The 96,536-nt window shown below is 62.6% G+C and carries 88 protein-coding genes and 2 pseudogenes (1 of these 90 cut by a window edge); 53 read left to right on the top strand and 37 right to left on the bottom strand.

What is annotated here, in order from left to right:
• Positions 1–336 (bottom strand): annotated as a pseudogene (locus tag ASG77_RS12600) (DUF305 domain-containing protein); the annotation flags it as partial.
• Between the two features lie 278 nt (positions 337–614).
• Positions 615–1,091: a hypothetical protein gene (locus ASG77_RS12595; protein WP_056345961.1), complete on the bottom strand. Its 477-nt coding sequence runs from the start codon at positions 1,089–1,091 to the stop codon at positions 615–617.
• A gap of 238 nt (positions 1,092–1,329) precedes the next feature.
• Here ASG77_RS12595 and ASG77_RS12590 point away from each other — a divergent pair, with 238 nt between their 5' ends.
• Together ASG77_RS12590 and ASG77_RS12585 are read left to right on the top strand one after the other, a co-directional pair.
• The gene (locus tag ASG77_RS12590) at positions 1,330–1,776 is read left to right on the top strand and encodes a universal stress protein (protein ID WP_056345959.1); all 447 of its coding nucleotides are present in this window, start codon (positions 1,330–1,332) and stop codon (positions 1,774–1,776) included.
• Positions 1,777–1,954: 178 nt separating this feature from the next.
• A complete protein-coding gene (locus ASG77_RS12585; RefSeq protein ID WP_235564500.1) occupies positions 1,955–2,260 on the top strand; it encodes a hypothetical protein in 306 nt (101 codons plus the stop codon).
• 70 nt (positions 2,261–2,330) lie between these two features.
• On the opposite strand, the gene ASG77_RS12580 is transcribed toward ASG77_RS12585, so the two are convergent.
• The gene (locus tag ASG77_RS12580) at positions 2,331–2,675 is read right to left on the bottom strand and encodes a heavy-metal-associated domain-containing protein (RefSeq protein ID WP_056345955.1); all 345 of its coding nucleotides are present in this window, start codon (positions 2,673–2,675) and stop codon (positions 2,331–2,333) included.
• A gap of 223 nt (positions 2,676–2,898) precedes the next feature.
• Between ASG77_RS12580 and ASG77_RS21395 the strand changes: the two genes are divergently transcribed.
• The 10 genes from ASG77_RS21395 to ASG77_RS12535 all read left to right on the top strand — a co-directional run bounded on the left by ASG77_RS21395 (position 2,899) and on the right by ASG77_RS12535 (position 12,223).
• Positions 2,899–3,207, top strand: a complete 309-nt coding sequence (locus ASG77_RS21395) for a DUF2933 domain-containing protein (RefSeq protein ID WP_082576012.1) — start codon at positions 2,899–2,901, stop codon at positions 3,205–3,207.
• Positions 3,197–3,868: a methyltransferase family protein gene (locus ASG77_RS12575; RefSeq protein ID WP_056345990.1), complete on the top strand. Its 672-nt coding sequence runs from the start codon at positions 3,197–3,199 to the stop codon at positions 3,866–3,868. Before ASG77_RS21395 ends, ASG77_RS12575 begins: the two co-directional genes overlap by 11 nt.
• 70 nt (positions 3,869–3,938) lie before the next feature.
• Complete coding sequence (locus tag ASG77_RS12570) at positions 3,939–5,018, top strand: ABC transporter permease (RefSeq protein ID WP_162254941.1); 1,080 nt, start codon at positions 3,939–3,941, stop codon at positions 5,016–5,018.
• Positions 5,015–5,743: an ABC transporter ATP-binding protein gene (locus ASG77_RS12565; RefSeq protein ID WP_056345951.1), complete on the top strand. Its 729-nt coding sequence runs from the start codon at positions 5,015–5,017 to the stop codon at positions 5,741–5,743. The genes ASG77_RS12570 and ASG77_RS12565 overlap by 4 nt, the downstream gene beginning before the upstream one ends.
• A gap of 2 nt (positions 5,744–5,745) precedes the next feature.
• Positions 5,746–6,417 carry a TIGR00730 family Rossman fold protein gene (locus ASG77_RS12560; protein ID WP_235564498.1) on the top strand — a complete coding sequence of 224 codons (672 nt, stop codon included), beginning with the start codon at positions 5,746–5,748 and terminating at the stop codon, positions 6,415–6,417.
• 17 nt (positions 6,418–6,434) lie between these two features.
• Entirely contained in the window at positions 6,435–7,367 is a 933-nt protein-coding gene (locus ASG77_RS12555; protein ID WP_056345947.1) for a DMT family transporter, read from the top strand.
• A 44-nt stretch (positions 7,368–7,411) separates the two neighbouring features.
• Positions 7,412–7,672: an SHOCT domain-containing protein gene (locus tag ASG77_RS12550; RefSeq protein WP_200950760.1), complete on the top strand. Its 261-nt coding sequence runs from the start codon at positions 7,412–7,414 to the stop codon at positions 7,670–7,672.
• Between the two features lie 279 nt (positions 7,673–7,951).
• Positions 7,952–10,522 carry a heavy metal translocating P-type ATPase gene (locus ASG77_RS12545; protein WP_056345946.1) on the top strand — a complete coding sequence of 857 codons (2,571 nt, stop codon included), beginning with the start codon at positions 7,952–7,954 and terminating at the stop codon, positions 10,520–10,522.
• A gap of 10 nt (positions 10,523–10,532) precedes the next feature.
• Positions 10,533–11,894, top strand: a complete 1,362-nt coding sequence (locus ASG77_RS12540; RefSeq protein WP_056345944.1) for a phenylacetate--CoA ligase family protein — start codon at positions 10,533–10,535, stop codon at positions 11,892–11,894.
• Positions 11,895–11,971: 77 nt separating this feature from the next.
• Complete coding sequence (locus tag ASG77_RS12535) at positions 11,972–12,223, top strand: class I SAM-dependent methyltransferase (protein WP_200950759.1); 252 nt, start codon at positions 11,972–11,974, stop codon at positions 12,221–12,223.
• Between the two features lie 302 nt (positions 12,224–12,525).
• On the opposite strand, the gene ASG77_RS12530 is transcribed toward ASG77_RS12535, so the two are convergent.
• The gene (locus ASG77_RS12530) at positions 12,526–13,224 is read right to left on the bottom strand and encodes a maleylpyruvate isomerase family mycothiol-dependent enzyme (RefSeq protein ID WP_056345940.1); all 699 of its coding nucleotides are present in this window, start codon (positions 13,222–13,224) and stop codon (positions 12,526–12,528) included.
• 173 nt (positions 13,225–13,397) lie between these two features.
• On the bottom strand, positions 13,398–13,691 hold the full coding sequence (locus tag ASG77_RS12525; protein WP_235564497.1) for an aldehyde dehydrogenase family protein: 294 nt from the start codon (positions 13,689–13,691) through the stop codon (positions 13,398–13,400).
• Between the two features lie 228 nt (positions 13,692–13,919).
• On the opposite strand from ASG77_RS12525, the gene ASG77_RS12520 reads away from it, so the two are divergent.
• Positions 13,920–15,314 carry an MFS transporter gene (locus ASG77_RS12520; protein WP_056345937.1) on the top strand — a complete coding sequence of 465 codons (1,395 nt, stop codon included), beginning with the start codon at positions 13,920–13,922 and terminating at the stop codon, positions 15,312–15,314.
• Positions 15,315–15,528: 214 nt separating this feature from the next.
• A complete protein-coding gene (locus ASG77_RS12515) occupies positions 15,529–16,440 on the top strand; it encodes a LysR substrate-binding domain-containing protein (RefSeq protein ID WP_056345935.1) in 912 nt (303 codons plus the stop codon).
• A 42-nt stretch (positions 16,441–16,482) separates the two neighbouring features.
• Here the strand turns inward: ASG77_RS12515 and ASG77_RS12510 are convergent, their stop codons facing one another.
• From ASG77_RS12510 to benA, 5 genes are all read right to left on the bottom strand, one after another.
• A complete protein-coding gene (locus ASG77_RS12510) occupies positions 16,483–19,314 on the bottom strand; it encodes an AAA family ATPase (protein ID WP_056345987.1) in 2,832 nt (943 codons plus the stop codon).
• 61 nt (positions 19,315–19,375) lie between these two features.
• A complete protein-coding gene (benD, locus tag ASG77_RS12505) occupies positions 19,376–20,206 on the bottom strand; it encodes a benzoate diol dehydrogenase BenD (RefSeq protein WP_056345934.1) in 831 nt (276 codons plus the stop codon).
• Entirely contained in the window at positions 20,203–21,777 is a 1,575-nt protein-coding gene (benC, locus tag ASG77_RS12500; RefSeq protein WP_056345931.1) for a benzoate 1,2-dioxygenase electron transfer component BenC, read from the bottom strand. Before benC ends, benD begins: the two co-directional genes overlap by 4 nt.
• 133 nt (positions 21,778–21,910) lie before the next feature.
• Positions 21,911–22,450: a benzoate 1,2-dioxygenase small subunit gene (benB, locus tag ASG77_RS12495; RefSeq protein ID WP_056345929.1), complete on the bottom strand. Its 540-nt coding sequence runs from the start codon at positions 22,448–22,450 to the stop codon at positions 21,911–21,913.
• Between the two features lie 38 nt (positions 22,451–22,488).
• Positions 22,489–23,871, bottom strand: a complete 1,383-nt coding sequence (gene benA / locus ASG77_RS12490) for a benzoate 1,2-dioxygenase large subunit (RefSeq protein WP_056345926.1) — start codon at positions 23,869–23,871, stop codon at positions 22,489–22,491.
• Between the two features lie 341 nt (positions 23,872–24,212).
• Between benA and catA the strand changes: the two genes are divergently transcribed.
• From catA to ASG77_RS12460, 6 genes are all read left to right on the top strand, one after another.
• Positions 24,213–25,097 (top strand): catechol 1,2-dioxygenase, encoded by an 885-nt coding sequence (gene catA, locus ASG77_RS12485; RefSeq protein WP_056345985.1) that lies wholly within the window; start codon positions 24,213–24,215, stop codon positions 25,095–25,097.
• 127 nt (positions 25,098–25,224) lie between these two features.
• The gene (locus tag ASG77_RS12480; RefSeq protein ID WP_056345924.1) at positions 25,225–26,325 is read left to right on the top strand and encodes a mandelate racemase/muconate lactonizing enzyme family protein; all 1,101 of its coding nucleotides are present in this window, start codon (positions 25,225–25,227) and stop codon (positions 26,323–26,325) included.
• Positions 26,326–26,350: 25 nt separating this feature from the next.
• Entirely contained in the window at positions 26,351–26,629 is a 279-nt protein-coding gene (catC, locus tag ASG77_RS12475; protein WP_056345923.1) for a muconolactone Delta-isomerase, read from the top strand.
• A gap of 72 nt (positions 26,630–26,701) precedes the next feature.
• A complete protein-coding gene (locus ASG77_RS12470) occupies positions 26,702–27,985 on the top strand; it encodes a benzoate/H(+) symporter BenE family transporter (RefSeq protein WP_082576008.1) in 1,284 nt (427 codons plus the stop codon).
• A gap of 448 nt (positions 27,986–28,433) precedes the next feature.
• Positions 28,434–28,634 (top strand): hypothetical protein, encoded by a 201-nt coding sequence (locus tag ASG77_RS12465; RefSeq protein WP_056345922.1) that lies wholly within the window; start codon positions 28,434–28,436, stop codon positions 28,632–28,634.
• A gap of 1,321 nt (positions 28,635–29,955) precedes the next feature.
• Positions 29,956–30,465 carry a universal stress protein gene (locus ASG77_RS12460; protein WP_056345919.1) on the top strand — a complete coding sequence of 170 codons (510 nt, stop codon included), beginning with the start codon at positions 29,956–29,958 and terminating at the stop codon, positions 30,463–30,465.
• A gap of 31 nt (positions 30,466–30,496) precedes the next feature.
• On the opposite strand, the gene ASG77_RS12455 is transcribed toward ASG77_RS12460, so the two are convergent.
• Positions 30,497–30,877, bottom strand: coding sequence for a DUF485 domain-containing protein (locus ASG77_RS12455; protein ID WP_056345982.1), 381 nt, complete (start codon positions 30,875–30,877; stop codon positions 30,497–30,499).
• A gap of 272 nt (positions 30,878–31,149) precedes the next feature.
• Between ASG77_RS12455 and ASG77_RS12450 the strand changes: the two genes are divergently transcribed.
• The 7 genes from ASG77_RS12450 to ASG77_RS12420 all read left to right on the top strand — a co-directional run bounded on the left by ASG77_RS12450 (position 31,150) and on the right by ASG77_RS12420 (position 39,585).
• Complete coding sequence (locus ASG77_RS12450; RefSeq protein ID WP_056345917.1) at positions 31,150–32,421, top strand: 3-hydroxyacyl-CoA dehydrogenase family protein; 1,272 nt, start codon at positions 31,150–31,152, stop codon at positions 32,419–32,421.
• A 71-nt stretch (positions 32,422–32,492) separates the two neighbouring features.
• Positions 32,493–33,683 carry an acyl-CoA dehydrogenase family protein gene (locus ASG77_RS12445; RefSeq protein ID WP_056345916.1) on the top strand — a complete coding sequence of 397 codons (1,191 nt, stop codon included), beginning with the start codon at positions 32,493–32,495 and terminating at the stop codon, positions 33,681–33,683.
• A gap of 9 nt (positions 33,684–33,692) precedes the next feature.
• Positions 33,693–35,327 carry an AMP-binding protein gene (locus tag ASG77_RS12440; RefSeq protein ID WP_056345914.1) on the top strand — a complete coding sequence of 545 codons (1,635 nt, stop codon included), beginning with the start codon at positions 33,693–33,695 and terminating at the stop codon, positions 35,325–35,327.
• Entirely contained in the window at positions 35,324–36,523 is a 1,200-nt protein-coding gene (locus ASG77_RS12435) for an acetyl-CoA C-acyltransferase (protein ID WP_056345911.1), read from the top strand. Before ASG77_RS12440 ends, ASG77_RS12435 begins: the two co-directional genes overlap by 4 nt.
• A complete protein-coding gene (locus ASG77_RS12430) occupies positions 36,507–37,190 on the top strand; it encodes a TetR/AcrR family transcriptional regulator (protein ID WP_056345909.1) in 684 nt (227 codons plus the stop codon). Before ASG77_RS12435 ends, ASG77_RS12430 begins: the two co-directional genes overlap by 17 nt.
• Positions 37,191–37,262: 72 nt before the next feature.
• Positions 37,263–38,120 carry a helix-turn-helix transcriptional regulator gene (locus ASG77_RS12425; protein WP_056345906.1) on the top strand — a complete coding sequence of 286 codons (858 nt, stop codon included), beginning with the start codon at positions 37,263–37,265 and terminating at the stop codon, positions 38,118–38,120.
• Positions 38,121–38,238: 118 nt separating this feature from the next.
• On the top strand, positions 38,239–39,585 hold the full coding sequence (locus ASG77_RS12420) for an MFS transporter (protein ID WP_056345904.1): 1,347 nt from the start codon (positions 38,239–38,241) through the stop codon (positions 39,583–39,585).
• Between the two features lie 123 nt (positions 39,586–39,708).
• On the opposite strand, the gene ASG77_RS21930 is transcribed toward ASG77_RS12420, so the two are convergent.
• Positions 39,709–39,846: a hypothetical protein gene (locus ASG77_RS21930; protein ID WP_156380308.1), complete on the bottom strand. Its 138-nt coding sequence runs from the start codon at positions 39,844–39,846 to the stop codon at positions 39,709–39,711.
• A gap of 752 nt (positions 39,847–40,598) precedes the next feature.
• On the opposite strand from ASG77_RS21930, the gene ASG77_RS12415 reads away from it, so the two are divergent.
• Positions 40,599–41,063, top strand: a complete 465-nt coding sequence (locus ASG77_RS12415; protein ID WP_056345901.1) for a hypothetical protein — start codon at positions 40,599–40,601, stop codon at positions 41,061–41,063.
• Positions 41,060–42,763: a DUF5671 domain-containing protein gene (locus ASG77_RS12410; RefSeq protein ID WP_056345980.1), complete on the top strand. Its 1,704-nt coding sequence runs from the start codon at positions 41,060–41,062 to the stop codon at positions 42,761–42,763. The genes ASG77_RS12415 and ASG77_RS12410 overlap by 4 nt, the downstream gene beginning before the upstream one ends.
• 629 nt (positions 42,764–43,392) lie before the next feature.
• Here the strand turns inward: ASG77_RS12410 and ASG77_RS12405 are convergent.
• The gene (locus tag ASG77_RS12405) at positions 43,393–44,733 is read right to left on the bottom strand and encodes a phosphoribosyltransferase family protein (protein WP_056345899.1); all 1,341 of its coding nucleotides are present in this window, start codon (positions 44,731–44,733) and stop codon (positions 43,393–43,395) included.
• 258 nt (positions 44,734–44,991) lie between these two features.
• On the opposite strand from ASG77_RS12405, the gene ASG77_RS12400 reads away from it, so the two are divergent.
• Entirely contained in the window at positions 44,992–46,005 is a 1,014-nt protein-coding gene (locus ASG77_RS12400) for a CapA family protein (protein ID WP_056345898.1), read from the top strand.
• Positions 46,006–46,486: 481 nt separating this feature from the next.
• Here ASG77_RS12400 and ASG77_RS21925 read toward each other — a convergent pair whose 3' ends face one another.
• Complete coding sequence (locus ASG77_RS21925; protein WP_156380307.1) at positions 46,487–46,717, bottom strand: hypothetical protein; 231 nt, start codon at positions 46,715–46,717, stop codon at positions 46,487–46,489.
• A gap of 862 nt (positions 46,718–47,579) precedes the next feature.
• Between ASG77_RS21925 and ASG77_RS12395 the strand changes: the two genes are divergently transcribed.
• Positions 47,580–48,527, top strand: coding sequence for a DUF6454 family protein (locus ASG77_RS12395; RefSeq protein WP_056345897.1), 948 nt, complete (start codon positions 47,580–47,582; stop codon positions 48,525–48,527).
• 1,411 nt (positions 48,528–49,938) lie between these two features.
• Here ASG77_RS12395 and ASG77_RS12390 read toward each other — a convergent pair.
• Complete coding sequence (locus ASG77_RS12390; RefSeq protein ID WP_156380306.1) at positions 49,939–51,240, bottom strand: hypothetical protein; 1,302 nt, start codon at positions 51,238–51,240, stop codon at positions 49,939–49,941.
• A 452-nt stretch (positions 51,241–51,692) separates the two neighbouring features.
• Between ASG77_RS12390 and ASG77_RS12385 the strand changes: the two genes are divergently transcribed.
• The 5 genes from ASG77_RS12385 to ASG77_RS12365 all read left to right on the top strand — a co-directional run bounded on the left by ASG77_RS12385 (position 51,693) and on the right by ASG77_RS12365 (position 57,495).
• Entirely contained in the window at positions 51,693–53,708 is a 2,016-nt protein-coding gene (locus ASG77_RS12385; protein ID WP_056345895.1) for a KAP family P-loop NTPase fold protein, read from the top strand.
• Positions 53,692–54,417, top strand: a complete 726-nt coding sequence (locus tag ASG77_RS12380) for a hypothetical protein (RefSeq protein ID WP_056345893.1) — start codon at positions 53,692–53,694, stop codon at positions 54,415–54,417. Before ASG77_RS12385 ends, ASG77_RS12380 begins: the two co-directional genes overlap by 17 nt.
• Entirely contained in the window at positions 54,324–55,775 is a 1,452-nt protein-coding gene (qatC, locus tag ASG77_RS12375) for a Qat anti-phage system QueC-like protein QatC (protein WP_327019623.1), read from the top strand. The genes ASG77_RS12380 and qatC overlap by 94 nt, the downstream gene beginning before the upstream one ends.
• A complete protein-coding gene (locus tag ASG77_RS12370) occupies positions 55,772–56,512 on the top strand; it encodes a TatD family hydrolase (protein ID WP_056345890.1) in 741 nt (246 codons plus the stop codon). Before qatC ends, ASG77_RS12370 begins: the two co-directional genes overlap by 4 nt.
• 542 nt (positions 56,513–57,054) lie before the next feature.
• Positions 57,055–57,495, top strand: a complete 441-nt coding sequence (locus tag ASG77_RS12365; protein ID WP_056345888.1) for a DUF488 domain-containing protein — start codon at positions 57,055–57,057, stop codon at positions 57,493–57,495.
• On the opposite strand, the gene ASG77_RS12360 is transcribed toward ASG77_RS12365, so the two are convergent.
• Positions 57,492–58,349 carry a hypothetical protein gene (locus tag ASG77_RS12360; protein ID WP_056345886.1) on the bottom strand — a complete coding sequence of 286 codons (858 nt, stop codon included), beginning with the start codon at positions 58,347–58,349 and terminating at the stop codon, positions 57,492–57,494. The genes ASG77_RS12365 and ASG77_RS12360 overlap by 4 nt on opposite strands.
• A gap of 13 nt (positions 58,350–58,362) precedes the next feature.
• Complete coding sequence (locus tag ASG77_RS12355) at positions 58,363–59,004, bottom strand: hypothetical protein (RefSeq protein ID WP_056345884.1); 642 nt, start codon at positions 59,002–59,004, stop codon at positions 58,363–58,365.
• 1,188 nt (positions 59,005–60,192) lie between these two features.
• Here ASG77_RS12355 and ASG77_RS12350 point away from each other — a divergent pair.
• A complete protein-coding gene (locus ASG77_RS12350) occupies positions 60,193–61,077 on the top strand; it encodes an IS5 family transposase (protein ID WP_268760665.1) in 885 nt (294 codons plus the stop codon).
• 70 nt (positions 61,078–61,147) lie between these two features.
• Here the strand turns inward: ASG77_RS12350 and ASG77_RS12345 are convergent, their stop codons facing one another.
• The 5 genes from ASG77_RS12345 to ASG77_RS12325 form a co-directional block, all read right to left on the bottom strand.
• On the bottom strand, positions 61,148–61,789 hold the full coding sequence (locus ASG77_RS12345) for an HNH endonuclease (protein WP_056345881.1): 642 nt from the start codon (positions 61,787–61,789) through the stop codon (positions 61,148–61,150).
• 499 nt (positions 61,790–62,288) lie between these two features.
• Positions 62,289–63,557, bottom strand: coding sequence for an alpha/beta hydrolase family protein (locus ASG77_RS12340; RefSeq protein ID WP_082576006.1), 1,269 nt, complete (start codon positions 63,555–63,557; stop codon positions 62,289–62,291).
• The gene (locus tag ASG77_RS12335) at positions 63,550–63,999 is read right to left on the bottom strand and encodes a hypothetical protein (protein WP_056345877.1); all 450 of its coding nucleotides are present in this window, start codon (positions 63,997–63,999) and stop codon (positions 63,550–63,552) included. The genes ASG77_RS12340 and ASG77_RS12335 overlap by 8 nt, the downstream gene beginning before the upstream one ends.
• A complete protein-coding gene (locus tag ASG77_RS12330; RefSeq protein WP_056345875.1) occupies positions 63,996–65,021 on the bottom strand; it encodes a hypothetical protein in 1,026 nt (341 codons plus the stop codon). Before ASG77_RS12330 ends, ASG77_RS12335 begins: the two co-directional genes overlap by 4 nt.
• A complete protein-coding gene (locus ASG77_RS12325) occupies positions 65,018–65,509 on the bottom strand; it encodes a hypothetical protein (protein ID WP_056345873.1) in 492 nt (163 codons plus the stop codon). Before ASG77_RS12325 ends, ASG77_RS12330 begins: the two co-directional genes overlap by 4 nt.
• Positions 65,510–66,025: 516 nt before the next feature.
• Between ASG77_RS12325 and ASG77_RS12320 the strand changes: the two genes are divergently transcribed.
• Positions 66,026–67,054 carry a DUF4192 domain-containing protein gene (locus ASG77_RS12320; protein ID WP_056345872.1) on the top strand — a complete coding sequence of 343 codons (1,029 nt, stop codon included), beginning with the start codon at positions 66,026–66,028 and terminating at the stop codon, positions 67,052–67,054.
• A gap of 246 nt (positions 67,055–67,300) precedes the next feature.
• Here the strand turns inward: ASG77_RS12320 and ASG77_RS21385 are convergent.
• A pseudogene (locus ASG77_RS21385) lies at positions 67,301–67,804 on the bottom strand (transposase); the annotation flags it as partial.
• Between the two features lie 493 nt (positions 67,805–68,297).
• Entirely contained in the window at positions 68,298–68,606 is a 309-nt protein-coding gene (locus tag ASG77_RS12315) for a hypothetical protein (protein ID WP_156380305.1), read from the bottom strand.
• Positions 68,607–69,107: 501 nt separating this feature from the next.
• Between ASG77_RS12315 and ASG77_RS22930 the strand changes: the two genes are divergently transcribed.
• From ASG77_RS22930 to ASG77_RS12290, 6 genes are all read left to right on the top strand, one after another.
• Positions 69,108–69,389 carry a hypothetical protein gene (locus ASG77_RS22930; RefSeq protein WP_327019622.1) on the top strand — a complete coding sequence of 94 codons (282 nt, stop codon included), beginning with the start codon at positions 69,108–69,110 and terminating at the stop codon, positions 69,387–69,389.
• Between the two features lie 8 nt (positions 69,390–69,397).
• The gene (locus ASG77_RS22925; protein ID WP_327019621.1) at positions 69,398–69,955 is read left to right on the top strand and encodes an MFS transporter; all 558 of its coding nucleotides are present in this window, start codon (positions 69,398–69,400) and stop codon (positions 69,953–69,955) included.
• Positions 69,956–70,187: 232 nt separating this feature from the next.
• On the top strand, positions 70,188–70,625 hold the full coding sequence (locus tag ASG77_RS12305) for a secondary thiamine-phosphate synthase enzyme YjbQ (protein ID WP_056345868.1): 438 nt from the start codon (positions 70,188–70,190) through the stop codon (positions 70,623–70,625).
• A 198-nt stretch (positions 70,626–70,823) separates the two neighbouring features.
• Complete coding sequence (locus ASG77_RS12300; protein ID WP_200950757.1) at positions 70,824–71,516, top strand: PfkB family carbohydrate kinase; 693 nt, start codon at positions 70,824–70,826, stop codon at positions 71,514–71,516.
• Position 71,517: 1 nt separating this feature from the next.
• Positions 71,518–72,471 carry an SIS domain-containing protein gene (locus ASG77_RS12295; RefSeq protein ID WP_056345864.1) on the top strand — a complete coding sequence of 318 codons (954 nt, stop codon included), beginning with the start codon at positions 71,518–71,520 and terminating at the stop codon, positions 72,469–72,471.
• Positions 72,472–72,645: 174 nt separating this feature from the next.
• A complete protein-coding gene (locus ASG77_RS12290; RefSeq protein ID WP_056345862.1) occupies positions 72,646–73,545 on the top strand; it encodes an ABC transporter substrate-binding protein in 900 nt (299 codons plus the stop codon).
• A gap of 344 nt (positions 73,546–73,889) precedes the next feature.
• On the opposite strand, the gene ASG77_RS12285 is transcribed toward ASG77_RS12290, so the two are convergent.
• From ASG77_RS12285 to ASG77_RS22585, 9 genes are all read right to left on the bottom strand, one after another.
• A complete protein-coding gene (locus ASG77_RS12285; RefSeq protein WP_056345861.1) occupies positions 73,890–74,102 on the bottom strand; it encodes a hypothetical protein in 213 nt (70 codons plus the stop codon).
• Positions 74,103–74,606: 504 nt separating this feature from the next.
• On the bottom strand, positions 74,607–75,341 hold the full coding sequence (locus tag ASG77_RS12280) for a 5-formyltetrahydrofolate cyclo-ligase (protein ID WP_056345859.1): 735 nt from the start codon (positions 75,339–75,341) through the stop codon (positions 74,607–74,609).
• Positions 75,342–75,716: 375 nt separating this feature from the next.
• Entirely contained in the window at positions 75,717–76,505 is a 789-nt protein-coding gene (locus ASG77_RS12275; protein WP_056345857.1) for a GntR family transcriptional regulator, read from the bottom strand.
• A 44-nt stretch (positions 76,506–76,549) separates the two neighbouring features.
• Entirely contained in the window at positions 76,550–77,428 is an 879-nt protein-coding gene (locus ASG77_RS12270; protein WP_056345855.1) for a carbohydrate ABC transporter permease, read from the bottom strand.
• Between the two features lie 11 nt (positions 77,429–77,439).
• Positions 77,440–78,360: a carbohydrate ABC transporter permease gene (locus tag ASG77_RS12265; protein ID WP_056345853.1), complete on the bottom strand. Its 921-nt coding sequence runs from the start codon at positions 78,358–78,360 to the stop codon at positions 77,440–77,442.
• Positions 78,361–79,707: a sugar ABC transporter substrate-binding protein gene (locus ASG77_RS12260; RefSeq protein WP_162254940.1), complete on the bottom strand. Its 1,347-nt coding sequence runs from the start codon at positions 79,705–79,707 to the stop codon at positions 78,361–78,363.
• A gap of 79 nt (positions 79,708–79,786) precedes the next feature.
• The gene (locus tag ASG77_RS12255; protein ID WP_082576002.1) at positions 79,787–80,782 is read right to left on the bottom strand and encodes an ADP-ribosylglycohydrolase family protein; all 996 of its coding nucleotides are present in this window, start codon (positions 80,780–80,782) and stop codon (positions 79,787–79,789) included.
• Positions 80,779–81,606 carry a carbohydrate kinase family protein gene (locus tag ASG77_RS12250; protein ID WP_056345848.1) on the bottom strand — a complete coding sequence of 276 codons (828 nt, stop codon included), beginning with the start codon at positions 81,604–81,606 and terminating at the stop codon, positions 80,779–80,781. Before ASG77_RS12250 ends, ASG77_RS12255 begins: the two co-directional genes overlap by 4 nt.
• 106 nt (positions 81,607–81,712) lie before the next feature.
• Positions 81,713–81,877 (bottom strand): hypothetical protein, encoded by a 165-nt coding sequence (locus tag ASG77_RS22585; protein WP_235564495.1) that lies wholly within the window; start codon positions 81,875–81,877, stop codon positions 81,713–81,715.
• On the opposite strand from ASG77_RS22585, the gene ASG77_RS12245 reads away from it, so the two are divergent.
• The 7 genes from ASG77_RS12245 (at position 81,830) to ASG77_RS12215 (ending at position 88,771) form a co-directional block, all read left to right on the top strand.
• A complete protein-coding gene (locus ASG77_RS12245; protein ID WP_442854244.1) occupies positions 81,830–82,714 on the top strand; it encodes a zinc-binding dehydrogenase in 885 nt (294 codons plus the stop codon). The two genes, ASG77_RS22585 and ASG77_RS12245, sit on opposite strands and share 48 nt — an antisense overlap.
• Positions 82,711–83,673, top strand: coding sequence for a sugar phosphate isomerase/epimerase family protein (locus ASG77_RS12240; protein WP_056345844.1), 963 nt, complete (start codon positions 82,711–82,713; stop codon positions 83,671–83,673). The genes ASG77_RS12245 and ASG77_RS12240 overlap by 4 nt, the downstream gene beginning before the upstream one ends.
• Positions 83,645–84,628, top strand: coding sequence for a carbohydrate kinase family protein (locus tag ASG77_RS12235; RefSeq protein WP_082576000.1), 984 nt, complete (start codon positions 83,645–83,647; stop codon positions 84,626–84,628). Before ASG77_RS12240 ends, ASG77_RS12235 begins: the two co-directional genes overlap by 29 nt.
• Entirely contained in the window at positions 84,625–85,584 is a 960-nt protein-coding gene (locus tag ASG77_RS12230) for a nucleoside phosphorylase (protein WP_056345840.1), read from the top strand. Before ASG77_RS12235 ends, ASG77_RS12230 begins: the two co-directional genes overlap by 4 nt.
• Positions 85,581–86,792: a Gfo/Idh/MocA family protein gene (locus tag ASG77_RS12225; RefSeq protein ID WP_235564493.1), complete on the top strand. Its 1,212-nt coding sequence runs from the start codon at positions 85,581–85,583 to the stop codon at positions 86,790–86,792. Before ASG77_RS12230 ends, ASG77_RS12225 begins: the two co-directional genes overlap by 4 nt.
• A complete protein-coding gene (locus ASG77_RS12220) occupies positions 86,789–87,805 on the top strand; it encodes a sugar phosphate isomerase/epimerase family protein (RefSeq protein WP_056345836.1) in 1,017 nt (338 codons plus the stop codon). The genes ASG77_RS12225 and ASG77_RS12220 overlap by 4 nt, the downstream gene beginning before the upstream one ends.
• Before the next feature lie 165 nt (positions 87,806–87,970).
• On the top strand, positions 87,971–88,771 hold the full coding sequence (locus ASG77_RS12215) for a GntR family transcriptional regulator (protein ID WP_056345835.1): 801 nt from the start codon (positions 87,971–87,973) through the stop codon (positions 88,769–88,771).
• A gap of 32 nt (positions 88,772–88,803) precedes the next feature.
• On the opposite strand, the gene ASG77_RS12210 is transcribed toward ASG77_RS12215, so the two are convergent.
• From ASG77_RS12210 to ASG77_RS12195, 4 genes are all read right to left on the bottom strand, one after another.
• The gene (locus ASG77_RS12210) at positions 88,804–89,316 is read right to left on the bottom strand and encodes a nucleoside deaminase (RefSeq protein WP_056345833.1); all 513 of its coding nucleotides are present in this window, start codon (positions 89,314–89,316) and stop codon (positions 88,804–88,806) included.
• A 66-nt stretch (positions 89,317–89,382) separates the two neighbouring features.
• Positions 89,383–90,195 carry a xanthine dehydrogenase accessory protein XdhC gene (xdhC, locus tag ASG77_RS12205; protein WP_056345831.1) on the bottom strand — a complete coding sequence of 271 codons (813 nt, stop codon included), beginning with the start codon at positions 90,193–90,195 and terminating at the stop codon, positions 89,383–89,385.
• A gap of 1 nt (position 90,196) precedes the next feature.
• A complete protein-coding gene (gene xdhB, locus ASG77_RS12200; RefSeq protein ID WP_056345829.1) occupies positions 90,197–92,593 on the bottom strand; it encodes a xanthine dehydrogenase molybdopterin binding subunit in 2,397 nt (798 codons plus the stop codon).
• Complete coding sequence (locus ASG77_RS12195) at positions 92,590–94,098, bottom strand: xanthine dehydrogenase small subunit (RefSeq protein ID WP_056345827.1); 1,509 nt, start codon at positions 94,096–94,098, stop codon at positions 92,590–92,592. The genes xdhB and ASG77_RS12195 overlap by 4 nt, the downstream gene beginning before the upstream one ends.
• 528 nt (positions 94,099–94,626) lie before the next feature.
• Between ASG77_RS12195 and ASG77_RS12190 the strand changes: the two genes are divergently transcribed.
• Together ASG77_RS12190 and ASG77_RS12185 are read left to right on the top strand one after the other, a co-directional pair.
• Entirely contained in the window at positions 94,627–95,979 is a 1,353-nt protein-coding gene (locus tag ASG77_RS12190) for an ABC transporter substrate-binding protein (RefSeq protein ID WP_056345825.1), read from the top strand.
• A 78-nt stretch (positions 95,980–96,057) separates the two neighbouring features.
• Positions 96,058–96,536, top strand: the 5' portion of a protein-coding gene (locus tag ASG77_RS12185; protein WP_200950756.1) for a carbohydrate ABC transporter permease. The gene runs 463 nt beyond the window's last position; 479 of the gene's 942 nt are visible here — the first part of the coding sequence; the start codon lies at positions 96,058–96,060; its stop codon lies beyond the right edge, outside the window.

Genomic DNA, 96,536 nt, shown 5'->3' with positions numbered 1-96,536 from the left:
TCGTTCCAGCTCTTCAGCCAGCCCGTCATCGTTTCGATCTCCGGTGCCTGGGCTGCCTTGATTTTGGTGGCCAGGTCAGTGACCGACGCGGGGATGTCTTTCTTTTGGAGCATCATCTCGCTCATTTCCACGGCCTGTTCGTGGTGCGGAATCATTCCCTGGGCGAACATGGTGTCGGCCGCGTTGTGTTCGTCCGCGGCAGCCGGTGCACTGCTGGACATCATGCCCGGGCCGTGGTCCATGCCCGGCATGGAACTGCCGGTCGAGGCGGAGCTGGAGGTGGCGGAGGATCCGGGTGTCCCGGTTGAGCATCCGGCGAGGGCGAGTGCCGCGGCGNCCATGCCCGGCATGGAACTGCCGGTCGAGGCGGAGCTGGAGGTGGCGGAGGATCCGGGTGTCCCGGTTGAGCATCCGGCGAGGGCGAGTGCCGCGGCGATGGCGGTGGCGGAAAGGGTCAGAAATTTCTTGTTCATCATTGGTATTCAAGTCCTTCAAGACATCAGGGGGCGCGTGGGCGCGATGGGAGTGCGTGCATCAGTGATGCGCCGGACGGGTCCGCAGGGGAAGCGTCGGACGGAGACGGGCGCCGGTCAGGTCACAGCGCTGGCCCTGTCTTACGTTCGGCTGATGCAGAGCTCGCCCGGCGAAGGGCTGCCGGGAAGATAGGACCACCGCGCGCTGGTCGTGGTGAGGGCCCCGGTGTTGGTGCTCCGGGCGATGATTCCGATGCCGGGCAGCGGTGCTGCCAGGGAGCCGGTCTTTGCCGACGGGGTACAAGCCTCGGTCATGGCCTGCATGCTGGTGCAGTTGCCCGAGTCCCTACACTGCACGGTCCGGGCACTTGTCTCGTCCTGGACCCCGGGCTTGTCCGGGGCAGAAGACCGCCCTTGAGCATGTTCTCCGGTGTGGCCGGCAGGGGATGAATTGTGATGGGCGCTGACAGCGGCTGCCGCTGTGGCCGGTGAGTGCATGGCATGGGTGGTGGTCATGACATGCATGCCGAAAATCCCGGCAATAAGGGCCAGGACGGCTGCGAGGAGGCCCGCCCGGTGGAGGACCGCGATCGCGGGGGCGTGTGCTTGTCCGGTCATACGGTGCTCCTCCCTTGTGTTCCGGGCGTGCTGTTGAACGTTGCCATTCTTTCTATCTCAAGGCTACCGGCCGGGCGGCATGGTCCTCACCCCTCCCAACGATCCGCCGGCAGGTTCTGTTTCCACCGTCCCGTGTGCCGCTGCTCCCGGCAGTAGGGTACTTCGGCCCTTGCAGGGCAGAGCAGGTGGGGAAACACTAAGGGCAACATGGCGGAGAATGTGTGGAAGGGCGGTGTTTATGAGCGGGAACGGTGTGTTCAGGATCGTGGTGGGAGTGGATGGTTCTGCTCCCTCGCGCGTCGCTTTGGAATGGGCGGTGGATGAGGCGCGGCGGCGCAACGGAGAAGTTCAGGCGGTGACGGCGTGGCAGTTCCCGACGGTGACGGTCGGGATGGAAGGTCTGGTCCAGGACCCTGAGGTCTTTTCCCAGGCCGCCCGTCGGCTGCAGGAGGAGACGCTGAAGCGGGTGGACAGCACTGGGGTCCTCGTAAACGGTGAGGTTGTCCAGGGCGGCGCGGCCTCCGTGCTCCTCCAGGCGGCTGAGAAGGCTGATCTGGTCGTTGTGGGATCCCGGGGGCTGGGAGGATTCACCGGGTTGCTGCTCGGCTCGGTATCGGCCCAGCTGGTTCATCATTCGCCCTCCCCGGTGCTCGTCGTCCGGGCCCGGCATGGTGACGGGGAATGAGCCGTCCGAGGACGGGACCGGACTTCCGGGCCGTGGAAGCAGCAGCGTGACAGCGGAGCATTCCTCGCATCATCCGTCGGCAGCCTCTGGCCAGCAGGGCGCAGTTCCGCCAGCAAATACCCTCCGGGGCAGGTTTCACGCGCTGTGGCACACCCTTGTCGGTGCGGTCGGTCTAATCATGGGGCTCCTGCCGCACGTCCTGCACCATATCGGGCTGCTCGCCGGGACCGCGCTGGTCGCAGGATCCGGCGGCACTGCACTGTTCGGCGCGCTGGGGCTCCTTGCCTCGATTCCCATGCTGGTCCGGCTCTACCACCGGTTTGGCAGTTGGGCTGCGCCGGCCCTTGGCCTGCTGGTCTTCGCCGCCATGTTCTCCGTGTCGGCGTTCGTCATTGGTCCGGCCATCAGCGGCACGGGGACCGAGGTCCCGGGCCCCGTACCCACCGTGGACCATACCGACGACCACACCGATCCTGGTCACTGACACTCGCATCGGGCCAGGGGCGGGGAGACCCGGGAAGCGGGACTCCCCGTTCCTGCTGGAGGGTGAACGACTAGTTCGCACCGGCCAGGGCGTAGCCGGAGGACCGGACTGCCTCTGCCAGGGCATTCGGGTCCGCGGTGCCGGTGACGTTGAGCCGGGACGTGCCGCCAGGGACCAGGTCCACGGTTGCGGACTGTACTCCTGATACGCCGGACACGGCCTTTTCAACGGTCTGGACACAGTGCCCGCAGGTCAGTCCTTCCAGGGCGTACTGCGCACCGGAGCCCTGCACCTGCGGCTGGGCCGCGGCTGCAGCTCCGGCCCGGGTGTCCGCGGCCGGGGAGCAACAGCCGCAACCATGCTGTGCAGCGGAGGCCAGAGGAAGTTGGGTCCGTGATTCGCTGGTTCCACACATGTCAGTTTTCCTTCGGAAGAGGGATGCAAAAGGGACTGTTGGGGATGAACGGCTGTAATGGCTTCGGGGGCCTGGACAAACCACGTCACTGACAACACCAGCAATATACCCCCTAGGGGTATATTTGCGCAAGGGGTTATTGTCGGAGGAAAACCCCACAACGGTGGTGGACCGGGCCATTGGGCCCTATCCCGGCGGGCTCCGCGGCCGGAAGATCAGGTGCATGAGCAGCCTCCCCGATTCGCGCCGTCCTGTACCACCCGGGCCAGCGGGCGACCCTTTCCAGCCGTGGACCCAGACGCTGCTGATCGTCCTCATCGCGGCGGCGGCGGTCTATCTGATCACTAACCACTGGCTCCATGTCCTGGATGCGCTGCCTTATCTGGGTGTGGTGCTGGTGATGGGCTTCTGTATGTTCGGGCATGGAAGCCATGGAGGACACGGAAGCTCGCATCGGGGGCACGGCGGGCAGGATGGCGGGGAAGCGCCCGGACGCCCCGGGACCGGAGGAGGTACCGGCCATGTCCACTGACTACGGGTATGACCTGTGGTGGCTGGTGATCATCAATTCGGCGGTGTTCATCATTTTCGCGTTCAGTTTTGTCCGGCCCAGGACGAAACTGGACTGGCGGGCGCTGGGCGGGTTCTCAGCCTTCATCGTGGCGCTGTTCACCGAAATGTACGGCTTCCCGCTAACCATCTACCTGCTCTCCGGCTGGTTGGGTGACCGGATACCCGGCGGGGATCTGCTGAGCCACAACACGGGCCACTTGTGGCAGGACCTGGCAGGGTGGCAGGGTGACCCGCACCTGAGCCCGCTTCACCTTCTGAGCAACCTGCTGATCGCGGCAGGGTTCATCCTGCTGTACCTGTCCTGGCAGGTTCTGTTCGCGGCCCAGCGGGACCACCGCCTGGCGGTCACGGGCCCGTATGCCTGGATCCGGCATCCCCAGTACGTGGGGTTCCTGATCATCATGGCCGGCTTCCTGTTGCAGTGGCCCACCCTCCTGACCCTGCTGATGTTCCCGGTCCTGGTCATCGTTTACCTCCGCCTGGCCCGGCGGGAGGAACGGGCGATGGACGCGGAGTTTGGCGTAGCCTACGCGGCGTACCGCCGGCAGGTTCCCGGATTCGTCCCCCGCATCGGACACCGGTCACCGGACGCGGGGCAGACACTGCAAAAGGGCCCGTGATGGGCCGGCGGCCGGGCAGGAACGCGGAGACCGGTCCGGCACCATGCTGTTCCTGGCGATAAAGAACCTGGTGCAGGAAAAGACCCGGCTGCTCATCAGCGTCGGCGGGGTCGCGTTCAGTGTGCTGCTGATCATGAGCATCCAGGGCCTGTACCAGGGCTGGAGCAACAAGATCGGCGAATACATCCGCACGGTGCCCGCAGACTACTGGATCACCCAGACCGGGGCGACCGATATGTTCCACACCCCCTCGGTACTGCCCCTGACAGTGCGGGACTTCCTGAACGGTGTTGAGGGGGTCGCCAGCGCCAAACCGTTCAGCGGCCGCCGCGTCGCCTTCGCGCACAACGGCAAGGACATCAACCTCTACGTCATCGCCGACGACGTAGAGAACAACGTCGGCGCACCGGCCCGGGTCGTCGAGGGCAAAGCCGTTCCCGGCGAGGGCGAGATCATCATTGACCGGGTGGTGGCACGCAGCGAGAACATCCGGATCGGAGACACCATCCCGATCGCCGGCAGGACGCTGAAAGTCGCCGGCTATTCCGAAGGCGGATACATCCTCAGCTTCTCCTTTGCCTTCGCGACGAAGGAAGACGCCGAAAGCATCCTCCAGCTTCCCGGCGCCACCAACTTCTTCCTCGTCACGGTCGAAGACGGTGCGGCCGCAGGGGACGTCGCGTCACGGATTGAAGCGGATCCGGCGGTGGATGCGATCACGAAGGACAGGTTTGTGGAAAACAACACAAACATTGTCCGGGACACGTTCCTGCCCATCATCCTGGTCCTGCTGCTGATCGGGATCGCCGTGGGCATGACGGTTATCGGCCTGACCATCTTCACCTCCACTATCGAAAAAGCCCGTGAATACGGGGTCCTGAAAGCCATCGGGGTCAGCAACCGCCAGCTCTACACCGTCGTGGTGGAACAGGCCGTCACCGCAGCCGTGCTCGGATACGCCCTCGGGGCGGCCCTGGCCCTTGCCATCAACGCAGTGGCGGGGAACTATGTCCCGGAATTCATCACCGAAATCCGGTGGCTTGATGCTGCCTGGATTTTCGCCGTGACGATGGTGATGGCCGTGGTGTCCTCACTGTTGCCGGTCCGGCGGCTGGCCCGCATCGACCCGGCCGAAGTGTTCCGGGCATGAGCGTCGTCTCCGTCCAGGACGTGTCCAAGACCTTCAGCTCCGGCCACACCGCCGTGACCGCCGTGGACCATGTGTCCCTCGAGGTGGAGGCCGGGGACATTGTGCTCGTGATGGGACCTTCGGGGTCCGGCAAAACCACCCTTCTGTCCATGATCGGCACCCTCATGTCTCCCACGACGGGGCGGATCCTCATTTCCGGGCAGGACACCTCCACCCTCGCACCGGCCCAATTGTCCCGGCTGCGGCTGCGCGAATTCGGCTTCGTCTTCCAGACCTTCAACCTGCTCTCAGCGCTGACCGCGGAGGAAAACGTCATGGTGCCCCTGCTCACGGCAGGGATGCACCGCAAGCCGGCTCGGGCCAAAGCCCGGGCGGCCTTGGAGCAGCTCAAGCTCGGGCACCGGCTCAGAAACCTTCCCCGGGATCTGTCCGGCGGGGAAAAACAACGCGTCGCCATCGCCCGGTCCCTGGCGAATGACCCCCGGCTGATCCTCGCCGATGAACCCACCGCGAATCTGGACGCCAGGACCGGTCAGGACGTGACTTTGCTGCTGTGTGAAACGGCGTGCCGGGAAAACCGCGCGGTCATCATCGTCAGCCATGACCAGCGGCTCCGGACAGCCGCGAAACGGGTCATCACCATCGAGGACGGCCGCCTCACCACTGAAGAAGACGGGGAGCACAACCAGAACTGCCGCATGCACGCCAGGGCGGGATCGTCATGAAAATGACAGATGAGGAACTGCTCGCAGCCCTGGCCGACCCGGCCGAAGACCCGGCCCGGATGGAACGGATCGCGGCCGAGATCGGTGCCGGCTTCCGTCTGTTTTCGGGCAGGCTTGGGAAGGCTGTTACCGTCTTCGGGTCCGCACGCCCGGGCCCGGCCGATCCCCGCTATCAGGCAGCACAGGCCCTGGGCTCACGCCTGGCCGGCGCCGGTTTCGCGGTGATCACCGGCGGAGGCCCGGGCCTGATGGAAGCGGCCAACCGCGGCGCCCTTGAAGCCGGAGGCGCCTCGGTTGGCCTTGGCATCGAACTTCCGCGCGAACAGTCGCTGAACCCCTACCTTAATGTGTCCATGTCCTTCCGGTACTTCTTCGCCCGGAAGCTCATGTTCATCCGCTACGCTTCGGCCTTTGTGGTGCTGCCCGGCGGGTTCGGCACCCTGGATGAACTTTTTGAAGCCCTCACCCTCGTCCAGACCGGAAAAATCCACGAATTCCCTGTGGTCCTGATCGGCACCGACCACTGGTCAGGGCTTATGGATTGGATCCGCGACCACCTCCGGGACCAGGGATTCGTCGCCGCCAATGACTTGGGGCTCCTGCGGGTGACCGATGACATCGACGAAGCCATTGAACTGATCCAGCACTGCCACCTGCGCCAGCTCGCCCTTTGAACCCGGACGGCGGATCCATGAGCACGCCAGACACACAGGGGCGGGGAGCCCCCGCGGCTGCAACGATGCTCTGGATTACCGGCGTGTGGGGTCTGTGCTTTTTGGCCATCAGGCAGGGGCTGCAGGATGCGCCGGTGCTGTGGTTCGCCGCCCTGCGGGCACTGATCGCTGCAGGTGCACTGCTGCCGCTTTGCCTGGTTCAGGGCAGGGGAATCCCCAGGGGACGGCGGACCTGGACACTGATAACGCTGATGGGGATTGTGAATGTCACTGTTGCCTTCGCTGCGATGTTCGCCGGGACCGCAGGAATGGCCATTGGCGCCGCGGCGGTCCTGGCCAACGCCCAACCCCTGCTGATCATCCTGCCCGCCTGGTGGATCTACGGCGAGGCCGTCTCGGTGCGGACGATGTTCGGAATCGTGGCCGGGTTCGCCGGGCTCCTGGTGGTCGGAGTGGCCAGCGGCGGCGGAACAGGGGCCTGGCTGTCCGTGCTCGCGGCCGCAGCCGTCACCGCCGGGGCCCTGCTCTCCCGCACCCTTCGGTACGTGGACCTCGTCGCGGCCGCTGCCTTGCATTTCCTGATCGGCGGGCTGCTGCTGGCCGGCATGGCCACCCTCAACGAACCGGGCGCGGCGATCAACTGGTCCCCGCAGTTCCTTGCGGTCCTGTTATTCCTGTCCCTGGCAGGGACGGCGGCGGCGTTCCTGGCCTGGTTCCGGGAGGCGGCCCGGTCCCGTCTGGATCTCCTGACCGCGTGGACCCTGCTCGTGCCCGTCATTGGTGTGGCAGTGTCCCTGTTCCTCCCCGGGGAACGCCCGGCCCCATGGGCAGCAGCCGGTACCGGCCTGGTCCTGGGCTCGCTCTGGCTTGTCCTTCACCAACCGGACGGCAGGACCGTCCAGGGCAAGGTGACTAAAGACTCTGACACAGGCAGCCGGGAGGGACAATAGTGAAACCAGGGAACCGGCGGTCCGGGAACGGAGAGGAAACAGCGATGATGTATTGGGACGGGAACATGGGCGTCTGGGGGTACATCCTGATGGGCGTGAGCTTTGTGCTGTTCTGGGGTGCCGTCATCACCGCGATTATCCTTTTCTCCCGCTCCATGGGAGCAGGGAACCGCCGGTACGACGCTGGCGGGCACGATACCGGCATCGCCGAGCACCTACTGGCGGAACGGTTTGCCCGCGGTGAAATCGACGAGAGCGAGTACACCGCACGGCTCACCGTGCTGCGCCGCGGCCGCCGAGCATGACGGCAGTGGTCCGCCGAGCCCTGCCGGAACCGTGGGCTGCCCCCCCCAGCGGGTATACGTTGGGTGTAACCGGAAAAGACGTCCCGGGCGAAAGCCCGTACGCAGTGAAGGTCCAGGCACCGGATGGCCCCGCCGTTGCCCACCCTCGGACACCACTGCCTAAGGACGCCCCATGATCTGCTCACACCACACCCGCTCCCCAGCCCGGCACAGACAGGATCCAGGCCAGGCTGCCCCGGCTGCCCGTCCGGCAGAAGCAAGGCGGACGGAGGAGAGGCAGTGACAACAAACCTCAAGAGCACCGTCGTGGAAGTCCAGGGCCTGCACTGGACCACTTCCAAGGCGGTCGTGGAAAACGTGCTGCGCCAGCGGCCCGGTGTCGTGGCCGTCGACGCGAACCCGGTCGCCCAGACCGCGACCGTGAGCTTTGACCCGTCAGTAACCTCGGTGGGGCAGATCTCCGGATGGGTACGCGACTGCGGGTACCACTGCCGGGGCGAATCGGTCCCGAACCACGTCTGCTACCCCATGGACGAAACAACGGGCACCGCCGGGATGAAACACGGCACTACCACGAAACCCGGCGCCGGCCACCAGGCCTCCGGCCATGTCCACCCGGTTACCGCCCATCCAATGGATCATGCGCATCCGGCAAAGGATGACCACGCAGCGATGCATACAGGCCATGCCCCGGAAATGACGGAACCTCACACGGGGCATGCCCATCCGCCAGCGCACAGCCATGCCGGGAACGGCCCGCAGGGCGGGGCGCCCCGGTCCCAGCAGGACATGATGGGCCACGGCGGACACCATGCCGGGATGTCGATGGATGACATGGTGAAGGACATGCGCAACCGGTTCCTGGTCGCCGCCATCCTGTCTATCGGCGTCACACTGTGGTCTCCCATGGGCAGGGACATGCTCGGCTTCACCGCTCCCACCCCGTTCGGTCTCCGCGACGACGTCATCGCCCTGATCCTGTCCCTGCCCGTCATCTTCTACTCCGCCTGGATTTTCTTCGACGGCGCTTACCGGGCGCTGAAGGCCCGCACCCTGGACATGATGGTCCTGGTCGCGATCGCCGTCGGCACCGGATGGTTGTACAGCGTCTGGATCACCTTCACCGGGGGCGGCGAAGTCTTCTACGAAGCCGCCACCGTCCTGGCCTCCTTCGTACTGCTGGGCCACTGGTTCGAAATGCGGGCCCGGGGTGGGGCGAACGAAGCCATCCGCACACTCCTCGAGCTCGCCCCGCCGGTGGCCCTGGTCCTCCGCGACGGTGAGACGGTGGAGATCCCCACCTCCGAAGTCCAGACCGGAGACCTGCTGCTGATCAGGCCCGGATCTAAAATCCCGGTCGACGGCCAGGTTGAGGACGGCCAATCGGAGGTCGACGAGTCCATGGTCACCGGCGAAAGCCTGCCGGTAACTAAGACCACCGGCTCGGAAGTGATCGGGGCGTCCATCAACACCACCGGCACCATGCGGGTCCGGGCCACCAAAGTCGGTGCCGACACGGCCCTGGCCCAGATTGTCGCGCTCGTGCAGGAAGCTCAGAACTCCAAGGCACCGGGCCAGCGCCTCGCGGACCGGGCAGCGTTCTGGCTCGTCCTGGTCGCCCTGATCGGCGGAACCGTCACCTTCGCTACCTGGTTGGCGCTCGGCGCCGGGGTACAGGCGGCCATGCTGTTCGCCATCACCGTTGTCGTCATCACCTGCCCTGACGCGCTGGGCCTTGCCACGCCGACAGCGATCATGGTCGGCACCGGGCTCGGCGCCAAACGCGGGGTCCTGTTCAAGAACGCCACGGCCCTGGAGGTTTCGGCCCGCATCGACACCGTCGTGATGGACAAAACCGGCACCCTCACCAAGGGCGAACCGGAAGTCACCGACGTCGTCGTTGAAGGGATCGACCACAACGAACTCCTCGCTCTGGTCGCCGCCGTCGAACAGGAATCCGAGCACCCCCTCGCCGCTGCCGTCGTCCGCCACGCCCGCGAAAACGGCGCACCCACCCTGGCTGCATCGGACTTCCTGAACGTTCCCGGCCACGGCGCCGGCGCCACCGTCGACGGGCGCCGGGTACTGGTCGGCAACCGCAAACTCATGGCCGACGAAGGCATCGACCTGGGCCCCCTTGCCACGGTACGGGGTGAGCTGGCCGCGACCGGCCGGACTGCGGTGCTCGTCGCCGTCGACGGGAAAGCCTCCGCGGTGATCGCGATGGCCGACGCCGCCAGGGAAACCGCAGCTCCCGCCGTGGCCGCCCTGCACGAGGCCGGCATCGAAGTCGTCATGCTCACCGGAGACAACGAGGCAACGGCCAAGAGAATCGCAGGCCAACTTGGCATCGACACCGTCATCGCCGAGGTGCTCCCCGGGGACAAATCGGCAAAGGTCGCCCAGCTTCAGCAGACGGGAAAGAAAGTCGCGATGGTCGGCGACGGCGTCAACGACGCCCCGGCGCTGGCGCAGGCCGACCTGGGCATCGCCATCGGCGCCGGCACCGACGTGGCCATCGAAACAGCGGACGTGGTCCTGATGCGCTCTGATCCGCTGGATGTGCCCATCGCCCTGCGCATCGGCAAAGGCACCCTGCGAAAAATGCGGCAGAACCTGGGCTGGGCCGTGGGGTACAACGCCATAGCGCTGCCCATCGCAGCCGGGGTCTTCGTCTTCGCCGGACTTAAGCTCAGCCCCGAGATCGCTGCCCTGTCGATGTCCGGTTCCAGCTTCCTGGTCGCCGTCAACGCCCTGCTGCTCAAGAGGCTCCGGCTGCCCCGCCCGGAAACACCCGAAGCCACCACCGCCCGCACGTCCCGGCCGCTCACCCCTGCCGGAACCCGCTAAGACACCGGCCATGGATCTGCGCCTCATCTCCCATGTGCTGTTCCTGCGGGCCGCATGGAGGAGGCGGGACCGCTGGGACCCAGCCAGGATCGCAGCCCATCAAGACCAGGCGCTGCAGGAGCTGCGCCGGGCCGCGTACGCCGGCTCAGAGTTCTACCGCCGCCACCACGCGGGCCTGCGCGATGCTCCGCTGAACCAGCTGCCGCCCGTGACCAAAGCAGACCTCATGGAGCACTTCGACGAGGCCATCACCACCCCCGGCCTAAGTTTGGCTGAGCTGGAGGACCATCTGCGGTCCCTGACCGAGAGCCGTGGAGACCCCGGAGTGCCGTGGAAGGGCCGGTGGTGGGCGGCAGCAACAGCCGGGACCACCGGCCGGCGCGGAACATTCGTCTGGAACCGCACGGAATGGGCGACCGTCCTGGCCAGCTACGCCCGCGCGAACGACTGGGCCGGGATCTCCGCCGGACCGACCCGGCCGCTGAAGATGGCCCTGGTCAGCTCCCGCGTCCCCACACACCAGTCCGCCGTCGTCGGCGCATCGTTGCGCTCCAGACTCGTCCCCACCCTCCGCCTGGACGTCACCGCACCAATGAACGAGAACGTCGCCGCCCTGAACCGGTTCCAACCCAGAATCCTCGTCGGCTACGCCTCAGCGCTCAAACCCCTCGCAGCCGAGCAGCACGCCGGCCGCCTGGCCATCTCCCCGCAGGGCGTCATGTCCGCATCCGAAGTACTCAGCCCCCACACCGCATCAGAACTGGAAGCTGCCTGGGGAAGCGCCCCCTTCGACGTCTACGCCGCCACCGAAACGGCCGGCATCGCCTCCCCCTGCATCTACCGGAACCGCCACGTCTATGAAGACCTGCTGATCATCGAACCGGTTGACCATGCCGATAACCCCGTACCTCCGGGGACCACCGGTGCCAAGCTCCTGGTCACAGTCCTGTTCTCCCGCACCCTGCCGCTGATCCGCTACGAGATGTCCGACACCGTGAAACTGGGCAGCAGGGGCTGCCCCTGCGGACGAAGCTTCACCCTCATGGAGGACATCGAAGGACGCCTCGAAGACATCCTGCACCTGCCCGGCAGCACGGGGACCGTCAACGTGCACCCCATCGTTTTCCACCACGTCCTGGACCAGGCAGCCCTCGCAGGGTGGCAGATCATCCAGGAACACTCAGGTCTGCGGATACTCCTGGCCGGACTCACACCCGGGCAATCCGTAGACGGTATCCGGGCGGCAGTAAGCGAAGCGCTCAGCAGAGCCGACGTGGCCCACACGCAGCTGGATATAAAGGTTGTTGAACACCTCGAACGGACAGCTTTGGGGAAAGCACCCTTCGTGCGAGGGTTGACGGGCCGGCGATGACAAATCCGTCCTTCTGAAGGAACCCCTGACGGTATTCGGCGATGCGTCGAATACGTGCAAACCGGGTCGTCATAGGGTTGCGAGGAAGCCCTCATGCAGATCAACAAAGCGCACGGACCACCTTCTACGCCGCCGCCCTCGCCCGGCACCTCCCCGGCATCACCCAGCTGGCCGCCGGCTTCCAGGCAGAGGCCTGGTTCGAGAAGCTTGCCGAGGCTGGCTTCGACTCTGCCCGGACGACGTTCTTCCTCTGGGAAGCGGTGACCATGTACCTGGACCGCAGCGTCCGCCAACCCTGCCCGCTTCATCCGTTCGGGAGGCCTGAATAACTGGATTAGGTGGGACCACTTTCACCGGCCTACCGGGGCCGCAAATACTAGACCCAACGATCTTTTCCAGGCGATCAAAGACACCTGTCCAGAACGTATAACCGCAGGTCATGGGCCTAAAATAGCCCCGAAGCTTATGGGAACATATGTTCGACTTGGCGAGCAGTCAGGCGTTTCTGCTCCCGTGCTCAACGCACTGACCACACTCGCGGCCGCGCCGATCCGGTAGCACAATCCGCGGCCCGCTGCCGGCGGTGACCCCACCGGAAACGAGCTGAAGATGGGCCCGCAGGAGACGGCGCTTACCAGGACGGCAGTACGGGCAGAGGGCCGTCAGCCTCTACGTTGTCAGTGACACCGCGGGCCAGCCATTCGAGCAATCCCTCGCGGTCGGACGAGACGCGCAGGGCGCCGTCGCCGATCACCCACTCGTCGCGTTCCTCCGTCACGAGCGTCATCCCCGGTGCCCCTTGGGCGCGCATGGTGCGCACGGCGGCTTCCAAGGCGTTGAGTACCGAGTCCGGGTCCGCTTCCTCTATGGTCCAGGCGGTGTCGAGGTCGTGATGGTGCACCACGACCTCGGCGATACGCAACGCCACAATGGACGTTGCGGGAATCTGCTTGCCGTGCAAACGCACCTCCTCGACGGTGATCTCCCCGCCCAGCCGAAGGGCCTGTTCGGCGAAATAGGTGGAGGACTGGCGGACTTTGCCCAGCAGTTCCTGGCGGGGCAGGCTTGCCAGCTCGGCTATCTCCCGGGCGCGGGCCTCCTGCGAGGCATAAAGTTCTTGCTCTTCGCCGGAGGTTGCCCAGTCAATGAGCTTGACCAAGGCCTTGCCGTTTGAGGCGATGTGGGCGATGACATCTGCCCGGGTCCAATCCCTGCACAAGGACGGAGCGGCCATTTCGTCGTCGGACAGAGACTCTACGGTGGCCATGAACATGTCGGTCTCCCGGCCGAGGCGAGACAGGTCCGAGTGCAGGCGTGCGGGATTGATCATGAATTCACCTTATCCATTGGCTTGGATGCCGGCTGGCAATCCGGGCCGCTAATTCATACTGAAATCGTACCGATCCATACGGTTCTTGATGGCTGGTGGCTGATGGCGGCACGATGGAAACGGAAGTGCCCCGCCGATGCGCGCATAAGCGTAAATCGGCGGGGCAACCGGCATTAGAGGCGCTTGACTCCGACCGAGTTGTCGGTGGTGAATCCAGCAATGGCCCAGTCGCCCTTGAACCGGCCCAGTCCGGAGTTACCTTCGCCGCCGAAAGGTACGTGCGATTCGTCGTGGACCGGCATCTCATTGATATGCGTCATGCCGGCCTTGATGCCGAGGCCGAACTGCACACCGCGATCGAGGTCCTGGGTGAACACGGAACTGGAAAGTCCGAATTCGGTGGCGTTGGCCAATTCCAGTGCGTGGGCTTCGTCGTTGGCTTTGATGATGCCCACCAAAGGTCTCACGCATCCGCGCTGTAGGCGCATTCCTTCACAGGCACTAGCTCCCACTTGTTCCAAGATACCCATAGCCGTGTCTGATTGATATCTCAAATGTATGGATCCCACCCCGGCCTAATCCCGGGTATTTACCGCATATGGCGGGCGTCACACCTCTGGAACACTGGAGCAGAGCCAAAGGGACAGGTTCACCCCACGGCACTCCATCCATGCTCCGTCAGAGAGGACAGGCATATGGCTAAGCTTCAGACCGTCATCGCCGAAGGCCCGCGCAAAGAGGCACGCACTGCAAACTGGGTGGCCTTTGTCATCTGCACGGCACTTTTATTCGATGGCTACGACCTTGTCGTCTACGGCACCGTCCTGCCGGGACTACTCGCCGACCCGAGCCAGATTGGCGCCTTCGATGCCGCCGCCGCTGGCCTCCTGGGCTCGTGGGCGCTAGTTGGTGTCCTGGTCGGGTCGCTGGTCTGCGGAGCGGTCGGCGACTTCTTCGGCCGCCGCCGACTCATGCTCCTGGGTATCGCCTGGTTCTCGGTGGGGATGTTCGTCACGGCGCTGACCACCACCGTGGCGTCCTTCGGGGCTATGCGTTTCATCACGGGGGTGGGTCTCGGTGTCGTCATCGCCACCGCAGGGGCCACCATGGCAGAGTTCGCGCCAGCCGGCCGGCGTCAGTTCTACAACGCGATCGTCTACTCTGGTGTCCCCGCCGGCGGCGTGTTCGCCTCCGTCATGGGCATTTTGCTCCTCAATGACATTGGATGGCGCGGGCTGTTCATGATCGGCGCCCTCCCCCTCGTCCTGCTCCTGCCCATCGCTTGGTTCAAGCTTCCGGAGTCCCCCCGCTGGCTGCTGGCCCGCGGCCGTGAGGATGAGGCCCTGGTTGCTTCGCAGCGGACCGGCGTTTCGCTCATTGAAGAACAGGTCATTCGGCAGATAGGCGCGGCCCCGCAGAAGACTGGCTTCGCGGCTGTGTTTTCCAAACAATTCGCGGTGGCTTCCGTCCTTCTGGGCTTGATGTCCTTCTCCGGCCTGCTGCTGACCTACGGCTTGAACACGTGGCTGCCGAAAATCATGGAGGGATACGGCTACGGGCGGACATACGCTCTGTTCTTCCCCTTGGCGTTGAACCTCGGCGCGGTGGCGGGAGGTTTGCTGCTCTCGCGCTACGCTGACAAGGCCGGTCCCCAGCGGGTCATTGCTAGCACCTTCGTACTGGCCACTATCTCACTGGTGCTTATGACCTTCGGTTTCCCCCTGCCGATGTTGTTCCTGTGCATCGCCATCGCCGGAGTGGGCACCCTCGGCACCCAGGTGCTGGTTTACGGTTTCCAGTCCAACTACTTCACCACCAACGCCAGGGCAGCCGGTGTGGCCTGGTGTGCCAGCGTGGGCCGCCTGGGCGGCATTCTCGGACCAATCATCGGCGGTTGGCTGGCAGCGGCCGGAATCGGAGGCGCCACCGCGTTCTACATCTACGGCGGAGTCGCCCTGCTGGGAGCGGTCGTCACGGTTCTGGTCCCCCGTCAGCGAAAGCTGGAAGAAGCAGAGCACAAGGCCGAAGAGATTGCGGAGCACTCCGCCGAAGGGGAGCTCAGCTCCGCGACTCCCCCGGTCCGCCTTTGACCCAGCGCAGCCGGCCGCTGTAACTGGTCGTGAACCACGGAGAGGGTGCCCGGGCCACGCCTGGGCACCCTCTCCGCTGCTGTTGCGCCGGGCAGGCGTACCTCGCATGCCATTATGTCGGATGAACACAAGAGTGGCTGGCTTTATAATTGATCCGGGAATCAATGGGGTGGGCGCCTAACCTGTAGCGCCATACGGAAGGACGGCAAGACCAATGGAGATCAGGCAGCTGAACTACTTTATTGCCGTTGCGGAGGAACGCCACTTCGGCCGTGCGGCAAAACGCCTGCACATGGCCCAGCCACCCCTGTCCCAGCAAATACGGCAGTTGGAAGAGCAATTGGGTGTGCGCCTGCTGAACCGCACCACCCGGAGAGTGGAACTCACCGCCGCCGGACAGGCGCTGCTGGAGCGGGGCCGGCAGATCGTTAATGCTGTCGGAACCCTCCGTGCCGACGTGTACCAGGTCGGCCAAGGCGCAACCGGCGTTCTGCGCGTAGGGTTCTCCGGCTCAGCGACCTACGGAGTCATGCCCCCTATCGTCCGACGCGCGAAGCAGGTACTCCCTGGGTTGTCGCTGAACCTACACGGCGAGATGCTCACCCCTGCGATGGAGGCCGGCCTACGGGAGGGCACCTTGGATGCTGCCCTGTTACGCCCGCCCATCGCCTCCCAGGACATCGAGTACCGCATCGTCACCCGCGAACCGCTGATCCTGGCGCTGCCGTCCTTCAGCGCCCTGGCCCTGGACCGGCCAGTGGCCGTACACGAACTACAGGACCAGGAATTCATCTCCTACCCGCCGGAATCGGTGCTTTACCGGACCACCGCAGGACTCTGCCGCGCGGCAGGTTTCCAGCCACGCATCACCCAGGTAATCAGTGAGACCTCCACGATGCTCTCCTTTGTGGCAGCCGGCAGTGGCGTTGCCATCCTTCCAGCGAGCGTCCGTGCCCTGCAGCTCGACGGCGTTTTATACCGCGATATCGAACAGGCACCTGAAGTGGAGCTCGCCGTGGCCTGGCGGCGTGAGGACCGGTCATCACTGCTCCAAAGCTTCCTGGATGTCGTAAGCTCTGCGACCAAAGACCTGCCCAACCGCACTCCCAGTCCGCCCGGATCCTAACCTGATACGGTCCGCCGCCGGTGCAGGTCCAGGGGCAGTGCGTCAGTCCGTGGGACGGAAACGTGCGGCCAGTTCGCTGCGGGAACGGATCCCGAACTTCGCATACACGCGGGTCAGGTGGTACTGCACCGTCTTGTCGGCCAGGAACAGCGCACGGGCAGCCTCTTTGTTGGTGGCCCCGGCCGCCACCAGTTGTGCCACTGACTGCTCCTGGGCCGTGAGCTGGACCTGCGGTCCGGTCACGGCCGCGAGTACGGCGTCAGACGGGTCGGACATGTTGCCCACATCCAGGCCCGTCGCCTTCAGCTCCCGATCGCATCTGTCGACATACGTGGCAGCACCCAGGGAATCATAGAGATCCCTGGCCACGCGCAGCACTGAGGATGCCAAGCGCCTCTTGCCTGCACGCCGCATGCTTTGCCCGAAGGCGAAGCTCACCCTGGCCCGCAGATATGGGCGGTTGAGCCCGCGCAGATGACCCAGCGCCGCCTCGAAATGCTCCCGGGCGGCGTCAGGATCCCCCTGGGCAGCAACGAGCCGGCCCCGCACCCACGCCATTCTTGCCAGGTCCGACGGCACAGCCCGTTCCCGCGGCACCTGCTCGAAGGCGGTAAGGAAAGCGTCGGCCGTATCCAGCTGGTCGGTCATGACGAGGGCGTTAACGTAGGAGTCCTGCCACGGCCAAAACGACACCCTGTTCTCTGTCCAGGGGTCCAGCTCCGTCAGTGGCTGCAGCACAGCCAATGCGCTGTCGTAGTCCGCCCGTGCCTCATGGAAGCGCGCCCGGGCAAGGCTGGCAGGGACCTGCATGGCGCGGTAGGTGCCCGGCTGTACTGCCGCTTGGGAGACGTAGTACCGTGCACGGTCCCAATCCCCACGCATGGACCACAGCTCGGCGGCAGTCCAATACAGTAATGGGCGGATCAGCGGCATCCGGGAGGTCTCGAGCCGGACCGAGGCGCGTGCAACCGTGGCCGCTGCCGCATCCCAGTTGCCGAGCACAAGTTGGGTGCGGGCCAACCACGCCTCTGCCCACAGCGAGATCCGCAACGAGCCGCCGCGGAATTCAGTCGGGGCCGCGGCTTCGAAATTCACCAGCGCCGTCTCTGCGTCATCCAGTCGCAGGGCCAGCCATCCGGCACCCATCTGCACGCGCTGCTTTTGGGCGTTCTCGGACGCGTGTTCGAAAGCCCGGCGATACGAGGCCTCGGCTTCAGACAGCCTGCCCTGGGCGTAAAGCCCCAGCCCGTAGATGGCTTCAGATTCGATGTAGGCAGGCGTACCCACCTGTGTCAGGGACATGGCCTGCTCCGCCCAACGCGTGATGACGGGGCCATCCCAGGAGGCCACCCCATGCAGGACCAAGCGTTGGGCCACCTGCGCGGCAGCCGCCGGGTCCCGCTGCGGGTTACTTGTCCGCCAGGCCATTTCCAACTGGGTTTGGGCGCTGTGGTTCTGTCCGGACGCCGTCGAGAGGTAGCCAAGAACGGAGGAACGCAGCGGCGAGGGCGCCATGGCGTCGACGGCGGCAGCCCACATCTGTGCCTGGGCAATGTTGCCGGAGCCCACGAGGGCATCTACTGCTCTGAGTTGGCGATCGTTACCGACGCGGATGTCACCCGAGAGCCGGGACGCGGAAAACAATGCGGTCGAGACATCGTGCCAGGCACCTACGAGGGCCTGTTGCCGGGCGTACTCTTCAAGCTCCGAGGCCAGGGCCTCGTCCGGTCCCGGAGTAGCCGACACCCGGTGACCCAGGCGGTCACCTTCATTCTGAACCGAGTCCGCAGCCCTGCGGTGCAGTTGAATGCGCCGGCTCGGTGCAATCTGCTCGTAGACGGACGCGGTGGTTCCCGCTTCGAAGAATGTCACCAGCGAGTGGGCCTGGTCCACTGACAGGCCCAGCAGTCCGGCACGGTGGCCCTCATCGAGTGCATCCATCACGGATTCGACCCCACTGACGCGGGTAACCTCAGCCACCCCGGCACTGCGGCCGAGCACGGACGTGGCCTCAGCCACAGCCACCAGACCGGGTGAGGCGGCTCCGAGGAGACTGCGCACCTGGGCACGCACGCGTGAACTCGGAGGCAGGGACGAGAACCACGTCTGCCAGGTTTCCGGAGGAAGCTCGCCCAGAAGTTCGACAACCGGCTGGGGCCATCCCCCGGTATGCCGCACGATCTCGTGGGCGGCCGTCGCGTTCAGGTCGATGCCGAACCAACGTCGCGCAAGCTCCTGGACCCGCTGCGGTGACAAGGGGTCCAGTGGAAGGCGGGAAACCTGATGGCCGGTGAGGAAGGCCAACACACCCGCTGGCACGAGTCGGGCCTGAGCGGGATCCAGAGTGACGAGGAACAGGATTCTCTTGCTGCGCAGCCGACGCATGACAAAGACCAGGACGTGGAGAGTTTCTGCATCCAGATGCTGGACGTCGTCAACGGCAACCACCACGCTCCCGTGCAATTGAAGCCCGTCGAGGTGTGCACCCAGGGTAGATGCATAGTTGACGGCCTGGGAGGGGTTGAGTGTACCGGCCAGGTCCACTGAACCCCCGCTCTCTTTGCCAGGGTCCTTTGCGGAGCGAAGCGGCGGGGAGGCCATAAGCTGGGAGTAGCCGGCAAGCGGGAGCTGCGCTTCCCATTCGTCGCCAGTGGCGGACAACACGCGCACGCCACGCGAGACCCCACGGCAGTGCTCCAGGAATAGATCCAGCACCGCCGTCTTCCCGGATCCCCGCGGGCCACTCAGTACCACCGTACGCACATTGCCTTTACGAACAGTGCGGAGCGTCTCCTGTAACTCCTCGAAGACCTCGGCGCGGCCGAGCAGCGCCAGATCTTCCTCAGGGTTGCCACGGTGCTGGCCCGGAATCATGCTGGCAAGCTTACTCGACCGCACGTCCCGGCCCCGCCAGCGGGTATCAGTCACAGCAGGCTCAACCCAGGTCTCCGCCTGCCACCGGAAGGACGCTGCCAGTGACATATGAGGCTTCGTCGGAGGCCAGGAAAACAATCGGCGCAGCCTGTTCGTCCAGGGTGCCGTACCGCTTCAAAAAGGACGACCCAACGGTCTGGTCCACGATGGCCTGGTACCACGCCTTTTCGGTGGAGGACTCAGCCTCCGGTCCGCGCTTGACCCTTCGGGGCGGAGCTTCCGTGCCGCCCGGGGCGGTAGCAACCACGCGGATGCCGCGCCCGGCGACCTCCATGGCTAACGACTGGGTCAGGGCGTTAACGCCTCCCTTCGCCGCGGCATAGGGGACGCGGTGCACTCCGCGCGTGGCCACTGAGGAGACGTTGACGATGGTGCCCGATTCCTGGGCAAGCATCGCCGGCAGCACGGCGCGGCAGGACCACAGGGTGGGGAACAGCGAACGGCGGATCTCCCGCTCAATCTTCTCCTCGTCGTATTCTTCGAAAGGGCGGGCCCAAATGGTCCCTCCCACGTTGTTGACGAGTACGTCAATCCTTCCGTGGCGGGCCAGGGCCGCGTTCACTGCCCGCTCGGCTCCGGCGAAACTTTCCAGGTCCGCCGTCACGGCGATGGCTGACCCACAGGATCCCGACTCCTGCGCGGCGTCCTGGATGCCCTTCGCCACGTCCTGCACAATGTCAGCGCGGTCAACGAGGACCACAAAACCTCCCTCGGCCCCGATCCGCTCCGCGACTTTCTGCCCGATTCCCTGGGCCGCGCCCGTAACCACCGCCACTTTGCCAGCGAAACGGCCCGGCGTAATGAACTGTCCCGCGTACGCTGCCACCGTCACGAACCCTTGCCCATGGCATCGATCGCTTCGGCCATGGTGCCCTTCGCATCGCGGGCGTGGGCCATGATGACTTCCCGGGCCCGTTCCTTGTCGCCCCGCTCAAACGCGTCTACGACATCAAGGTGGTCCTGGGCGACCCGTTCAAAGATATGGGTGCCCACTTCAAAAGTTGCTGCCATTTGCGCGTGGACGTCGAGCCGACGGTACGACTCCAGCAGCATCGGGTTGTCGGAGATCGTGAACAGGTACTCGTGGAACTCTTCGTTGGTCCTGACGTACTCTTCGGGGTCAAGAACTCTCCCGGCGTCCACCGCACGTGTGGTCTCTTCGGCAAGACGACGGAACTGGTGCAGCTGCTCCTTGCTCAGGCGGTCCAACATCAGTTCGGTCACGGCAAGTTCAAGGCCCATGCGGGCGTCCAGGTGCGCGAAACTGTCTTCCTTGCGGAACTCGAGCCGGCCGGTCTCCATGGAGGAAATGGCTTCCACGCGGCTGATGGTGTCGCCCGCGCTTTCCAGCTCCTCCACGGACGCGGGCGCACCCGTCTCGGCGTCCCCGCCGGTGGCTTCTTTGGGGGCGAAACGCTCGAAATAGAAGTTGGCCGGTTGGATGTCCTCGGTGTCCAGCCACTTGGAGACGGCGTTGACCATGGGCGGCGGGCCGCAGAGGTAGATGTCGACGTCGCCGTCGTTGAGGTGGGACGGCTGGATGATCTGCGTTACGTAGCCTGTGTGCGGTGCGGACGTCCCCGGCTCGGAGGCAATGTGATCCCAGGTGAAGGTCGGCAGCTTCGCTTCGTAGGTGCGCAGCCAGTCGAGTCCCACGATGTCGGCTTCACGGGAGACCCCATAAATCAGGTGGACCGGCGTGGCCGGCGGGTTCTCGGACAGTTTCTCCAGAATGGACAGGAGAGGAGCCAGACCCGTTCCGCCTGCCAGCAGGAGCAGGGGGCGCTTGGGTTCGCGCAGGAAGAAGGAGCCGTACGGGCCTGTGAACTCGATGGTGTCCCCGACCGCGGCCCGGTCACGCAGGTACTCGGACATCGCGCCCTGCGGCGTGATGCGCACCATGAACGACGCGTCTTCCACTTCCGGGCCGTTGCTGAAGGAGTACGAGCGCTCCGCGTCGGTGCCCGGGACCTTGATGTTGACGTACTGGCCGGGCAGGAAAGCCAGGGCTTCCCGTGTCTGCACCTCCAGTGCGAAGGAGATGGTGGACTCCGAATGCTTGTCGAGTTCCTTCAGCATGGAAGTAAAAGTGGCAGCCGAGGTTTTCGCGGATTCGGAGGTGGCCGGGATCTGGATAGCGAGGTCCGATTCCGGAACGGCCTGGCAGGTGAGGAGGTAGCCCTTCTCAAGCTCCTCTTCGGTCATGGCGTCGTCGATATAGTCCCCGGGGTCGAACGAGCCGGAGTCGCAAAAGGCCTTACACGTGCCGCAGGCGCCATCCCGACAGTCTGAGGGGATGTTGATGCGTGCCTTGTACGCCGCGTCCATGACGGTCTCGTAGTCGCCGACTTTGATGACTTTCGTGACGCCGTCTTCGAAACTGAGGGCTACCTGATGGCCCATGATTCCTCCTGGTTGGGGGTCGCGTCCTCGCGACCCCCGGAAAGTTAGTGCGGTTATCTCTTGCGAGCAGATCTGGCGGCGGGCCGCTCCTGGCGGCCCTCCTGCGGCCGCGCTGTACGCGTGCCGGGCGCCGTCAGATCATGTAGACATCCACCACGTGGTGGATGTAGTCGTTCTTCAGTACAACCTTCTTTTTCAGGATCACCGGCTGCCCGCCGGAAAGGTCGATGGTGTAAAAGCTCGTGCCGAAATAGGTATCGGTGGTGTTGTACCGGAAGTACAGGGTGAACCAGTTAAAGCGCACTTTGACCTGGCCGCCGTCGTCGTGCTCCAGGACTTCAACGTCGGTGATGTTGTGCCCGGTGCGCGGTTCCGGGAGCGAGGTAGCGGAGGAGCGGTCCGTCTTGATCCGGAAGACCCGGTCCTCGATTCCTCCACGGTTGTCGTAGTAGATGAGCGAGATCTCGTTCTGGGGGTCTACCGTGAGCCGGTCGTCGACGTCCCACGCCGGCATCCAGTACTCGGAGTCCGGGTGGTAGCACTCGAGCCACTCGTCGAACTGGCGGTCATCCAGTAGCCGGGCTTCGCGGTAAAGGAAGGCGCGGACTGTCTCGAGGGTTGCGATTTCATCGGCGCTCTTGAGGGCGGTCACGGAGTTAGTGAGGTTGGCCATGGGTTTTCAGCACTCTCTGTATTGATCGGACGTTTCGGTTACGCCGTGACCGGCAAGGATTCCTGGGCAACGGCTTCCGCGTCGGCGAGGGCCTTGTCCATTACTTCCTTCCAGTACCCGTGCTGGATCGGGTAGAGCCCCTCGTCTTCGGTGCGCACACCGGAGGCGATCACCCGCGACATGCCCAGCGCTGTGGCCTGCTCGTCGGGACCGGCAATCTCGTGGGTGGAGCCGCGCGTCATATCGTTCCACGGCGCGGAGGTGGCCCAGTAGGTCTTGTTGCACGAGCGGAACTCCTCGAGGTCGTCCGGTGTGGCCATGCCGGTTGCGTTGAAGAAGTCCTCATATTGGCGGATGCGCTTTGAGCGGTTTTCCTGGGATTCACCTTTTGGTGCGATGCAGTAGATCGTCACTTCGGTCTGGTCCGCTGAAATGGGACGGAAGTGACGGATCTGCGACGAGAACTGGTCCATGATGTACACGTTCGGGTAAAGGCAGAGGTTGCGTGAGATGTTGATCATGAAGTTTGCCATCTCCTCGCCGTACTTCTCGACGAGCTCTTCGCGGCGGTCCCACAGGGGACGGTCCTCGGGGTTGGTCCACTCCTGCCACAGCAGCAGGTGCCCGTGATCGTAGGAATAGAAGCCGCCTTTAACCTTGCCCCACTTGCCGGCGTCCATGGCCTTGGTCTTGTTGGCGGAGTCGCCAGCGGTGCGGCGGGCAGTCGTCGCGGCGTAGTTCCAGTGCACGGCGGTGACGTGGTAGCCGTCGGCGCCGTTTTCCGCCTGGACCTTCCAGTTGCCGTCGTAGGTGTAGGTGGAAGCCCCGCGCAGGACTTCGAGTCCGTCCGGGGACTGGTCCACGATCGAATCGATGACCTTGGTGGCATCTCCCAAATGTTCTTCCAGCGGGAGGACGTCAGCATTCAATGAGCCGAAAAGGAAGCCCCGGTAGGAGTCGAAGCGGGCTACCTTGGTGAGGTCGTGCGAGCCCTCCTTATTGAAGGTTTCCGGGTAGCCGGCATTGCGGGAGTCCTTGACCTTAAGGAGCTCTCCGGAGTTCTTGAATGTCCAGCCGTGGAAAGGACATGTGAAGGTGGTCCTGTTATCGGTTTTGCGTCTGCACAGCATGGCGCCACGGTGGGAGCAGGCATTGACGATGCAGTTGATTTTTTCCTCCTTGTCCCGGGTAAGGACGACGGGAGTCCGGCCAATGTAGGTGGTGAAGTAGTCCCCCACGTTGGGAATCTGAGATTCATGGGCAAGGTAAACCCAGTTGCCCTCGAAGATGTGCTTCATCTCCAGTTCAAAGATCTCTTGGTCGGTGAAGATTTCACGCTTCGCCCGGATAACGCCGTTCTCTCGATCGTCAACGACGGCGTCAGCCAGGACTTCACGGACACGTGTCAGATTCTCGGTCATGGTGTGCTCCTTCTTTGGAGAGGGTGCGGGTGGGCGGGCAGCGACTGTGCGGCCAGGCTCAACCCCTCGGGCGGAATGATGAATGTGTCCCACCAAGTGTGGCGGAGGGTGACAACGCTCACATCAGGCAAAACCCTAGTCCACACCAAGGGTGCTTTTATGTACTTGAGACTACATAATCAGCGCTATATAAGTCCTTGTTTCGTCCTTATCGACTGATTAGCATGAAATGGACGTCACGTGAAGGCCGGTAAACCCGCGGGTGCACTGCCCGCGGCCGGCGCGTTTCAGGGAACGGGACATTTCCCGTTCCCAATGCACAGAGGAGTGTGGAGATCACCATGACTGAAAATCAGTTGGACACCCGGCAGGAAAACGAGGGTACGGCCGTGGAGGCCGGTTCGAAAGCGACCGAGCGCTTCGCCGCGTCGGGCAAACCCACAGGAGCAGGGGTTCCCAAAGAGCGCGTGAGCTTACTCGCGGGTGCCCTCATCAAAGCGGCCAACGACATCGTCGTCGAACACGAAGTCACCTACGAGGAATACAACGCCCTGAAAGCCTGGCTGATCAAGGTGGGCAACGATGGCGAGTGGCCACTGTTCCTCGACGTGTGGCTTGAGCACACCGTGGAGGATGTCAACTCCCAGGACCGGCCCGGCACGAAGGGCACCATCGAGGGTCCCTATTACGTCCCGAGCTCCCCTGTGCTGGAGTCCCCCGCCACGCTTGAGATGCGTGATAACGAAGAGGGCGTTCCGCTGCAGTTCAGCGGCCGGTTCATCGACACCGACGGCAACCCGATCGAAGGTGCACAGCTCGAGATTTGGCATGCGGACGCAGCGGGCTTCTACTCCCAGTACGCCCCGGGCCTGCCGGAGTGGCTGTTCCGCGCCAACGTGCAGGCCGACAGCAATGGACAATTCGTCCTCCACACCATGCGCCCGGCTCCGTACCAGATTCCCACTGATGGAGCCTGTGGGCAGCTAATCAGCGCTGCGGGCTGGCATGCCTGGCGCCCGGCCCACATTCATATCAAGGTCTCAGCACCCGGCTTCCAGTCCGTGACCCAGCAACTCTACTTCCCCGGTGACCCGCACAATGCGGACGACATTGCTTCGGCTGTCAAGCCGGAGCTGATGCTCCACACCACACCGCGTACCGATGGCGCGGCCGGCGAAGAAGCCTCATATGACTACGTCCTGGCCAAAGTGGGACAGTCCAGGTAATAGCTCCTTTGACATGGTCGGGTTTCTGATTTCCGTCCCATCAGGTGCCCCAGGGCAGTGAGCCCTGGGGCACCGTTCTTCCCTGCACTACTGGACTGCCTGGCATTATCGAAAGGAAACCGAGCCGTTGAAGATCGAGCGGATCGAAGTGATCCCGTACTCCATCCCGTACACGCACCCGCTGAAGTTCGCCAGCGGCGAGGTGGCAAACGCCGACCACGTTCTGGTGCGCGTGTACACCGACGACGGCGTCGTCGGTGTTGCGGACGCACCTCCCCGTCCTTATACCTACGGCGAGACACAAGAGTCCATCGGGACGATCATCGAGAAGACATTCGCCCCACAGCTGACCGGACTCGAGATTATGGACCGGGAGCAGATCCATGCAGTGATGCGCAGGACCATTCACAACCAGGTGGCCAAAGGCGCCGTAGACATCGCCGTATGGGATGCGATCGGCAAGATACTCGCCACACCTGTGCACAAACTGCTGGGTGGGTACACCGACCGAATGCGGGTCAGTCACATGCTCGGCTTCCGGCCGGCGCAGGAACTCCTCGACGAGGCGCTGCGTTTCGGCGAGCAGTACGGCATCAGAACCTTCAAGCTGAAAGTGGGCCGTCGACCCCTGTCCCTGGACGTGGAGGCCTGCCACGTGCTGCGCGAGGGACTGGGCGAAGACGTGGAGATCTACCTTGACGCGAACCGCGGTTGGACCGCGAACGAAGCCCTTGAGGTGCTCCGGAGGACTGAGGGGCTTGGGCTGACCATGCTCGAGGAACCGTGCGACGCCAAGGAAGCGCTGAGCCGCCGTCGCCTGGTCGATAAAGCGCCAATCCCGGTGGTCGGCGATGAATCCGTCCCCACAGCAGGGGACGTATCCCGGGAACTGCTTTCCGGCGGCTGCAACGCCATCTGCATCAAGACCGCCCGTTCCGGCTTCACTGAGGCCACCGAGATACTGGGACTGTGCACCGGTCTCGGTGTTGATGTGACCATGGGCAACCAGATCGACACCCAGGTCGGCTCGCTTGCCACAGTCACCTTCGGCGCCGCCCACGAGGCCACGAGCCGCCGGGCAGGGGAACTCTCGAATTTCCTCGATATGGCCGACGACCTGCTGGCTGATCCGCTCCGGATCATCGACGGCACGATCTCCGTGCGGGATCTGCCGGGAGTTGGAGCAGAGATCGACGAGGACAAACTCGCGGCCTACCGCCTGTACTAGCCAGCCCGACCACCAAGGAGAAAAAATGTTGTTTTTGGCCCGCATGGACGTGCAATTCCCGGCGCACCTCTCTGCTGAGGACGTCGCCCGGATGCAGGGGTTGGAGAAGGAGTATTCCCAGGCCCTGCAACAGGAAGGTCGCCTTGCCTCCATCTGGCGAGTGGTCGGAGAGTATGCGAACTATTCGGTGTTTGACGTCGAATCGAACGATGAGCTGCACCAGGTCCTGAGCAGTTTCCCGATGTACCCCTTCATGAAAATCAAGGTCACACCGTTAGCCAAGCATCCCAACTGCATCAGCTGACGAATCCAGACAGCCTCTGCGGCGACCTTTTGGTCACCAGGACCCCACCTCCGTCATCGCCCAGGAGCCATCATGCCCCGCTTCCAAAGGACCGCGTCGGCGGCCACCGGATCATTACCCGGCCCGATCCAAGGGGCCCAACCCCTCGTCGAACGGCCGACGCGCCGCCCGGCCGGCTTACGCGACATCCTTCGGGACATCGGCCCGCACTATGCCTCGAACGGGCTCGTCGGACTGGCTTTCTCCGCATCAGGACCGGTGGCGGTCACCCTCACCGTCGGTTCGCTCGGCGGACTGACAGAGGCCCAGCTCGCCTCGTGGGTCTTCGCCATTTTTCTATCCGCCGGCGCGGCGACCCTGGTCATGTCACTGATCTATCGCCAGCCATTGGGCTTCGCCTGGTCCATCCCGGGGACGGTGCTGTTGGGGCCGTCGCTGCAGCATCTGTCGTTTCCTGAGGTGGTAGGGGCGTTTTTCTCCGCTGGCGTGCTGATTCTCACCCTTGGTTCTTCCGGACTGGTACGTCCCATCATGGCCGCGATTCCCGTGCCGATCGTCATGGCCATGGTCGCCGCCGTCTTCCTGCGGTTCGGGACAGACATCGTCTCCTCCACACAGGCCGACCCCGCAGTTGCGGCTCCCATGGTGCTGACGTTCCTTGTGCTGACCGCCGTGCCGGCCTTAGGCAAACGCCTCCCTCCGGTACTCGGCACCCTGGCGGCAGGCGTCGTCGCCGTCGCGCTCAGCAGCCGGTTCGCGATATCCCCGGGCGGAGCGATCCTGGCCGTGCCCGTTTTCACCGTCCCAGCGTTCACGTGGGCAGCCCAACTGGAACTGGTGATCCCCTTAGCACTCACGGTCCTCGTAGTGCAGAACGGGCAGGGCGCCGCAGTGCTCCGGGCCGCAGGACACCAGCCTCCGATCAATGTTTTCGCGATGAGCTCCGGCGTCTTCTCAGTGCTCAACGCCGCATTCGGCGCTGTGTCCGCCTGCGTCACTGGACCTACCAACGCCCTTCTGACCGCCACCGGACAGAAAGAGCGCCAGTACACCGCCGCGCTGGTCTACGGACTGCTGTCTCTGGTGTGCGCCCTGCTGGCCCCCACACTCACCCGCCTCATGCTGGCCACCCCCGAAGCCTTCATCCTGGCCCTGGGAGGAATCGCCATGCTGCGCGCCCTCCAACAGGCCTTCGTTACCGCCTTCGCCACGAACTTCACCTTGGGAGCCCTGGTGACTTTCGTCGTCACGATCTCCGGCCTGGATCTCTTCAACATCCATGCCGCATTCTGGGGCGTGCTCATCGGCTACGGTGTGTCCCTCCTGCTTGAGCGGCAGGACCACGCCGCGACCTGATGGAGCGGATCGCGTGGAGCGTCAAAATGGGCAAGGTTTCAGTGGAGCCCGCGAGGGACCATGCATGCCTAACGTTCCGGACAAGGCTTTGGCGAGATTGACATACAGACGCCATCGAGAACAGACGCTCCCCTTGACCCACGGCGTTCTGGGCGAAGACGAAGAACGAGTCGCTGACGAGATAGCCGCGCTGCTGGCCTCAGACCTCAACGCCGTGTAATGCCCCCGGCCCGAATCCGCGTCGTCTGTCGCGCCAAAACACTCTTCAACATAAACGGGCAACTGCAGAGCTGGTGCACGCCCCGTTGACGCAGAGGCCCCTTTGCGCCACGGCTGCTGCGCAAAGGGGCACGACTGTTACCGCGGTCCGGATTTGGCACACTGAAACTTCTAGCTACCCTTACCGATTGCCTTCAATGGCTTCGACCAGGACTTTGGCGAGGCCGTCATGACTCAGAGTTCCGCCCAGCGGACAGCCGCGGCCCGCGGACTCTGGTCCACTCTCATCGACGACGAGGAGCCGACGGCGGCACAGCTCGCCGAAGTGCTCGCCCACCTACAGATCCCCGAAGTCCGGGATAGGCTTTGCGTGCGCATGTCCACACCTCTTCGGAAATTTGTCCACACACTGGACCCGAGATGCCCCTGAACTGCGACAACACTGCACCAGTAGGCGGGTTTCAGTCAGTCGGCTATGCCCTGCGGGCTGTATACCCAGGCCTTTGGCGGCCAGCAGCCAACCCCAACAGAGCATTGATGCCTGGGGCGACCGACAGCCCCCACATTGCGTGGGCTCAGTGCAGAGCAACGCGGGCATCTCGCCGGGCGGTCATTCCGGAACCGCGTGCGGCTGACATGGAGAGGTGACAGCGCGGAGACGCCGAGCCCAATCCGAAAGGAACACGGCAGGCATGAACTCCGAGCCACTGGCACGTAGGCCGTTCCAGCCGGCATTTCTTCCCTCCATTGGCACGGTCTCCGCGGCCCCGTCGGGCCTCAGCGCCCGGGTTTTCCCCCCAGGTCATGTCAGGATCGCCGGCGCAGAGCATGAATAGATGTCATCCGAAACGGACGAGGAGCGGAACTGACTACGGCATGGCCAACTGGGCAGCCGACCAACCTAACGAGACGATGGACACCGATCTTCCCGGAGGTCATGTCGCGTGCAACATCTGGGCGCATGAACCAATCCCAGCCGAAAAGTTCCAGCAAGGGAACAAAATGCAAGGTGAACAACCGCCCGCCGACATGGTGTGGACAATGTCCACCCACCTTGGGCAGGTCAACCGGCCACATCACGGCTCCTCTGGGCCACCGAAAGGAGCGAAACGATACGAAAAATCTTCAAGAAATCCTGGCCGCGGTCATGTCAACACCACAACCTCACGACACGAATTAGTACAAGGCCAACCATGCCCACAAGAACAATCCAGAAAGGAGGCCCGGATGACGCCACATCCCAGCAGGCGGAGGGTCCACCAGCCAGGGCCCTGACCTCGCCACCCACATAACTTCATAGGCGAGTGCGGCGCCAGGCACAGACCGCGGCCGGTGTCAGAGGGGCCCGCGGAGGGCAAATGTACACACATCAGAAGCAAAAAACGCCTCTGACGTGGAAAACGTGCCCGAGGTGGGACTCGAACCGGGTTCCAGCCCTTATGAACACTGGGCTCCCGCGGAAACATCGGCAATCCGAACCAATCCGGCCGATGTCCGACCCGATCCGAAGCCAGGAGTGTGCACATTGTGAACAACCCATCTTGCCCACTTCACGTCCCATCGCAGGCGTCCACGCTGCACACCTGCTCTCCAAGGGGAAGATGTCATGCCCGACTCATCCGGTCTCTGGATAAACATCCGTAGGCAGTTCCGTTCGCCTGCGGGTGCGCATATGCTCGGCACACAGCTACCGCTAATGGGAGCTGCGAACTAGGAACAACCAGGGGATTCACCTTCGAGGGAGAACGATCATGGATGCGGAAGCAAAGGTTCTTGTCGGTGTGGACGGTTCGGAATCGTCCGTTCAGGCGCTCCGTCTCGGGGCGCAGCTGGCGCCGGCCCTGAACGCCACAATTGTCGCTATTGCCTGTTGGGATTTTCCAGAGATTTACGCCGGATATGTTCCACCCGATTTCGCCCGGTTTGAAGCGGCTGCGGCGAAGACTCTTGCGGACGCCTTGGAAAAGGCGTTCGGTGAGGAGACTCCGGAAAGTCTGACCTCCCAACTGGTCCGCGGACCGGCTGCGGCGAAGCTCGTCGAAGCGGCGGCCGGCGCTTCGTTGCTGGTGGTTGGACGCCGGGGCCATGGGGGTTTCCTTGGCATGCACCTCGGCTCCGTGAGCTCTGCGTGTGTTGCCCACGCGGACTGCCCCGTCTTGGTGCTGCATGCCGAAAGCAGCCACCGCCCCCATCATCTATGGAGGGGCTCCAAGGCGAAAGGACAGCCCGGAAAAGCCGGGATTCCGCCTCTCAAGCCGTAGGATACGGCTTCTCACAGGAACCGGGTCCCTCTCATTTCGCCTCTCCGTCCACTCGGTTACCGGATTTGTCGAACTCGTGGCCTTCGATTTCGTGGCGGATTTCGGCGGCGATGGGGTCCAGTTTCCGGTTGGAGTAGCTGACATACCAGCCCGTAATGGCGAAGGTGGAAACAAACTGAAGAAGGCCCATGAGGAGCCCGATGTTGATGTTTCCCCAGACCTTGATGGACATGAATTCGGCGGCATAATCAGCCAGCAGGACATAGGCGAAATACCAGAGCAGGAATGCAACGGCCATGGGAAAGACAAAGCTACGGTGGCGTTTACGAAGTTCCTGGAACCGCTTGGTCGACTGGACTTTCTTAAAATCCACGGTCTCCGCTGCTTCCGGAGGTTCGGCTTCGTTACCCATCATTCCTCCTCATTGAGACTTACAGTCCACGGGCTGAACAGACGTCCGCCAAGGTGACTGCTCTCACTGTGGCGCATGGCGGCCGCCGTTCCCATTGTCTCGCATGGCCCCGATTTAGTCCCGTCTACTGCGACATCAGCCGAATTGAGGCGCACAAAACGGAATCATCCCGGAGATCATCGCGCCAAACCCGGCCGTTCCAAAGCCCACAATCACCTTTTGAAACTGAGTATCAGTTGACTTGACACTCAGTTTCACTGTAGAACGGTGACATGGTTCCTGACAATGTCGTAGAAACTGCCTCACTCACGGGCCCTGCCGTCGACGCCCGCACGTCGCCCGGAAAATCGGCGCAGGCGTATGCCGCGGCCTTACTGGACACTCCACAACAGTGGCCGGCGGGCGCACCTGGCGCCGATCCGCGCCCCGTCCGAAGCGTCGGCGTAATCGGGGCCGGGCTCATGGCCAGCCAGCTTGCCCTTGTTTTTGCCAAACAGCTTGGCGTTCCAGTCCTGATCACGGATCTTTCCCAGGCAAAGGTGGATGGCGCGCTCGGCTGGATCGCCGCGCACCTGGAGAAGCTCGTGAGCCGGGGGCAACTCAGCGAAACGGCGGCCCGCGATTTGGGGAGTCTCGTCCACGGCACCGTGGATAAGCGCGAGTACCGGGACTGCGACGTGGTCATCGAGGCGGTATTCGAGGAGCTGGCCGTCAAACGCGCCGTCTTCGCGGAGATCGAGCCCCTGCTGCGCACTGATGCGCTGCTCCTGACGAATACGTCGTCCCTTTCCGTCACGGCGATGGGCCACGGACTGGCCCATCCGGAACGCCTGGTGGGACTGCACTTCTTCAATCCGGTGGCTGTGCTGCCGCTCGTGGAGATCATCAGCACTGAAAACAACGACGACGTCAGCGTCGCCACCGCTTGTTCGCTCGCCCGGCTTCTGGGCAAGACTGCGGTCCTGGTAAAGGACACGCCGGGCTTCGTGGTGAACCGGATCCTGACCCGGCTGTTCTGCGAACTGCTGCAGGTCATTGATGACGGGACGGATATCGAACTGGCGGACCACGCCCTGGACCCGCTCGGGCTACCCATGACACCCCTGACTCTGCTGGGTTTCATCGGACCCGCGGTCCAGCTGCACATCTGCGAGGCCATGCACGCCGCCTACCCTGACCGGTTTTATGTCAGCAGCAGCCTGGCCGTCATTGCGGATGCCCGGCTGCGCGGCTACCTGGCCAACTCCGGCACGGTGCTTCCCGAGGCGGCCGCCCTGCTGCCGGCTGCCGATGCCGGAGGTTCAGTGCCGGCACCGGACACGGAGGCCATCAGGACAGGGATACTTGACGCCCTGGCCGAGGAGGTGGGCCTGATGCTCGCCGAAAAGGTGGTGGCCGGTCCCGCGGAAGTGGATTTGTGCATGCTGCTCGGCGCCAACTTCCCCCAGCATCAGGGGGGCCTCACCCCGCTGCTGGACAAAAGCGGCGCCTCCCGGCGTGTGTGGGGCAGGGATTTCCACCCCGGGTCCGGCTTCGCCGGGTAGCCAGGGCCGCGCGGCCCGCCCAAACAAGCACCGGCACCTCCCACGTTTCTTCAATTCCTCCCCAAAAAAGGATGCAAGCCATGCCCGACTATGACGTCGCTGAACCGCTGGACACGGACTACTACTCCGTCTTCGCCAACATTTCCGCACCCGACCGCGAAGCGTGGAGGCGTGCCCGGGATTTCACCGCGGAGGCCCTGCCGCAGATGAACGACTACTGGGAACGGGCCGAGTTCCCCGCCCACCTGGCCAAGCGGATGGGCACCATGAACCTGCTGGCCGATGGCATTGACGTCCAGGGCCTTGAGCCCATGTCCGCGCTGGCCGCCGGCCTGGTCAACATGGAAGTCTCCCGCGGGGACGGTTCCCTGGGCACGGTGATCGCAGTCCAGGGTGGCCTGGTACTGCGGACGATTGCCCTTTTTGGCTCCGACACCCAGCGCAGGACCTGGCTCGGTCCGCTGGCCCGCGGCGAAAAACTCGGCGCGTTCGCCCTGACGGAACCGGACCACGGCTCCGATTCCGTGGCACTGGAAACCACCGCCTCGCTCGACGGGGAGGACTACGTCCTCAATGGCGAGAAGAAGTGGATCGGCAACGGCTCCGTAGGCGATGTCACGGTGGTCTGGGCACGCGATGACGACGGCGATGTCCGCGGTTTCCTGGTGGAACAGGACCGGGAGGGTTACGAGGCCGAAACCATCACCGGAAAGGCCTCGCTGCGCGCTATACACCAGGCCCGGATCAAGCTCAACAGCGTCCGCATTCCAAGGGCCAACCTTCTCCCCGGTGCCCGCACTTTCAAGGACACGTCCGACGTCCTGGTTGCCACGCGCCTGGGGGTGGCCTGGTCCGCCCTCGGCCACGCCACCGCCGTCTACGAAGCCGCGTTGAACTACGCCACGCAACGGACACAGTTCGGCAAGCCGCTGGCAAAGTTCCAGCTTGTCCAGGAGCGCCTGGCGTATATGCTCTCGGAGCTGACCAGTATGCAGCTGCACTGTTTCCACCTCGCGGGCCTTGATGCTACCGGCCAGATGCGCCCCACCCAGGCCTCGATGGCGAAGTACCACAACACCCGCAAGGCCCGTGAGCTGGCATCCATTGCCCGCGACATGTTGGGCGGCAACGGCATCCTGCTGGAAAACCACGTGATCCGGCACCTTCTCGACATCGAATCCATCCATACCTACGAGGGCACGCAAAGCATTCAGACCCTATTGATCGGCCGCGATGTCACCGGACAAAGCGCCTTCGCCTAAGGATTCGCCATGACCACAATTGAGCTTCCCAATGAAACCCCGCTGAGCCCCCTGCGGTTCCTGCAGCGCTCTGCCGAGGTCTTCGGACAGAAGACGGCGATCATCCACGGTGACCGCTCCTATACATACCGGGACTTCGCCGCCGAAGCCCAGGGGCTGGCCAAAGCGATCAAGAGCCGGATCCAGCCCGGCGACCGGGTGGCCTTCCTGTGTCCTAATGTGCCGGAACTCCTGATTGCCCATTACGCAGTCCCCCTGGCCGGGGGCGTCCTGGTGGCACTGAACTCGCGGATGTCCGCCCGGGAACTCCAATACATCCTGGAGCATTCCGAAGCCAGGCTGCTATTTGCGGATTCGGAACTGCTGGCCACCGTGGCGGGAATGGACCTGGGCCTGACACAGCTGGCTGAGGTGATCGAAGTGCCTGACAGCACCATCCCGTATCCGGAAGTCCCGGCAGGCATGGGCACGACGCAGTACGCAGACTTCCTCGCCGCGTCCGGACACCAGGACGCAGACCTTCCGTGGAGCGTAGAGGACGAACGCGCCCCGATCACGCTGAACTACACCTCCGGCACCACGGGCAAGCCCAAGGGCGTGCTGTATTCGCATCGCGGCGCCTACCTGAACTCGCTCGGGGAAACCTTCCACAATCACTTCACCGGCGACACACGCTACCTCTGGACCCTTCCGATGTTCCACTGCAACGGCTGGTGCACGACCTGGGCCGTGACGGCGGCCGCAGGCGTCCACATCTGCCTGCGGGCAGTACGCGCCGAGGCCGTCTGGGACGCCATCGACACTCTCGGAGTCACCAACCTCTGCGGCGCCCCCACGGTGTGCAGCATCATTGCCGAAGCGCCCCAGGCCCACGAACTGAAAGTGCCGCTGCGGATCACGACGGCGGGCGCACCGCCGTCGCCCGCGATCATCACGTCCCTGGAGGCAATCGGAATCAGCGTGGTCCACGTTTATGGGTTGACCGAGGTCTACGGACCCTACACGATCTGTGAGCACCAAACCGAGTGGGATGAACTTTCCGCCCAGGACAGGGCCGTCAAGATCTCCCGCCAGGGGGTGGGGATGCTGCAGGCCGAGACGGCGCGGATCGTGGACCTGGACATGCTCGATGTCCCGGCGGACGGCGCCACGCTGGGCGAAATCGTGCTGCGTGGCAACAACGTGATGCTCGGCTACTTCAAGGATCCCGAGGCCACGGCCGACGCCTTCCGCGGCGGCTGGTTCCATACCGGCGACCTCGGCGTCATGCATCCCGACGGCTACATCCAGCTCAAGGACCGGGCCAAGGACATCATCATCTCCGGCGGAGAAAACATCTCCACGATCGAGGTGGAACAGGCCATCATGAGCCACCCGGCGGTGCTGAACGTGGCCGTGATCGGCGTCGCGCACGAAAAGTGGGGCGAACGCCCCGTGGCCTTTGTCATCCGCAGCAGCTCCAGCTCGGTCACGGCCGAGGAGATCCGCTCGCACGTCAAGGGCCAGCTCTCAGGATTCAAGGTTCCGGACAGGATCCTTTTCCCCGAAGAGCTCCCCCACAACTCCACCGGCAAGGTCCTGAAGTCGCGGCTACGCGCCCTGGACCTCAGCGCCCCGGCCCTCAGCAAGGAACCCACCAAATGAGCAGCCAGGACATAGTTGTTGTGGGCGCGGCCCGCACCCCTCAGGGAAAACTGATGGGCACCCTGGCCTCACGGAGCGCTGTACAGCTTGGCGCGGCGGCCATCGCCGCGGCGCTGGAACGCTCCGGGGTTGGGCCGGCCGCCGTCGATGCGGTCATCGTGGGCCAGGTCCTGACGGCCGGCGCAGGCCAGAACCCCGCGCGCCAGAGCGCCGTCGCGGCAGGAATACCGCTCAGCGCCCACGCCGTCACCGTCAACAAGGTCTGCCTCTCCGGGCTGAGTGCCATCATCCAGGGCGTGAGGCTGCTCAAACTGGGCGAGGCGGATGTGGTGGTCGCCGGCGGCCAGGAATCCATGAGCCAGGCGCCGCACCTGCTCACCGGCTCGCGCGCCGGCTACCTCTACGGCGGCATCACGGCCGTGGACTCGGCCGGCCATGACGGGCTCACGGATGCCTTTGACCACGAACTCATGGGCGTTGCCACGGACCGCGCCAACGCGGACCTTCGGGTCTCCCGCGAAGCGCAGGACACTATCGCGGCGCTGTCCCACCAGCGTGCGGCCGCGGCCCGGGCCGAGGGAAGATTCAACGCCGAAATCACCCCTGTTTCGGTGCCGCAGAAGCGCGGCGCGCCCGTACTGGTAAGCGATGACGAGGGCGTCCGCCCGCAATCCACGCAGGAGGTGCTGGCCAGGCTAAAGCCGGCCTTCACCGCGGAGGGAACGGTCACCGCCGGAAATGCTTCGCCGCTGAGCGACGGCGCCGCCGCCGTCGTGCTGGTGACCCGCGCGTACGCCGATGCCCACGGGCTCGACGTGCTGGCCGTCGTCGGGCCCGCCGGGCAGATCGCCGGGCCCGACACAACACTGCCGGACAAGCCGGCACAGGCCATCACGGCCGCTCTCGCCCGCGCCGGCTGGACGGCCGGGGACCTTGACTTCGTGGAGATCAACGAGGCCTTCGCCTCGGTGGTGGCGCACTCCGCAGCGGCCCTGGGCCTCGGTTTGGACAAGGTGAACGTCAACGGCGGTGCCATCGCCATCGGACATCCGATCGGCGCTTCCGGAGCGCGACTGGTGGTCTCGGCCGTCCATGAGCTGATGCGGCGCGGGAGCGGCATATCCGCCGTCGCGCTTTGTGGCGGCGGCGGACAGGGTGACGCGCTGCTACTGTACCGGGATGGCATCAGTGGCTAATTTCCGTTCCGGCGTGGCCGAGGCCGCGCTGGATCTGTTCACCGACAACGGCTACGACCCGACCAGCGTGGACGATATTGCCCTCGCTGCCGGAATTTCCCGCAGCACCTTCTTCCGTCAGTTCCGCGCCAAGGAAGACGTGATCTTTGCGGACCACGAAGCCCTGCTCGCTGAGCTGACCGTTTACCTGGCAACCAGCCATCCCGATCCGTGGGAGGCTGTGTGCCAGGCCGCAGAGCTGGTCTTCGTGAAATTTTCCGAACGCCGGAAGCTGTCCCAAAAGCGCTACCACGTGGTGCAGGCGGTGCCCGCGCTGCGGGACCGGGAAACGATCATGGTGTCCCGCTATGAACGGCTTTTCTCGGACTACCTGCGCCAGGCGCTGCCGGGCATATCAACGCTTGATGCAATCCGGTTCGCCGCTGCTGTCACGTCAACCCATAACTATGTGCTGCGAGAAATGATGTTGGACTCCACCCGGGGTTCCCTCCAGAACCTGGAATACGAGCTGTTGGCGGTGCGCCGTATGTTCGGGGTACTGCCGCAGGACGACCCCGCATCCGTCCCCGCCGGGGACGACCTCGTTGTGGCCGTTTTTCCCCGCTCGACACCCACCGCTGAGCTGGCGAGGCGCATCCAGGACAAGCTCGACGGCCGCTCCGTCTAGCCGGCTCTAGCCGGTCCAGCCCGCTGCGTCCAGCTGCACTTCCAACTGCTCCATCAACCCCGGAAGGGCCCTATGACAGGGCATGACAACGACGTCTACCGTCCGAGCGACCGCGACCTGCTGAAGCGGGCGATCCGGGAAACCGCCGCCCGGACGGGCTCAACCGTGTTCTTCGCTGGCCTCGTCAATCGCACCGAGCTCACCATCACCGAGTTCTTCGGCACGACGACGCATGGTCTGAAGAACCTCAGCGTGCATCCCGGCGAGGGCGTGGGCGGGCGGGCCCTGTCTCAGGCGCGCACGGTCGGGGTGGCCGATTACTTCGACTCCGACAGCATCACTCATCATCACGACGACGCCGTACGCATCGAGGGGCTGCGGACCATGGTGGCGCTCCCCATCCTCGTCGACGGCCGCGCCCGGTGTGTCCTCTACGCGGCAACGCGGGAGCGCACATCGATCGGCGAGTGCGTGGTGACGGAACTCAGCGCTGGCGCCTCGAGGATCTCGCGGGAACTGGCCATTCGGGACGAGGTGGACCACCGGGTCGCGATTCTCCGAGTCGTCCAAAGCCTGGCCGCGGAGCCACCGGACCGGAACCTCATCGAGACCGTCCGGCTCGCGCATGCCGAGCTCCTCTCGGTGGCCAGCACCACGACTGATCCCGAGCTCGCCCAGCGCATCTTCGCCGTGACCGCACGGCTCGAGGGCTCCGACGCGGCGCCGGCCGGCGTCCCGCACCTCACCCGACGGGAGACGGATGTGCTCGCCCAAGTGGCGCTCGGCTGTTCCTATGCCGAAACCGGCAAACGGCTCTCACTCAAGGCAGTCACCGTGAAGAGCTACATGCAGACGATCATGGCGAAACTGGACGCGCACAGCCGTGCGGAGGCCGTAGTGGCCGCACGCCGGCTCCGCCTTTTGCCCTGACCGGTGGCGCGAAAACACCTCCATCGGGAGGTGGTGGCGAACGCACGGCGCTGGCACGATGACATCTTCGCGTCGAAACAAACCTCGTTTCGACGACCGATGTCAAAGGAGATATCGCATGCTCGGAAGCCTCGCACCGGTTGCGAACCAGTCCAGTCCGCGCCCCACCTCGATGGCCAGAGTCGCCGTCGCCAGCTCGATGGGCAGCATCATCGAGTTCTACGACTTCCTCATCTACGGTACGGCTGCGGCCCTCGTCTTCCCCCAGGTCTTCTTCCCGGCGCTCGGCCCGGCCGCCGGCACTCTCGCCTCATTCGGAACCTTTGCCGTGGCCTTCGTCTCGCGCCCCCTTGGTGCCGTCCTGTTCGGCCACTTCGGTGACAGGCTGGGGCGCAAGAAAACGCTCGTCAGCACACTGCTCATCATGGGCATCGCGACCGTCACTATCGGGCTGCTGCCCGACGCCAGCGTAATCGGGATCGCCGCGCCGATCATCCTCGTTGTTCTCCGCTTTCTTCAGGGATTCGCTGTCGGCGGCGAATGGGCCGGCGCGGCACTGATGGCCGCCGAATACGCCCCGCCCAAACACCGGGGCCTCTTCGCAGCCTTCCCCCAGCTGGGCCCGTCGATTGGCTTCGCCCTCGCGAGTGCAACCTTCCTCATCATCAATCTGTCACTCGGCGACAAGTCGGACGCATTCCTCACGTTTGGCTGGCGCATTCCGTTCATCGGAAGTGCCGTGCTCGTTATGATTGGCCTCTACATCCGCCTCAAGATCGAAGAGACTCCGGTCTTCAAGGAGGCCAGCGCCGTCCCGACCGGGCCCCGCAAGCTGCCCGTGTGGGAGTCGGTGCGAAACCAGCCACGCCAGATCCTGCTGGGCGGCGCCTCCACCATGATGCTGTTCGCCTTCTTCTACATCGGCACAGCCTTTCTCAGCAGCTATGGCACAAGTGCCGAGGGCCTTGGCCACAGCCGGCCCACTATCCTCTCGCTGGGAATCGTCGGCGCGATGTTCTTCGCAGCAGGAACTATTGGCAGCGCAATGCTCTCCGACCGGGTGGGCCGCCGAGCCGTGATCGTTGGCTCGTGCGTCGTGGCGATCCCCTGGTCGCTCCTGCTCTTCCCGATCCTCGACATCGGCACCACCTGGTCGTTTGCAGTGGGGCTGTCCGGCACGCTGCTGGTCGTCGCCGGAATCTACGGCCCGGTGGGCGCGTTCCTGCCGGAGCTCTTCGCCACCCGCTACCGCTACACAGGCGCCGGAATGGCCTACAACCTCGGAGCGCTCGTCGGCGGTGGCGTCACGCCACTGGTGGCGGCTTCGCTCGGCGCCAGCCTGGGGAGTCCCGCCATCGGGCTGCTTCTGGCCGGCGTGAGCCTGGTGAGCCTCTTCGCCACCTTCGGCCTCCCGGAGACCCGCGGCATCGACCTCGCAGCTTCCGGAACCGTCACCGCAAAGTGATCGCACAGCCGGCCACCGGGTCGGCGCTGCGGTCGCGGTCTCGACGTCGGCGGTGGCATCTATGAGGGCCCGGTAGCCGGTCAGCTTGATCTCCGCCGAATCGATGGATTGGCCGGTAATGATTCAGCTGTTTCCGGTGGTCAGTTTCCGGAGTTGTTCTTCGTGGCGCCGCACGCTCGTGGCAAGGGTGTCGAGTGCAGCGCTGAGGATGGCGATCTCGTCGGTGAGACATGTCAGGCAGCTGAGCGTACCCTCAGGCATTCCGTCTTCCAGGGCCCATCGCTCGCGCGGATGCCGCTATGGCGGCCCTCAACCGGCACGGTTCGCGGCCGCGGCGACGCGAGCTTCAGCGACAGCGGTTCTGAAATCATGGCTGTGGGCGCTAATGGAGAGCACGAGAGCCCACGCCGTACGTTGTTGCTGTCGATCAGAGGGTGGAACCGCGCCACCGGCTCTGGCTGCATCGCCAACTGCGCATAGGCCTCCGCACGCATGACCCTTGCTTTACGTTCGCTGCTAACTGACAGGCGCCACGACGTCCTCAAGCATCGACCTGTCGAAAAACGGACCTCGCCAGTTGCCTCGAAGAACACCGGAACCACTGATGTGCTCGGGTCCTTGGACGTTTCGTAGATGTCAGGTCCGCTTCCATGCTTCCGGGCGATTGTTCCAACGAGCCCGGTACCGCGAACGCGGACGGTTCGATATTTGTAGCTCATGTTGACCCCTTCGTCGACTAGGGCAACCCTACTCCTGAGAGGTATTCGCACGACCCATAGGATCAGTCAAGGCACAGGTTTCGCCAAATTTAGGGCCTACCTCGTACCAGGGCTCCTGCTCGCGCTCATTATTGGCGGAATCCACCTGAGCGCGTACGTCTTGCCGCCGGGGCTGGCTAACTTGGCTTCCTCCTGCTGCTGCGTTGCCCCGCGGCAGGTCGAAATTCTGTGAGATTGCCGGCTCAGTGCCGGAAGACGCATACAAACGGCCCGCTGGTACGCCATACTGACGGCATGAACGCTGCGGCGCGAAAGCCCGACCGGATTCTCATCGCAATCCTGTCCGTGATTGCGCTGTTGGTGGTCGTCGGGCTGGTAGTCGTTTTTACGCGCGGCGGGCCAGATGCGCTGGACGGGTCGACACCCCAAGGAGTGGTCCAGCGGTACAGCACCGCGGTCATCGACGGCGATACGGCCACAGCCAATTCCTACCTCACGGAAGCGGCCAATTCCTTGTGCGGCGGCTTCCGTGAAAGCGGGCCGCTGCCTACCCGCGTGGTTTTGATCTCTGCCACAGAACGGGGCAATTCGGCTCTCGTGAAGGTCTCCGTCGTCGGTTCAGGTTCGGGGGGCCCGTTCGGACCGTCCGAGTACGAGATGGAAGATCGTTTCTCCCTGGTGAAGACAGATAGCAAATGGCTGATCGACCGGGCACCTTACCAGCTCCTGTCGTGCACCGGATCGTCCGTGAAGCCATGACTTCCGAAGTCTCGACGACAATTTCAACGGCAGGTTCCGCCCAACTCACCCTACGCCGACTGATCCTTTACGTACTGTTGTTCGCCTTGGTGGTGATCGCGGCAGTGGGGCTCAGTGGCCTTTTGGAGCGCCTGTTCAGCACGGGCGCGGCGCTGGCCTCAACCGATGTGGCCGGTGTTGCCCGCTCCCTTGCGTTCACGTTGATCGCGGGTCCGCTGGCAGCCCTCCTGTGGTGGGTTGTCTGGAAAAGGCTCGACGACGGCGCGGAGCGCAGCTCAGTGGGGTGGGGCCTGTACTTGTCCGCCGTCTACGCGGTCTCCCTGATCGCAGCTGTGACGGCCTTCCTCGGGATGGCGGCGTCCTTCATCGGCCGGGCGGACACTCAGTGGTTTTCGCCCTTATCGAATGGCCTTGTCTGGGCCGGCATCTTCGTCTGGCACCGTTGGATGTGGCGGCACCCCGTCAAACGTCCCGTCAGTCTTGAGGACGTACCGGCGGTCATCGGTTCGGTCTTCGGGCTGGTGGTGGGCGCCGTTGCCGCCATCACGGCTTTGGGCGGCTTGCTTGACGTCGCGATCCGGGGGTATGTCAGTCTGACGCCGGGCGGGGAAGGGTGGTGGCAGTCCGTGCTCCGGGCGCTGGTTTGGGCCATTGGCGGAAGTATCGTGTGGTGGTGGCACTGGCACAGGGGCGGCGGGCGAAAACTGGACACCACTCTGGTGGATGTGGCGTTGATTGGCGTGGGAATTTTCGCGGCGGGCATCACCGCACTCGGCGGTGCCGGCGTCGTGGTTTTTGTGCTCCTGAGAATGGCGTTCGACCGGGGTGAGCCGATGAGCGACCTGCTGGCTCCGCTGGGTTCAGCCATCGCCGCCGCTGCCATCGGTGCTTTGGTGTGGCGCTATCACCGCGTCAGCGGGGCTCATCGTTCTGTAGCCACCCGGCGTGCGAGCCAACTGGTGACATCCGGGGTTGCCTTGGCAGCGGCTGCGTCCGGAGTCGGGGTGGTCATCAATGCGTCGCTGGCCATAGCGGTTTCACCCCTCGCAGGAAGCGGCACGCGAACCCTCCTTCTGGGTGGCATAAGTTCCCTGATTGTGGGCGGTCCCGTCTGGTGGCACACGTGGCGGCCGACGAGGCAACCCCAAACCGCGGACACCATTCCTCCAGGCAGGCGTGTTTACCTCATAGCGTTCTTCGGCATTAGTGCCGTGGTGGCTCTGATCGCTCTTCTGGTGATTGGATACCGGCTCTTTGAGTTTCTCCTGGGTGAGGTAACCGGAGGCAGCCTCTTGGACCGTATCCGCGCGCCGCTCGGTCTTCTGGTGGCGGCCGGCTTCGTTGCGGCTTATCACTTTGCCCTGTGGCGGCGCGAGCACCCGCTCCTGGCGGCCGCATCCCCGGCCAGGGCGCGAATCATTGATCAGGTCACCTTGGTTACTGCCGCGGATCCAGAGCCACTGTCAAAGGCCATCACCAGCGCGACCGGCGCCCACGTCTCTGTGTGGAAAAGGGTCGATGCAGGCGGCACAACGCATCAGGCCGGCGTCGTACCCGCATCGGAACCTGAGCTGGTCGAACGGGTGGTCGCTGCGCTTGCCGGTGTCGCCGCCGAGCGCGTCCTGCTGGTGATCGGGCCTGCGGACGGTCAAGTCCCTCGGATCGAGGTAATTCCGTTTGAAGCAACACGGTTGTCGTAATCAGCGCCGAGGGTGTTTTTCGGAGAGGTGAGTGCAACCTCCCAAGCCCGCGCACGATTACCTGGGGCTCCGTTCGCGAAATAAGCCGTTGCGCGATTGGCGCCAAAACAACGGCGTGATTATGGCAGTTTGAGTGGGGCCGCTGCAAAGCGAGCACGCGGGCCCCCGGCACCCCGACCTCGCACAGTGCATCGCGACCGCCGCACCCATCGCCCAACCGAAGTGGGCGCGCCGCGTGCGAGCGCGTAGTGCACAGCAGCCAATGCGTTTTCGACTTCGGTGGCAGCGAGCATCAACCGTGGAGCGCCGGCGACAGCTGCCACCCCAGTACGAAACATGCCCGGATGACAGCCGGTGTCATGCCGCCACGACGGCTGCCCGCCATGAACAGTCGTGAGATCAGAAATAGCCAACACCGAAGCGACGCCCCTCCCCCGCCAACAGTCAGGTCATGCAGTCCCGGGCACTCCCCGGCATGACCAAGTAACCAGCGACACCGGGATGGATCGGGTCAGCCACCTTTGGCCCGGACAAACAGCACTAGCTTCTCCCCCAGCAATGCGAAGTTCCATCCAGTTGGATGAAAACCGCAGGCCCCTCGGTGGTAGATTCCGCGACCAGACCCAGGGCTATTCATCCGAAGCCTCGGTTCTCCGCCCGCCCTGCCCCGGCAGCAGGTACTGCACAAACCAGTCCGTGGCCAAAATGGCCGCTGCTTTCAGTGTTCCGGGTTCTTCGAAGAGGTGGGTGGCTCCCTGGACAAGCTCCAACCGGTTGGGGCAGCGCATCAGGGCTTTCGCCTGGCGGTTGAGTTCGAGGACCCTGTGATCTGCGCTGCCCACAATCAAGAGCGTGGGTGCGCCTACAAAGGCAAGTCTGGTGCCGGCCAGATCCGGGCGGCCTCCTCTTGAGACGACTGCGCTGATCTGCGCTCCTGGTTCGGCCGCTGCCCACAACGCGGCGCCGGCGCCGGTACTCGCGCCGAAGTATCCCACGCTGCTGGACGCCGTGTCCGGCCGGCTGCCAAGCCAGTCCGTTGCGGCGGTCAGCCTGCGGGCAAGAAGTTCGATGTTGAATACGTTGGCGCGGTTGAGTTCTTCCCCGGCGCTGAGCAGGTCCAGCAACAAGGTGCCAAGCCCTGCCCGCTGGAGCGTCGAGGCGACGAATTGGTTCCGCGGACTGTGGCGGCCGCTGCCGCTTCCGTGGGCGAACACCACCACGCCGGCGGCCGGTGCGGGCAGGTGCAGGTGTCCTTCGAGCAACACTCCCTCCGAGGGGATCTGCAGGTCTTCATCGAGGCCATTGTTCCTGGCGGTTGAGGGTGCTCTCTGCAGACGTTCGGCAGCAGCGTCGAGCAGCCGCACCACCTCGTCGTCGCCGGTCGGTGAGAAGTCACGGTAGTAGTGGCCGACAGCGGTGAGGTGCCGGGGCGTGGCAAGGCACACCATTTCGTCCGGCTCCGTCAAGGTGGCGAGGATATCGGCAGAGGCAACAGGAACGGCCAGAATCACTCTCGCAGCCCCTCGTTTGCGTGCGATGCTGCATGCCACGCGGGCAGTTGACCCGGTGGCGATCCCGTCATCGACGATGACTGCGATGCGGCCGTTGAAATCAAAGCGGGTCCGGCCGGCCCGGAATCGTGTCACCCGATCATCGAGCAGACGGCGCTCCCGTTGTTCAACAGCCCGCAGGTCTTCCTGCTTGACGCTTATGACGGAGAGGACGCGCTGGTCGAGCGAATATACGCCGTCCTCCCCGATGGCTCCCATCGCGAGTTCGGGCTGAGACGGTACCCCCATTTTGCGCACAACGATCACATCCAGCGGCGCGTCCAGGGCCGCTGCAACCTCGAACGCTACGGGCACTCCGCCGCGAGGCAGCCCCAGGACTACCGCGTCGCGGCCACGGAGATGCGCCAGCCGCAGCCCCAGCTGCCGCCCTGCATCAGCCCTGTCCTCAAATATGCCCATCGCCGCGACGTTCCCATCAGGAAAGCGGCCGCAGGCCCCGTCCAGACAAAAGATCAGTAAGCCAGGGACTAGAGGCGCGGCGGCCTCCTGCTCCAACTATCCCTCACGAATTCGGACCAGGCGAGGCCTTTTCCGTCAGGAGCCGCCAAAGCGCCCTGCGCCGGTTCGACGGCGGCACCGCCTCCGTCGTCGAACTGGCAATCAACCAAAAGGCAGTCCATCCTGATAGCAAACGCCCTGCAACGTTGGAGGTGGAGCGTGCAGATCGCAATCCTGGGGGACGTCATGCTGGGCCGGCTGGTTAACGACCAGCTGAAGATGGCCGACCCTCCCTATATCTGGGGCGATACCCTCCCACTCCTCCGGCAGGCTGACATCAGGTTCGCCAACCTCGAGTGCGTCCTCGCAGACGATGGAACACCCATGCCCGGCAAGATGTACCACTTCCGTTCGGACGTCAAGAACGTCGACAGCCTGAGATCCGCGGGCATCGATGTGGTATCGCTGGCCAACAACCATGTGCTGGACTTCGGCGTTGATGCGCTGCGGGAGATGTTGCTGGCACTCGACCAGCATGGGATCCTGCGGGCCGGGGCAGGAATGGACCTGGAAGCTGCCCGGCGACCAGTAGTCCGACGGGTGGGCCCAGCGGTGCTCGGCTTCATTGCTTTTACTGACAATCAGCCGGGCTGGGAGGGAACCGTCCGCGCTCCAGGAATCTACTACGTGCCTGTGGACGCCGGTGACCGCCGGATGACGGATTTATTGGGTCTAGTTCGGCGGACGAAGCGCCGGGTCCTGCTCCTGATCGTCTCGGCACATTGGGGCGCCAACTGGGGATCCGATGTCCCGTCCGCGCATCAGATTTTGGCCCGCGCGCTGATAGACGCGGGGGCCGACGTCGTGTTCGGGCATTCGGCCCACATTTTCCGCGGCGTCGAGATCTACAGGAACCGGCCCATTATCTACAGCGCCGGCGACTTCATCGATGATTACGCCGTGGACCCGGATGAACGCAACGACCAGTCATTCGTCTTCCTCTTGGAGACCACGGGAGGCGTGCCCCGCACGTTGCGCCTGCATCCAACGAACATCACCCGATTACAAACCCGACTGGCGCGTCGCGACGCCCGGGAAATTGCCGAACGGATGCAACAGCTGAGCAGCCAACTCGGCACGCGGAGCGGCTGGATCGAGGGCGACAATGTCTTGGAAATACGGTTCGGCACAGATCAGCCGGACAACAGGTCCGACGCCGTCAATCCCGACTAGGAAGCGACCAGCCGCAGTCCTGCAGTCATGCCTGCAGGACTGCAGTAGCGGGAAGAAGACCAACATGAGGGTCGGCGGACGATGCACCAACTTCCAGCCATCGTCCTCGCGTGCGTAGACACATGTGACCCGAATGACCAGATCGCTGATTTCGGAGCTGCCGCCGACCTTGGCTCTGCCCCGCTCGATGAGAACGCAATAGGCGATGTCCGTACTTACGAGCTCACTGATCGCGTCGATGCCGGTAGCCTCTCCGGCGCGGTAGTACGACGCGGCGCGGTCCAACTGCTCCTCGACGCCTTCCCACCCACGGCCAAAGCCGCCGAAGGGGTTGCCCAAGGTGATCTCGTCCCGCCGGTCGTAGAGCTCCTTCCCCGACCAATCATCCGCTCCCCAGCGCCAGCGGAGAACCAGGCGGGTCGTATCAGTCAGCCCCACCAGATACCGTCAACGGTCCTTTGGCCAAGCCGCGCTGTCATCGCTACAGGCGCACGTCTGCAATGCTCCACCTGTTGCCTGCGGTGCCTGTCGAGGAGACGCGAAGATCACTGGCTTTCGTTCTGGCGTCGTCGACGTTCGTGAGCTGCGCCGTTCCGGTGCCACCGGCCAGGGCCGCCGGCTTCGAGCCGTCGGCCGCCCACAGACCCTCCCCATGGTGCGCGGCAAAACGCGAACAGAGGGAGAAAAGATTCGAGAAATTCCCCCAGCTCATGTCATCACACAACCCCGCGACATGAACAAGTGAAGGACCAACCACTGCCACCAGAACGAGCCGAAAGGGACGCCCAAACGACCCCCATCCCAGCAGGCAGAGGGCCCACCGGCCAGGGCTTTGAACCCGCCACCCACATAGCTTCATAGGCCACCGCGGCGCCAGGCACAGACCGCGGGCAGTGTCAGAGGGACCCGCCGAGGGCCAATGTACACACATTAATAGCAAAACCCCTCTGACGAGGGGGAATGCGTGCCCGAGGTGGGACTCAAACTGCAGTCCAGCCCCTGCATTTACTGGGCTCCCGCGGAAACATGCGGAATCCGGCCCGATCCGAAGCCCAGAGTGTGCACATTGTGTGCACCCCGGTTTTTGCCTTGCGGCAGCAACGCCGAACGGGACGAGGACACCCTCGACGTCGGGCTACTCCTTCGGTCTCCTAATCCGAGAACGCCGGGTCGCGGCGACAGACTTCGAGCAGATTAGACGTTTTTGCCTGCACGCAATAAGCGACCTTGAGTGGATTCCCCACCCCACGCCCCCCACAAGATCAACGTTCCGCGGCGAACACCTCGATTCTCGATCTGCCCCGGTCGGCCCGTAGTGGCAATGGACTTTGCGTCGTTCTGCGGCGCGCCGGAGCATCTTTAGTACTCCAATCCGAAGCCCACATCTAGGTCTTCCAACGCACGCAACTCCGCCCGGGCGGACGGATGCGGGCACGTCCGTTGTTGGGGTGTCCCCGGCCCGGGTCGCATGCTTTACCCTCTCGACACCTGCCGTTGTCTGTCTTGCCATCCCGGGCGCCTACGTTTGATCGCACCCGGCCACCGGGCACCCCTATCACCCATCTGGAGCAGACATGAAGTTGAAGCGCGTCCTCGCCATCGCAGCAGTCGCCACGGCCACCCTCACAGCCGGAACCTCGGCTGTGGCCACCAACGGAAACTCCCCCACGGGTCTCACGGCAGAAGCAGAGGCCTTCACCAAAGTAGACCGCAACACCCAGTGGGACCAGGTCCAGAAGCTCAAGCTAGACTTCCCGACCTTTCACCCGCAAGGCATGTCGTTGGTCGGCGACAAAATCTTCCTGAGCAGCGTCGAGATCCTCGAACCGACAGTGCGCTACCCCTCGCCCGTCGACGGTTACGACCGCACAACCGGCAAGGGCCGCGGCCACGTCTTCGTCATCGACCGGCAGGGAGAGCTGCTGAAAGACATCGTCCTGGGTGAGGACACGATCTACCACCCGGGCGGCACGGACTTCGACGGCGAGAAGGTCTGGGTTCCCGTGGCCGAGTACCGGCCCAACAGCAGCTCCATCGTCTACACAATCGACCCAGACACCTACGAGGTCACGGAGCAGTTCCGTCAGGCGGACCACGTTGGCGGGGTCGTCGCCGACCGCAAGACCAACCGAATCAGCGGCGTCAGCTGGGGTTCCCGCAAGCTGTTCACCTGGAACACCCAAGGCAGTCTTCTGGGCACGCAGGCCAACCCGAGCCACTTCGTCGACTACCAGGACTGCGAGTACGCCGGCGCCGGGCACCAGCTATGCTCGGGCGTTACCGGCCTCAAGACTGCCGACGGAAAGCCGTTCGAGCTCGGCGGCCTCGCCCTGACCGACCTCACAGACGGAACGATCGTCCACGAGGTCCCCTTCCAGAAGTTCTCCACCGCGGGCCACTCGGTGACCCGCAACCCGGTTGCCCTGGAATCAGACGGCGGTGTGCTGCGCCTGTTCGCGGCCCCCGACGACGGCGAAGAAGCCGCTGGAACCGAACTCTTCGTGTTCGAAGCCCGCCCGTGAGTCAGTAAGGAATCCGTGGCCGCGTGAGGGGAACGAGCTTCTGGTCCCTGTCCGCAAACGCAGCCTGAGGGGGCAGCACACTCTTGACACCATGTGCTGCCTCTCAGTGGCCACCTCATGAGCAACGGCAGTGGAATACGCTGACCTGACAGACGCCGCTCCGGGAAGACTGAACTAGCTTTTCGGGTCGTCGGCGCCCAGCAGGTGTGATGGAAAACTGCAGGGAGGAAGCCACGAATGTCAGTCGAACAGCCTCCGTTGAACACGGTGCGGACCGTGTCCACACGACCTTTGGCGGGCAAACAGAACCAATGTCTCCCCCATGTCCGCTGGCAGCCCGAGTCGAGGCGAAAAATCGTCAAAAAGTTCTGGCTGGTCATGTCAACACCGCTACCCCATGGCATGAATGTGTGGAAGCCAACCACGCCCACAACAACAAGCCAGAAAGGCGACCGAATAAGCCCACATCCCAGCAGGCGGAGGGCCCACAAGCCAGGGTCCTGAACCCGTCACCCACACAACTTCATAGGCCACGCGGCGCCACGCGCACTCCGGGAGCCTGTCCCAGAGGGGCCAAACGGAGGGTAAATGTACACACATCAGAAGCAAAAAACCCCTCTGACGTGGGAAATCGTGCCCGAGGTGGGACTCGAACCGGACTCCGGCCCTTGCGAGCACTGGGCTCCCGCGGAAACATCGCCAATCCGGGCCAGTCCGGCAGTGATACGGCCCAGTCCGCCGGGCAAGGTGTGCACATTGTGCACACCCCTTTTTTGTGGGGTGAAATGGAGGCGGAAGACGTACAAGCACGACCCACGCCGATCGCAGCAACAAATACCGGAGCACACGTGGCCGGAACCTTGCCTCACATACGCACCCATCACGCAAACCCCTCCCTGCTATCCAGTAATGCTTCCTCCCTTTTCATCACACATCCGTCCGCGCGCTGCATGACCGGCAGGTCCGAAATAACGGCCCGCGCCGAACAGAGATGCGGTTGTCACCGTTCGGTGACAACGGCCAGCGATGGAGGAAGCGATGAGATCCAGGACCAGCATCGACTCGCCGACTTCAGCCGGCGCCGGCAGGCCGGTGCTCCAACGCAGCCCGCAGCTCAAGGACCCACACTGCGGAACGCGGCGGCCACACCAGGATATTGTTGAGCCAAGTAGTCAATTTCCTCGAAGTTCCGCACGTTTTTGCGGGCACTGGCATCAGCGACGAATTTACGAACTGGCGCGCCCGAGCGGGGGTGTCACCCGGGTGGATGTGCTCAACATGGAGAACTCGAGCTGGGGAATGGCGTGCTTGTCTGGCCAGGGGAGCCGCCGCTTCGCATCGAGCCGCTCGAAATCCGCGGAAAATAGGCTGGGCTTTGGTCCTGGCAATGGACTTGAGTAACGGTGGATGGCTACCGCATCGATGGTGGAAGCTCCTCTATAGCGCGGGCAGCTGACTCCCAGTGCAGCAGGTAGAACGACTTCGCGGCCCATTTGTACAACGCCGCTTGAAGCGCAGTCTGAACGTCGTCAGTACGGCTCAGAATTTCGTAGAAGGTACTGCCGCTGGAACTGGAATAACCACCATACAGACCGATTGCCGCTACTAGTTCGGCTTGGGTGTATCCGAGGGCGGTTGCGGCCCCTTTCCACACTAGGGTGATCACCCCGATGGCGTCTTCTACGTCCTTCCGCGCGAGAGCTTCCTTGGGCTTTTTGTGAGCCTCTTCTGCTTTGTTGTATGCATGTACGTTCTCCGTCGAGTCGTCGAGGCCGTAGGCGGCGCGTCGAGCTTCCATGGCCTTAAGCGACTGTTGGCTAGGCATGGGCTCTGCGGTCAATGTGGGGTGACAAGACTCGAACCTGAGTAGCAGCTCGATCATTCCGCCGAGCAACCTAAAGGCACCTGTCCGTGCTTGGGCGGCCGACTGCTTCGGGCCGACCAGCAACGGCTCGTCGTCCCACCCGTACTCTTGATCGTCCGGACCTGCACTCACACGGTTTTTGAGGTCTTCGAATAGCTGTTGCCTGAAAGTCCAATCCTCATACATGTAGTCCACGAGCGTGAAATACTGCTGGACATCCGCCCAAGACCCTGGAACAGGGAATGAGGAGTAACGTCCGGCCGAATAGTCAAGCAGTGACCACGCGGATTGCCGATTCAATCCCCGGAGCGTGTCTTCATGGGCAAGTGTCCGAGCCCGCAGTCGCTGCGAGATCCAGGGCGCCAAGGCATGTGCGAACATGCGTAGTCGGATGTCGGTGGCAGCGGACTGAATCGTCACTGTCGTTGGGATACTCTTTATGCGGTCCTGGTAGGGCGCTATCAGCGCCAGCCCATGGAGTGATGACAGGGCGTCTTCAACAAGCAACGCGGCGCCATCGTTGCTAATTCTTGCAACAAACACGGGGAGCGTAGCGTTTTTCCAGTATTCCTCGTGTTGTTTGATTTGAACTGACCGCGCCTGATCATCGGTGAAGGAATCATCGGTCCCCTTTGACTGAAATCCAGCAACGAAGGCTGTCGCGGCTCCGCGCTTATCACCGGCTTCCCTCGTAAGTGTCGCGAAACCGACGAGATCGATTCCAGAGTCCACCTCCTGTGGCCATGGAAAGTGGTACACCTCCATAGTGCGCAGCGCCTTCTCCAGGAGTGCCAATGCCTCTGCCGCTGACTTCATATTCCCGGGTGTTCCAGGGAGCGTGCCTACCATTCCCATAGCCTATACAGCGCTACTCACCGTCGGAGCACACGTCCTCGGCAGGACCATTCGGTTCCCTAGCGCTGCTCGTTAGAGCAGGCAAGTGACGGTCCACCGTCTGATAGAGCACACAAACGTCTTCCGCATGCGCTTGCCGGGATGCGGCAAGGTCAGTTTCGAGCCTGCCAGCAGGCTGTACAACATTGCCACCAACTGGATAGCCAGAGGACCGCAACATTACCCGAGTGTCTACCGGTCGCACTGAACGCATTTGCAGGGTTCAGCAATGCGGTCCCGCCCGTCCCCGCCCACGCTGCTTCGAGTTGTGACTCGGTTTCGTAATGTGCGAGTGCGCCCGCCGTGCATTCACCGGTTACGATGCGGGGAGCTTTGGGGGTAGATGGTGCATTCCGACAACCATCTCGTGCGACGTCCTACCCCGCAATGTCAGGGTAGGAGGGCTTATGTGGGCTGACAACGAAGCGGACGCGGATCTCCTCGGTTTCGAATTCCTGATCGACGGACTGGTCGTCGCATTGACCGAACCAAGGTTGCTGCCGCTCACCATTGGCGTGCTCGGGGACTGGGGCTCCGGCAAAAGCAGCCTCATGCAGATCGCGGCGCAGGAGCTGAAAGGCATCGGCCGCGACCAGACCGACGAGGAGGATGACGCCCCCGGCCGGTATCTCGTCATCAACTTCAGCCCTTGGCAGTACGAGGACCATGACGATGTCAAGATCGCCCTCATGTCCGCCGTCCTCGATGCGATCGCGGCCAGAGTTCCCGGGGCGGTCGAGGAAGTAGGGCGGCTGCGAACCATCCTTGGCCGTCTGGGGCGCTGGGGCAGGCAGCTCGGACGCACAGCCGCCAAACATGCTCCGGCGGTGGTGCCTATCCTGGTGCAACAAGCTGTCCCCGAAATGGATGCCGACACCGCCGATCTCATCTCTGCAGCGACAAGCGCGGTATCCGAAGGAGCCCAACAGGCACTGGCCGAGCTGGTTCAACCCCGACCTTCGGCAGGAGGGACGGCCCCGACACCCACCGGGGACGTCGATGCGTTCCGCAAGGATTTCGCTAAGCTCGTCAAAGAAATTCCTGGGTGCGACGCGGTGATCGTCTTCATCGACGATCTGGACCGTTGCCTGCCCGAGACGGTGGTCGACACATTCGAAGCGATCCGCCTGTTCCTGAACACACCGAAGACGGCCTACGTCATGGCACTGAATCAGAACGTGGTCGAGTCGGCCATCGATTCGCGCTATCCGGAACTGAAAAAGCCCGACGGCGCCGGAATCGGCCGGGATTATCTGGAGAAGATGCTCCAACTGAAAATAGCCATCCCTCCCCTTTCGGCTCCGGAGGCGGAGACCTACGTGAACCTACTGTTCGCCGAACTGCACCTCGACGAAGAGCAACTCGATAAGGTGCTGGAAGCCTCTGCCCAGGTACGACGCGAAAACGGCTTGGCGGTAGCCTTCAACGCCGGTATTGCCGGCGAGGCATTGGGCGGCGATATTCCGCTCAACCTCGCCGCCGACCTGAGCTGGGCCGCGGACATCACACCCATTCTTGGGGCATCGCTTCGCGGAAACCCCCGTCAACTAAAAAGGTTCCTGAATAATCTGCTGCTGAAACATCGAAGCGCGATCCGCAGGAATGCCTCGTTGAAGCTGCCGGTGCTCGCGAAGCTGATGGTGCTGGAAGACCAGTACAACACCGATTTCCAGAAGTTGTTTGACTGGGAGCTCGCCGCCGGTGGCGCCTGCGGCGAGATCCGTGTGGCCGAAGCGCGCGTGCGGGCCACAGGAGACTCAACATCCGGGAAGCCAGTGACTGGTTCCCCTACAGGGACCGCACCTGCCTCCCGCCAGGCTAAAGCCGCGTCCTCCAAGCCGGAAACAACGGATCAGCTCACGGAAGCCCAAACGTGGGCCGACAAAACGCATATCGCCGAATGGCTCCGGGCAGAACCCGCATTCGCAGGCATCGATTTGCGTCCCTATTTCACGTACTCACGCGACAAGCTCTCCTTCGGGGTGTCCGCGTCCCGGCTGGCCCCCCATCTCCAGCGCCTCATCACCGACGTGCAGTCGGATGTCGATGCCAACCGGCGACGGCACATCGGGACCGTCGCAGATCTCGAAGCGAACGAACGGGCACAGTTCACGGAAGCCCTCTTGGAACGGGTCCAGCGCCATCCAGGGTCATTTGCCCTGACAGCAGCGTTGGAATTGGCAGAGAAGAACCCGGACATGGTGCCGGCCGTTTGCAGGACGTTACAGCGCATCCCCCCGGCAGTCATTCCCCCAGCTTCCGCTTCGGCAGCAGTGCGTCGCCTACCGGCAGACCATGCCGATGTGGCGGCTTTGCTGGATCGCTGGGAAGCGAGCGAGCACACGCCCCTGAAGACCGTGGTGACGCAAATGAGGAAAGCCTCGAACAGAGCGAAGGGAGGCCCTGGTGGGAACGTCCGCTGACCGCACCGCGGGTAGGGGCGGAGATTGGACACCGCTGAAACGCGCCACGACCAGCTATGTCCAGAATCTTCACCGCAGCGATTCCAGGGGCCGCGCGGAACTCGTTCTGGGGCGCCACGTTCCGCTCCTGGGAGGTGTTCGGGGGGCCGTTGCTTCGGCGCGGGCCGGAACGGCCGGCATCAGCAAACTCGGGAGCCTGCTGGCAGGGCTGGGGACCGGAACGCCGGGCCAGGCGTTCGTGGCCCTGGGTCTGGGCCACCTCGTGGGACAGGACCGGTTCACAGTCCTCGACGAACTCGTCACATACATCGCAGGCACCGGCAACGACCTGGACTCTGTCGCCGCCCGCGATGCCGCGTGCGATGTGCTCGACGAACTCTTTGGGGACGCCGACTCGTGGACGGAACTGGACCGGGTCAGCGTCACCAAGGAGCAGCTGGAAACGGTGCTCGAACGGTTCCTCGCCCTCTATGTGTACAACAGGGTGCCCGTCGTCGCGGAAAGACTCAGCCGCCTAACGGACCCGGACGCCATGCGGCGGGCCGACCAGGAAATGCGCCAGATCATTGCCAACCTGGTCGCCATCCAACTACCCGCTGACCCGTTCGCCGTCGAATGGGGCGGCACCGAGGGCCGAACCATTGCCGAGAACGCCGTGACCTCGGCATACGAATTACTTTCCGCACTCGAAGGCGAGATCAGCGCATGATCGATTATCGGGTCCGCACCCATCCCACAGAAGTTCCCACCGAACCCACCGAAACGCGTCTCCTGGACTGGGCACCTGGAAAGACTTCCGCCACCATCCAGTTCGGCAACCGGTCCGGGTCGGCCTTCTTCAATGGCTGGCGCGCCCCCCGCGAAGCGCTGGACTTGTTTCTACTCGGCGCCTCGGTCTACTGCGCCGACAAGACGGCGTTGCGCTCCCCCACATCCGATGTGTGGACCCGCGAGGTCCGGCTCGAAGTCCCCGTCGGGAACCTCGGCGCCTGGCAGCAAGCCCGATGGGATGAAACGGTGGGTTTCCTCACCGGGGACCGTTGGAACATCGTGCCGTACGCGGAGGAACGCTCCCCTGTCGCCGGGATGAGCGTCGTGACGGACGATGTGACGCCGGTCGGTGATGTAGACGCTGTCAGCCTGTTTTCCGGTGGCCTCGACTCACTCACGGGGGTCATCGATCTGCTCGAAGAGAATCCTGACCGCAGGCTCTGCCTCATTTCACACAACGAGGGCGATCAAGCCTCCACCGCCCAGCAGAAACTCCTGGCCAAGCTACGGTCCCACTACGGCGAGGACCGGCTCGAAGTCAGACGTCTGTTCCTGCGCCCGGCCCCGGCGAACGCACAGCAACCGCGTCCTTTACCGACCGCACGTGAAACAACCACTCGTGCCCGTTCGCTACTCTTCCTCACCGCGGGGCTCGCCTTGGCGTCCTCCATCGGGCCGGACGTGCCGGTCTACATTCCCGAGAACGGCTTCATCGGCATCAACGTCCCACTCACCAGGGCCCGTTCCGGCAGCTTCAGTACCCGGACAACACACCCCCACTTCATCGAGCTTCTCCACAGTGCGGCAACACTCGTCGGGGTCAGCAATCCGATCCTCAACCCTTTCCGACTCAAAACCAAGGGCGAGATCCTGGCAGGATCCAGAAACCCAGGACTTCTCAGGGAACTGGCCCCGGACAGCATCTCGTGCTCGCACCCCGAAGCTGCCCGGTTCGTCAGCCGGGAGCAGGGCAACTGCGGCTATTGTTTCCCCTGCCTCATTCGGCGGTCGTCCATGGCGCATGTTGATTGGGATGGCCCCGACGGATATGCATGGGATGCGCTGACGGGAGAAGATTTGCTCGATCATGACACACGTCGCGCCGCCGACCTGAGGGCGGTAATTAACGGTGTCTATGCTTCCCGGCCGGATCGGGACATTCTTCGCAACGGCCCAATCCCGAACGGCGAACATCGTGAATTCCTGCGCGTTTGGCGGGGAGGCATCGCGGAGCTGGGGGCATGGTTCGATAACGCCACCGGAGCAACCGCCAAGATCGTGAAAGAGCTACAATGATTCAAGAACGCCTTCTGGACACGCACTGCCATATTGGCGCCTATCAAGACCCCGTCGCTGTGCTCCGTGCCGCGGAAGAGGCAGGCGTCGCCCTAGTCGCCGTGACTGAGGACCCGGATGAATACCGGCGCCTCAAGATGCGGCTCGGACGCCGTGATCATGTCGCAGTCGCCATCGGCTTGCACCCACTCCATGCTGCAACCTTCGCCCAGAACGATATGGCGCGGTTCATGCGCCTCCTTCCCGACGCTGAGTGGATTGGCGAAGTCGGACTCGACTATTCCCGGGCGGGTGCCGCGACGGCCAAGACTCAACAGAAGGTCTTTGACCTCGTGCTCGCCGAGGCCAAACGGGGACAACATACCCTCACGGTGCATAGCCGGGGAGCCGAAAGAGACGTGATTCAAAAGCTCGCCCAGGCGAAGGTTCGCGCCGTCCTGCACTGGTATTCAGGCCCCATGTACCTTGTCGAAGAAGCGAACCGGGCCGGTCTTTACTTCTCGGTAAACATCGCCATGACCCGGTCGCGCAAGTTTCCCTCATTGATGGGGGCGGTCCCCCGTGACCGTGTCCTTTTGGAGACGGACGGCCCATACGCGAAAGACCGGGGTAACGTGGCCCATCCACATCAGCTCACCGCCGTTGCCGTTGCGCTTGGACACGCCTGGGGTACGGAATTATCCGATGCCACCGAAACAATCCTCGCCAATCAAAGACGATTTCTGTCCAAAGACTGATGGACGCGGCGCGTGCGTGGTGACGCGCTGAAACCGCCAACGTCGGTAGGGTACTGCATGTTTGCGGCTCACCTTGGACGGGGGAAATGAGTCAACCGTGAGCCTCTCCGAACGGGCCTCAGGTTAACACCAGCGTCCTCAGACTCTCTCGATGAGGGACTCGGCATTACACTCATCCGGACGCCATCGAGTCGGCCTTCAACTGCCGCCCCGCCCGGGCATCGATGGACTCTACCTAATAATCGGAGTGTAGCGACTTCCTCGCCGCAACACCGCCCTCGATTTGACGCGTTGACAACACGCACCTGATCGGTTCACCAATGGACCTGGCCGGAGTCGATGTCCCGCACTCGGCACCGGCCAAGTCGCACCTGTCCAAGGGCCGGGCCCTCGGCGCCGCCATCGGCGGCCGAGGCTCTTCTTCAGGCAGATGACATCGACCCAGTTGGTACGGGCCGGCGCCCGGTCTGGCATCACCACCCCGGGAGATGCGGCGAGGGTACGACGGTGAGCCGACTTTGCCCCCGTGCAAGAATGAAAGTATGTGGACTGAAACGAGCGGCGTCATTGGGATCGGATACGAAGGGAAGGACATTTCGACCTTTCTCGAAGAGTTGAAGGCATGGAAAATAGGCACCGTGGTGGATGTTCGGCTGAACCCGATTTCCCGGAAAAGGGGGTTCTCAAAGAAGGCCTTGACCGAGGCGCTCGCAGGCGCGGGTATCCAGTATCGTCATCTCCCCGCGCTGGGAAACCCCAAGAACAATCGGGAAGGCTTCGGCGCCCCTGGAACGCCCGCCGCGAAGGTCGCCGGAGCAACGTACAAAGCGCTGCTTGGGCGTCAAGAGTCAGTCGAGGCGCTGAAGGAGCTCGCGGAACTAGCCTCGGGTCAGCGCGTCGCCGTACTATGCTTCGAGGCAAGCGAACGTTGCTGCCACCGGCAGTACGTCATTGAAGAGGTCAAGGAGCTTGTGCCGGCCTAGGTGCTCGAGATGGATCGGTAGATCCCCAGCACGCTGAACGTGTGGTGTCTCTTGGCTTGGTTCCCAACGAACAGGATAGGACCTCGTTCTGGGGAGCACATCTCGGTGAAGAACCTTTTACGGATGGCCGCGATGGCGACCTCGTCAGAATCGGCAGCGTGGTGCCGTTGGAACTCGGTGAATTCCCAGTCCAGCATTCCCTGGTTGTGACCCTTACAGTCGGCTTCGAAACACCTGTAGCTGTAGGTTCCACGGAATCGCGGCGGTTCTAGAATCTTCTTGTCAGGTTCCGTCCCGAAGAGCGTGCCCTGGTTTAAGTGCATCTCCAGCTTTGCTCTCTCGCGTCTGGTCCACCCTGGATGCAACGTGACCTTCAGGTCTGTTACCAGCTTGGGTTTGATCGCGGCCAGCGAAGGCGCTGGAAGCTTGTCCACCGTTGTCCGATAAAGTCTGCACATTGTCCAGTCATCTGAGAGTGGCAAGACGTGAGGGTGGCGGGCCTTCCACGGCTTCAGCGTGTCACGAATCTGGATGTTGTCCCGATCAGGGTTGTAGCTTTCGGCCCTCGGATCCTTGGCTGATGGCCTGACGGGGACATCGACGATTTGGTATTTCTTGAACCTCATGTCGTTGTCCAAGTAGCGGAATGGGATCGGATAGAGACGAATCCACTCTGGCCCGTCATGGGTGAGCCTGATCCCCGCAACGCAGACCGTGTCACCCATGGCCGTGGAGGGTACCGGCGCGGTCTTGACCGCAATCAGAACCTTCGCCGTTTTCCAGTCGGCGGCCGCTTCTTTCTCATAGAGCGTCCGACCATTCCCGAACAGACCCATTGCCTGGCTCAAGGCCATCCCCCTATCCTCATTAGCTAGCGCGTTTGCTCTTCACGATATCCATGCCGTCTAGGCGCGCGGTCTGATACTCGCGAAAGGCCTGGGCGAGTCCTCCATCAACGAGCTGACGTCCGGATGGCCTGGCTCTCTCAACCGCGACTTCCTCGTAAGTGAGCCCTTGACTTTGAAGAAACTGTTCATGGAGAACGCCCCGACGGGGGCGCCGGTGGACAGCTTCGGCTTGCTTGATGTCAGTGATAAGTTCGGACGTCTCGGCACAGTAGACAGGACCCGCAGCGAACCTCATGCTCCTGAACTCACGGGTAATTTCGATAGCCTCGTGAGTAAGCGCTTCCGCAACGAAGTATTTGTGTTCCCTTGGCGAAAGGACCTTTGAGTAGCCGAATTTCTCAGGTGCTCCGCCTTTGGCGAGGACCGCGCGATAGCCGTCAGTATTCCACTCCAGGTCATTGTTGGGCATCACTATCCAGTATTCGATGCCCGAAGCGAACTTCACGGCTGCGTTTGGGTGCCACCCAGCGAGTTCGGCAAGAACGTCGCACAGCACCTGATCGTCGACTCGGCCCTTGCCGGCATAGTCCTTCAGGCCCTGACTCAGCCGGCCTACCAGGTCCTTCTTGAATGTGAACTCATGTCCACCGACTCGGTACATCTTCGGTCCCCCATCTTTGTTGCGCCCGTTACGGCGGCTGGCTAGTTGTCGTACCGGCGTTACTTCGCCCGACCCGATAGGGCTCGCGGCCTCACTTGCCCACAGTCTTCGCGGTTACTTCCATGGCTTTCTCTAACATGCCGGCTGTCGGCGCAACTGAGGGGTCACCCTTCATCGCAGGATGTCGACGCGGCTCGGTCGTCTGTTCAGTGCCAGGGTTACGGGGCTCAGCGCCCGCTCCACGACGTCGACCGGCCGTTCCTGGTCATCAGTGTTGCTTGAATGGGCTGCCGTCTGATTCATATCGACCAGGACCCGCGGCATGTCGATGGCGGCCTTCGGCGCTTTGGGCGGGAGGTTGTCGACGCCGGGCGGGAGCCCTCGGCAAACGGTGGACCGGGGACGTGTTGGCCGGCGGCCGTGAACGCAATCGAAGCATCGACGCCGGCCAGCCAGGCAATCGCCCTGATGGTCGCCTCAGAAGGAACTGACTTGTACGTTCCGCTCAGAACCTGAATAAGCGTCGTGTGAGTGACCTTGAAGCCTTGCTTCTGCACCAGAATGGTGAGCTGCCGAACGGACGTCTGGTGACGTTCGACGGCGATCTCGACTGGAGCGTTGAGGCTCGGGCTTGCGTTCACGGCGGCAACTCTTCCCGGCGCTGTCCAACTATAGGAAGCCGGGACAGGCCATGTTCTGACAAGTGACAAGTACATCCTTGCAGGTGACAGGCGGAAACCTCCGCTTATCAGCTTGACAAGTCGCATGCGCACGGCTGCCCGCCCTCGACGCAGCCACACGGCCAGGCCCTGCTCCTCCGGAACATTGCGAGACTCATAGGGCGTTCGCTCATGCTGTCCGGCGACTGGGCGAATTCTTCGAGGCGGGCAAGCCACTGCGGCGTCAGCGCCCTCGCCGGAGGGGCCGGCGGTAGTGCCGGGGCATTCTTTGCGTGGTCGGCGTTTAAGGGTAGCGTCCAGGTGCCGGCGGCGCCCGATGGTCCAGTTGACCATTTTGACGTAGACGTCGCAGACGTCACCGATCTTGGCAGCACTTAGAGCCTGTTCCTAAACCTGGCCCTCGTGTCGGTTGGCTCGTAGTGCGGCGTGGTGGCTGTTAATCGGGCGGAACTCCTGTTAATCCGGTGATTGTCTAGATCACGGTTCGCAGGAGTTCCTTCGTGTTAGTTTGCTATACCATGCCGACATTGCCACCTCTGAAGCGCAACGGTGCTGCCGGTTCGCTCCTTTCCACGCTGGAAAGCCGCGGCGTGGGCGGCGGTATCCGACCGATACAACGGACGCGCAGTGGGCGGTGATCGACGAGCTGCTGCCGGACCCGGGATTCATCAACGGTGTCGGCGGACGGCCCGAGTCCCATTGCCGCCGGGCCATTGTGGACGCAATCTTCTACGTGGTCGATAACGGGATCAAGTGGCGGGCGCTGCCGGCGGATTTCCCGCCGTTTTTAACCGTGTTCAAGTACTTCACCCGATGGGAGGCTGCCTCAGCCACCGAGGCGATCCTGTCCACCCTGCGGGCCAGGGTTCGGCTGGCCACGGACCGTCAGGCCGAACCGACTGCCGCGGTCATCGATTCTGCCTCGGTCCGCGGGGCGGAAACCGTTGGAGCAGGTAGCCGCGGCTATGACGCGGGCAAGAAGGTCAACGGCCGCAAACGCCACATCGCGGTCGACACCATGGGGCTGCTGCTGGCCGTGCTGGTCACCGGGGCCGGCACCCAGGACCGGGACGGGGCCAAGCCCCTCCTGACCGTCTTGAACGGGTTCTGTCAACGGATCAGCCTGGTCTGGGCCGACGGCGGATACGCCGGAAAGCTCGTCATCTGGGCCCGCGAGACCCTGGGCCTGGCCCTGACCATCGTCAAACGCTCCGATGACACCACCGGCTTCCATGTCCTGCCCCGCCGCTGGGTTGTTGAACGCACCTTGGCCTGGATCGCCCGTCACCGACGGTGCGTCCGCGACTACGAACGGCTCCCCGAACACCACGAAGCCATGGTCCGCTGGACCATGATCAGAATCACCAGCAAACGACTAACCAACAAGGTTTAGGAACAGGCTCTTAGGCCTTGCCTTGCCTGTACATCTGCTCCCCCTCATCCCGGCTTTTTCGCCTATTTCGTCATCGGGGTTCCTCGGTCGCGGGAGTGGCCCATTCCTGGCCAAAGATGCCGGTTGGCCTGCCATGGAGTATTTCGGCTTCCCAAGCCGGCGTCACAAAAGGCGCCTGTCGTCCCGGTCGCGACGTCTTGGGAGGCGGGCATTGACCCGTGGCTTCGAACAGGAGGGTGGCATTCCTGAGCATGGTCCGATAGTCCTCAACGGCGATGAGCCGGGCGTCGAAATCGGAGTGAGCCGTGTTGCAATGCAGGTGGGACAGGCGCACGTTCCCCCACACATTGAGGTGATCCGTTGGGTATTTCGCCTCGTAGCGGCGCAGAGGGACGATGTGGTCCGGGCTGGCCATGCCTGGATGGCCTCTTCGAAGCGAGATATCCACCTTCAGCCCGCAGATTTGGCAGATATTTCCGTCACGCCGCCAAAGAATCAAAGACACGTCTCGCACCTTTGATGGCAGCCTCGCGTGATCGGCAGGCCAGTCCCAGGCGGCCCACGTCTTGTCAGTAATTTCATGGTGGGGGATCAAGAGTTCGGGCGGATCCGCCTTCGGCACGTACCCTTTCGGCTCCGGCTTTCTCGGCGACTTGCGCCTCGGCCCACCCAATGCCGGGGACACCGCCTTCGACTGGGACATGTCGCTCATTCTTCTTCATCCATTCAGGTCACGTTTTCGCGAAGCTGTTCTACTCAGTCTGTAACGGAAGGTCAGGAGGCGCTGACCAGGAGCCGACGCATCAGGCACATCTCTGTCCGTCCGGATTGCGATCATATGGCTTCCGTCAGGCACCTGGGCCCGGACCTTTCAAGCGCCGCTTCGTACGTATTAGCGGTGGCGCTGAGTCGGCTCGTTTGGCCGTCCGAGGACTCGATGGCGACTGTAACTTCCATCGGGCCAGTCTAAGAGTTGGCATGTGGGCGAAGGACTTTGCCCCCACGCCGATACCCCGGAAGAAACAGAAATCCCCGCCAGCTCTACGAGATCGCAGAGCTGGCGGGGATTTCCATCTGTGGAGCTAATGAGATTCGAACTCCTGATCCCTTCTCAGAGGACAGTGTATTTCAAGGGTTGCCAAGGGCCTGCGTTGTGTTGTGGATCCGCGGAATCTGGGCGTTTCTGGCCCTGAGTGACAACCCGTGACATGTCAACGTTTTTCATCATTTCCGTGGGTAAACGTGTGGGGACGTGGACCCAGCTCGCTTGTCGCGGGAGTCCTTCGCAAGACTCCCGTTGGCCCGCTAACTGACAACGTGTAGCGGTCCCGAATCCAGCTGAACACCGCTGCTTCCCATCCCTCCGGGTCGACATTCCATTCCTGTGTGTGCTCCACGGCCGGAAATTTCACCAGCGTCACCAACTCAGGACGGCGGTTGGCGAGCTCGCGGGAAACCGCAAACGGCGTCGACCTGTCTCCTTCGCTGTGGATGACAAGAACAGGGGCACGAACTTCGGCCACCCGAGCCAGCCAGTTCAGGGTCGGGAAATTCAGGGCCGCCTCAAGGCCGGCGATCCAGCACAGTTGCGGTGACCCGAGGACCCTCAGTCCCAAGTCTGCAATCTTCCTAGGAAGCATGCTCGATCGCGCGTTGGCGATCAGTGTGCTCGTCCAGTCAATGACTGGCGCATCGAGCACGAGCCCGGCGATGCGGTCCCGGTGCTCCGACAGCGTGGTCAGCTGGAGTGCTATGGACCCGCCGAGCGACCAGCCGAAAAGCACTACGTAGCTTGCCCCGTGGGCCACGGCATAGGAAACGGCAGCGTCTACGTCGTGCCACTCGGATTGTCCCAGGTGGTACCGCCGATCCGGCGACGCCGGTGCTTCCCCGTCGTTCCGGAATGAGACGACCAGGGACGTGTAGCCCAGCCGATGTGCAACTGGCACGCCGCGCAGTGCGCCGGCCTTCGAGCCGCCCATCCCATGGATGTGGATGGCCCATGTGTCCGGGCCGTCCGAAGCCTCCTGTGGCGTGAACTGCCAGGCAGGAGCAACGCCGTTCTCTACGGGGATCGCCACGTCCACGTAATCCAGCCCCACCGTATCCGCCGTCGGATAGACGTAACCGCTCCAAATTCCAGCTCGGGCGGTCGAGAGATCACCCGAGTCAACCCGCTCAACAAGGCGCGTCACAGTCCCGGCAGCATGATCTGTCGACACGACCTTTCCGATGCAGGCGTGGCCGCTGCCGTTGGCAAACCAGACGCTGTAGCGGCCGGGAGCGCTGGTTCGAGCCGAAACAGGCAGCTCAATTAGCAGCGATCCGTCACTGTCCTGGACAACCCGGTGGATCGGCAGATCTTCAGTTCGCTTGGTCTTCGGCACCACGACTTGCCGGGCAAAATAGACAGCGGTAGCAGTCGATGCGGCGCCGGCGATGGCACCCGCGGTGGCCACGCCGAGAAGTACTCTACGCATCGCTGCGGCTCTCCGGGCCGTTTAGGTGCTCGTCGATGACTTTGCGCAGCCGGAGCAGAGTTGCCGGCGAAATTCCCTGCAGTTGCCGGGCCGCGAAGTTCCGGACACGGTTTTCACGCAGCGTCCGCAGGAGCAGGAGTTGAGCCTCCACCAGCTCGGGGATCTCGCTGCCATCATCCTGCAGGTACCGGGAATCAACACCAAAGAATTCAGCCAGATTCTGCAACAGCCTCGGATCCGTGGCCATGGATCCCTCACCGCTGCGCATGTAGGCCCAGCGAGAGCGCGAGAGTGGGGTCCCTCGCTCGGCCATGCGCTGGCTGATCTGCGGATAGGTCAGGGGTGCCGATCCTTGTGCCTCAAAGAGATCCAGCAAAAGGTTCAGTTTCCGGGCGAGCTTCATTTGCGGCGGTTCAACCGGGCCGCCGTCGCGGTCTGTCACAGATGCGGATCCCTCCTTAGTGGCGTACTGCGTCGATGATCTCGCGCGGCAAGCCGGGCCTGGAGATGCTCCTCCGCTTTACCCAAGACTTGGATATCACGTGCATCCAACAGTTCGGCAAGGTCCGGATCGAGGAACAGGGCATCCTGGATCTCTACAAGCATCCTATGGAGTCGATATTTGAGAGCCTCCTGGGAGTCAAATACGGATTCCGAAACAGTGAGCCGGCCTTGGGATCGTGTCGCCGTTAGCCTGCTCCACGGTTCAGTCAAGCGATCGACGAAATAGGCGGTCGTACGTGAGTCGGTGCTGCGTTCCAGACGGCGTGCGACCGGCGGCAAGGCAAGGCCCAGACAGAGGAACACCATGGCGCCCACTTGGGCTACATCAAAGACCAATGAGAGTTGCTTCATCGCCTTAATCTGTCCACCCAGGTGAAGAATATCCATGGTCAAGACGTCAACAACCAACACCAAAGCGAGGGAACACCCGATTCCAATGAAGGTAAAGGCCACGCGAAAATACCGCTTCGCCATCTCGCTCCGGAACTTGAAGCATGTGAAACCGGTGACGCTGACTACCACTCCGATGTAGAGAAACTGAATGCTCGAGTACGCAGCAGCAGCCCATTGATCGCCGTAATCCACCATGAAGGCGGTGGACGTTTGAGGGGATTCTATGAAGCTGAAACTGACCGTCAGGGCGACGACGACAAGCCCGAGAGCCCAAAGGCCTCCACTTTGATGGTGGCCATCCGTGTCGTTGAGATCGGCAGCCCGTATGATCGCTCGAGACAGGTAGTAGATGCCCACGACCATGAGGGTGCTGGAGCAAAGGTCCAGCACGTTGCGGCTCCCGAGCAAGCGGTCCCCTGCCAGGTAGATGCCGTCGATATTCAGGGTGAGCGCGGCGGCTATGGTCACGGCGGCTACCAGAATACTGTGGTCTTTGCGGTGCTTAATGCCATTCAGAAGGCACAGCACAAGGGCCCAGATCACGGCTGCGGACAGGACCTGGATCATCCGAAGATCCGTTCAAAGGACCGGGGTTCGGTGCTGCTGTCCCGGATGGCAGCAGCGAACAGGTCAGCGAGCGTCTCGGCAGCGGCTTCGATATGGTCCAGGAAGTCACTCCGCCCCAGAATCCGGGACACGTGCTCACCGGAGAGGTTCGGAAAGAGCGATTCGGCATAGTTTGCGGAGACCACGGTCTCGTCGTGGCGGAGCACCATATGCCCCAGTTCATGAAGGATGAATTGCTGACGGTGAAGTGCCGACGGTGTGGGTGCGTGCAGGATAATCTCCCTGCTGTCGGTGGACAGCCACAGCCCACAAACGGTTGCCCCGGTGAGGGACTCGGAGACGTCAATCTCGATCCGTTTCTGCCTCACCATCTCGACGATCGATATCAGGCCGTCCAGCGACAGGTGGTTCGGCAGGTCAAGTGTGCGAAAGCCTTCGGCAGCGCTGCGCAGCGGCGAAAAACCAGCGGCAGAAGTGAGACCTTCCATCGAAAACCCTATCCATCAGCCCGACCCCCAGGACAGGCAACAGCGCTTATCTTTCTATTGAACGCCTGTGCTCTGGACATGTCCAGAGCACAGGCGCTTCCGCCGCGGGCGAGGGACCGGGCCGTCGTCGGACACGCCCGCCCGGCCCTGGAAACGCGCCCCAGCCTCCGGAGCGAACACGGTCGCTTCCGAACAGAGTAAAAGAACTACCGGCGTCATGCCGCGCCGCCACATCCCGACCATGAATGACCAGAAGCATCATCGCTGTTTGTCATTCTGATCCCCATCATCGCTGGGCGGGCCCTCCGCGCAACCAGGGCGCTACGCGCCGGTCACGAACCAAAATTTCGTTCGGCGCTCCTCCGTCGCTTATTTCCTCGCGAAATTGTTGGACCGCTCCCGGTCCCCCAAGTTGCACTCCGGACCCTCAACCCAGCGGTGACTCCGCTATCAGAACGACGCCGAACCCTGACAGACACACCCGGTGCCGGCCAGCCGCTGAAGGAGAAAGAGATCATGGAAACGCTCACCATCAAAACCCCCGCCGACGTCCTCAGTTTCGTCGGCCACACCCTGGGATTCTGGCCCCGTGAGAGCCTCGTCTGCATCACCCTGGCCGACGACCACGTCGGAGCCACGCTCCGCGTTGACCTGCCCAAACCCGGCACCGAACACCGCTACGCACAAACCGTCGCCGGATACCTCGCCCACGACACCAACGCTGCCAGTGTGCTCTTCGCCGTCTACACCTCCGCCCCGGAGGGTGCCGGTCATTGCAAACCCCAGGCTGCGACCATCGCCGCCCTGACCGGCGCCCTCGCCGAACGCGGACTGACCATCCGGGACGGCCTCCTCGTCGGAGACGACACCGTGTCCGAGTACGACGGCGACCCCAAGGACCGCCTGACGCTGCCCCTGAGTGCCACCCAGTCGAGCCAGATCAACGCCGAGTTCGTCTACCGCGGCAGCAACATCGACCCCACCAACCGCATCACCCTGCCGGCCTCCACCAAGGAAACCCAAACCGCGGACGCCGTCGAGACCCGGGTGAAAGCAATCCAGGACTTGAACATCCGCGATGCGCTCGAGCAGGCCCGGACGCTTTGGAATGGGATGCTGGACGCCGGCGCCTACCCAAGCGACCAGCAGACTGTCAGCCTGATCGCGGACCTGCAGTGCCCCGCGATCCGTGACCATCTCATGGCCGACATCCCCGGCATCGACGAACCCGCGGACCGCGTCCTTCTGGCCCAATGCCACGGCACGCCGAACTGGTCCCGCGTCGAATGGGCCCAACAGCTCCTGATGCACGCCTACACGCACAGCAGCACCAAACACTCCGCGCCCATCCTCACCGCTATCGCCTTCATCAATTGGTGGGAAGGCAGAGGAAGCAAAGCCCACCAATTCCTGGAACTCGCCCTCGACGTTGATCCCGGCTACCGCCTGGCCAAGCTCAGCGACATGATGATCGGCACCGGAATGATCGCCGGCTGGAACATGGACAAGGAAACGGCGTATCGGGCGCCAGGGCTGGAATCCTGAACGGCTGGGGCTGTCCACCGGTGGAAGATCTGTTCCGGTGTCCCCACACAGTACTGTGGGTTGTGCGCCGTTTGGGACGTCGCCGACGATGGTCGGACGACCAGACTCGATGGACGAAGGCAACCAGAACCGTTGACCAAAGCCACGGTCTGAGCGCCGTCCTGCAGGCGGGGTCCGCCTTCGGTTTCTCACGGACCGGCCATGGCACCTTGCCTCGTCCAGTTGTTCTTCGGGGGCGATCAAGAGGTCGCCGCCGCGGTTGAGTCGGTGCCGCTGTCATTCCCGAGGACGCGGGCAGGGGTGAAACGCCGCAGAGCATCGCGAACGCGGCTTCGGACTTCATCCGGTCGGGGTTGTCACCGGCCGCCGCGAGGAGCTGTCCGTCGACTTCGATGCCGATTCCGACGCGTTCGAGGAGTTGGGGGTGCGAGGGCTTCGACGATCGGGGTGATGAGCTCGTCCAGGTCGGCTATCTCGTCGGTGAGTTCCACGTAGCGGCGGGCCAGGGACTTCATCGAGACCCGATAGGCGGTGACGGGATCGGTCGCGGTTGAGACTTCCGGCCGCCATGCAGCGAGGGTGCGGATCAGCTGCATCCGGGTCAGGTGGTGGACCTTCGCGAAGTTCCTCCGGCGCGGAGACGATCGAGATCCGAAGGAGCTGCAGGGCGCTGCAGCTCCTTCGGATCGTGCGGGCCCGGGTGACGCGCAGCACGCGAAGGGTTTCGACGGCTCCGTCCTTGCTTTTCGGGCCTCAAGCGGTCCGCCACGATCCCTTCGGCCAGACGAGCAGAGGACGATCATGGAGAGACCGGGAACGGCGCAGGTCTCTCCGCCGTCTCCCCGTATGAAACCAAAGGGCTCAAAGCCACGGTGAAGAGGCCTGGGTTATGGCGACTGATGAGCACGCCGAACCACCCGTGACCCTTTGATCCTCTATGGGCAAGGCCAACAGCCTCGCTGATCAGACTGGCCACTTCATGAGGCGTAGTGGCACTGACGTGGAAGTAACGTCCTGGTTCAATCGTCGTGATCATGGACGGACTCCTCTGCACCGAACCCGCAGAATTTCGCCTCAGCGACCCTGTGCTGACATAGAAGACAGTGACTGGCGACAAGGGTTTGGTTCGATCCGTGTTGACCAGTCAACGAGACCGCTGCCAGAAGTTTGAACTTCAATGGATGCCTTTCATATATGGCGGATGCCTGCATGCCCCGCCCGTGCGATGGCTGTTCTGCCACCGCTACGCCCGCACATCTATTCCTGGGCCGGAGTCGCTCCTCGGTGATGCCGCATTGTTGCCGTCATGGGCTTCGGCTCCCTGACGACTCCTATTGCGGCGCCCGTGACGAAACATCACGGCCAGGTAGTAGGCGTTGATGGATCCAACAAGGACATTCATTCCGACCATCGGCCATACCTGGATGTACCAGTTGTAACCAATGCATATGAGGCACGCGATGAGGTTGATGATTCGGAGCCTGATCATCCGTTTCTGGAGCAACGACGCCGCGACGAGCACCGAGCCAAGCCAGCCGATGATATCGATCATGGAAAGCACCTCAATGGTCCTTCCCCGCGCCCACCCGACGAGAAGACGGCCCAGCATTGTTCTTCCTGGCCCGGAAGCAGCCAGACCGCCTGCCCGGCGTTAGGCAGCACGGCACGTCGCCGGCATGCCGAACCTGATGTCGTCCGGTTTTGGCAGCGGTGGTTGAGCTCATCCTCTCGACTCGGATGTCGTTCACGGTTCTCCCTCTTCCAGATTGCCGCAAAAGGCGACAATAGGTATTGTAGCCACTACAACCAAACCAATGCCATGCGTCTCCTCCGCAAGAGCGGAAATACGGTCGATCGGAGACATGCGGTAGCCCGCACCGTTACAGAGACCATGGAGGCGCCCTAATGAGAACCGCGATTCATCCCGGCGATGCTTTGAGCCCGCGGTGGCGATTGCATTTCGTCGTCATTCTCGGCGCGCTTATGGCGCTCGGACCGATGACAATCGACCTCTACCTGCCGGCCCTTTCCGAGGCTCCAGGATGATCTCGACGTGTCAGCAGCGATGATTCAACTCACCCTGACCGGGACCACCATCGGCTTTGCGCTGGGGCAACTCGTCATAGGCCCCTCAGTGATCGTGCGGGACGGCGGCGTGGCCGCGCTGGCGATGGTGCGTGATCTCTTCGGCAGCCTTCGGCTGGCCGTGGTGCTTTCGAGGCTCTCGCTTGTGAGCGGCCTCGCACCCATCCTGGCGCCAGCCATTGGATCCCAACTACTGCCGATCATGAACTGGCGAGGGATTTTCGGAGTGCTCGCCATTTCGGCGTCGTAGTTGTCGTCGTGCTGTTGTGGGCTGGCGAGACGCTCCCAGCATCGCGCCGAAACGAGCAGGTGCGCGTGAACATCATGAAACGGTACCGTTCGATCCTCGGAGATCGAGTGTTCATCGGAGTCGCCCTTATCGGCGGCATGACCTTCTCTGGACTGTTCGCCTACCTTTCTTCAAGCCCATTCCTCTTTCAAGAAACGTATGGATTCAGTCCTCAGCAGTTCGGCCTCCTCTTCGCCGCCAACTGCGTGGGAATCGAAGGTGGTGTGCAGCTAAGTGCCCGTCTTGCTCGACGGTGGGATCCGCAATGGACCCTGGTCTTCTCGACAATTCTGATGGCGACTTCCGCCCTGCTAATAGTCATCGGCGATCACTTTGCGCTGGGCCTTTGGGGCACCATTGCCCCCTCTCGCTCTTCATCTTCGCGTGTGGCCTCACGTTTCCCTGCGTTCAGGTTTTGGGGCTCAATGCTCACGGACACTCCGCTGGAACGGCCGCCGCTCTCCTGGGTGCAGCGAGCTCCGGGTTCGCCGGGCGGATCTCTCCGATCGTTGGCGTCTTTGGCGTGACCAGCCCCACCCCCGTGGCCGCAACGATGGGGGCGACAAGCCTGATCGCCAACCTGGCGTTATGACTCGTCGTCAGACCGAAGACGGTGCCGTCGCTGTCACGGTGATCTTAGGTGACACCGCGACAGCGCCCGACGAGCGGGAGGAAGGTGGCAATATCACAGCAAATTGGTACTATGAATATAACAATCTGACCATTGGGGTCACATGAACAAAATGAAAGGGCACGCACGTGGCAGCACCAGGCACATGGGAAAGCTTCACCGTCAACACAAAACCTGCCGAGGGATACGCGAATCCAGTTAGCTACGTGGACGTAACGTCCCAGCTTCGCGAGGCGGCCCACGGCGCCGCCGGAGACGGACTACTCCACGTATTCATCCCCCACACCACCTGCACGTTGATCTTCAACTCAGGTGTCGACGGCACGACGCTTCAAGATATTCGATTGTTCATCGAAGAGCAGATCCCAGTCGACCGCCCCTTCGTCCACCTTTACGATGGGCCGCAGGATGCAGCTGCCCACGTTCGGTGTGTGTTTGGCGTGCAGTCGCTCCAACTGCCTGTGAGCGGCGGAGAGCTGGCCATCGGCGGAAGCCAAGGGGTCTATCTGCTTGAAATGGATGGGCCCCGTGATCGCACCATCAAGCACGCCCTGCAGGTGTTCTAAATGCGGAAGACCGTTGGCGTTAGGGCGGGACTCACAGTAGACCATCTGGTAACAGCAGGTGCAGGGGCCCATTTCAACCAGCTCGGAGGCCCTGGGCTTTTCGCGGCACTCGGTGCGCGGCTCATTGCCGGGACAGAACCGTACTTGTTCACACACCTACCTGCCGATGAGCCGGGGTTTGAATCTCTCTTCCGAGAGATGGGCATCAATCTTGACTATTCGCAGCCAAGCAAGTCGGCGCTCAGGTTGTGGATACTGAATTCGAACGAGGGCCGAAGGATCATCGAGACCCGGTCGCCTCAGGGCATCGAGCTTGAAGCCGCACCGGGGGGCCGCGGCCCAGAAGTTGGCCTGCTGCCCAGTGCCCCACAGCACCTCGTCCTGGATGCCATGCTGGAAAGTTCACCTCTTGAGCGACCGGTGGGATCACCGGGCCTGCTAATCGGAATCGACCCGCACCAGGTGCCGCTCCGCGAAGAAGGGTTCGACTACCTTGAGCGAGTCGCCACCCCCAACGCAGTGCTCTTGCCCAGCAGGGTACAGCTCGGCCTCCTGCATGAGGATCCTCGGCAAGCGGCCCGGACTATTCGCGAGCGACTACAGCTACCTGTGGTGGCCCGCCTGGACCGCGAAGGAATGATCGTCCTCACCTCCGACGGAGAGTGGATCGTCAAGGACGCTCATGTCGACGTTGTCGAAACCACGGGGGCTGGCGATGCCTCCGCGGCAGCCATCGTTGCCGCCCTTGCCATTGGCGCTGACCTTGTCACAGCCGCTGAATTCGGCGTAAGCGCCGCCCGGCTTGCCCTGTCCCACTGGGGGCACGAAGGCCTGTTGACAGAGCCCCTGACACAGCCGCTGAGCGGCATCACATCGACACGAGAGAACTGAGATGAATGTAACCCAGATGAACGTAAACGAGAGGCTGAAAAACCTCATCGACGGACTCGACGCGGCCCAGGACGTCGTTCCACTCGCGACGCAGCCGTTGGGCAAGGCCGTCTTCGTAGGTTCTGGCGATTCCCTGTCATCGGCGCTGCTTGCAACCAGTACCGGACACCGGGCCCTTTCTTCCGGAGATCTGACCTGGACAGGGAGGCTTCCATTCGACACCGACATGGTGGTCGGAATCTCGCACTCCGGAAGCTCAGCGGCAACGGTGCGCTCTTTGCAGGTTGCCAGAGACAAGGGCACGCGAACGATCGCAATCACCTCCAACGCGAGCTCGCCACTGGCAGCGGCGGCCGACGAGGTGCAGTTGGTGCCGGCCCTCCGGCTTCAGGAGCGCATTCCAAGTGCCGGGCACCTTATGCTCGGACTGGGAGTTGCAGCCCTCCTGGGCATCGAGACGAAGAATGCAACCTCGGATCTCGCTCGACTGATCACAAGGCAGGTGCCAGTTATCGAGAACTCGATCGGCGAACTCCCAGCCCAGCCGGTCGGCATCTCCGTTCTCACGCTCCCGGAACTGCGATGCGCCGGCGACTTCTGGATGCTGAAGCTTATCGAGGCCGTGGGCATTACCGTTCGGACCGTGGCGCTGGAAGAAAGCGGCCATGTCGATTACTTCCTCGGCCCCGAGCCGCGTCTTGCACTGCAATTGGCGGGCGCTGACGGCGCCGATCGCTTCAAACGCCTCGCCACAGCGTTGGAAAGCACTGGGCAGACCGTTTCGCGCATCGACTTCGTCCCGCCAGTCGAGCGCGACCTTCGCTCGAACATTCTCTTTGAGCTCGCGGCTGCGGCAGCGGGTGCAATGTGGGCGGACGCGGCGGCTGAGGCATGGGGTCGTCCGCCCTTCCGCGGGGGTGCGGTAAACATGGACGCCAGCCACATCCAGCTCTAGACCACCAGCGGGTGGCCCTCTCCCCTGAAACCGTGCACGCACGGTATCGCGGGAGATGGGCCGCCCGTATCCATGATTCCCAGAGACGGGTTGGGGCGTTCGAATGCAGAAAAAATCCGCATGCCCGTTCCTTCAACCCATCGGCTTAGCACTCGAATATTGGAGCGTGAATCCATGCAGCCAGGTACCAACCACCACACGTCCCGGCTCCTGCGGTTTCAGACCGGTTGGACCTGGGACGCCGAGTTCGTCGGGTTCTTCGTTGCCGACGCCCAAGGAATCTACGCATCGGAAGGACTGCGCGTCGAGTTCATCGAAGGTGGCCCATCCATTTCTCCGGAGGCCGCGCTTCTGGAAGATCGCGCCGACGTTGCGATCACCGTGCCAGACTCCACCGTCGAGCTCATAGCTTCCGGGGCTGACCTCGCAATCGTCGGGGTCCAGTACAAATCTGATCCATTGTGCGTGGTTGCATCCGAATCGACGGCCACCTCATTGGCCGATCTCGCTGACTTCACCTTGCACGTTCCCAATGTCAGCAGGGCCCGACTGACGCGGGCATTGGCAAGGGCGGGGGTCGCATTGGCATCAGTACGGATAGAAGACTATGAGAGCCGGCCGGCCGTGCTGGATGAGGGTCGCCGTGTCGGCATCGTGGGATATCAAACCACCCTCGTCGATGACCTCGGCGCCTTGGAGAACAACCTGGCGATTATTGATCTGGACCCCGACGACAGCCGTCTTCCCCAGAACACGATTGTCGTCCGTCGAAGCCGGATCAACACACTCTCCGATGATCTCAAAGCATTTCTCCGAGCAAGCGAGCGGGGTTGGGAACTCAATGCTGCAGAACCCGCCCGTTTCCCCGCTGAGTTCCGCCAGAGCTGGTACGCCAATCAGACGCGCAGCGTTGAGATGGAGATCTCCCATAACCGTAACCAGCTGGCATTCATGCGCATCGGTGAGAGGGGCTTTGATCTGGATGACGATGCCATGCTTGCCGTCAGCCGCGTTGCACGCGCATACGGCTTGTCGGCCGGGGCCGTGGCGTACTCACTGCAGAGCAATCCCTAAGGCAAGTTGCCGCAGCAGAGGTTCTCGGCAACGTTGGTGAGAACCTCGGCTACATTGGCCTCAAGCGCGATGGAGGCCTTGTAAGGCGGTGAAACCTCCCCGTCATTGCCCCGGCGTGCTGCCATTTGTATGGCACAGCCGCTGCTCGGCTAGTTTGAGGCCAGATGCGGCGGCGGGTCCCAGGCGCGGCAGGTGTCGTGGGGGCCATTCGGCACAGGTGACAGTTGAACGACTCCGAACGTTCGCGTTGGATTGCCGGTTGACGGGACGCGAGGACCTCCTGGCACAATCCACTTCGTACTGGAGATCCTCCCTGATACATCGTGCCACGCTGAGGACCAGGCTCAGCGGGCTACAAGGTCCCGCTCATGGATGACTCCGAACGGAACGTCGGGCGACAGCGCAACGGTGAATCTCGAAAAGTCGTGCCGCGTAATCAGGATCCCCCGGTGTTTGCCCGCTGTCGCACATTCTGCGGCGAACTGGATGGCCAGATTCAATTCGATGTCCCGTTGCGCTGTGTTCGTGACAACAAAGTCAGAGATGATTTCTTGCATCAGTGATATCCCTACTCGAAAACCGATAACCCGATGAGGGGCGTGGCATTTTGAAACTCCAACCGGGTGATTCGCAGGTGGCCTTCTCTCGTGCGGACCTGCAGTTCCCCGAATGCAGGTTGGTCCCAGCTGATGTCTCGTCATGCTGTCAGCAGAACCATCGGACTTCATCCAAGAAGCTCCACGGTTACGAGTGATTTGCACCGCCGGCATTACGGCCCCTGGAAGTAGCTGAACGATAGGGGTCCCAAAGCCTCACGGGCCAGGACCTTCCCGCCGAGTTCCTTGGCTAACTGCCACCCAAACCGGCATCCGTCGTCACGCTCACTTCGGGATCCGACCGGTCCGCCCCGCAAACGAAGATTCCCCTACTCGGGATCTTCACCGTTTACGGGGCAGCGGCTCGAAGCATTCATCGCATCTACTTAGATTTCATAACCGCCAGTGCAAGGAAATCACAGTCAACCCGCACCATTCGTTGAACAGGCAGCGCCGATGACCGGATTACTTGCGCAGAGCGGCCAACTCAATGATCGGGGGGATCGTCTCGTGTTCGGTCCCCGGGATCAGATCCCAATGAACATGACCCGGCTTACGATCAACGTCAATGTGAAGTGTCCTGGTGGGGGTGACGATCCAGGTAACGGTGACGTCGTGAGCCTCGCCTGCAAGGTATGCGTCAACGACCTGTTCGTCGTGGACGATGTCCACTACCTCCGACTGGGACGAAGTGAGCCCGATTTCGGAGAGCATCGCCCATTCGAGGTCGAAGTAGCCGTGGCCTTTGCCGAAGCGCACTCCGTTCTTGCTGACAGCTGAACCACCGGTGGCGAGGAACGTCAGCTGTTGGGTTCCTGTGAGGTCAGCGAGTGTGCGGGGCACACCAAATACGTCGAGCCCATCAAGGGTTGCGGCGTAAGACACGTCTTCGGGGCTAACAGTGCCTGCCGGGATCTCCATGAAACCGCGACGAATACCGTAAGTCGTCACCAAGAGTGTCTTGCCCGCCTTGAGGGCCTCTCGACGAAGTCGCTCGGTGGAATTGTCCGGGGTGATAAAGACCCGATCGGCCTGCTTCCAGGACTCGAGTTCGATAACCCGCTGGGTGGCTTGATCATTGTCTTCAAAGTCCGCGATGAATGATGAGAAATCCCAGTGGAAGCGGGAGTCCGGGCGACCCACGCGCATGAGGCCTTCCCAGATTCGTTCGCGATGAACCTGAGTGTCAAAATCAGACATGTTGTTCTCCTAAAGGGTGTTCTAAAGCTTTAGATGGGTAAAGAAGCCCGACTGGCGGCACAGCATGACCGGCACCCACATTGCGGGAGGCACAGCATCCGTCGCGGGCTGGCCTCCCTGTCGGTGCCCATGTGCTCGGCCTAGCCCGGAGCTGGGCCAGCCTGGGTTAGTCGGGATGGGCGTCGGTTTCGATCCATCGGCCGACGTGCCAGGAAGACGATCCGCCGCATCGGGTATTTGTCGAACAGCCGCCAGCTGCCGTGCGCTTACTACGACCCCAGGGCTGCCGGAGAATGGCTCGCTGACTTCGGCCTCCACTTCCAAAGGAGGACCCGTTGGGCCACGGATCCTGCGTATTAGTGGTCGTGGAAGATGTCAGGAAACCCTAGAGGCGGATTGCGCCGAGGCATCGAGCGCCCCACTGACGTCAACGCCGAATCGGAACCGAACACGGTCAGCCTTCCAATAGGCGCGTGAGAACTCGAGCGGCACGTTGTCAATGGACAGGCACGTCGCGGACAGCAGGATCACTGAGTCCTCGATATCGGCGTCCAAAATTTCCGCTCGCTCTGCATCGGCACCAATGACTTCGAACTGATTGTCGTATCGTCCAAGTCGAAATTGGTAGACAGACGAAAGCGTCGCCGAAACCGAGCCTTCCACGAGCGTGTTCCGATCGATTCCAGGCACCAGTTCAGCAGGGATCCACGAGATCACGTGCGCGGCCGGCGACCCATCCAGGGTCATCAGCCTTGACAGCTCGATCAAGGGCCCGTCAGTCTTCAGCTCCTTGAACGCCTGGGCCGGTGGTTCGGATGCGATCCCAATCGAAAGCACACGAGGAACCATTTCCAGTCCCTGGCTGCGTGATCGTTGGGCCAGACCGAGCGGAAGGCTCAGGTCCGTCATGATGAACTGTGGCGCCTGGAGCGCGAACGTTCCTTTGCCCTGCTCTCGCACCACGAAGCGGCCCTTGGCCAGCTCGGTCATCGCTTGCCGTATGGTTGACCGGCTTACTTCATATTCCGCAGCAAGCTGGAGTTCAGTTGGCAACTGCGTGCCCGGCGGCCAGTCGCCGCGCACGATCCTCGCGCGTAGCATCCGAACGAGTTGATGGTACGCCGGTATCGGCGAATCCCTGTCCAGGCTGCGAAACATACTCATAAATTCTCCTCCCCCATAATCATATTGTATGGATCACCGGTCCATTACTTGAGGCCAGAGGAAACCGAACCTTCACGATAGAACCGCTGAAGCAGCAAGAACAGAATCACAACCGGAGCGGTCGCCATCAGAGAAGCTGCAAACAACGTGCCATAGTCGATTCGGTTCGGGTTGATCAAGTTGATGATGCCGACCTGGGCGAGCTGCTGCGCCGGATCGTGCACAACAATCAAGGGCCAGAGGAATGAGTCCCAAACGTAAATGAACGTCGTCAGCCATACGGTCACCATTGCTGGCCACACATTCGGCAAGATGACGTGCATCAGAACATGCCGCAGACCGCCGCCATCAAGCATCACCGCCTCGTCAAAGGAAGGGGGTATGTCAGCGATCGCCTGCCTTAGGGTAAAGATCGCGATCGGGGCCGCGATCCAAGGAAGGAGGAGTCCCCAGAAGGTATCCACCTGGCCGAGACCCTTGACCACCAGGAACATGGGCGCGGCAAGCGCTTCGAAGGGCAGGAACATCGTTATCAGGATCCCGTAGAAAATCACACCACGGAACCGGAACTTCAGCCGGGCCAGCGCGAAGGCTGCAAGCAGTGCCAACAGCACGGTCGCCGTCGACTGTGTCACGGCCAAGACAATTGAATTGAGCAACTGCAACGGGAATGCCGGCAATTGCCAGGCACTGACGAAGTTCTCAAATGTCCCCGGAAACGGCACGAATGATCGCCAGGTGAGGGTGCCGCCGTATCTGAAAATGTCTGCGTTGTATCTGAACGCGTTCAGAACGGCCAACAGCATCGGGCCGAGGAAGACGACCAGGAAGACGACCTTGAGTGCCTTGGGTAGCCAGTGGATCTGCCGTTTCCGTCGCGGGCGCGGTGGTGACGTGTCGACTTGAACCTTTGTTTTCGTCATTGTACTCACCCTCAGTACTCCCATCGGCTGCGCAGCAGCCACAGCTCGATCGCCGTGACGGCGATGATCAACAGGACCAAGATGAGGGCCATCGCATTGGCCGCCCCTTGATCGAAAAAGACGAACGCTGCCTGATAGATGTGGAACGATGCAACGTCCGTGGACCCCTGCGGTCCGCCCTTCGTCAAAACGAAGATCGGTGCGAAGTACTGGAAAGCCCCGATCGTCGTAGTCACCACGGCAAGCTGTGTGGAACGCTGCAGCAATGGAAGGATTACCCGGCTGGTGAGCTGCCATCCGGATGCGCCGTCGACTTTCGCGGCCTCCATGACCTCAGCGGGAATAGCGGTCAAGCCGGCGAGATAGATGAGCATCGTGAACCCGGCATCTCGCCAGACAGAAGCCAACGTCACGACGAGCTGGGCCGTGCCAGGCTGCGTCAACCATCCAACCCGCGGCAAACCCAAACCTGAAATAACCGCGTTGGTCAGGCCGACTTCCCGGTCGAAGAGGAACAGGAAGATGACACCGATGATCGCAACAGGAGTGACGGCGGGAAGAACCAAGGTGACGCGGACAAATGCGTTGTACGCACTTGTTCGCCGCAAGAGCATCGCCGCGCTGATCCCAAGCGCAATCTGAAGCGGAATCTTGATGGTGACGAAAGCGCCGGTCAGCAGCAAGGAGTTGATGAATGCCGGGTCCTTCAGGACGAGTCCGAAGTTGTCCATGCCGACGAAGCCGATCGGGCTCCCTGCCACCGAATAGGAGTTCAGACTCGCCCACATTGCCTGGACAATTGGCCCGTACTTGTAGATGAGGATCAGCAGCAAAACGGGCAGAAGCAGCAGCAGGGCATTTCGCTTGGATGTCAGGGGTGTCCGGACCCTCCTACGATTGGAACGGACACCCCTTACGACGGTGGCACTCATTTAGCCAACGATCCCTTTGTATCGTGCCAGTTTGGTTTCGATGCTCTGGACCGCACCCGAGACTGTCTTTTGGATGTCCGCCCCGGTCGCAATGTCCTGAAGCATCTGTGTGTAGGTCGAGTCGTATTCCGACCACCCCGGTGTAACCGGACGCGGCACCGCCCACTCCGCGACGGTGTCCGTGAAGACCTTCATGTGCTCATCCTGAAGGTAGGGAAGTTCCGTGAGCAATGACTTGCGCATCGGGATTGCCTGCTGCTTCTCAGCCAGGATCTTCGCATTTTGCCCGGAGACCATGTCAGCGATCAGTTTCGCGGACCATTCGATGCTCTTGGCGTTCTTCGGGACTGCCAGGTGGTAAGAGTCGGTCTGCACGATCGGGGTCTTGAAGTATGGATGCGGGCTGACACCCCAGTTCATGCTTGGTGCGTTCTTGGCGATTCCGCCGATGGCTACGTCGGGGTTCGTGATCCAGAACGCAATCTGGTTGTTGTAGAAGAAGTCCGGCGACTTGCTCTGCGGCGAGAGACCATCAGCGTTGTACAGGTCCTGGAGGAAGTGGTACGCCTCCATGGCCTCATCCGTGTCGGCATAACCTGCGACGGACAGACCGTTTTCGCTGATCGCCTGGTAGGTCTTGGAATCCTTGGCCCCATTGCTCCGGACGATGTTCAGACCGGTGTATGTGGCTCCAGCGAGGAAGTTGCCCTGCCCCACGAAGATTCCCCAGAACTGGTCGTCACCCCGTGCCTTGCGCTCCTTCGCCTGAATGTCGAGCATGATCTCGCGGAGCTCTTTCCACGTCCATGCCTTTGCGAGCTCCGTGGGCGGAGTGATCCCGTGTTTGTCCAGGATCGCCTTGTTGTAGACCAGCGCCTGGGAGCTTTCGTTAGTTGCCGGGCCGTAGAACTTGCCCTTCCACGTGGCTGACGGTGTCGTACCCCCCAGGAAATCTCCCAGATCTTCTTTGGTGAAGAACTCGTCCAATGGCGCCAGGATGTCGTTTGCTGCGTAACCTTGCAACGCCGGGCCGTCTGCGATAACAACGTCGGGCACCGTGCTCTGCTGGGGGAAGGCCCGGATTGTGCGGTCCCAGTCTGCCCAAGGGACCGTGTTCAGTTGGAAGCTGATCTGGTTCGAGCCGATGAAGCCGGCCATGGCTGCTTGTGACCCCTGGATGAGCGTGTCATAGGGCACCCAAAGGCCGGTCATCGTCGATGGCTTCGCGGACGAGGATCCAGTATTCGCTGGCGCACAGCCAGTCAGAAAACTCGGTCCAACGATCGCCGCAAGGCCGGCCAGACCGCCGTTCACGAGCAGCGAACGCCGTGCGATCTGCTTGTTCATCTTTTCTCCTAAATGTTGGGGTTGATTCGGGTGGTACATCAGGAAATGACTGGTAATACGGCAGGAAAGGGGCGGGTCGCTAGCGCGCGTTCGCCAGCTGGTCGGCCCATGCGGAAACGTTCAGGTTGTTGACTTTGGCGACGAGATCCCGCCATTCGGCCGGAATGTCACCGGCGCCCCGGGAAGCTCCGGAGATGGCGCCCGCCATGGCGGCCACCGTGTCTGTGTCACCGCGGGAGTTGCCGGCGATGCGAATAGCCACACCGGCATCCCGGTTGGCGAAGGCGGCGGCTGCGAACGCCGCAGGAACAGACTCGGCCGTGGCTTCTCCCATGCCCACTACCTCGCTCAGGATGACGGCAGCCTGCCGCTCGGAGGTGACGGTGGAAACCAGGCGGATACCCTCACGGATCCGCGCCGAAATGGACGGAGCATAAATCCACGTTCCGAGCTCCTCGCCGGCGTCTGCGGCCTTGCATGCCCACTCGAGCGTTTCTTCCCAGGTCGCCCCATTGATTCCGGCCCAGACGGCCGCGGCAACCGCAGCGGCTCCGGAGATGGCCACGGACGTGTTGTGCGTCGGAAGGCATGATGAGTGCACGTCGATCATGAGCTGCTCGAAGGAGTAGCTGTGAATTGCGGCCCAGACGCCGACTGCCGCAACGCGCATCGGGGCGCCGTTGGTGGTACCGGAGTTTCCGGCTTCCTCGATGGGCACGCCTGCCTTGATTCGGGCCATTGCCCGCTTGGTGCTGGGTCCCACCGCGAGGCTTTCCGCGCCGCCGACACGATCGAGCCAGGCCTCCAACTCCTCGGCAGCGAACTTGTAGTCCAGGGTGTTGGAGGAGCGGGCAAAGGCGTCGGAGAGCGACTGTGCCTGCTCCGTGTCGTCCGTGATTCGTCCAGCATCGTAGCCGGCGTGGTACGGCGAATTGGCCGGGCCACCCTCCATCTTGACCCGCCACAACGGGTCCTTGAGGAAGGAGTTCGGCATGCCGAATGCGTCGCCGCAAGCCTGTCCCCACAAAGCGCCTTCGACTCGTGTACGCAATTCGGGGGTAAGAACGTTACTCATTTTTCATCCTTCTTCTCTTGAATTGAGTGAGGAAGTGCTCCCCACTTTTCGCACTGCCTCGAGGCGGCTTGCGCTGCAAGCGCCCCTGCTCGGTCAAGTGCATAGCCTGTGACGGCGGCCGCGATGAACGTCCCGCCGAAGACATCACCGGCACCGGTCGTGTCCACAACGCTCGCGGGAACAGCGTCGATACGGATGCTTTCGGCCCCTTCAGGGGCGATGCGCGCCCCCTCGGCGCCGAGGGTTTGAACGACCACGGACACCGACAAATCGCGTGCCGAAGCCACTTGCCGCTGGTCAGCGATCACGTAGTCCCATCGCGTATCCAGATCCGGGATCTCTCCGACGATGCTGCAACCAAGGCCTCGCCCCGAGGCCTCCGCCAGGACCAGGTCACTCCAGATCCCCCACCGCGGCGCGAAGATTACGTGAGTCACGCCATCAAGGAGCTGCGCGACGTTGTCGGGGACTAGTCCCGTCCCTTCTTCGCTCCACGCGAATCGTGCACCCGGGGCCTCGATGAGCAATGCGCGAATGTCATCTTGGATGGCCGGACAATACGAAACATCAACGCCTGACTTCTCGAAAGAGGCATGCAGTTCCCGGGCGCTCGGGGTGGCCTCCGCGACCGGCAGCGGATGCCACAGTCGGACGGGTGCGTGGGCAGAGGCGGCAAGCGCGATCGCCGGGGCGGACCCGCCAGGCATCCAGAATTCACGTCGATTCGCCAGCGCCACAATATGACCGACGTCGTGACTCGCCGGTGTTTCGTTCACGCGTACGAGACCATCCGCAGTGGCCGCGTTTCCGACTACGAGCAGCATTATCCTGCCTTCCTTTTTTCGTTGACACACAATGTGAATCCGAATAGGTTTGGTCTACCGTACATCAATACCTATCGAAAGGGAACCACTTGTGATTACGCAAGCGCTAGCCATCAAAGAGCCAGGTCTCACCGGACTTGAGGAGGTCGAAATCGGCCAACTGAACGACGATGAACTGCTTGTCGCCGTCCAGGTAGGAGGAGTCTGCCGCGGCGACGTTGAGGTGTTCAAAGGCGATGAAAGTGTTCCTACGCCGTACCTCGGGGGGCACGAATCGGCGGGTACCGTCCTTGACGTGGGCGCAAAGGTCACGCGCTTCAAAGCCGGCGACAACGTTGCCATGCTGGGCGATGGCCGCTTCCGTGATCTGACTCGTGTGAAGGAGGCTCAGGCGGCCCTGCTCCCTGCGGTCATCGATGACTGGTCTGAATGGGTGATCGAACCTATCGCCTGTGCCGTGAACGGCGTCGACGTCGCCAACATACGCATCGATGATGCGGTAGGGGTCGTTGGTCTCGGATACATGGGTCAGCTGGTGACGCGGACATTGGCGGTCACCCCGGTCCGGTCGATCGCGGCATTCGACATCCAGCCCGATGCGCTGGAGCGGGCGATCGAGAGCGGCGCCGACTTCGCCATTCGCGCCGACCAGGACGTCGACGAAATCGAACGTGAGTTGGAGGCCAAAATCTTCCGTCGTCCGATGCCGGAGTCTTACGTCCTCCCTGGACTGCAGAACGGGCCGCTGGATGTGGTGTTCGAGACATCCGGGTCTGCCGCAGGCCTGCGGCTCGCTTCACGTCTCGTCAGGGTGGGCGGCATGGTCATCATGTTTGGGCATCAGCGTGGCCTGATCGAGATTGATGGCACGGAGTGGCACCTCAAGGGTATTCACGTGGTCAATGGATCCCCGATGAGCGCCGAGAACTTCCACCAGATGTTTTACCGCGCAGCGGCAATGGTCAGCGCAGGCCGCATCAAGCTCGGAGGGCTCGTTACGCACTCCCGGCCGGCCGCACAGGCCCAAGAAGTCTTCGACGCCTCCGGCAAACCCGGCTACGTTAAGGGCTCAGTGACCTTCGGTGACATCGCGGGGGTGAACTCTTGAAGCGCGGAACGTTCCTTGCCTGCTACGAAGGGTGGGCCCTGGATGACGCACTAGCCCATCTGAAGAACAGCGGGGGTGAAGTGGTGGAGCTGGGGACCTTCGGCAGGTCGGTGGCAATGGACTACCAATTGGATGACCTGCTCCAAAAGCCAGCTCTGCGGGCCGAACTTGTCCAACGGGTAGCCGATCACGGGCTTCAAATCAGCTCGCTCAGCTGCCACGGCAATGCGCTGCATCCTCAAATCGAAATCGCCGAGACCCAGATCGCACTCTTCGACGACACTGTCCGACTTGCAGCCGCCCTTGAAGTCGACACGGTTGTGGATTTCTCGGGCTGCCCCGGTGACAACCCTGACGCTATTTACCCCAACTGGGTTACGTGCGCCTGGCCGGACGACTACCCAAAAATCCTTCAGTGGCAGTGGAACGAACGGATCTTCCCGTATTGGCATGAGAAGGTTCGCTTCCTCGAACGCGAAGGCATCCGTGTAGCGATCGAGATGCACCCAGGCATGGCGGTCTACAACCCCCGAGACCTTCTCCGGCTACGGGACGAGGTTGGGCCGGCCGTTGGCGCGAACCTCGATCCAAGCCACCTTTTCTGGCAACAGATCGACGTTGTTGGAGCGATTCGCTTCCTTGGAGACGCGATTTACCACGTCCATATGAAGGACTCCGAGGTGCGCCGAGCCAACACGCACCAGGTCGGCGTACTCGAAACTGCTCCGTTCAGCGCTTGGCGTGACCGCGCGTGGCTTTACCGCACACTCGGGCACGGACACGACGAGTCGTTCTGGCGGGCGTTCGTGACGACCCTCAAGGAGGTCGGCTACACCGGAACACTCAGCGTGGAACACGAAGACGTTCTCATCGGTGCGGCCGACGGCATCGAAAAGGCCCTTGAACTGATCCGGCGGGTCTCCCCCGCGGATGACGGCTTCAACACTTGGTGGGAATAGATTGCTAAGTCAAATCGATTTCCTAGTCTTCTCGCACGTCGTTATCGATGAGATCGAGCTTGCCAATGGGATGGTTCAGGACCCCTATCTGGGAGGCGCCGGGGCGTATGCCGCGGCAGGCGCAGCCTTGGCGGCGGGGCCGAATCGTTGCGCAATCATCAGCGGCGTGGGAACGGATCTGCCGGTGGAGGCCAAGGGTTGGCTGATCGACAGTGGCATCGCCACTGCGGGCATGCCCGCAGTGGACGCGCACACACCACGGACCGTGATTCGATACCACGACGACGGTGAACGTACGGAGTCACCCCGCTTTGGTTTGGACCACTTCACTCTCTCGGAGCCCGAAATGGCGATGGTCCCCGAGAACTACCAGAACGCCAAAGGCCTGTACGTTTTCAAGGCTATCGACACCGGATTCTGGACCGACCTTCGCGCGTATCGCGCGCGTACCAATTGTGCAGTCCTGTGGGAGATCGATGTTGCAGCGTGCAATCCAGAGAAGCGTCCACACGTTCTGAAACAACTCGCCGACGTCGACTTGTTGTCGATCAATCAAAGCGAGCTGGACCTGCTGTACGCCGACCAGCCTGACCTCACCCGCGTTCAACAAGTCGATGAGCTGCGCGCCGCCGGTGTCGAAGAAGTCCTTCTCCGCCGAGGCGCAGGAGGAGCAACCGTCTTCGGCAGAGGCGGGGCATTTGCCGCGGCTCCACCCCCAGGTGAACTGGTCGACCCCACCGGTGCGGGCAACGCATTCGGTGGGGCCTACCTGGCGCGATGGGTCGACACAGATCACAAGTCCAGCGAGGCACTCGCCGCAGCGATGGCTGGCTCCGCCGTCACGATCAGGCAATACGGGCCACCCGCCGTGAGCCATGTCCACCGAAATCGGTTCAATCGCCTGACAAATCAGGTGCAGGAAGCCGTTCATTTCTTGGAGAAGAGCATCAAATGAGTAGGTTTCACCCCTCCGTACCACCGATCAACCGTCGAATCCTTGACCGCTTCCAGCTGGTGGACAACATCCCTCTTCGAGGATTCCTGACCGAGGGGAAGCCCGCCCTGACGGGAATCGACCCGGAGCTCATCGGCGAGTACGTGCTGGTCGTTGTCCGCGACCCCCTGTGCTCTTACGAAAGGGATCCGGCCGCGCAGATCTCCGAGTCGTTCGATGACCGAGTACTTGCAGGTCAGACTGGCATGTTCACCACTTACACAGGGACCTACAAGGGCGCGCGCATCTCGGTCATCAGCGGCGGATCTGGATCTCCGGAAGCAGAACTCGCCATGGTTGATCTGCTCGAATACTCCAACGCCTCTACTTTCATCCGCGTTGGAGGTTCCGGGGGGATGAACGAGCGTGTCCGCCCGGGCGACCTGGTGATCGCGAGCGGAGTTGTTCGCGACGAGGGGATGACTGCCGGCTACGTCCCTGCTTCCTATCCCGCTGCTGCGGCGCCGGAGGTTGTGTTCGCCTTGGCCCAGGCTGCCCACGAGAATGGGTTCGCCTCGCACGTCGGCACGATCCGTTCGGCAGACTCGGATTACGTGGGCGGCGGCCGGCCGTCTGTCCGGGGGTACTTCCAGCCGTGGCATTTGGAGTTGGCTGAGTCATGGTCACGGGCCGGAGTGTTGTGTGGTGATCGTGAGTCGGCAGCGGTCGTGACACTGGCCCGTTTGTTTGACAAGCGGGGAGGCGCCATTTGCTCAGTCGCTGACAACCTAATGACGGGTGAGCCTTTCGTCTCGGGTGCGGGCCACAATAAGGCCATCACCACGGCGCTCGAAGCCATGGCAATCCTTCACAAGATGGACCGCCAGCGCGATGAAGCAGGTCTTCCGATCTGGCTGCCATCGCTCGCATCTGAGTCCGCACGCGCGTCCCAACGTGGGGACTCCGTCGAATCATGACACCGACTCGTCAACTCCGTGTTGCGATGATCGGTCACGGATTCATGGGAGCCGCGCACGCCCAGGGCTGGCGTGTGGCTCCGAGGTTCTTCAATCTACCGGCGTTTCCGGTCCCTCAGCTCATTGTCGGTCGCTCGACAGAAGCGGCTCAGGGAGCTGCTGACAAATGGGGTTGGCATGAAGCTGGTGACAGTTGGCAAGAGGCAATTGCGCGCGAAGACATCGACGTGATCGATATCGTGACACCAGGGGATATGCACGCGGAGATCGCGACGGCAGCACTTGAAGCCGGAAAGCACGTGCTCTGCGAAAAGCCCTTGGCGAACTCGCTGGAAGAGGCGGAGGCCATGGCTGAATCTGCGAGGGCAGCCGCCTTGTCGGGAGTGCGGTCCATGGTCGGATTCACATACCGCCGCGTACCCGCAATCGCTTATGCTCGCGAACTGATCGCTACAGGCCGGTTGGGCAGCATCTACCAGGTGCGGGCCAGCTACCTCCAGGACTGGCTCGCCGATCCGCAGGTTCCCCTCGCCTGGCGTCTCCAGAAGAACCGGGCGGGCTCGGGCGCGCTTGGCGACATTGGTGCGCATGCGATCGATCTCGTTCAATATCTCGTTGGCGCGCGAATCGCGGCAGTGTCCGGTACCACCCAGACAATCGTGAAACGCCGCCCCCTGTTGGAGCAGCCCATGGGTCTGGGAGGCATGGGAGGCGCTGAGATGGGTGATGTCTCTGTGGACGACGTCGCGATCTTCACGGCCCGGTTTAATGACGGCATCCTTGCCACGTTCGAAGCAAGCCGCTTTGCCACGGGACGGAAGAACGCCTTGCGAGTTGAGATTTCCGGAAGTAGCGGTGCTCTTGCATTCGATCTCGAAGATCTCAACGCACTTCACTTCTACGACTCGACCCTGCCGACAACTGAACAAGGCTTCAGCCGCATCCTGGTGACGGAACCCGGGCACCCGTACATATCAGCATGGTGGCCGGCGGGCCACATGCTCGGGTACGAGCACGGTTTCGCACATCAAGCACGCGACTTTGTCGAAGCAATCGTCAATGAGGTCCAGCCGTCGCCATCATTTGACGAAGGCTTGGCGGTTCAACGGGTTTTGTCAGCAGTGGAGACCAGCGCGGATCACCAGAGCGTCTGGACGCCGGCAAACGATCGTGATGGCCACTCCAAGGAAGGAGAAGATCACCAATGACTCGACCGATTACGCTCTTCACCGGCCAATGGGCGGATCTACCGCTCGAGGAGGTCGCCCGGCTGGCGTCGTCCTGGGGCTACGACGGACTAGAGCTGGCATGCTGGGGGGATCACCTCGACCCGTGGCGCTGGGATGAACCAGGCTACGCAGAGGGCCGGCTGGAGATCTTGGATCGCTATGGTCTCAAGGTCTGGGCCATCTCAAACCACCTCAAGGGCCAAGCCGTCTGCGACGATCCCATTGACCAGCGACACCGAGATATTCTCTCTGACCGCGTCTGGGGCGATGGTGAGCCTGAAGGCGTGCGCCAGCGTGCCGCGGAAGAGATGAAGAACACGGGACGGCTCGCCGCAAAGCTTGGCGTGAAGACTGTGGTCGGCTTCACTGGGTCGTCCATTTGGAAGTACATTGCGATGTTCCCTCCTGCCAGCCAAAGCGCGATTGACGCTGGGTACGAGGACTTCGCCAGTCGCTGGAATCCGATCCTTGACGTCTTTGACGAGGTCGGGGTGCGCTTCGCCCACGAAGTCCACCCCTCGGAAATCGCCTACGACTATTGGACAACGACGCTGGCACTGGAGGCAATCGGGCACCGCGAAGCCTTTGGGCTGAACTGGGACCCCAGCCACATGGTGTGGCAGGACATTGATCCCGTGAGCTTCTTGTGGGACTTCCGGGATCGGATCTACCACGTCGATTGCAAGGACACCAAGCAGCGCATGACGAATGGGCGCAACGGTAGGTTGGGCTCACACCTTGCCTGGGGTCAAGCCCGCCGAGGATGGGATTTCGTCTCGACCGGCCACGGTGATGTTCCATGGGAAAGCGCGTTCAGAATGCTCAACGAGATCGGCTACTCGGGCCCAATCTCCATCGAATGGGAAGACGCCGGCATGGACAGGTTGATCGGCGCTCCCGAAGCCCTCGACTATGTCCGCAAGCTTGCCTTCGACTCACCTGAAGCGGGATTCGACGCTGCCTTCAGCGCGCGGCAGGAAAGCAAAGCATAGGAGCTGGAACGTGGAAAGAACCTGGCCACCGCAGCGTCCTCCTGCGGTGGCCAGGTTCTTCATTACGGATCGGCGCACTACCGCCCGGATCACTCCCCTGCCTGGCCGATTGGTTATGATGATCATACAAATTGATTCAAGCCATCAGGGCGGACAGGAGCCTCAATGCCGGACGAGCGCATTTCGAACCATTTGGAAGCCAAGATTTCCCCGGTCGACCGGACGTCTCCCCTACCGGCATGGGCGCAGGTTGAGCGCGATCTGCGTGCGGTCATGGACCAGGGCCTTGAAGCCGGCCTCCAGCTGCCCACCGAGAATGACCTTTCGCGAATGTACAAGGTGAGCCGCATCACCATCCGTCAAGCCCTCTCCGCATTGGCCGACCTCGGCTACGTGGAGCGTAGACAGGGAATGGGCACGTTCGTGGCCGAACGACCCCGGCTGGTCCAGCATGACTTTGGGTTGCTCGTCCCGTGGCGGGACAGATTTCGCGCCGCCGGCGAAACAGCCACATCTGTACATATCAAGGACGCGGCCGCCGAGAGCGAGCCCTACGAAGTATCCCGTGAGCTTCAAACGGGCGAGCGTGGGACGGAGCGCCTGCACCTCAAGCGCCTGCACATCGTCAACGAGCACCCAATCGGCCTGACGGATTCGTGGTTGGCGGGCAAAGCGGCCGAAGCCCTGCAGGGCCGCGAGCTCGTGGACGGCTCCGTCTCAAAGAGCCTGGAAGCGGAAGGCGTCGTCCCGGACCAGGTTGATCATTTCCTGGAAGTCAGGTCTGTGAACAGCGCAGAGACCGCTCTCTTGGAGACCGTCATCGATGCGCAGGTGTTCGTAGTCTGGTCGATCAGCCGGCAGAGTGGAGCGCTCGTCGAGACGGCGAGAACCGTGTGGCTTGGCTCGCGAGTCAGATTCCACTACTCGACGAAGACTCTGGGCCGGAACCACAAAGGGCCGCGCTGACCATCGCCGTCGACGTCCATTTGCCGATCACTCTAGCTCCAAAATCCTTCATGGGCTGCGGCGGCCTCGTCTTCGAGGAGAGGCCCGACCACGTCAATCTTTCGCTGGCCACGCGAGATGACATCACGGCAGGGCAGGCTCAGGGTGGGGTTGTCAGGATCGTCTCCGGTCAGCGTCAGCAGCAGAGGCTCTGAAAGGGCATAGACAATGCGCCCCACGCCCGTCCAGTAGGCTGCGCCGGTGCACATGACGCATGGTTCAGCGCTCGAGTAAAGGGTTGCAGTGGACATTCCATTTTGGCCCAAGACACCAAAGGCGGCCGCGACGACGCGCAACTCGGCATGCTGGGTAGGGTTGCCCTCCGGAGGCATCGAGTTGTTGCCTGCCCGCGCCACCACACTTCCGGACGCGTCCACCACGATGGAACCGAACGGGTGGCGCCCCCTCCCCTTTGCCTTCTCCGCCTCCGCGATGGCGGCCCGAAGGAAGGCAGTCTCGTCCTCCGTCAGGACGTTGCGTGTGTTGTTTGGGAAAGGGGCGCACATTTTCCTGCTCCTTTGCTCGTGCCTTGCCAAGCGGCCCGCTGACGGGCCTCGGAGGGGCGGTTGCTTCTATTCGGAGAAAGACAGCTCGGTCGCCATTAGTTGGAGGAGGCCGGCCGCTGCGCTGACGGCAATGACAGCGGGACTCTTCCCGCCAATGTCAGGCAAGCCAATGGGACACGTGATGCTTCCAATTCGGGCGTCATCGTGGCCCTCGGCTTTAAGTCTTTGACGAAATCTGGCCCACTTGGCCCGCGAGCCGATCAGGCCGACCGATCCGAGGTCGTCCCGACGAACGGCTGCGTCGCACAGTAGGAAGTCCTCAGCGTGATCATGAGTCATGATGAACACATGCGATCCCTTCGGTAGCTCCGCCAAGGCGGAGTCGGGAACGGCGCTGTGAAGGGAGTCGATGTCCGCTATGCCGTCGTTGACGTCCGCAAGGAAGGCGGGATCAAGCTGGCTCGGCCTGCTATCCACGAGGATGAGTCGGACCGGCAGACGGGAGAGAATTCTTGCCAACTCATGTCCAATGTGGCCGACGCCGAAAATGGCAATCGTGGGGCGGGAGCGAAACGGTTCCAGTAAGACGCTGGCGGTACCCCCGCAGCACTGGCGCCCGTACTCGGTGGCTGCATGTTCATTGAGTGCAAACGTCACGCTTTCGGGTAGGCCTGAACCAGCCAGGAGCATTTCCCGTGCCCGATCAATGACGGTTGCTTCCAGGTTGCCGCCGCCGATGCTGCCCCACGATGTTTCTGCGCTGATGACCATTTTTGCCCCGGGTGCGCGTGGGGCATGTCCTCGCACGTCGGTCACAGTAGCCATGACACCGGGTGCGCCTTCCGATCGGAGTTTCTCTAGCGCCTGAAGCCAGTACATGTCAGTGGGCGGGGCCGGCGGATGGCGCCAGCAGGGCATTGCTGCTGTGTGACGCAGGCGCGGATGCCGTTGTGGCCTTGGCGGCCTCGATGGCCCAGTACACCGCTTCCGGCGTGGCAGGACTCCGGAGCTCCACAGAATGATCCCGGGAACCGAAGGCGCCTACGGCTTGGCGCAGGGCTTCCCGGACGCTGAAGGCCAGCATGAACGGCGGCTCGCCTACCGCCTTGGACCCGTAGACTGCTCCGTCCTCGGTGGCCCGCTCGAAGAGATGGACGTTGAACTCTTCGGGCACTTCAGAGAAGCTGGGCAATTTGTACGTGCTGGCTGATTGGGTAGCCAGCCGCCCCCTGTGGTCCCCGTCCGATTCGTTCCAGCTGAGTTGCTCCAGGGTCAGCCAGCCCGCGCCCTGAACAAAACCGCCCTCAACCTGCCCGATGTCGATCAGGGGGGACAGGCTGTCTCCGACGTCTTGGACGATGTCGGTACGTAACAGACGGTAAGCGCCGGTGAACGAATCAACCTCGACTTCCGAAACGGAGGCCCCATAGGAGAAGTACTTGAATGGTTCGCCTCGCATGCGGACACTGTCCCAGTGCAAACCCTCGGTGCGGTAGTACCCGGATGCGGATAACTGTATGCGCTGAAAGTAGGCTTCGCGGACCAGATCGACGAAGGCAAAGTCCTGCTCAGGGACACCGATCCCTGTAACGCGGCCGTCCACAAAGCGGACCTCGTCCGGGTGGATGTTCATCTTGCGTGCGGCAACCTGTGCCAGGCGTTCGCTGATCTGTTCACACGCGTTCTTGACCGCTCCACCGTTGAGGTCGGAACTGGAGCTCGCCGCGGTGGCAGAAGTATTCGGCACCTTGTCGGTTCGGGTCGGCGCCAAACGAACGTAACCAAGCGGCACGCCCAGGGCCGTAGCAGCCACCTGGCGCATCTTTGTGTGAAGTCCCTGCCCCATCTCGGTTCCGCCATGGGTGACCAGGACGGAGCCGTCTTTGTAGACGTGGACCAGCGCTCCGGCTTGGTTGAAGGCCGTGAAGTTGAATGAGATCCCGAACTTGATGGGGGTGATGGCGAGCCCGCGACGCCTGTGGGGGTCCGAGGCGTTGAATGCGTCGATCCTTTCCTTTCGACGGGCTACGTCTGCGCGTTCCAGAAGTGTTTCCCAGATGCCCGGCAGGCGCTCCGCGTGCCGCACTGGCTGCCCATAGGGCGTGCTCTGCCCTGGAACATAGAAATTGCGACGCCGCAGCTCGGTGGGGTCCAGGCCCAACAATGGGGCGCATCTTCCGAGAACTTCCTCGATGACGAGCATGCCCTGTGGGCCGCCGAAACCCCGGAAAGCTGTCTGGGAAGTCTTGTTCGTCTTGGCGATCCGACCGTTTAGGAGGACATTCGGAATCCAGTAACTGTTGTCAACGTGGCACAAGGCCCGGGCCAGCACTGGTTCGGAGAGGTCCAAGCACCATCCGCCGTCGCTGGTAAGCGTGGCTTTTAGAGCCTGGATACGGCCGTTGTCATCAAATCCGACTTCCCAGCGCGCATGGAAGGGGTGCCGTTTGCCGGACATCGTTATGTCCTGCGTGCGGTTGAGGCGAAGGCGTACGGGGCGACCCGTCAGTACTGAGCCCAGGGCAGCGATGGCTGCATACCCATGGGGCTGCATCTCCTTTCCGCCAAAGCCGCCGCCCATGCGAATGCACTGCACGGTCACGTTGTGGCTGTTGAGGCCCAGGACGTGCGCCACGATTTCCTGCGTTTCCGACGGGTGCTGGGTGCTGCACTGGACGAACACCTGGCCGCCCTCGTCAACGTGCACGAATGAAGCGTGGGTTTCCAGGTAAAAGTGCTCCTGGCCACCAAATTCGAGTTCACCACTGAACTGGTGCGATGCAGCGTGCAAGGCGGAATCTGCATCCCCCCTCATGACCGTCGGGCGATGGCCTTGGAAACTCCCGGACTCGATGGCCTCCGTAAGCGTCACTATTGACGGTAGAGGTTCATAGCGAACTTCAACAGCTTCGGCCCCCAAACGTGCGGCTTCGAGAGTCTCGCCGAGCACCCAACAGACGGCGTGGCCATAGAACATGACCTCCGTAGGAAACAGCGGTTCATCGTGCTTGATGCCGGCATCATTGACACCCGGCACATCCGCAGCGGTCAGGACCCGGACCACACCGGGAATGGACATGGCCGGTTCGGTCCGGAGGGACGTAACAAGCGCGTGGGCATGGGGAGCCTGCACCGGCCACGCATGCAGCACGTTCTGGCTTCGAAAGATGAGATCGTCCGTGTACAACGCCATCCCGGTCACGTGAAGGTCAGCGCTCTCATGAGACACAGCCATTCCTACTGCGGGATTGACGGGACGTTCGGCCAAGGGCTTCATCGGTTCTCCTCCGTGCTCGGGGCAGATGCGGTCTCCGCCTGGAACTTCAGCAGTGCGTTTCCAAGCATTGCTGAGCGATAGGCGGCACTGGACCTGAGGTCATCGATCGGTGAACCTTCAGTGGACATCATTGACGCTGCGGCTTGCGCGGTCTCGGGGGTCCATGGCTGGCCCAGCAGCGCTTCCTCTGTGCGGGAGGCGCGTATCGGTGTGGCAGCTACGCCTCCAAGACCGATCCTTATGGAGGAAACAGCATCTCCCTCGAGCTGCATGGCGAAAGCCACGGAGACGCTGGAGATGTCGTCGAATCTGCGTTTTGCGATCTTGTAGAAAGCCGTATGCTCCGCCAACGGAAGGGGGACGCGCACCGCACGCAGCAACTCGCCGGGTTGGCGTACGCTCTGGCGGTAACCGGTAAAGTAGTCGGCCAACGCTACTTCACGCTCACCTCGCACCGAGGCAAGCAGGACGGATGCGTCCAGGGCCAGCAATGCCGGCGCCGAATCGCCGATTGGAGATCCCGTGGCAAGGTTTCCTCCGAGGCTTGCCGCATTGCGGATCAGACGGGAAGCGAATTGAGGAAACATCTGAGCCAACAGTGGAATCCGGCCCGCGAGCCCGCGTTCCGCTTCTGTCAGTGTCAGTGCGGAACCGATTTCAATCCAGTCGCCACTGAATTCGAGGCCCCGCAGCGGCTCCAAGCGGTCAATCGCGACCGTCAGAGACGGCCTGTCATGCCGGAGATTGACCTCCACGCCGGCATCCGTGGACCCCGCCACGAGCTTCGCCTCCGGATTCTGAGCCAATAGTTCCAAGAGGTCTTCCAAGGTCACAGGACGGGCGAAGGCCGCATTGCCGAGGGTTGCGGTCGTCGGCCGGGCGGCCGGGGCTGCCTCGGACTGCCTTCTCAGCAAGGGATCTGCCTCGTCGGGGGCGTCTAGCGCATACGCTGCGTCACGGATAGGGCGGTAGCCCGTGCATCGGCAAAGGTTGCCGCTGAGTGCGTGCAGATCAAATCCGTTTGGTCCGCATTCCGACTCCATGGCATGGTCCCCACCGGCATGGGTGTTTGCATTTTCCGCGGAGGCACCTGCATGCCTGCCACGCTCGGGCCGATAGTACTCGGCAGCCATGGAGCAAACGAAGCCTGGCGTGCAATAGCCGCATTGGGAGCCACCCCGGGTCGCCATCTCTTGCTGAACCGGGTGCAGATCGCCGGCGGCAAATGGCCCGCGGTCCGCGGCAAGGCCCTCAGCCGTGACGATCTCCTGGCCGTCGAATGCTAGGGCAGGAGGCAGGCAGGCATTCAAGGACGTCCATCGACTTTCGTCGACTCTGTCCGGACGGACCACCATGACGGCACAAGCGCCGCACTCGCCCTCCGCGCAGCCCTCCTTGGCTCCAGTGAGACCCTCAGCCCTGAGCCATTCAAGCAACCGCACGTGCGGACCCACTCCGTCACCATCGCGGATCTGACCGTTGACTGTTATCTGAATGTCACCCATGTTCGTCTCCTAAATCCTTGGAAGTATGTGCGATGTGGAGTGCGAGGATCCTGCGTCAATGGACGCGCTGCCTCCAGATTTTGTCCAGTTCTTCCTGCAAACGTCCGGCACATTGCCTCGAGGCTGCCCTCAACGCAGCGCCTTGGTCCCTGCCTTGCCGTAGCTGGACCCACAGTTGTCATTGCTCAAAACGCGTGACCACGACCACACATGAGCTAGATACGTCTAGTGATCATAATAACAGTACTTTCGTCCGGAGCGAAGGCTTCCCACTACCCGAAATCCCCCGGCCCGGGTGGCCCACCCCCGTTCCCGCGACCATTTGCGAACTTCAAGAACCATTGACACGATTGTGAGTAAGGACATAAGGTATTGATATCAATACAAGTAGTCTTATTCGGGATGTCAGTGACCCGGATGAACTCAACGATGGAGACTAGATCGCTTCTCTTCCTGGTTTCCCAAGTGGGAAACTCAAAGAACACGTGGTTCCAAGTGCGTGTGGCGTGTGTCCCAGAAGGATGTGCAATGCGTATCTTCAAGAACTCAGTACTTGCGGCCGGTGCTGCGGCTGCTGCGTTGATCTTGTCCGCGTGTGGCGGCCCGTCCGGGTCGGCCAGCGGCAAACAGCAGATTGAGATGTGGTTCTGGGGAGCGCCACCGGCTCACCAGAAGGAAATGCAAAACGTCCTGGTAAACGGCTTCAACAGCTCCCAGGACAAGTACGAACTCAAGGTGACCTTCGACAATGCCGTCGACAAAAACGTGGAAGTCGCGCTGGCGGCCAACCGAGGTCCCGATGTGGTGTACGGCTCCGGCCCTGCTTTCGCGGCCGCATACGTAGCCAAGGGAAAGCTCGCGGACATGACGCCCTACGCGGACAAATACGGCTGGAAGGACCGCATCCTGGACCCGATGTACGAGTCCGGCACGGTGGACGGGAAACTCTACTCGCTACCCAACTCGCTTAATAACATCGGCGTCTTCTATAACAAGGCCGTCTTGGACAAGCTCGGAGTAGCCGTTCCCACCTCCACAGCAGAACTGAATGGAGTGATGGACAAAGCCCAGAGTCAAGGCTTGTACGCATCAGTCACCGGCAACAAGGGTTGGAAGCCGGTAAATCAGAACTACGCGTCCTTGTTCCTCACGCACGTGGCCGGCGGCAAGACCGTGTATGACGCCCTCCAGGGCAAGACCTCGTGGACCGACCCGAAGATTGCTGCGGCCATCGATGCCTCCAAGGACTTCTACGGGAAGGGGTATCTGGCCGGGAAGGACTACTTCAACCTGAACTTCGTCGAATCCATGCAGTTGCTCTCCCAGGGCAAGGCCCCGTTCATGTTCGGCCCAAGCCTGGCGTTCCAGTTCGCCACCGACTCGTTCAACGAGAAGAACGGCAACGCCGGTGACCTCGGATTCATCCCCTTCCCCAACGTGAACTCTTCGCTGGCATCCCCCAATTACACGCTGGGATCCACCGCCTCCCTGTCCATCAATAACGCATCAAAGAACAAGGACGGCGCGGCCATGGTGATCGATTACATGATGACCGAGAAGTTCTCGGTCGACATGACCAAGACCTGGCCTGGCTACTGGGCGGTGCCCCTGAAGAAACTGGATGCCAACCCGTCTGACTTCACCGGCCTATCCAAGCCCTACGTGCAGGCCATGAAGGACATGATCAGCGGCGTCAACGAAGGACACTACGGCTTCTTTGCCGGCACGTTCTTCCCGCCCGCCACGGCCACTGCCTTCGACGACATCGACAGCGTATGGCTCGGCAAGACCTCAACAGGGGACTTCCTCAAGAAGGTCGACGCGACGTTCGCCGAGGAGAAGGCCAAGGGACTGGTTCCACCGGTACCGGAGCCGAAGTAGCGATATCACCCTAGCTTCCGGGGTAGGAGCGATCCCTGGCCTACCCCGGCGGCGAAGCCAAGATAAGACGGTTCAATTGTGACTCTTTCACTCAAGACCCCAAGTAGGAATGCACTCGACGCACGGCAGGGCGTCCGATCCCGGAAAACGTTCCACCGGCGCCGCACCATCATCAATTACCTGCTTCTGGCTCCCGCGCTGCTGTTGTCAATCGTCGTCGTTGTGGTTCCCGGCATCCTGACGGCCGTTGCCTCGTTCACGGATTGGGACGGGCTGGGCTTCAGCGCCAACTTCGTGGGAACGGACAACTTCACCGACATCTTCAACGACCCCACCTTCTACACTGCACTGGGGAACAACATCAAGTGGGTCCTGCTCTTCTTGACGATCCCCGTTGCCCTTGGGTTGCTGACAGCATCGCTGCTTCTCAGGCGGAAGAAGACCCGGACCCTCTATCAGGTCATCTATCTGATGCCCTACGTTCTGGCTCCCGTAGTCAACGCCATGGTCTGGCTGAGCATCATCTACAACCCGCATGGCGGCGTAGTCGGATACCT

It is taken from the genome of Arthrobacter sp. Soil762, from assembly GCF_001428335.1.
Taxonomy (GTDB): Bacteria; Actinomycetota; Actinomycetes; order Actinomycetales; family Micrococcaceae; genus Arthrobacter.
This window is presented reverse-complemented; position numbering and strand designations above follow the sequence as displayed.

Bases quoted from the DNA above. Each gene is read 5' to 3' on its own strand.
- ASG77_RS12595 (WP_056345961.1), bottom strand. From the start codon at position 1,091: ATGACCGGACAAGCACACGCCCCCGCGATCGCGGTCCTCCACCGGGCG.
- ASG77_RS12590 (WP_056345959.1), top strand. From the start codon at position 1,330: ATGAGCGGGAACGGTGTGTTCAGGATCGTGGTGGGAGTGGATGGTTCT.
- ASG77_RS12585 (WP_235564500.1), top strand. From the start codon at position 1,955: ATGGGGCTCCTGCCGCACGTCCTGCACCATATCGGGCTGCTCGCCGGG.
- ASG77_RS12580 (WP_056345955.1), bottom strand. From the start codon at position 2,675: ATGTGTGGAACCAGCGAATCACGGACCCAACTTCCTCTGGCCTCCGCT.
- ASG77_RS21395 (WP_082576012.1), top strand. From the start codon at position 2,899: ATGAGCAGCCTCCCCGATTCGCGCCGTCCTGTACCACCCGGGCCAGCG.
- ASG77_RS12575 (WP_056345990.1), top strand. From the start codon at position 3,197: ATGTCCACTGACTACGGGTATGACCTGTGGTGGCTGGTGATCATCAAT.
- ASG77_RS12565 (WP_056345951.1), top strand. From the start codon at position 5,015: ATGAGCGTCGTCTCCGTCCAGGACGTGTCCAAGACCTTCAGCTCCGGC.
- ASG77_RS12560 (WP_235564498.1), top strand. From the start codon at position 5,746: ATGACAGATGAGGAACTGCTCGCAGCCCTGGCCGACCCGGCCGAAGAC.
- ASG77_RS12555 (WP_056345947.1), top strand. From the start codon at position 6,435: ATGAGCACGCCAGACACACAGGGGCGGGGAGCCCCCGCGGCTGCAACG.
- ASG77_RS12550 (WP_200950760.1), top strand. From the start codon at position 7,412: ATGATGTATTGGGACGGGAACATGGGCGTCTGGGGGTACATCCTGATG.
- ASG77_RS12540 (WP_056345944.1), top strand. From the start codon at position 10,533: ATGGATCTGCGCCTCATCTCCCATGTGCTGTTCCTGCGGGCCGCATGG.
- ASG77_RS12530 (WP_056345940.1), bottom strand. From the start codon at position 13,224: ATGATCAATCCCGCACGCCTGCACTCGGACCTGTCTCGCCTCGGCCGG.
- ASG77_RS12520 (WP_056345937.1), top strand. From the start codon at position 13,920: ATGGCTAAGCTTCAGACCGTCATCGCCGAAGGCCCGCGCAAAGAGGCA.
- ASG77_RS12515 (WP_056345935.1), top strand. From the start codon at position 15,529: ATGGAGATCAGGCAGCTGAACTACTTTATTGCCGTTGCGGAGGAACGC.
- ASG77_RS12510 (WP_056345987.1), bottom strand. From the start codon at position 19,314: ATGATTCCGGGCCAGCACCGTGGCAACCCTGAGGAAGATCTGGCGCTG.
- benC (WP_056345931.1), bottom strand. From the start codon at position 21,777: ATGGGCCATCAGGTAGCCCTCAGTTTCGAAGACGGCGTCACGAAAGTC.
- benB (WP_056345929.1), bottom strand. From the start codon at position 22,450: ATGGCCAACCTCACTAACTCCGTGACCGCCCTCAAGAGCGCCGATGAA.
- benA (WP_056345926.1), bottom strand. From the start codon at position 23,871: ATGACCGAGAATCTGACACGTGTCCGTGAAGTCCTGGCTGACGCCGTC.
- catA (WP_056345985.1), top strand. From the start codon at position 24,213: ATGACTGAAAATCAGTTGGACACCCGGCAGGAAAACGAGGGTACGGCC.
- catC (WP_056345923.1), top strand. From the start codon at position 26,351: ATGTTGTTTTTGGCCCGCATGGACGTGCAATTCCCGGCGCACCTCTCT.
- ASG77_RS12470 (WP_082576008.1), top strand. From the start codon at position 26,702: ATGCCCCGCTTCCAAAGGACCGCGTCGGCGGCCACCGGATCATTACCC.
- ASG77_RS12465 (WP_056345922.1), top strand. From the start codon at position 28,434: ATGACTCAGAGTTCCGCCCAGCGGACAGCCGCGGCCCGCGGACTCTGG.
- ASG77_RS12460 (WP_056345919.1), top strand. From the start codon at position 29,956: ATGGATGCGGAAGCAAAGGTTCTTGTCGGTGTGGACGGTTCGGAATCG.
- ASG77_RS12455 (WP_056345982.1), bottom strand. From the start codon at position 30,877: ATGGGTAACGAAGCCGAACCTCCGGAAGCAGCGGAGACCGTGGATTTT.
- ASG77_RS12450 (WP_056345917.1), top strand. From the start codon at position 31,150: ATGGTTCCTGACAATGTCGTAGAAACTGCCTCACTCACGGGCCCTGCC.
- ASG77_RS12445 (WP_056345916.1), top strand. From the start codon at position 32,493: ATGCAAGCCATGCCCGACTATGACGTCGCTGAACCGCTGGACACGGAC.
- ASG77_RS12440 (WP_056345914.1), top strand. From the start codon at position 33,693: ATGACCACAATTGAGCTTCCCAATGAAACCCCGCTGAGCCCCCTGCGG.
- ASG77_RS12435 (WP_056345911.1), top strand. From the start codon at position 35,324: ATGAGCAGCCAGGACATAGTTGTTGTGGGCGCGGCCCGCACCCCTCAG.
- ASG77_RS12430 (WP_056345909.1), top strand. From the start codon at position 36,507: ATGGCATCAGTGGCTAATTTCCGTTCCGGCGTGGCCGAGGCCGCGCTG.
- ASG77_RS12425 (WP_056345906.1), top strand. From the start codon at position 37,263: ATGACAGGGCATGACAACGACGTCTACCGTCCGAGCGACCGCGACCTG.
- ASG77_RS12420 (WP_056345904.1), top strand. From the start codon at position 38,239: ATGCTCGGAAGCCTCGCACCGGTTGCGAACCAGTCCAGTCCGCGCCCC.
- ASG77_RS21930 (WP_156380308.1), bottom strand. From the start codon at position 39,846: ATGCCTGAGGGTACGCTCAGCTGCCTGACATGTCTCACCGACGAGATC.
- ASG77_RS12415 (WP_056345901.1), top strand. From the start codon at position 40,599: ATGAACGCTGCGGCGCGAAAGCCCGACCGGATTCTCATCGCAATCCTG.
- ASG77_RS12410 (WP_056345980.1), top strand. From the start codon at position 41,060: ATGACTTCCGAAGTCTCGACGACAATTTCAACGGCAGGTTCCGCCCAA.
- ASG77_RS12405 (WP_056345899.1), bottom strand. From the start codon at position 44,733: ATGGGCATATTTGAGGACAGGGCTGATGCAGGGCGGCAGCTGGGGCTG.
- ASG77_RS21925 (WP_156380307.1), bottom strand. From the start codon at position 46,717: ATGAGCTGGGGGAATTTCTCGAATCTTTTCTCCCTCTGTTCGCGTTTT.
- ASG77_RS12395 (WP_056345897.1), top strand. From the start codon at position 47,580: ATGAAGTTGAAGCGCGTCCTCGCCATCGCAGCAGTCGCCACGGCCACC.
- ASG77_RS12390 (WP_156380306.1), bottom strand. From the start codon at position 51,240: ATGGTAGGCACGCTCCCTGGAACACCCGGGAATATGAAGTCAGCGGCA.
- ASG77_RS12385 (WP_056345895.1), top strand. From the start codon at position 51,693: ATGTGGGCTGACAACGAAGCGGACGCGGATCTCCTCGGTTTCGAATTC.
- qatC (WP_327019623.1), top strand. From the start codon at position 54,324: ATGGGGCGGCACCGAGGGCCGAACCATTGCCGAGAACGCCGTGACCTC.
- ASG77_RS12370 (WP_056345890.1), top strand. From the start codon at position 55,772: ATGATTCAAGAACGCCTTCTGGACACGCACTGCCATATTGGCGCCTAT.
- ASG77_RS12365 (WP_056345888.1), top strand. From the start codon at position 57,055: ATGTGGACTGAAACGAGCGGCGTCATTGGGATCGGATACGAAGGGAAG.
- ASG77_RS12360 (WP_056345886.1), bottom strand. From the start codon at position 58,349: ATGGCCTTGAGCCAGGCAATGGGTCTGTTCGGGAATGGTCGGACGCTC.
- ASG77_RS12355 (WP_056345884.1), bottom strand. From the start codon at position 59,004: ATGTACCGAGTCGGTGGACATGAGTTCACATTCAAGAAGGACCTGGTA.
- ASG77_RS12345 (WP_056345881.1), bottom strand. From the start codon at position 61,789: ATGAGCGACATGTCCCAGTCGAAGGCGGTGTCCCCGGCATTGGGTGGG.
- ASG77_RS12340 (WP_082576006.1), bottom strand. From the start codon at position 63,557: ATGCGTAGAGTACTTCTCGGCGTGGCCACCGCGGGTGCCATCGCCGGC.
- ASG77_RS12330 (WP_056345875.1), bottom strand. From the start codon at position 65,021: ATGATCCAGGTCCTGTCCGCAGCCGTGATCTGGGCCCTTGTGCTGTGC.
- ASG77_RS12325 (WP_056345873.1), bottom strand. From the start codon at position 65,509: ATGGAAGGTCTCACTTCTGCCGCTGGTTTTTCGCCGCTGCGCAGCGCT.
- ASG77_RS12320 (WP_056345872.1), top strand. From the start codon at position 66,026: ATGGAAACGCTCACCATCAAAACCCCCGCCGACGTCCTCAGTTTCGTC.
- ASG77_RS12315 (WP_156380305.1), bottom strand. From the start codon at position 68,606: ATGATCGATATCATCGGCTGGCTTGGCTCGGTGCTCGTCGCGGCGTCG.
- ASG77_RS12300 (WP_200950757.1), top strand. From the start codon at position 70,824: ATGGGCATCAATCTTGACTATTCGCAGCCAAGCAAGTCGGCGCTCAGG.
- ASG77_RS12295 (WP_056345864.1), top strand. From the start codon at position 71,518: ATGAATGTAACCCAGATGAACGTAAACGAGAGGCTGAAAAACCTCATC.
- ASG77_RS12290 (WP_056345862.1), top strand. From the start codon at position 72,646: ATGCAGCCAGGTACCAACCACCACACGTCCCGGCTCCTGCGGTTTCAG.
- ASG77_RS12285 (WP_056345861.1), bottom strand. From the start codon at position 74,102: ATGCAAGAAATCATCTCTGACTTTGTTGTCACGAACACAGCGCAACGG.
- ASG77_RS12280 (WP_056345859.1), bottom strand. From the start codon at position 75,341: ATGTCTGATTTTGACACTCAGGTTCATCGCGAACGAATCTGGGAAGGC.
- ASG77_RS12275 (WP_056345857.1), bottom strand. From the start codon at position 76,505: ATGAGTATGTTTCGCAGCCTGGACAGGGATTCGCCGATACCGGCGTAC.
- ASG77_RS12270 (WP_056345855.1), bottom strand. From the start codon at position 77,428: ATGACGAAAACAAAGGTTCAAGTCGACACGTCACCACCGCGCCCGCGA.
- ASG77_RS12265 (WP_056345853.1), bottom strand. From the start codon at position 78,360: ATGAGTGCCACCGTCGTAAGGGGTGTCCGTTCCAATCGTAGGAGGGTC.
- ASG77_RS12260 (WP_162254940.1), bottom strand. From the start codon at position 79,707: ATGAACAAGCAGATCGCACGGCGTTCGCTGCTCGTGAACGGCGGTCTG.
- ASG77_RS12255 (WP_082576002.1), bottom strand. From the start codon at position 80,782: ATGAGTAACGTTCTTACCCCCGAATTGCGTACACGAGTCGAAGGCGCT.
- ASG77_RS12250 (WP_056345848.1), bottom strand. From the start codon at position 81,606: ATGCTGCTCGTAGTCGGAAACGCGGCCACTGCGGATGGTCTCGTACGC.
- ASG77_RS12235 (WP_082576000.1), top strand. From the start codon at position 83,645: ATGACGGCTTCAACACTTGGTGGGAATAGATTGCTAAGTCAAATCGAT.
- ASG77_RS12230 (WP_056345840.1), top strand. From the start codon at position 84,625: ATGAGTAGGTTTCACCCCTCCGTACCACCGATCAACCGTCGAATCCTT.
- ASG77_RS12225 (WP_235564493.1), top strand. From the start codon at position 85,581: ATGACACCGACTCGTCAACTCCGTGTTGCGATGATCGGTCACGGATTC.
- ASG77_RS12220 (WP_056345836.1), top strand. From the start codon at position 86,789: ATGACTCGACCGATTACGCTCTTCACCGGCCAATGGGCGGATCTACCG.
- ASG77_RS12215 (WP_056345835.1), top strand. From the start codon at position 87,971: ATGCCGGACGAGCGCATTTCGAACCATTTGGAAGCCAAGATTTCCCCG.
- ASG77_RS12210 (WP_056345833.1), bottom strand. From the start codon at position 89,316: ATGTGCGCCCCTTTCCCAAACAACACACGCAACGTCCTGACGGAGGAC.
- xdhC (WP_056345831.1), bottom strand. From the start codon at position 90,195: ATGTACTGGCTTCAGGCGCTAGAGAAACTCCGATCGGAAGGCGCACCC.
- xdhB (WP_056345829.1), bottom strand. From the start codon at position 92,593: ATGAAGCCCTTGGCCGAACGTCCCGTCAATCCCGCAGTAGGAATGGCT.
- ASG77_RS12195 (WP_056345827.1), bottom strand. From the start codon at position 94,098: ATGGGTGACATTCAGATAACAGTCAACGGTCAGATCCGCGATGGTGAC.
- ASG77_RS12190 (WP_056345825.1), top strand. From the start codon at position 94,627: ATGCGTATCTTCAAGAACTCAGTACTTGCGGCCGGTGCTGCGGCTGCT.